At 65.0% G+C, this 115,343-nt stretch carries 87 protein-coding genes and 2 pseudogenes (1 of these 89 running past the window's edge); 51 read left to right on the top strand and 38 right to left on the bottom strand.

Annotated elements, in window-relative coordinates; all coding sequences use genetic code 11:
• Positions 1 to 665: 665 nt before the first annotated feature.
• The 3 genes from ACQR1L_RS22370 to ACQR1L_RS22380 form a co-directional block, all read right to left on the bottom strand.
• Complete coding sequence (locus tag ACQR1L_RS22370) at positions 666 to 1,331, bottom strand: hypothetical protein (RefSeq protein ID WP_434860086.1); 666 nt, start codon at positions 1,329 to 1,331, stop codon at positions 666 to 668.
• A 342-nt stretch (positions 1,332 to 1,673) separates the two neighbouring features.
• Positions 1,674 to 2,003: a hypothetical protein gene (locus ACQR1L_RS22375; RefSeq protein ID WP_434860087.1), complete on the bottom strand. Its 330-nt coding sequence runs from the start codon at positions 2,001 to 2,003 to the stop codon at positions 1,674 to 1,676.
• 125 nt (positions 2,004 to 2,128) lie between these two features.
• Positions 2,129 to 3,646: a tyrosine-type recombinase/integrase gene (locus ACQR1L_RS22380; protein WP_434860088.1), complete on the bottom strand. Its 1,518-nt coding sequence runs from the start codon at positions 3,644 to 3,646 to the stop codon at positions 2,129 to 2,131.
• A gap of 1,152 nt (positions 3,647 to 4,798) precedes the next feature.
• On the opposite strand from ACQR1L_RS22380, the gene ACQR1L_RS22385 reads away from it, so the two are divergent.
• The 9 genes and pseudogenes from ACQR1L_RS22385 to ACQR1L_RS22425 all read left to right on the top strand — a co-directional run bounded on the left by ACQR1L_RS22385 (position 4,799) and on the right by ACQR1L_RS22425 (position 15,061).
• Positions 4,799 to 5,275 carry an Lrp/AsnC family transcriptional regulator gene (locus tag ACQR1L_RS22385; protein ID WP_434860089.1) on the top strand — a complete coding sequence of 159 codons (477 nt, stop codon included), beginning with the start codon at positions 4,799 to 4,801 and terminating at the stop codon, positions 5,273 to 5,275.
• Between the two features lie 210 nt (positions 5,276 to 5,485).
• On the top strand, positions 5,486 to 6,154 hold the full coding sequence (locus ACQR1L_RS22390) for a haloacid dehalogenase type II (RefSeq protein ID WP_434860090.1): 669 nt from the start codon (positions 5,486 to 5,488) through the stop codon (positions 6,152 to 6,154).
• A 392-nt stretch (positions 6,155 to 6,546) separates the two neighbouring features.
• Positions 6,547 to 6,756 carry a hypothetical protein gene (locus tag ACQR1L_RS22395; protein WP_434860091.1) on the top strand — a complete coding sequence of 70 codons (210 nt, stop codon included), beginning with the start codon at positions 6,547 to 6,549 and terminating at the stop codon, positions 6,754 to 6,756.
• Between the two features lie 520 nt (positions 6,757 to 7,276).
• Positions 7,277 to 8,923 (top strand): ABC transporter ATP-binding protein, encoded by a 1,647-nt coding sequence (locus tag ACQR1L_RS22400; RefSeq protein WP_434860092.1) that lies wholly within the window; start codon positions 7,277 to 7,279, stop codon positions 8,921 to 8,923.
• Between the two features lie 77 nt (positions 8,924 to 9,000).
• Positions 9,001 to 10,665, top strand: coding sequence for a peptide ABC transporter substrate-binding protein (locus tag ACQR1L_RS22405; protein WP_434860093.1), 1,665 nt, complete (start codon positions 9,001 to 9,003; stop codon positions 10,663 to 10,665).
• Between the two features lie 83 nt (positions 10,666 to 10,748).
• Positions 10,749 to 11,699, top strand: a complete 951-nt coding sequence (locus ACQR1L_RS22410; protein ID WP_434860094.1) for an ABC transporter permease — start codon at positions 10,749 to 10,751, stop codon at positions 11,697 to 11,699.
• A 38-nt stretch (positions 11,700 to 11,737) separates the two neighbouring features.
• Positions 11,738 to 12,619: an ABC transporter permease gene (locus ACQR1L_RS22415; protein WP_434860095.1), complete on the top strand. Its 882-nt coding sequence runs from the start codon at positions 11,738 to 11,740 to the stop codon at positions 12,617 to 12,619.
• A gap of 100 nt (positions 12,620 to 12,719) precedes the next feature.
• Positions 12,720 to 14,053, top strand: a pseudogene (locus tag ACQR1L_RS22420) (NAD(P)/FAD-dependent oxidoreductase).
• Positions 14,054 to 14,185: 132 nt separating this feature from the next.
• Positions 14,186 to 15,061, top strand: a complete 876-nt coding sequence (locus tag ACQR1L_RS22425) for a GNAT family N-acetyltransferase (protein WP_434860096.1) — start codon at positions 14,186 to 14,188, stop codon at positions 15,059 to 15,061.
• A gap of 115 nt (positions 15,062 to 15,176) precedes the next feature.
• On the opposite strand, the gene ACQR1L_RS22430 is transcribed toward ACQR1L_RS22425, so the two are convergent.
• The 5 genes from ACQR1L_RS22430 to ACQR1L_RS22450 all read right to left on the bottom strand — a co-directional run bounded on the left by ACQR1L_RS22430 (position 15,177) and on the right by ACQR1L_RS22450 (position 20,574).
• Positions 15,177 to 16,553 (bottom strand): aspartate aminotransferase family protein, encoded by a 1,377-nt coding sequence (locus ACQR1L_RS22430; protein WP_434860097.1) that lies wholly within the window; start codon positions 16,551 to 16,553, stop codon positions 15,177 to 15,179.
• 91 nt (positions 16,554 to 16,644) lie between these two features.
• Positions 16,645 to 18,111, bottom strand: a complete 1,467-nt coding sequence (locus ACQR1L_RS22435; RefSeq protein ID WP_434860242.1) for an NAD-dependent succinate-semialdehyde dehydrogenase — start codon at positions 18,109 to 18,111, stop codon at positions 16,645 to 16,647.
• A gap of 58 nt (positions 18,112 to 18,169) precedes the next feature.
• Complete coding sequence (locus ACQR1L_RS22440) at positions 18,170 to 19,213, bottom strand: tartrate dehydrogenase (RefSeq protein WP_434860098.1); 1,044 nt, start codon at positions 19,211 to 19,213, stop codon at positions 18,170 to 18,172.
• Between the two features lie 41 nt (positions 19,214 to 19,254).
• A complete protein-coding gene (locus ACQR1L_RS22445) occupies positions 19,255 to 19,611 on the bottom strand; it encodes a cupin domain-containing protein (RefSeq protein WP_434860099.1) in 357 nt (118 codons plus the stop codon).
• Positions 19,612 to 19,638: 27 nt separating this feature from the next.
• A complete protein-coding gene (locus tag ACQR1L_RS22450; protein WP_434860100.1) occupies positions 19,639 to 20,574 on the bottom strand; it encodes a 2-hydroxyacid dehydrogenase in 936 nt (311 codons plus the stop codon).
• A gap of 399 nt (positions 20,575 to 20,973) precedes the next feature.
• On the opposite strand from ACQR1L_RS22450, the gene ACQR1L_RS22455 reads away from it, so the two are divergent.
• Genes ACQR1L_RS22455 through ACQR1L_RS22470 form a run of 4 tightly spaced genes read left to right on the top strand, consistent with a single transcriptional unit; the run spans position 20,974 to position 25,784 of the window.
• A complete protein-coding gene (locus ACQR1L_RS22455; RefSeq protein ID WP_434860101.1) occupies positions 20,974 to 21,840 on the top strand; it encodes a GNAT family N-acetyltransferase in 867 nt (288 codons plus the stop codon).
• Positions 21,841 to 21,850: 10 nt separating this feature from the next.
• Positions 21,851 to 23,002: a DSD1 family PLP-dependent enzyme gene (locus tag ACQR1L_RS22460; protein WP_434860102.1), complete on the top strand. Its 1,152-nt coding sequence runs from the start codon at positions 21,851 to 21,853 to the stop codon at positions 23,000 to 23,002.
• A gap of 50 nt (positions 23,003 to 23,052) precedes the next feature.
• Positions 23,053 to 24,330: an NAD(P)/FAD-dependent oxidoreductase gene (locus ACQR1L_RS22465; protein ID WP_434860103.1), complete on the top strand. Its 1,278-nt coding sequence runs from the start codon at positions 23,053 to 23,055 to the stop codon at positions 24,328 to 24,330.
• The gene (locus tag ACQR1L_RS22470) at positions 24,327 to 25,784 is read left to right on the top strand and encodes an aldehyde dehydrogenase family protein (protein ID WP_434860104.1); all 1,458 of its coding nucleotides are present in this window, start codon (positions 24,327 to 24,329) and stop codon (positions 25,782 to 25,784) included. Before ACQR1L_RS22465 ends, ACQR1L_RS22470 begins: the two co-directional genes overlap by 4 nt.
• Positions 25,785 to 25,923: 139 nt before the next feature.
• Here the strand turns inward: ACQR1L_RS22470 and ACQR1L_RS22475 are convergent, their stop codons facing one another.
• The 3 genes from ACQR1L_RS22475 to ACQR1L_RS22485 all read right to left on the bottom strand — a co-directional run bounded on the left by ACQR1L_RS22475 (position 25,924) and on the right by ACQR1L_RS22485 (position 29,382).
• Positions 25,924 to 27,582 (bottom strand): TRAP transporter large permease, encoded by a 1,659-nt coding sequence (locus tag ACQR1L_RS22475; protein WP_434860105.1) that lies wholly within the window; start codon positions 27,580 to 27,582, stop codon positions 25,924 to 25,926.
• 22 nt (positions 27,583 to 27,604) lie between these two features.
• Positions 27,605 to 28,138 carry a TRAP transporter small permease subunit gene (locus ACQR1L_RS22480; RefSeq protein WP_434860106.1) on the bottom strand — a complete coding sequence of 178 codons (534 nt, stop codon included), beginning with the start codon at positions 28,136 to 28,138 and terminating at the stop codon, positions 27,605 to 27,607.
• A 110-nt stretch (positions 28,139 to 28,248) separates the two neighbouring features.
• A complete protein-coding gene (locus ACQR1L_RS22485) occupies positions 28,249 to 29,382 on the bottom strand; it encodes a TRAP transporter substrate-binding protein (RefSeq protein WP_434860107.1) in 1,134 nt (377 codons plus the stop codon).
• Positions 29,383 to 29,661: 279 nt separating this feature from the next.
• Between ACQR1L_RS22485 and ACQR1L_RS22490 the strand changes: the two are divergent.
• A pseudogene (locus tag ACQR1L_RS22490) lies at positions 29,662 to 29,850 on the top strand (EAL domain-containing protein); the annotation flags it as partial.
• A gap of 220 nt (positions 29,851 to 30,070) precedes the next feature.
• On the opposite strand, the gene ACQR1L_RS22495 reads toward ACQR1L_RS22490, so the two are convergent.
• Together ACQR1L_RS22495 and ACQR1L_RS22500 are read right to left on the bottom strand one after the other, a co-directional pair.
• On the bottom strand, positions 30,071 to 30,454 hold the full coding sequence (locus tag ACQR1L_RS22495) for a DUF1330 domain-containing protein (protein ID WP_434860108.1): 384 nt from the start codon (positions 30,452 to 30,454) through the stop codon (positions 30,071 to 30,073).
• 92 nt (positions 30,455 to 30,546) lie between these two features.
• The gene (locus ACQR1L_RS22500; RefSeq protein ID WP_434860109.1) at positions 30,547 to 31,611 is read right to left on the bottom strand and encodes a hypothetical protein; all 1,065 of its coding nucleotides are present in this window, start codon (positions 31,609 to 31,611) and stop codon (positions 30,547 to 30,549) included.
• 87 nt (positions 31,612 to 31,698) lie between these two features.
• Between ACQR1L_RS22500 and ACQR1L_RS22505 the strand changes: the two genes are divergently transcribed.
• Positions 31,699 to 32,472, top strand: a complete 774-nt coding sequence (locus ACQR1L_RS22505; protein ID WP_434860110.1) for an EAL domain-containing protein — start codon at positions 31,699 to 31,701, stop codon at positions 32,470 to 32,472.
• 11 nt (positions 32,473 to 32,483) lie between these two features.
• On the opposite strand, the gene ACQR1L_RS22510 is transcribed toward ACQR1L_RS22505, so the two are convergent.
• Positions 32,484 to 32,636, bottom strand: a complete 153-nt coding sequence (locus ACQR1L_RS22510; protein ID WP_434860111.1) for a hypothetical protein — start codon at positions 32,634 to 32,636, stop codon at positions 32,484 to 32,486.
• A gap of 120 nt (positions 32,637 to 32,756) precedes the next feature.
• Here ACQR1L_RS22510 and ACQR1L_RS22515 point away from each other — a divergent pair, with 120 nt between their 5' ends.
• The 3 genes from ACQR1L_RS22515 (at position 32,757) to ACQR1L_RS22525 (ending at position 37,784) form a co-directional block, all read left to right on the top strand.
• Complete coding sequence (locus ACQR1L_RS22515; RefSeq protein WP_434860112.1) at positions 32,757 to 33,947, top strand: MFS transporter; 1,191 nt, start codon at positions 32,757 to 32,759, stop codon at positions 33,945 to 33,947.
• 129 nt (positions 33,948 to 34,076) lie between these two features.
• Positions 34,077 to 35,288 carry an MFS transporter gene (locus tag ACQR1L_RS22520; RefSeq protein WP_434860113.1) on the top strand — a complete coding sequence of 404 codons (1,212 nt, stop codon included), beginning with the start codon at positions 34,077 to 34,079 and terminating at the stop codon, positions 35,286 to 35,288.
• Between the two features lie 798 nt (positions 35,289 to 36,086).
• Positions 36,087 to 37,784, top strand: a complete 1,698-nt coding sequence (locus tag ACQR1L_RS22525; RefSeq protein ID WP_434860114.1) for a methyl-accepting chemotaxis protein — start codon at positions 36,087 to 36,089, stop codon at positions 37,782 to 37,784.
• Positions 37,785 to 37,808: 24 nt separating this feature from the next.
• Here the strand turns inward: ACQR1L_RS22525 and ACQR1L_RS22530 are convergent, their stop codons facing one another.
• From ACQR1L_RS22530 to ACQR1L_RS22550, 5 genes are all read right to left on the bottom strand, one after another.
• The gene (locus ACQR1L_RS22530; protein ID WP_434860115.1) at positions 37,809 to 38,270 is read right to left on the bottom strand and encodes an NUDIX domain-containing protein; all 462 of its coding nucleotides are present in this window, start codon (positions 38,268 to 38,270) and stop codon (positions 37,809 to 37,811) included.
• Positions 38,271 to 38,274: 4 nt separating this feature from the next.
• On the bottom strand, positions 38,275 to 39,522 hold the full coding sequence (locus ACQR1L_RS22535) for a DUF763 domain-containing protein (RefSeq protein WP_434860116.1): 1,248 nt from the start codon (positions 39,520 to 39,522) through the stop codon (positions 38,275 to 38,277).
• Between the two features lie 75 nt (positions 39,523 to 39,597).
• Entirely contained in the window at positions 39,598 to 40,578 is a 981-nt protein-coding gene (gene metA, locus ACQR1L_RS22540) for a homoserine O-succinyltransferase MetA (RefSeq protein ID WP_434860117.1), read from the bottom strand.
• 12 nt (positions 40,579 to 40,590) lie between these two features.
• Entirely contained in the window at positions 40,591 to 41,895 is a 1,305-nt protein-coding gene (locus tag ACQR1L_RS22545) for an O-acetylhomoserine aminocarboxypropyltransferase/cysteine synthase family protein (RefSeq protein ID WP_434860118.1), read from the bottom strand.
• A 150-nt stretch (positions 41,896 to 42,045) separates the two neighbouring features.
• Positions 42,046 to 42,996 (bottom strand): alpha/beta hydrolase, encoded by a 951-nt coding sequence (locus ACQR1L_RS22550; protein WP_434860119.1) that lies wholly within the window; start codon positions 42,994 to 42,996, stop codon positions 42,046 to 42,048.
• Positions 42,997 to 43,136: 140 nt separating this feature from the next.
• On the opposite strand from ACQR1L_RS22550, the gene ACQR1L_RS22555 reads away from it, so the two are divergent.
• A complete protein-coding gene (locus tag ACQR1L_RS22555; RefSeq protein WP_434860120.1) occupies positions 43,137 to 44,024 on the top strand; it encodes a branched-chain amino acid aminotransferase in 888 nt (295 codons plus the stop codon).
• A gap of 1 nt (position 44,025) precedes the next feature.
• On the opposite strand, the gene ACQR1L_RS22560 is transcribed toward ACQR1L_RS22555, so the two are convergent.
• The 3 genes from ACQR1L_RS22560 to ACQR1L_RS22570 are packed head-to-tail and all read right to left on the bottom strand — an operon-like array spanning position 44,026 to position 47,181.
• On the bottom strand, positions 44,026 to 44,910 hold the full coding sequence (locus tag ACQR1L_RS22560; protein WP_434860121.1) for an acyl-CoA acyltransferase: 885 nt from the start codon (positions 44,908 to 44,910) through the stop codon (positions 44,026 to 44,028).
• Positions 44,911 to 44,946: 36 nt separating this feature from the next.
• The gene (locus ACQR1L_RS22565) at positions 44,947 to 45,909 is read right to left on the bottom strand and encodes an amino acid--[acyl-carrier-protein] ligase (RefSeq protein WP_434860122.1); all 963 of its coding nucleotides are present in this window, start codon (positions 45,907 to 45,909) and stop codon (positions 44,947 to 44,949) included.
• Positions 45,910 to 45,954: 45 nt separating this feature from the next.
• Positions 45,955 to 47,181 carry an acyl-CoA dehydrogenase family protein gene (locus ACQR1L_RS22570; RefSeq protein ID WP_434860123.1) on the bottom strand — a complete coding sequence of 409 codons (1,227 nt, stop codon included), beginning with the start codon at positions 47,179 to 47,181 and terminating at the stop codon, positions 45,955 to 45,957.
• 343 nt (positions 47,182 to 47,524) lie between these two features.
• Here ACQR1L_RS22570 and ACQR1L_RS22575 point away from each other — a divergent pair, with 343 nt between their 5' ends.
• The 3 genes from ACQR1L_RS22575 to mtnA all read left to right on the top strand — a co-directional run bounded on the left by ACQR1L_RS22575 (position 47,525) and on the right by mtnA (position 49,881).
• Entirely contained in the window at positions 47,525 to 47,797 is a 273-nt protein-coding gene (locus ACQR1L_RS22575; protein WP_434860124.1) for a phosphopantetheine-binding protein, read from the top strand.
• An 88-nt stretch (positions 47,798 to 47,885) separates the two neighbouring features.
• Entirely contained in the window at positions 47,886 to 48,761 is an 876-nt protein-coding gene (locus ACQR1L_RS22580) for an S-methyl-5'-thioadenosine phosphorylase (RefSeq protein ID WP_434860125.1), read from the top strand.
• Between the two features lie 13 nt (positions 48,762 to 48,774).
• Positions 48,775 to 49,881, top strand: coding sequence for an S-methyl-5-thioribose-1-phosphate isomerase (gene mtnA, locus ACQR1L_RS22585; protein ID WP_434860126.1), 1,107 nt, complete (start codon positions 48,775 to 48,777; stop codon positions 49,879 to 49,881).
• 29 nt (positions 49,882 to 49,910) lie between these two features.
• Here mtnA and ACQR1L_RS22590 read toward each other — a convergent pair whose 3' ends face one another.
• The gene (locus tag ACQR1L_RS22590) at positions 49,911 to 50,549 is read right to left on the bottom strand and encodes an HAD-IA family hydrolase (protein WP_434860127.1); all 639 of its coding nucleotides are present in this window, start codon (positions 50,547 to 50,549) and stop codon (positions 49,911 to 49,913) included.
• Between the two features lie 102 nt (positions 50,550 to 50,651).
• Here ACQR1L_RS22590 and ACQR1L_RS22595 point away from each other — a divergent pair, with 102 nt between their 5' ends.
• Positions 50,652 to 51,419: a S1 family peptidase gene (locus tag ACQR1L_RS22595; RefSeq protein ID WP_434860128.1), complete on the top strand. Its 768-nt coding sequence runs from the start codon at positions 50,652 to 50,654 to the stop codon at positions 51,417 to 51,419.
• Between the two features lie 111 nt (positions 51,420 to 51,530).
• A complete protein-coding gene (locus ACQR1L_RS22600) occupies positions 51,531 to 53,033 on the top strand; it encodes a flavin-containing monooxygenase (RefSeq protein ID WP_434860129.1) in 1,503 nt (500 codons plus the stop codon).
• Between the two features lie 167 nt (positions 53,034 to 53,200).
• On the opposite strand, the gene ACQR1L_RS22605 is transcribed toward ACQR1L_RS22600, so the two are convergent.
• Entirely contained in the window at positions 53,201 to 54,118 is a 918-nt protein-coding gene (locus ACQR1L_RS22605; RefSeq protein WP_434860130.1) for a response regulator, read from the bottom strand.
• Positions 54,108 to 57,482, bottom strand: a complete 3,375-nt coding sequence (locus ACQR1L_RS22610; RefSeq protein ID WP_434860131.1) for a hybrid sensor histidine kinase/response regulator — start codon at positions 57,480 to 57,482, stop codon at positions 54,108 to 54,110. Before ACQR1L_RS22610 ends, ACQR1L_RS22605 begins: the two co-directional genes overlap by 11 nt.
• A gap of 182 nt (positions 57,483 to 57,664) precedes the next feature.
• Between ACQR1L_RS22610 and urtA the strand changes: the two genes are divergently transcribed.
• From urtA to ACQR1L_RS22665, 11 genes are all read left to right on the top strand, one after another.
• Positions 57,665 to 58,927: an urea ABC transporter substrate-binding protein gene (urtA, locus tag ACQR1L_RS22615; protein WP_434860132.1), complete on the top strand. Its 1,263-nt coding sequence runs from the start codon at positions 57,665 to 57,667 to the stop codon at positions 58,925 to 58,927.
• A gap of 255 nt (positions 58,928 to 59,182) precedes the next feature.
• Positions 59,183 to 60,109, top strand: a complete 927-nt coding sequence (gene urtB, locus ACQR1L_RS22620) for an urea ABC transporter permease subunit UrtB (protein ID WP_434860133.1) — start codon at positions 59,183 to 59,185, stop codon at positions 60,107 to 60,109.
• 34 nt (positions 60,110 to 60,143) lie between these two features.
• Positions 60,144 to 61,280 (top strand): urea ABC transporter permease subunit UrtC, encoded by a 1,137-nt coding sequence (gene urtC / locus ACQR1L_RS22625; protein ID WP_434860134.1) that lies wholly within the window; start codon positions 60,144 to 60,146, stop codon positions 61,278 to 61,280.
• A gap of 10 nt (positions 61,281 to 61,290) precedes the next feature.
• Entirely contained in the window at positions 61,291 to 62,046 is a 756-nt protein-coding gene (urtD, locus tag ACQR1L_RS22630; RefSeq protein WP_006615092.1) for an urea ABC transporter ATP-binding protein UrtD, read from the top strand.
• A gap of 205 nt (positions 62,047 to 62,251) precedes the next feature.
• Complete coding sequence (gene pqqD / locus ACQR1L_RS22635) at positions 62,252 to 62,560, top strand: pyrroloquinoline quinone biosynthesis peptide chaperone PqqD (protein WP_008966525.1); 309 nt, start codon at positions 62,252 to 62,254, stop codon at positions 62,558 to 62,560.
• A complete protein-coding gene (gene pqqE, locus ACQR1L_RS22640) occupies positions 62,557 to 63,750 on the top strand; it encodes a pyrroloquinoline quinone biosynthesis protein PqqE (RefSeq protein ID WP_434860135.1) in 1,194 nt (397 codons plus the stop codon). Before pqqD ends, pqqE begins: the two co-directional genes overlap by 4 nt.
• Complete coding sequence (gene pip, locus ACQR1L_RS22645; protein WP_434860136.1) at positions 63,743 to 64,732, top strand: prolyl aminopeptidase; 990 nt, start codon at positions 63,743 to 63,745, stop codon at positions 64,730 to 64,732. Before pqqE ends, pip begins: the two co-directional genes overlap by 8 nt.
• A 150-nt stretch (positions 64,733 to 64,882) precedes the next feature.
• Positions 64,883 to 65,551 (top strand): hypothetical protein, encoded by a 669-nt coding sequence (locus ACQR1L_RS22650; protein ID WP_434860137.1) that lies wholly within the window; start codon positions 64,883 to 64,885, stop codon positions 65,549 to 65,551.
• Positions 65,552 to 66,009: 458 nt separating this feature from the next.
• The gene (locus ACQR1L_RS22655) at positions 66,010 to 67,809 is read left to right on the top strand and encodes an FAD-dependent oxidoreductase (RefSeq protein ID WP_434860138.1); all 1,800 of its coding nucleotides are present in this window, start codon (positions 66,010 to 66,012) and stop codon (positions 67,807 to 67,809) included.
• Positions 67,779 to 69,629, top strand: coding sequence for a 2-oxoacid:acceptor oxidoreductase subunit alpha (locus tag ACQR1L_RS22660; protein WP_434860139.1), 1,851 nt, complete (start codon positions 67,779 to 67,781; stop codon positions 69,627 to 69,629). The genes ACQR1L_RS22655 and ACQR1L_RS22660 overlap by 31 nt, the downstream gene beginning before the upstream one ends.
• A 262-nt stretch (positions 69,630 to 69,891) precedes the next feature.
• On the top strand, positions 69,892 to 70,947 hold the full coding sequence (locus ACQR1L_RS22665) for a 2-oxoacid:ferredoxin oxidoreductase subunit beta (protein ID WP_434860140.1): 1,056 nt from the start codon (positions 69,892 to 69,894) through the stop codon (positions 70,945 to 70,947).
• Positions 70,948 to 71,227: 280 nt separating this feature from the next.
• Here ACQR1L_RS22665 and ACQR1L_RS22670 read toward each other — a convergent pair whose 3' ends face one another.
• Entirely contained in the window at positions 71,228 to 72,499 is a 1,272-nt protein-coding gene (locus ACQR1L_RS22670; protein WP_434860141.1) for a TMEM143 family protein, read from the bottom strand.
• 495 nt (positions 72,500 to 72,994) lie between these two features.
• Here ACQR1L_RS22670 and ACQR1L_RS22675 point away from each other — a divergent pair, with 495 nt between their 5' ends.
• A complete protein-coding gene (locus tag ACQR1L_RS22675) occupies positions 72,995 to 73,402 on the top strand; it encodes a VOC family protein (protein WP_434860142.1) in 408 nt (135 codons plus the stop codon).
• A 15-nt stretch (positions 73,403 to 73,417) separates the two neighbouring features.
• On the opposite strand, the gene ACQR1L_RS22680 is transcribed toward ACQR1L_RS22675, so the two are convergent.
• From ACQR1L_RS22680 to ACQR1L_RS22690, 3 genes are all read right to left on the bottom strand, one after another.
• On the bottom strand, positions 73,418 to 74,956 hold the full coding sequence (locus tag ACQR1L_RS22680) for a SpoVR family protein (protein ID WP_434860143.1): 1,539 nt from the start codon (positions 74,954 to 74,956) through the stop codon (positions 73,418 to 73,420).
• Positions 74,953 to 76,230 (bottom strand): YeaH/YhbH family protein, encoded by a 1,278-nt coding sequence (locus tag ACQR1L_RS22685; RefSeq protein ID WP_434860144.1) that lies wholly within the window; start codon positions 76,228 to 76,230, stop codon positions 74,953 to 74,955. Before ACQR1L_RS22685 ends, ACQR1L_RS22680 begins: the two co-directional genes overlap by 4 nt.
• Positions 76,231 to 76,439: 209 nt before the next feature.
• Positions 76,440 to 78,383: a PrkA family serine protein kinase gene (locus ACQR1L_RS22690; RefSeq protein WP_008962211.1), complete on the bottom strand. Its 1,944-nt coding sequence runs from the start codon at positions 78,381 to 78,383 to the stop codon at positions 76,440 to 76,442.
• Positions 78,384 to 78,827: 444 nt separating this feature from the next.
• Between ACQR1L_RS22690 and ACQR1L_RS22695 the strand changes: the two genes are divergently transcribed.
• The 8 genes from ACQR1L_RS22695 to ACQR1L_RS22730 all read left to right on the top strand — a co-directional run bounded on the left by ACQR1L_RS22695 (position 78,828) and on the right by ACQR1L_RS22730 (position 87,649).
• Positions 78,828 to 79,436 carry a hypothetical protein gene (locus ACQR1L_RS22695; RefSeq protein WP_434860145.1) on the top strand — a complete coding sequence of 203 codons (609 nt, stop codon included), beginning with the start codon at positions 78,828 to 78,830 and terminating at the stop codon, positions 79,434 to 79,436.
• Positions 79,437 to 79,488: 52 nt separating this feature from the next.
• Positions 79,489 to 79,935 carry a DsrE family protein gene (locus tag ACQR1L_RS22700; protein WP_434860146.1) on the top strand — a complete coding sequence of 149 codons (447 nt, stop codon included), beginning with the start codon at positions 79,489 to 79,491 and terminating at the stop codon, positions 79,933 to 79,935.
• Between the two features lie 179 nt (positions 79,936 to 80,114).
• Entirely contained in the window at positions 80,115 to 82,961 is a 2,847-nt protein-coding gene (locus ACQR1L_RS22705) for a bifunctional transaldolase/phosoglucose isomerase (RefSeq protein WP_434860147.1), read from the top strand.
• Between the two features lie 13 nt (positions 82,962 to 82,974).
• Entirely contained in the window at positions 82,975 to 84,030 is a 1,056-nt protein-coding gene (gene gnd / locus ACQR1L_RS22710) for a phosphogluconate dehydrogenase (NAD(+)-dependent, decarboxylating) (RefSeq protein WP_434860148.1), read from the top strand.
• A complete protein-coding gene (gene zwf / locus ACQR1L_RS22715; RefSeq protein ID WP_434860149.1) occupies positions 84,027 to 85,550 on the top strand; it encodes a glucose-6-phosphate dehydrogenase in 1,524 nt (507 codons plus the stop codon). Before gnd ends, zwf begins: the two co-directional genes overlap by 4 nt.
• A gap of 30 nt (positions 85,551 to 85,580) precedes the next feature.
• Entirely contained in the window at positions 85,581 to 86,300 is a 720-nt protein-coding gene (gene pgl, locus ACQR1L_RS22720) for a 6-phosphogluconolactonase (RefSeq protein ID WP_434860150.1), read from the top strand.
• Positions 86,290 to 86,817 (top strand): gluconokinase, encoded by a 528-nt coding sequence (locus tag ACQR1L_RS22725; RefSeq protein ID WP_434860151.1) that lies wholly within the window; start codon positions 86,290 to 86,292, stop codon positions 86,815 to 86,817. The genes pgl and ACQR1L_RS22725 overlap by 11 nt, the downstream gene beginning before the upstream one ends.
• 19 nt (positions 86,818 to 86,836) lie before the next feature.
• Positions 86,837 to 87,649 carry an HAD family hydrolase gene (locus tag ACQR1L_RS22730; protein ID WP_434860152.1) on the top strand — a complete coding sequence of 271 codons (813 nt, stop codon included), beginning with the start codon at positions 86,837 to 86,839 and terminating at the stop codon, positions 87,647 to 87,649.
• A gap of 17 nt (positions 87,650 to 87,666) precedes the next feature.
• Here ACQR1L_RS22730 and ACQR1L_RS22735 read toward each other — a convergent pair whose 3' ends face one another.
• Positions 87,667 to 89,478, bottom strand: coding sequence for a glycoside hydrolase family 15 protein (locus ACQR1L_RS22735; protein WP_434860153.1), 1,812 nt, complete (start codon positions 89,476 to 89,478; stop codon positions 87,667 to 87,669).
• Between the two features lie 41 nt (positions 89,479 to 89,519).
• The gene (gene malQ / locus ACQR1L_RS22740; RefSeq protein ID WP_434860154.1) at positions 89,520 to 91,472 is read right to left on the bottom strand and encodes a 4-alpha-glucanotransferase; all 1,953 of its coding nucleotides are present in this window, start codon (positions 91,470 to 91,472) and stop codon (positions 89,520 to 89,522) included.
• A gap of 373 nt (positions 91,473 to 91,845) precedes the next feature.
• Between malQ and treS the strand changes: the two genes are divergently transcribed.
• Genes treS through treY form a run of 5 tightly spaced genes read left to right on the top strand, consistent with a single transcriptional unit; the run spans position 91,846 to position 103,933 of the window.
• Positions 91,846 to 95,148 carry a maltose alpha-D-glucosyltransferase gene (gene treS, locus ACQR1L_RS22745; RefSeq protein ID WP_434860155.1) on the top strand — a complete coding sequence of 1,101 codons (3,303 nt, stop codon included), beginning with the start codon at positions 91,846 to 91,848 and terminating at the stop codon, positions 95,146 to 95,148.
• Positions 95,145 to 97,283, top strand: a complete 2,139-nt coding sequence (gene glgB / locus ACQR1L_RS22750) for a 1,4-alpha-glucan branching protein GlgB (RefSeq protein WP_434860156.1) — start codon at positions 95,145 to 95,147, stop codon at positions 97,281 to 97,283. The genes treS and glgB overlap by 4 nt, the downstream gene beginning before the upstream one ends.
• A gap of 4 nt (positions 97,284 to 97,287) precedes the next feature.
• Positions 97,288 to 99,363, top strand: a complete 2,076-nt coding sequence (gene glgX / locus ACQR1L_RS22755) for a glycogen debranching protein GlgX (RefSeq protein WP_434860157.1) — start codon at positions 97,288 to 97,290, stop codon at positions 99,361 to 99,363.
• A complete protein-coding gene (gene treZ, locus ACQR1L_RS22760) occupies positions 99,360 to 101,126 on the top strand; it encodes a malto-oligosyltrehalose trehalohydrolase (RefSeq protein WP_434860158.1) in 1,767 nt (588 codons plus the stop codon). The genes glgX and treZ overlap by 4 nt, the downstream gene beginning before the upstream one ends.
• 2 nt (positions 101,127 to 101,128) lie before the next feature.
• Positions 101,129 to 103,933 (top strand): malto-oligosyltrehalose synthase, encoded by a 2,805-nt coding sequence (treY, locus tag ACQR1L_RS22765; protein ID WP_434860159.1) that lies wholly within the window; start codon positions 101,129 to 101,131, stop codon positions 103,931 to 103,933.
• Here treY and ACQR1L_RS22770 read toward each other — a convergent pair whose 3' ends face one another.
• Positions 103,934 to 104,245, bottom strand: coding sequence for a polyhydroxyalkanoic acid system family protein (locus ACQR1L_RS22770; protein WP_434860160.1), 312 nt, complete (start codon positions 104,243 to 104,245; stop codon positions 103,934 to 103,936). It lies immediately after the preceding gene.
• A 171-nt stretch (positions 104,246 to 104,416) separates the two neighbouring features.
• Here ACQR1L_RS22770 and ACQR1L_RS22775 point away from each other — a divergent pair, with 171 nt between their 5' ends.
• Positions 104,417 to 104,581 carry a DUF3309 family protein gene (locus tag ACQR1L_RS22775; protein ID WP_006614022.1) on the top strand — a complete coding sequence of 55 codons (165 nt, stop codon included), beginning with the start codon at positions 104,417 to 104,419 and terminating at the stop codon, positions 104,579 to 104,581.
• Positions 104,582 to 104,649: 68 nt separating this feature from the next.
• Here ACQR1L_RS22775 and ligD read toward each other — a convergent pair whose 3' ends face one another.
• A complete protein-coding gene (gene ligD / locus ACQR1L_RS22780; protein WP_434860161.1) occupies positions 104,650 to 107,379 on the bottom strand; it encodes a DNA ligase D in 2,730 nt (909 codons plus the stop codon).
• 822 nt (positions 107,380 to 108,201) lie between these two features.
• Between ligD and ACQR1L_RS22785 the strand changes: the two genes are divergently transcribed.
• On the top strand, positions 108,202 to 109,080 hold the full coding sequence (locus ACQR1L_RS22785) for a Ku protein (RefSeq protein WP_434860162.1): 879 nt from the start codon (positions 108,202 to 108,204) through the stop codon (positions 109,078 to 109,080).
• A gap of 447 nt (positions 109,081 to 109,527) precedes the next feature.
• On the opposite strand, the gene ACQR1L_RS22790 is transcribed toward ACQR1L_RS22785, so the two are convergent.
• The 5 genes from ACQR1L_RS22790 to kdpB form a co-directional block, all read right to left on the bottom strand.
• Positions 109,528 to 109,830: a DUF6496 domain-containing protein gene (locus ACQR1L_RS22790; protein WP_434860163.1), complete on the bottom strand. Its 303-nt coding sequence runs from the start codon at positions 109,828 to 109,830 to the stop codon at positions 109,528 to 109,530.
• Positions 109,831 to 110,077: 247 nt separating this feature from the next.
• Entirely contained in the window at positions 110,078 to 110,767 is a 690-nt protein-coding gene (locus tag ACQR1L_RS22795; RefSeq protein ID WP_434860164.1) for a response regulator, read from the bottom strand.
• Entirely contained in the window at positions 110,764 to 113,481 is a 2,718-nt protein-coding gene (locus ACQR1L_RS22800; RefSeq protein ID WP_434860165.1) for a DUF4118 domain-containing protein, read from the bottom strand. Before ACQR1L_RS22800 ends, ACQR1L_RS22795 begins: the two co-directional genes overlap by 4 nt.
• 64 nt (positions 113,482 to 113,545) lie before the next feature.
• Positions 113,546 to 114,154 (bottom strand): K(+)-transporting ATPase subunit C, encoded by a 609-nt coding sequence (locus tag ACQR1L_RS22805; RefSeq protein ID WP_434860166.1) that lies wholly within the window; start codon positions 114,152 to 114,154, stop codon positions 113,546 to 113,548.
• 115 nt (positions 114,155 to 114,269) lie between these two features.
• Positions 114,270 to 115,343, bottom strand: partial view of a potassium-transporting ATPase subunit KdpB gene (gene kdpB / locus ACQR1L_RS22810; protein WP_434860167.1) — the 3' portion only. 1,044 nt of this gene lie beyond the right edge of the window; 1,074 of the gene's 2,118 nt are visible here — the last part of the coding sequence; the start codon falls outside the window, past its right edge; it ends in the stop codon at positions 114,270 to 114,272.

A 115,343-nucleotide genomic window follows, 5' to 3' on the forward strand; every position in this document is an offset into this window, starting at 1 on the left:
GGCCAGAACTTTACCTCGATGCCCATGTTGCGGCCTCGCGCCAAAGCCAAAAAGAAGAAATTTGTGACGCAGTAGTACTAACCCATCCTTCGCTCCAGTGCCGCTTCATTGTCCCTATAGGGTGTAACCCCGGAGCGCATATGCAGTAGTGCAACCTATTTATTGAGGTTGTGACGTGATTAATGTTAACGGACGGGTGGTGTGACGGGGCGTCCGGTAGTGGCGCCAGTGACTCGCTTCGAGAGGCCGCGAAAGTCTTGCGCTGCTGCTTTCGGACAAATGAACTTCTAGGTCCCCTAGCAGCCGCGTCTAGGCCGTCAACGGAGCGCCGCGTCTCGGGAGGGCGCTCAGCCCCCCCCCACCTCAGCGACTTCCAAAATCTCTTGATACGGGTTTAGGGGCAGCCAAATGAGGGCGACCGTCAGGAGCGATTTGTATTCTGACCCCTGCTCTTTGCGGCCGGTTGACGATATTGCTCTTTCCCGATGACGAAATCGTTCCTCTCCGCCGAAGTGTCTTTGCAAGGTCAACGCCTTGACGCTGGCAGCGCTGGCTCGCATCCGCGGTCGTAAGATGCGTGGGATTGGCTTTCATCCTCCAGCAGGGGCCAAAGGGCGATCCGGCGCATAGCGCCAAATACGGTGTCTACGGGACGGCGGCCTCGATCACTTGAATGCTTCGCGCTCGGTTTGTGTTGGCATCGTCTTGAGGTGTTCCAGGGCGGTCATAAGGAACTGAGTCTGTCTCACGTACTCATTTGCTTCTTTTTCGTCGGGAAGCGAGGGGGAGTGTGCAATTAGATTTCGCGCATCCCGCAACGTGTCGTAAAGCTTGCCGATGCTTGGTGGTACATCTCCGTTCGCTACAAGTGAATACATGACAGAGGATGCCGAGGCGGGATCGAGGCCCATGCGATCGGCAATCTCGAATAGAGTCCTTTCAACCTCATCCAATCCAGTGAGGACTTTGCCAAACGCTGAGCGGAGAAGGAGCTGGCGCCGCATTTCTCTCCGGCGAGCAAATCCTTCGGCGATTCCTTCCCGTTTAGCATCATTCGACTCAGAAGTGACCTTGTTGGACGGCGCCCGCTTCTTATTCGGGGGTGGTGGCCCTAGCGATGGATTGAGCTCTGGTTGAGGCTGGTGCTCGATGAGCGTCGCGCCTTCTGCAAGTTTCTTCTTCCAGACGAACTTCGCTCCACCAAAACTAAACTCTTCGATTCGCTCGGCGAGAGCTCCGATATGCTTGCGCAGTAGAAAGAGCAGTACGATTATGACAATCGGCCACATTATGTGGCCCGTCATCGTTGCAATAAACGTTAGCCAATCCATGAGCGCCCCAACGCGTTGATTAGCAAGATTCGTAGCGAGTCACGCGGCATTCTCCCGTGCTAAGGTCGGGCATTCGCGGATCAGCCCACATGACGAACGCCGTGATTGCTCCCAGGAAAATAATGCCAGCTCCAATTCCGGCATTCATCTGCCAATAGGCCCTTTCTCCCCAGAAGCCGATCAAGAGAAGTCGGCAAGCAAGCCAAACAAGGAGGCCAATGGCGCCAAGCATCGTTAGGCGCCCTATGATCGCTCCTACGGGTGTCAAGCCGAGGACTACGAGAACGCCGACTAAGATAAGGATTGCCGCCCCGCATTTCTTGAGAAGCGCCACGAGGCCTCCTAATCGGAGCTGTCGCCAGGCCCAAACAATAAATTTAGATGTTTGTCGCGCGCTTCATCACCTATCTTTTCAAGTGCCGGAATGTCGTGCTGCTCAAGAGTCGACACGGCGGCCTTCAGTAACTCCAGCGCGTTCGACCGGGCAGCTTTCTGCAAATCGGCGAAGGTAATCTCCGGGCTCTTCGGCACGAAGATATCGAGTCGTATGTGATTGAGTCGTTTGGATTCCTTGTCCACGAACGAAACCAGTAACCGCGCGGCCATTTCGTCGCCTGAACTGGCCTTTGCTCCTATGCCGAGGAAGTCGAGTTCGTAAAACTGGAGGTTCATTAGCTCTCCCCGCTGACTGCATTCGACCCGTACCGGTGGCGAAGCATATTTGCAATTTTGCGTTGCGCCTAGAGTGGAGTCGCCGGACATGAGGCGGCCCGTGTCAATCTTCCTGGAGCGTCCGACTAGGTTGACGAATGAGCGGCGCGTCTTATTGGGCCTCTTTGATCATCCCCCCGAGGACGATCTTCGGCGGTGACCCCCGCCTTCGATTTGCGCGTCCCTGTCGGCCAACGACGTTCTGACGTTCCCAAGACTAAATCGTGCCGTTCCGTCGGCGTATCCTCCGGCAACCTGACCGCTTGAACGCATGCTTTCATTGCGTCCCATGAAGCCGCCCCAGCGTAGACGCCCATCGTCATTCCTAGTGGCAGCGCCTGACCTTCGATCGTGCCGTCCTCCACCTTGTGGCCGACAACGTGAGCGATGGTCCAAGGTGTGTATCCGACGCCGCCCCTCTCCAAGGCCTCAACTGCCCGGCGAACAAACCACCGCCGCCAGCTGTGGAAGTCGATATTGGACTGTCGTTGCTTTTCGCTTCCCTTTTCCTCGATCCCGAGTCGGCGTCGTTCGCGGGTGAATGCTTGGCTCACCGGTGCTGAACGCTCTCGCTTGGAGCCGTGGCGTTGCTCCGGCAACTCATCGAAAAGATACTCAGTAGGCTTCTTGCCCTTGGAGCGCCGCTCGATGATCCCGTTCAACAGAGGGTGTGCGGGGATGGTCCGCACGCCGCTCGGGGTTTTGGACTTGGTCACGGCGATCCTGCGCTCGCAGCAGTCTTTAACGCGGAGGGCAGCGATCTCATGAACACGCAGCCCGCTGAGTGCCGACAAGAGCGACATATCCCACTCACGCCGAAGACGTATTCCGCCGAGCAGGATACGAACCTCGTCGTCCGTGAACGGACGCTTGTCGCTATCCTGCTCCGCTGCCTCCCTTGAGTTCTTCTCCGCGAGCCGTTGTCCGATCCAAGGGTTTTCTTGAATGCCTGCCCGCTTCCTCATCCATTTCCAATAGGAGTGAAGACAAGAGATTTCCTTGTTGGCCGTTCCGATGTCGACTCCCGGCAGCACATAGTGCTCATGGATGAATAGCCCAGCCGCTTCTGTTCCTATCGCTTCGACGGTGGCTGACCTTGCGGCTCCGAGGCACCACGTTTCCAGACGAGCGACAGAGCGGCGGATGTCTTGTTCGTACCCGATCGAAAGCTTCTTCTCTGCAAACATGCGGTCCAGCAGCGCGGCAACGGGCGTAGCTGTGCCCGACGCAACGGATGCGAATGCCGCCGCAGCCTCGTGACCGTGCTCGGCCCTGACGAGATCGACACGAGCATCCAGCGCGAATCCGATCGTTCCTTCGCTCCCGCTTGCTTTCGCTCGCCGTATCTCCTCCCTCCACGTCAGTGCCTCTTCGGCAAGTGGTTTCTGGACGATCGTTACGCGCTCGCCCCGCAGTTCGCCTCTCAGCCGCCGGATCACGTCCACCTTCTCGCGCTCGGCTTCCAGCGGGTCGTTGGTCGCGAGCGTCTCACGCAACTTGGTCCGCTTGATCGTCGGCACAAGCGATGGGGGCACCCTTACGACCACGCGAATACGGTTGCCGTGCCATTCGAGGTGTCTTCCCAGTCGGGGCTTGGTGGGCATTCGGTACCTTGGAGGATTCGGGGTGTGTCCCCCAGATTGTCCCCCAATATGTCCCCCAATTTCAAGTCCATAACCATATGAAATCATGTAATTTCATGGGGTTGGACGTGCATTGGCGGATAGTCCCACTCTCTCCGCCAGTCCCCCATCGCAGCCATTCCCCAGCCTGCCAAAATGCCTGCTTAACAATGCATTAACAGGGTGGGATCATTGCCGGCCCTTCACAGGATGAACCATCCCAACCCGGTCTGGACCGGGTCTTAGGCCGAACTCACCGGGGATCGCAGGTGGTTCATGCTGACTGACGTTCAGATCCGGAAAACCTAGGCGGCTGTCGGGCCTAGAGGCCCACCGACGGCTGCAGCGTCCCCGTCTACGCCTTTCCTGCCGACGGCAAGTGGTGGTGCCAATTGTGGCGCAGACCGTGTCGACGGCTCGCGCCGATGCCTTGCATAGAGGGGGCTTGAGCAGCGTGCGACGACATCGCTGTCCGATCGTCATCTATCAACTCTGTGCGGACCTCATGCGCGGCAAAAATCGCGGTCGCACGAACCGGCTCAGCCAGCCGGGGTCGAATCAATTGATGCTGTTGGCGAGGGCTTGGCTTGTCCCTGGTTGCTTGGGCGATGCGGGCGTGCGCGCTCCCGGATCCTCCGCAGCACTCCTTCGGGTCCTGACGTGGGCCTCCTCTTCCAGCAATGCGAGAGTGCGTCGCTGCTGCGCCGGGCAAATATGACGAGGTGCTCGCCGATCTCGCTGGCGAGGGCTTCTATGGGCTCGACCTGTTGCAGGCTCATTTAGAGTGCGTAGATGGGCAGGCCCGGCCAAGACGATGGGCGCGGCGATGGCGAGCACGCCTGGCTGCCAGGAGACCACGCGGTAGAGGCGGGAGCGATCGCGCGCGCGATCGGCGGAAAGGTGGTCCTGAAATCCTGTCTTGCCAGATCACGCACAAGGGCGACGTCGGTCGTGTCGCCGTCAATCTGCGGCAGCCGGTAACGCCGCACATCAGTCGACATCAGCGCGGATCGCCACGGCATGCAGACGCAAAAGGGCGGGAACAAACGTGGTCGACAGCCTCATTCGATGTGCTAGCTTGCCGAGCTCCTATGGCCATCCCCTCGCTGAGACTTGAATGCCCGGATTGCAGCAATGAAGCTCGACCGCATCGATATCAAGATCCTGCATGAACTGCAGAAGAACGGTCGGGTTACCAATGTCGAGCTCGCGAAGCTGGTCAATCTGTCGGCGAGCCCCTGCCTGATGCGCGTCAAGAAACTGGAATCCGAAGGCTATATTTCCGGGTATTCGGCGCAGATCAACGTGGCCAAGCTCGGCTCGACGCTTACCGTCTTCACCGAGGTCACGCTGAAGAATCACCAGCAGGTCGACTTCGCCCGCTTCCTGGCTGCGGTCGAGAAGGTGGAGGAAGTGGTCGAGTGCCATCTCGTGTCTGGCGGATATGACTATCTCTTGAAGGTGGTGACCGCCGGAATCAGCGAGTATCAGGAGCTCATGGAGCGACTGAGCAACATGAATGTCGGCATCGACAAGTACTTCAGCTTCGTCGTCCTGAAGTCCCCCTTGGTGCGGGCTCACCTTCCGCTGAAGACCCTATTCCCGCTTTGATCGACGTTGGGCCGCCGGCTTTCGGCTGCGATGCGGAGCAAGATCAGCCGGCGGAGTGCCGCGGCCACCCATGACTTTATGCCGAAACCAACGGGAGAAACGAAATATCCTGCTTAATGCCGGTGGAAAATGGTGATCCGCCCGAACCGTTCCGACCTACCTTGATGGCACCATTCCAGGCTCGCTTCGCCGACGACGAGGATAGTGCTTATGACCCGCTTCCGCCCCAAATACATCACCTTCGACTGCCACGGCACGCTGATCCACTTCCAGATGGCGGAGGCGGCTCGCGACCTCTACGGCGCGCAGCTGAGCGAGCCGCAGATGCTCAAATTCATTGCGAACTTCTCAGCCTATCGGCTGGATGAGGTGATGAAGCATTGGCAGCCTTACGCGACCGTCGTCCACAATGCTCTCGAGCGGACGTGCAAGCGCAACGGCGTCACGTTCCGCCCCGAGGATGCCCGCAACATCTATGACCGGGTTCCGAGCTGGGGGCCTCATCCCGACGTGCCGGAGGGGCTGGCGAAGGTTGCCAAGGAGATCCCCCTGGTCACGCTGACGAACTCGATGGACGCCCAGATCGGCTCCAATGTCGCCAAGCTCGGCGCCCCCTTTCATGCGGTGTACACGGCTGAGCAGGCCGGCGCCTACAAGCCTCACTTCCGCGCCTTCGAGTACATGTTCGACATGCTGAATTGCGGTCCGGAGGACATCCTGCACTGCTCCTCTTCCTTCCGCTACGACCTGATGTCCGCGCATGATCTGGGCATCAAGAACAAGGTCTGGGTCAATCGCGGCCATGAGCCGGCCAACCCTTACTATGGATATGTCGAGATTCCCGACATCGCTCATCTGCCGGGCGTGGTCGGTCTCTAGATGAGATCCTGATCGTCTCCGGCGCTCGCCTGGTCATGCCGAGCGCCGGAGTGATAAGTCCGTCAGGACAGTCACAAAAGGCAGTCCATTCACTGAGACGTATTTCCACGCTGCCCTCGGCCGTGAGGGCGATGCCGCCAGGTGTCGTCGACATCGATCGCCTCCGGCGGCGGCTGCCGCGCCACTATACCTGCAGGGGCGGATCGAATGGCTGTCCTCACAACTGGCGCATAGCGCCGAGGTCGTCCTGCCGGACGGCGAGCGTCTGTCCATGAAGGTCTCCAATCGTCACGAGGCGGCGTCGAGCGCTTGACGTCCGGCCTGGACGCGCTGAGCCCGCGCTCCCGGGAGCCCGTGGGGCATGCCACGCCGGTCTGTTCTTCGGGATCGACATGGTGTTCGAAGGAATGTCGCCGATCGCCCGCCGCGCGACAACGCTCGATGTCGTCAACGTGCTGCGCGATGATGGAGTGCTCATCAGCACGGCCGGAGCAAACGAGGATGCGCTGAAGGTGCGCCCGCCGCTGACCTGCGAAGCTCAGCACGTCGACCGGTTTCTGGCGGCGCTGGAAAGCGCTCTCGAAGGTTCGTGCGCTGGCTGATGTCTCGTCGGCCGAGAGCGTGATCAACGGTACGGATCCGAAGCGAAGCCGTGCAATTTCGATCGGCCGCGACGCCAAAAACGCGATGAACCGCTTCGCACCGCAACCGAGACCTTGCGGTCGCGTGTGCCGTCGCGCTCTTGCTCATCAAATACGCCGCCGCTGCCGGTTTGCTGGGCAACGCAGTTGCGAAGGCGGCGACCGGGCCGGAGTAGCCGACTACTACATCCACCGACGACTCGAGTGGCGGTGCCGCCGAAGTCGGGAAAATCCAGCGATCGAAGGATAAAATACCGAAACGCGCCTGGCCCGCAGACGAGTATGCTGCGCCCCTCGCGCCATTCAGCGTTTCTTATGGTGATGGACGCGCAACACTTGACGGAACGGGCCACGAAATCCTGGTTGGACGTCGTGACCGGCGACCACTTCACGCGACGCTCTCAAGTTAGGCAGTCCGTCCTGGCTTGGGTCTCCTACCCCATCATTGTGACGATCTATTAGCTCGAGCTGAGAGAAATCGATGATGCCTCAATCGCACACCGTTGGGACCGTGGCGCCGGCCCTTTCGGTTCGTGGGCTGACAGTCGATCTGCCGCGGGGCATGGAGCGGCGCCACGCGGTCGAGAACATCACGTTCGATCTTCTCGACGGCCAGATCCTTTGCATCGTCGGTGAATCCGGCTCGGGCAAGTCGGTCACGGCCAACACCATCATGGGCCTCCTGCCGCGCAAGATCGCGGTATCGGCCGGCGCCATTCAGCTCGGTGGACCAGAGGGGACGGCGATCATCGGCGCCGCACCTGCAGCGCTGCGCTCGGTGCGGGGCCGCGTCGTCTCGATGATCTTCCAGGACCCGCTGTCGGCCCTCAACCCGCTGATGACGGTCGGCGAGCAGATTGTGGAGGTGCTGACCGCGCATGACGTGGGGACGAAGGACTGGCAGCGCAAGCGCGTCGTCGAGCTGCTGACGGAGGTCAATCTTCCCAACCCGCAGCTGATGTACGATCAGTATCCGTTCCGGCTGTCGGGCGGACAGCGTCAGCGCGTCATGATCGCGATGGCGCTCGCGCTCGAACCGAAGGTGCTGATCGCCGACGAGCCGACCACCGCGCTCGATGTGACCACCCAGGCGCAGATCCTGCACCTCATCCGCGACATTCAGCGGCGGAAGGGGATGAGCGTCATGTTCATCACCCATGACTTCGGAGTCGTCGCCGAGATCGCCGACAGCGTCGTCGTCATGGAGAAGGGCCGCATCGTCGAGCAGGGCAGTGCCAATGAGGTGCTGAAGTCGCCGTCTCACCCCTACACCCAGCGCCTCATCGCGGCTGTGCCCAATCTCACCGGCCAGGACCGTGCATCGGTGGCAGGCGGATCGCAGGACGTGATCCTCAAAGTCGAGGGGCTGTCAAAGACCTATCGGAGCGGCAGCGCGCTGTTGGGCAGCCAGCGCGTGGTCCCCGCCGTGCAGGACGTCTCGTTCGACATCGGTCCCGGCCGCACGCTCGGGATCGTCGGCGAAAGCGGCTCGGGCAAGTCCTCGCTCGGCCGTCTGCTGGTCAAGCTGCAGGATTGCGACGGCGGCAGGATCCTGTTCGAGGGCCGCGACATCGCTGCGCTCTCGGAGGCGGAGTTTCGTCCGCTGCGGCCGAAGATCCAGATGATCTTCCAGGACCCCTTCGCATCGCTCAACCCGCGCGCCACGATCGGCCACATCCTGACCGTGGGGCCGGTCGCGCACGGGATGCCCCGGGCTCAGGCTCAAGCCGAGGCCAAGGAGCTTCTGTCACATGTGGGTCTCGATGCAGGTGCCTTCGACCGCTATCCGCACGAGTTTTCCGGAGGCCAGCGCCAGCGCATCGGCATCGCGCGGGCCCTGATGTTCAAGCCCAAGCTGCTCGTCGCCGACGAAGCGGTGTCCGCTCTCGACGTGTCCATCCAGGCGCAGATCCTCAAGCTCCTCGACCAGATCCAGCGTGAGACGGGCGTATCGATGATCTTCATCACGCACGATCTGCGCGTCGCCAGCCAGATCTGCGACCAGATCGCGGTGATGCAGAAGGGGCGGATCGTGGAGCAGGGGCCGCCGTCCCAGATATTCCTCAATCCGCAATCGTCCTACACGCGCGAACTCGTGGCCGCCATTCCGGGTGAGAAGCCGACCTGACCCGGTCGCTCTCTTGCCCCTGATCCAAGCACTTCAACCGACAAACGTAACGCAATCTGGAACGGAGAGACGACGTCATGACGGATACGACCAGCGCCCGGCCTCGCTACTCACGCCGTGATGCCCTGCGCCTGACGGCGGCAGGGGGACTTGCGACCTTCGTCGCTCCGCAGTTTCGGGGCGGCGAAGCCTTCGCGCAGGGGAAGGCGCCCAAGGGCCGCGTGGTGGTCGGCGTCTCGCAGGAGCCCACCACCTTCAATCCGCTGATGGTCCATGTCGAGGTCGACGACGCGGTGATCTTCTCGATGTTCGACGCCTTGATCCGCGTCGACCCCAATGGCGTGATGCAGCCCAATCTCGCGACCGAGGTGCCGAGCCAGGCGAACGGCGGCATCTCGAAGGATGGTCTGCTCTGGCGCATCCGCCTGCGCGACGACGTCAAGTGGCACGACGGCACGCCGTTCACGGCCGAGGACGTGAAGTTCACGCTGGAGCTCATCGTCAATCCGAAGTTCCGAGCCTGGCGCACCGGCGGTCACTCGCTGATCCGCGACCTGAAAGTGGTCTCCCCGACCGAGATCACCTGGCGGATGGAAAGCGCCTTCGCTCCCTATCTCGCCTTCCTTGCCGAAACCTTCATCGTGCCCAAGCATCTCCTGGAGAAGGAGGCCGATCCGAACATCACGGCCTTCGGTCAGGCGCCGGTCGGCACCGGCGCCTTCAAATGGGGGCAGCGCGTTCCCGGCGATCGAGTCGAGCTCGTGGCCAATCCGAGCTACTTCGGACAGGGGCCGTTCATCAATCAGCTCGTCTTCAAGTACATCCCGGATCTGACGGTGCTCTACACCCAGTTCCAGAGCGGCGACGTGGATCTGGTGGATCAGGCCTACATCACCGCCGACCACTACGAAGAAGCCAAGAAGCTGCCCGGCCGCACGGTGAATCTCGAAGCCGGATCGGCCGTCGAGGGAATCTTCTTCAATCTCGAGCGCCCGCAGTTCAAGGACCTGGCGGTGCGCAAGGCGCTCTACGCGGCCCTCGACCGCAAGTCGATCATCGACACCATCTACTACGGCGTCGGCACCGTGACCGAATCGTTCATGCCGCCGCAGTCCTATTACTACGACCGGACCTTGCCGGTTCAGGACTTCAACCTGAATGCCGCGCGCAAGATCCTGGACGACGCCGGCTGGGTGCCTGGCAAAGACGGCATTCGCGCCAAAGGCGGCGTGCGCCTGTCCTTTGCCAATTCGACGACGGCGGGAAACCACCTGCGCGAGCAGATGCAGCAGTTCATGCAGCAGATCTTCCGCGAGATCGGTGTCGAGATGACCATCTCAAACCTGCCGCCTGCCGTGATGTGGGGCGACTTCTGGACGAAGTCCCAGTTCGACAGTGGACTGTCCGGCGTCACCTTCCTGATTGCGTCCGATCCGGATGTCACCAACCGCTTCGCCTCGACGTCGAGCGTGGCCCGCGGCGGCCAGGGGTCGAACGTCATGCAATATTCCAATCCGAAGGTGGACGAGCTCCTGAAGCAGGGACGCAGCACCTTCGATCAGGAGGAGCGTCGCAAGATCTATAGCCAGGTGCAGCGGATCATCCGGGAGGATCTGCCGTTCCTGCCGGTATTCTCCTATACCAACATCCTCGGGCGCAAATCGAAGCTGGAAGGATTCAAGTTCAATCCCAACACGCGCACCGCCTCCTGGAACGTCGCCTCCTGGTCCTGGAAATCCTGAAGACCTTCACAGTCCTTTCCATCCGCCGCTTGCCGGCGGATGGACCCTGTTTCTGATGCCGTCATCATGGGCGATAACGAAAAATGCGCGGCTTTCTACTCAAGCGGCTTCTGCAGAGCCTCGTCCTGCTGCTGATCGTGTCCGTGATCGGCTTCGCGGTCCTGAATCTCTTTCCCGGCGGTCCGCTGGCGCAGTATTCGCTCGACTCGAGCATGACCCAGGAAGACCTCGCCCGCCTGAAGGAGCAGCTCGGTCTCAACCGTCCTCTCTACGTCCAGTACCTCGACTGGGCCTTCCGGCTGGTCCATGGCGACTGGGGCCATTCCTTTCGCGACCGGACTCCGGTTCTTCAGGTCATTGGCCGCCATCTCTGGGCGACCTTCCTGCTGATGGGCTCGTCCACTGTCCTGGCCGTGGCCATCGGTGGCTGGATCGGCATTCGCAGCGCGACGCATCGCGGCTCGCTGTTCGACCACGCAGCGACCGTGGCCGCCATGGTGGCGCTGTCGATCCCGACGTTCTGGTTCGGGCTGATCGGCATCTACGTGTTTTCGCTGCGGCTGGGATGGCTGCCCGCGGGCAACATGTACACGGTCGGCGACGAGTCGATCCTCGACTACCTCCACCACCTCATCATGCCGAGCGCCGTGCTCGCGCTGGTGCACGTCGCCATCTGGAGCCGCTACATGCGCTCGGCGACGCTCGACGTCATCCACCAGGACTTCGTCAATACAGCCCGCGCCAAAGGCCTGAGCGAGGGGCGCATCCTGATGAAGCACGTCGTGGGCAACGCGCTGCTGCCGATGATCACGCTGGCGGGCATCCAGCTGCCCAGCGTGCTGACCGGAGCGCTCGTGACCGAGACGGTCTTCACCTGGCCCGGCATGGGCCGCCTGTTCCTCGATAGTCTCGGCTACAGCGACTATCCGGTCGTGATGGGGCTGCTGATGTTCTCGGCGATTCTCGTGATCGTGAGCAATCTTCTCGCCGATATCACCGTCGCCCTCGTCGATCCTCGCATCCGGCTGGCCTGACCATGTCGTCCACCGCCACAGAGATGGAACCCGCCGTCATGACGAGCGCCACAGCCCCGCATCACGCCCGGCAGCCTTGGTGGCGCGGCCGAACGACACGGCGGTTCATGGCCAATCATCTTGCCCTGTTCGGCTTGGCGCTGATCGTGCTTCTCGTGCTGGCCTGCGTGATCGGGCCGAGCCTGCTGCCCTACACGTCGCTCAGCATCGATCTGCGCGCGCGCTTCGCGCCGCCATTGACCGGGTCTCACTATCTCGGCACCGATCCGCTCGGGCGCGATATGGCCGCGCGGCTGTTCATGGCCGGGCGCATCTCCCTGGCGGTGGGCTTCGCCGCCATGCTGCTGTCGACCATCATCGGCACCCTGGTTGGCGTGATCGCGGGCTATCGCGGCGGCTGGATCGGCGCGGTGCTGATGCGCACGGTTGACGGCTTCCTGTCATTTCCCTCGATCTTTCTGGTGCTGGCGCTCGCCGCCGCACTGAAGCCGAGCGCGATGATGATCACCGTCGTCATTGCCGCCACGAGCTGGATGGAGGTGGCGCGCATCGTCGAGACCGAGGTCCGCTCCTTGCGCGAACGCGAGTTCGTGCAGGCCGGGCGCATGCTCGGCCTCAGCGGGACGCACATCATGTTTCGCGAGATCCTGCCAAACGCGATTGGGCCGATCATCGTCGCCGCGACGCTGACTGTCGCGCGCGCCATCCTGATGGAGGCCTATATCAGCTTCCTCGGCTATGGGATCCAGCCGCCGCTGCCGAGCTGGGGAAACATGCTCGACGGCGCGCAGCGCTATCTGGGCAGCGCGCCATGGCTCGCCATCATCCCTGGCGCGGCCATCACCATCGCCGTCGCGAGCTTCAACTTCATCGGCGACGGCTTGCGCGACGCCTTCGACGTCCGCGGCGACCACAAATAGAGCCGCCGGACACGACGCCTGCCGGCGCCCCCGCAGCGCCGGCGGTCAGCTCATTACACCGCGCCGTCAGCGACGGCACTTTGATCGAAAGACACTCGCTATGCCCATCGTCGTTCAACCGGTGCACAACAGCGCCGACTTTCCCAAGCAGGTCGATGTGGTCGTGATCGGCGCGGGCATCGTCGGCACGTCGACGGCCTATGAACTGGCGCGCAAGAAGGTGTCCGTCGCGCTGATCGAGAAGGGCATCGTGGCGGGCGAGCAGTCGGGCCGCAACTGGGGCTGGGTGCGCCAGCAGAACCGTGACCTCCATGAGCTGCCGCTGGCGATGCACAGCTTGAAGCGCTGGGGCGAGCTGCACACCGAGCTCGGCGCCGACCTCGGCTTCCGCCGCGCCGGCATTCTCTACGCCACGCAGGATCCGAGCGAACTGGCCCGCTGGGAGAAGTGGAGCCAGCAGGCCAGGCTCATGGGCTTCCATAACGAGAGCCTGACCGCAGCCCAGGCCCAGGAGCGGATGAAGGGCAGCACCAACAAATGGCTCGGTGGCATCTGGTCGCCGACCGATGGCTGCGCGGAGCCGGGCATGGCCGCGCCCGCGATCGCCGAGGGCGCCAAGGCACTTGGCGCTTTCGTGCACCAGAACTGCGCCGCGCGCGGTCTCGACATCGCCAACGGTCAGGTCAAGGGCGTGTGGACGGAGCGCGGGCTGATCCGCGCCGACGCCGTGGTGCTGGCGGGCGGCGCCTGGAGCTCGCGCTTTCTGCGCCGGCACGGGATCGATTTGCCCGTGCCAATATCGACGGGACGGCGCTGCGGACGACGCCTGCTCCCGACATCGTCGATGCGGCGTGTGTCTACGGCGCGGGATACGCGCTGAGGCGGCGCATCGACGGCTCCTACACGATCGCCGTGCCGGGTCATGGCGTCATCAACCTCGCGCCGCAGGGCTTGCGCTACGCGACCAAGTTTCGCGAGATGATGCGCGCCAAGATCGGGAAGAAGATGACCTACCGGCTCAACAGCATGCTCTGGAACGGTCCGGACGCCTGGGGCAGCTGGGATTTCGACGAGACTTCGCCATTCGAGAAGATCCGCATCATGGATCCGGTCCCGCAGAAGGATCTGGTCGATCTGGCCATCCGCAATCTGGTGTCGGACTTTCCGGCGTTGAAGGGCATCGGGGTTACCGCGTCCTGGGCCGGGCTGATCGACACCTCGCCGGACCTGGTGCCCGTCGTGGACACCACGGATGAGGTCCGCGGTCTGACCATCGCCACCGGCTTCAGCGGCCACGGCTTTGCGCTCGGACCGGGAGCGGGGCGGCTGGCGAGCGAGCTCGCGATGAACGAGACGCCGTTCATCGACATCAATGCCTATCGGCTCACCCGCTTTTCGGACGGATCGCGCATCAAGCGGCCGGAAATGATGTAAAGGAAGGCGAACTCTGACGCATCGGGGCCGGCTGCCCATGCCTGATTGTTTTTCGTGTGTTTCTTGGAGATGATCAGGTATGCCGACGTCTCTCCTGGCTTCATCCATCGACGGCGATAAGGCGATCTGACGATGCAAGACTCCGTCCGCCTCAAATCTTTCGAGTTGTTTCCGCAGGACATCGCCGACGTCGATGTCAACCTGCTCCACGCGCTCACCCTCAGCGTCGGCTGGCCGCACCGACCCAACGACATCGAGCTCATGCGCCGTGCCGGCAAAGGCATCGTGGCTGTCGACGGCATCGGGCGTGTCTTCGGAAGCGCGATGTGGTTTCCTCATGGAGCTGACTTCGCCACGATCGGCCTCGTGATCACGGTGCCGCGCACGCAGGCGCAGGGTGGCGGCCGCTGGCTGATGGACCACGTCTTCTCTCAATGCGGATCTCGCCGCCTCAGCCTCAACGCGACCAAGGCGGCCTATGGGCTCTACCATTCTCTGGGCTTCACGAAGGAAGGCGTCGTTCAGCTCTACGATGGTGAGGTTTCGTGGGACGCGCGCTCGCTGCCGCATTTGGACGGTCGGATCGAAGGACTGACCGCGGAGTCGATCCGCGAGATCATGCCTCTCGACCTGGCCGCCTTTGGTGTCGATCGGGAGCGTCTTCTCAGGCTTTTGGCCGAGGTGTCGACCTTGCGCGTGCTCCGGCGCCACGACCGGATCGTCGGCTACTCCATGTGCCGCGAGTTCGGTCGAGGGCACGTCATCGGTCCGATCGTCGCGTCCAATGACGCGGATGCCATCCACCTCGCGGCGGTCCATATGGAAGCGCTGCAAGGTCGATTCGCCCGCGTCGATACACGCTCGCAAGGCGCCTTCGCTGAATTTCTTACCCGCAGCGGGCTCGTCGCTGGCGAGGCCGTCACGTCCATGTGGAAGGGACGCCCGTTCCTGAACGAGGTTGCGGGCAACCCGATCGTCTACGGCTTGGCCAGCCACTCGTTCAACTGAGCTGCAGCGCCGAACGCGACGTTCGACAGTGCGCGGCGAGGCGTTGCGTTTCAGCTTTCGCCGTCGTCCCGGGGATCGTCTGGGACGACGGCGAATGATTCAGCCTTGCATGAGTTCAGCCTGTCATGGCCTCTCGCACCTCAGCATCGGCGAGCGTCTCGTCCAATGTGCGGCGGGTGCGATCGATGATGCGGTCGATGTCGTCATCCGTACAACAGAGCGGCGGCGCATAGCCGAGGACGCCGTTTGGAAAGGCGCGCACGACGAGGCCGTTGTCCCAGGCGCGGTCGAAGATGCGCCGTCCTGGCTCGGCCGCCGCCGGAAGCGGCGTCTTCTTTTCCTTGTTCGTGACGAGCTCCACCGCCGCAAGCATGCTGCGCCCGCGCACCTCACCGACGAGAGGATGATCCGCAAGGCCGCTCAGCCCGGCCATCAGCCGCTGTCCGACGCGGCGGCCATTCTCCAGGAGCCCGTTCTCATAGAGATCGAGGCAGGCGAGCCCCACGGCCGCGCTGACAGGGTGGGCGGAATAGGTATAGCCGTGTCCGACCGCAGATGCTCCGGCGCCATCGGCAATCGTTTCATAGACGCGGTCGGAGAGGAACACCGCGCCCATCGGGCAATAGCCCGAGGTCAGTCCCTTGGCGACCGTCATCAGATCGGGAACGATGCCGTCGTCCTCGCAGGCGAATAGCGGACCGGTGCGTCCGAAGCCGGTGATCACCTCGTCGGCCACGAACAGGATGTCCAGCTCTCGGCAGGTATCCCGCATGGCCTTGAGCCAGCCCGACGGCGGCACCAGCACGCCGCCCGATCCCTGGATCGGCTCGACATAGAAGGCGGCGACGCGCTCCGGCCCCAGCTCCTGCACCTTGGCACGCAGCGCCGCAACCGACGCCTTGATGATCTCCTGCGGATCGCTGCCAACCGGGTTGCGGTAGCTGTAATGAGAGGGGATCTTGTGCTGCCAGTCGAACGGCACGCCGAAGCCTGCATGGAAGGCCGGAAGCGCCGTCAGGCCCGCGCCCGTGGTCGACGATCCGTGATAGCCCTGCATCACCGAAATGAACTGATCCTTCTGGGGCTTGCCCAGGGCATGATAGTAGAAGCGGATGAAGCGCACGGTCGAATCCACCGCATCCGATCCGCCGAGCGTGAAGTAGATGTGGTTGAGATCGCCGGGCGCCCGTTCGGCCAGTGCCGCGGCGAGCCGGATCGCCGGCTCCGAGCCGAGCCCGAAATAGCCGGTCGCATAGGGCAGCTCGCGCAGCTGGCGCGTCGCCGCCTCGATGATCTTGTCCTGGCCGTAGCCGGCGTTGACACACCAGAGGCCGGCGAAGCCGTCGATCAGCTCGCGGCCGGCGGCGTCGGTGACGGTGGCGCCGCGGCCGGTCTTCAGCACGCGGACGCCGGCCTGCTCATGGCCGCGATAGGACGCCACGGGGTGGATGAGATGGGCGCGATCCAGTTCGACCAGCGAGTTCGGCAGCATGGGACTTCTCCTGTAATGGGCCGCATCCGTGCTCGTCGCGATGCGGCCGAGCTGGAGGGGGCGGGGCGCCCCCCAGGATGCGAGCGGGGCGTCAGGCGCTCGGCCTGAGGCCCGCGATGTGGAACGTCTTCACTTCGAGATATTCTTCGATGCCGAGCGAGGAGCCCTCGCGCCCGAGACCGGACTGCTTGACGCCGCCGAACGGCGCGACCTCGGTGGAGATGGCTCCGGTGTTGAGACCGACCATCCCGAATTCCAGCGCCTCGCCGACGCGCCAGGCGCGCGACAGCCCCTCGGTGTAGAAATAGGCGGCGAGACCGAAGGGCGTGCCATTGGCGATCGCGATGGCTTCCTCCTCGGTGCTGAAGCGGAACAGCGGTGCGACTGGGCCGAACGTTTCCTCGGACGCGAGCAGCATCTCCGTGGTCGCGTCGCCGATCACGACCGGACGGGCATATTGTGCGCCGGAGGGCATGTCGGCGCTTTCCGCGAGGATCCGGCCGCCCTTCGCCTTGGCATCGGCAACATGCCGCTCGATCTTGTCGATCGCCGCACGATTGATCATCGGACCGATGGCCACGCCTTCGGCGGTGCCCGGGCCGACCTTCATGGCCTTCACGCGGCTCGCGAGCCGTTCGGCGAAGGCGTCGTACACACCCGCCTGGACCAGGATGCGGTTGGCGCACACGCAGGTCTGGCCGCCGTTGCGGAATTTCGAGGCGACGACGCCCTCGATGGCGAGGTCGAGGTCCGCGTCGTCGAAAACGATGAAGGGCGCGTTGCCGCCGAGCTCGAGGCTCAACCGCTTGATGCTGTCGGACGCGCCGCGCATCAGGAGCGCGCCGACCTTCGTCGATCCCGTGAAGGAGATCTTGCGCACGACCTCGCTCGCCAGCAGCGCCTTGCCGATTCCGGCCGGCATTCCCGTGACGATGTTGATGACGCCGGCCGGAATGCCGGCGCGCTCGGCGAGCACGCCCAGTGCCAGCGCCGAGTAGGGCGTGAACTCCGAGGGCTTGATCACCACCGTGCAGCCGGCCGCGAGCGCGGGCGCAATCTTGCGGGTGATCATCGCGTTCGGGAAATTCCACGGCGTGATGATGCCGCAGACGCCGACGGCTTCCTTCAAGACGATGATACGACGATCGGGCGTCGGCGAGGGGATGGTCGTGCCGCCGATCCGCCGTGCTTCTTCTGCAAACCATTTCACGAAGCCGGCGCCGTAGCGGATTTCCGCCCGCGCCTCCGGCAGCGGCTTGCCCTGCTCGGCGGTGAGGATGCGTGCCAGGTCCTCCTCGTGCTGCAGCATCAGCGCATGCCAGGCCTCGATCATGGCGGCGCGCTCGGCATGCGTCTTTCGCTTCCACGACGCGAAGGCGCGTCCCGCAGCCGCGATGGCGGCCTGCGTCTCGGCTTCGCCCATGTCTGGCACAGTGCCGATGATGGCCTGCGTGGCAGGGTCCAGCACGTCGATTGTCCCGCCCGACGCTGCGTCCTGCCAGCGGCCGCCGATCAGGCCCTGCGAGCGCAACAGGCCGTGGTCCTTCAACTCCATGATCTCATTGTCCTCGTTGTTGGAGCATGATCGTGTCGCGAAGCCGGTTTTCACGTTTCCCCTAGCCGAGCGCCGTGAGAACGGCGTTGGCGATGGCATCTGTCGTGTCCCGGCCGGGCTGTGCGCCGATGCCGCGGGCCGTGGTGGCTTCGATGGACCGCATCACGTCGGCGGCGGCCTCGCGCTCGCCCAGGTGCTCGAGCATCATCGCCCCGGACCAGATGGTGGCGATCGGATTGGCAATGCCGAGCCGCGCGATGTCCGGCGCCGAACCGTGCACCGGCTCGAACATCGAAGGCGCGGTGCGCTCGGGATTGATGTTGGCCGACGCGGCGAAACCGAGCCCGCCCTGGATGGCGGCGCCGAGATCGGTGAGAATGTCGCCGAACAGATTGGAGGCGACCACGACGTCGAGCGTTTCCGGCGCGCTGACCATGCGGGCCGCCATCGCATCGATGTGGTAGGAGGTGACCTCCACGTCCGGGTATTGTTTCGCCAGTGCGCGCGTCATCTCATCCCAGAACACCATCGAGTGCTTCTGGGCGTTGGACTTCGTGACCGAGGCGAGCCGTCCGCTTCGGGTCCTGGCCTGCTCGAAGCCAAATCGCAGGATGCGTTCGACGCCGTGCCGGGTGAAGATCGCGGTCTCCACCGCCACTTCGTCGGGCGTGCCGACATGCACCCGGCCGCCAGCGCCCGCATACTCGCCCTCGGTGTTCTCCCGGATGCACAGGATGTCGAAGCTCGTCTTGCGCAGCGGGCCCTCGACTCCCGACAGCAGGCGGTGCGGGCGGATGTTGGCATATTGGGTGAACGCCTTGCGGATCGGCAGCAGCAGCCCGTGCAGCGAGACCGCGTCGGGCACCTCGGCCGGCCATCCCACCGCGCCGAGGAAGATGGCGTCGAAGCCGCGCAGCGTGTCGATGCCGTCCACGGGCATCATCTTGCCCGTCTCGCGATAGAACGCGCATGACCAGGGAAAGCGTGTGGCGGCCAGCGCAAAGCCGCGACGCGACGCCGCGCGCTCCAGCACCGGCCAGGCCGCGTCGATGACGGCCGGGCCGATGCCGTCGCCGGGGATGAGGGCGATGGTGTAGGACTTCATGGATTTCCTCAAAACTCAGGCACGCGCGCGGGCCGCGAGCGTCACTCGTAGACGCAGACGTAGATCTTGCGGACGGTCTCGATGGTGCGCCAGATGCCGACGAAGCCGGGCTTCATCGCAAAGCTGTCGCCGGCGCGGAACGTGAAGGTCTTGCCGCCTGTCTCTTCGATCTCGATCAGGCCCGACAGGATGTGGCAGAACTCGAAGGTCGTGCCCTTGATCGAGTGGGTCTCGCCGGGCGTCGCTTCCCAGACGCCCGTCTTGATCATCTCGCCGCGCGATTCATCCTGGCTCCAGGTCTTGAATTTCGGCGAACCGGAGATCAGCCGCTCGGGCAGGGGAAGCCCATCCTTCGGCGTGAACTTCGGATCGGGGTCGATCGGGATGAGAAGCGACATGCGTGACTCCAGGCTGGGTTTGAGAGATCAGTATCCGCGCGCGCGATCGACCAGGCCGATCATCGGCTGGCCGTCCCGGTGGCGGCGGATGTTGTCGATCACGGCGTGCGCCGCCGTCTGAGGTTGCGTGACGCTCGCCACATGCGGGGTGATCACCACCTTGGGGTGGCGCCAGAGCGGATGATCGGCGGGCAGAGGTTCGGGATCGGTGACGTCGAGCACGGCTGCCGACAGATGTCCTCGATCGAGCGCGGAGAGCAGCGCAGCCGTGTCGAGCTGCGGACCGCGGCCGGCTTGCACCAGCGCGGCTCCCTGCGGCAGGCGGGCAAAGAACTCGGCATTGAGCAGACCACGCGTCTCCGCCGTCAGCGGCAGCAGGCACACCAGGATGTCGGTTCGCGCCAGGAAGCCCGCCAGCTGCGCAGCGCCGTGGAAGGTCTCGACGCCTGCGATGGTGCGCGGCGAACGGCTCCAGCCGGCCAATGCGAAGCCGAACGGCGCGAGCCGGTCCATCGCCGCCTGTGCCAACATGCCGAGACCCAGGAAGCCGATGCGCCGTGCGCTGGCCTGCACAGCAGGCAAAGGCCGCCAGACCGCTTCGCTCTGCTGCACGGCATAGGCGGGCCAGTCGCGATGCAGCGCCAGCACCGAGAGCGCGACATATTCCTGCATCATGCGCACGATGCCCTCTTCGACCATGCGCACCACCGCGATGCCGGCTGGAAGGCCCGCGCCGTCGAACTGATCCACGCCCGCGCCGATCGAGAAGATGACTTCCAATCGGCGGTAGCGATCGAGGTCGGCCGGGATCTTCCAGGTGATGAGGTAGCGCACGTCGTCCGGATCGACCGCCGCCGCATCGTCCGCGAAGATGACGTCCGGGAGGTCGCGCGCGAAGGCCTCGCGAAACACCGCCGCGCGTTCCGCGGTGGAGTTGAACAGGAAGACCGGCCGACCGTTCATGCGCAGAGCCTTTCAACGAGCGAAGAGATCACCGTGAGGCATTGGTGGAGTGCGCCTCGCGCGATGCAGTCGTCGGAGCGATGAGCGCGGACGACGTCGCCGGGCTCGCAGATGATCCATCCGTCTGGACTGCGCTCAGCGTAGAGAAACGGCTTGGCCGTTCGCGCCGTAAACTGAGGAATTTCGGAAGATAATATCGAAAACGGACGGGTCTGCAGTCGAACCTTCTGCGCGTCTCGGATCACCTTGATCGCACCGACAATGCGGCGGAGCGGCTCGTTCAACTCCCCGGACGACCGGATCCGAACGCATTTCCTCTCACCGAAAGGCCGCGGGGAATGGGGGCTGCGATGCCCTCCAAATTCTCGTGGAGACCTCATTGAGATACCTGAGCGCAGCATGAAAACCGCAGACATCCGGGATCGTGTGACCACGGCGGACGACGTCTCGCTGGTCCCGTTCTCGGCCCATCACCTTCCCGGCGCGCTCAAACTGTCCCAGGAGATGCGCTGGCCCTATCGGATCGAGGATTGGGCGTTCGCCCTGCAACTCGGCGAGGGGTTCGTTCTCGAGCGCGACGGCGAGGTCGTCGGCACGGCCGCGTGGTTTCCCTATGGCGAGGACTGCGCCACCATGGGGATGATCATCGTCTCCGGCGCGGTGCAGGGGCGCGGCTATGGCGCCAGGCTCATGGACAGGCTGCTGTCCGTGGCGGGCGCGCGAACGGTGCTCCTGAATTCGACCGAGGAGGGCCAGCTCCTTTATTCCCGACGGGGCTTCCGGCCAGCCGGCACGATCCATCAGCACCAGGGCCCTGCCGGGCAGTTCGAGGCTCCTCCGCTCGACGTCGTGCGCCCCATGGTGGTGTCCGACGTCGCGGCCGTCGCGCGCCTCGACCGCGAAGCCACCGGCTTCGAGCGGCGTCCCTTGCTGGAGCGTTTGCTGGAAGTCGGCGAGGCCGACGTGCTGCTGCAGACGGGCGAGGTCGCCGGCTACGCGATCGCGCGTCTGTTTGGCCGTGGCCACGTCATCGGCCCCGTCGTGGCGCCGACGGCCGATGCGGCGCGTCTCCTGATCCTGGCGGCTCTGTCACGCCTGCAAGGCTGTTTCGTGCGCATCGACACGGCGGCCGAGACCGGCCTGTCCGCATGGCTCGAGACGATCGGTCTCGCCCAGGTCAGCGATGCGCTCACCATGGTTCGTGGCACGATGCCGCCGAGCGGGCCGTCGCGGGTGTTCGCGCTCTCGAACCAATCGCTCAATTAGGGAGGCCGGGATGCCGCACGCCTCGGCCACGAGCCTCAAAGGCCTGCCCACTCCGGCCCTCATTCTCGATCGGACCCGGCTGGACCGCAACATCGCGCGTCTTGCCGGCCGCATGACGGCTCTCGGCGTGACCCTGCGGCCGCACATGAAGACCGCGAAGTCGATCGACGTCGCCCGGCATGTCTTCCCGCATGGGCCCGGTCCCGTGACCGTCTCCACCATGGCGGAGGCGGACTACTTCGCCGATCACGGCTGCCGCGACATGACCTATGCCGTCGGCATCGCGCCTCACACCGCCAGTCGCGCGATGATCCTTCGCAAGGCAGGCATCAACATCAAGGTGCTGCTCGACACCGTGGAGCAGGCTGCCTTTCTCGCCGAAGCAGGCCAGGCGGCGGGCGTGACGCCGGCTGCCTTCATCGAGATCGACTGTGACGGCCATCGCGGCGGGCTGCGGGTCGACGACGACAAGCTTCTCGAGGTCGCCGCGGCATTGAGGGACGGCGGTTCGGCGCTTGCGGGCGTGCTGACTCACGCGGGCGAATCCTACGCCCTTCATACGCCCGAGGCACTCGTGGCCGCGGCGGAGAACGAGCGCGCCGTCGCCGTGAAGGCCGCAGAGCGCCTGCGCGCCGCTGGGCATCCATGCCCCATCGTCAGCGTCGGCTCGACACCGACGGCGCATTTCGCTGCCGCGCTCGACGGCGTGACGGAAGTGCGGGCGGGCGTCTACATGTTCTTCGACCTGGTGATGCACGGCATCGGCGTCTGCGCGACCGACGACATCGCCCTCTCGGTTTTGTCGACCGTCATCGGCGCCAAGCCCGAGAAGGGCTGGATCATCATCGACGCCGGCTGGATGGCTCTCTCGCGCGATCGCGGCACGGCGGGGCAGCGGGTGGACCAGGGCTATGGACTGGTGTGCGATCTCGCGGGACGGATCTATCCTGATCTGATCGTCGCCCAGGCCAACCAGGAGCACGGAACGCTCGCGATCCGCTCCGGCTCGTCCCAGCCGCTGCCCGATCTTCCCGTCGGCACCAAGCTCCGCATCCTTCCCAACCACGCCTGCGCCACCGGCGCTCAGCATGATCGCTATCACCTGGTGGCCGGCGAGAGCGCCGCGATCGAGGCGCAGTGGCCGCGGATCCGCGGCTGGTAGCTGCCTGGGGACCACGCATGATCTTCCTTTCTCTTCGAGCCGGGTGATACATGAAGCTCACATCCTACTGGCTGGACACGTCCGGGCCGTTCTCAGGCGGCGCGAAAGGACCGGTCGAAGGCACATATGACGTGGCGGTGGTCGGCGGCGGACTGACCGGTGCCTCGGCCGCGCTGGCGTTGGCCAAGAAGGGGGCGCGCGTCGTCCTGCTCGAGGCAGAGACGATCGGCCACGCCGCCTCGGGCCGCAACGGCGCGATGTGCAACAACGGCTTTGCCCAGGACTACGGGATGATGTCCGACAAGCTCGGGCGTGAGGCCGCCGATACGCTCTATCGCGCGTTCGACGCCGGCGTCGACATGGTCGAACGGCTCGTCGCGGAAGAGAAGATCGACTGCAACTTCGCCCGCGTCGGCAAGATCAAGCTGGCCGCCAAGCCCGAGCATTACGACAAGCTGGCGCGCGGTCAGGAACTGCTCGCCGCGCATGTCGATCCCGACACTCACATGGTCCGGCGCGAGGACCTTGCGTCCGAGATCGGGTCGGAGCGCTATTATGGCGGCCTCGTCTATCGCAAGAGTGCGGCCATGCATGTCGGTCGCTTCGTGCGAGGCCTTGCTGAAGCGGCCGCGCGTCGCGGCGTGGCCATCCATGAGCAGGCGCCGATGACCGGCCTGACCGCCGCGCGCGGCGGCGGTCACCTCGTCGATACGCCGAATGGCCGCGTCACGGCTCGGCAGGTTCTCCTCGCCAGCGGCATCTCGCAGGTGGGGCCGCTCGGCTGGGTCCGGCGCCGCATCGTGCCGGTCGGCGCCTTCCTGATCGTCACCGAACCCTTGCCCGTCGACCTGCTCGACAGGCTGCTTCCGCGCAGGCGCAATGCGGTCGACACCAAGAACCTCGTCAACTACTTCCGCACCACGCCGGACAACCGGCTGCTGTTTGGCGGCCGCGCCCGGTTTGCCGTGTCGAACCCGGCCTCCGACGAGAAGAGCGGGGCGATCCTCCGCGCCGCGCTTCATGACGTGTATCCCGAACTGCGCGACGTGCGGATCGATTATTGCTGGGGCGGCATGGTGGACATGACGCGCGATCGCCTGCCGCGCGCGGGCGAACGCAATGGCATCTACTACTCCATGGGCTATAGCGGCCACGGCACGCAGATGGCCACGCTGATGGGAACGATCATGGCCGAGGTCATGGACGGACAGGCCGCGCTGAACCCCTGGAAGGACTTCGCCTGGCCCGCCATCCCCGGCCATTTCGGCAAGCCGTGGTTCCTGCCTCTGGTCGGTGCCTACTACCGCATCAAGGACCGCTTTCAATGATCGATCCGATCCGGCATCTGGACGAGGCGGGTCATCTCGGCGCGTTCTTCATCGATGGCGGCTGGCGCAAGCCGGAGGGGACTGAGCGGGCTCCGGTCGTCAACCCCGCGACGGAAGACGTCGTGGCCGAGATCCCGCTCGGCCATGCGGCGGATGTCGCGCATGCGGTCTCTGCCGCGCGTCGCGCTTTTCCGCTCTGGTCCCGCACGCGCGCCGAAGAGCGCGCTGCGCTGCTCTCGCGTGTCCATGCGCTGATCCTCGAACGGCAGGAACTGCTCGCGCAGGCGCTGACCTGCGAGATGGGCGCTGCGATCAGCTACGCGCGCCAGGCGCAGGTGCCGCTGGCGGCCGAGCACATCCGCGTCGCGCGCGACAATCTGGCCGACTTTCCCTTCATCTCGCAGCGTGGTGCCACCGCGATCCTCAAGGAAGCGATCGGCGTCTGCGCGCTGATCACGCCGTGGAACTGGCCGCTCTACCAGATCACGGCCAAGGTCGGTCCGGCGCTGGCGGCCGGCTGCACGGTGGTGCTCAAGCCCAGCGAGCTCTCGCCGCTGAATGCGCTGCTGTTCGCCGAGATCATCGCTGAGGCGGGCTGTCCGCCCGGCGTCTTCAATCTCGTGCAGGGCAACGGGCCGGTGGTCGGCGAGGCAATGGCGTCGCATGTCGATGTCGACATGGTCTCGATCACGGGCTCGACGCGCGCCGGCGTGCTCGTGGCCCAGGCCGCCGCTCCCACGGTCAAGCGCGTCGCCCAGGAGCTCGGCGGCAAGTCCCCCAATGTCGTGCTGCCGGACGCCGACCTCGCCCGCTGCATCCCGCTCGGTGTCGCCGCCGCGATGCGCAATCTCGGCCAGTCCTGCAGCGCCCCCACGCGCATGCTGGTGCCGCGCCGGCGCCTCGCCGAGGTCGAGGCGTTGGCCGGCCAGGCAGCGGCGTCATTCGTCGTTGGCGACCCGCTGGATGAGGCGACGACGCACGGGCCGATCGCCAACCGCGCGCAATACGCGCGCATCCAGTCCATGATCGAGGCAGGCCTGGCGGAAGGTGCGAGACTCGTCATCGGCGGACCCGGCCGCCCGGCGGGACTGAAGGCCGGTCTCTATGCGCGCCCGACCGTATTCTCCGACGTCCGGCGCGACATGACCATCGCGCGCGAAGAGATCTTCGGCCCGGTGCTCGCGATCATGGCCTATGACACGGTGGACGAGGCGATCGAGATCGCCAACGACACGGTGTACGGCCTGGGCGCCCACGTGCATGGCGCCGATATCGACGCGGCGCGCGCCGTCGCCGCCCAGCTCCGCGCGGGCCAGGTCCACATCAACGCACCCGCCTGGGACCCGCAGGCCCCGTTCGGCGGCTACAAGCGCTCCGGCAATGGGCGCGAGTATGGTCCCGAGGGGATGGAAGAGTATCTCGAGACCAAGTCGGTCCTCGGCTTCTATCCGTGAGCGCCCTGTTGCGGCAGGTGGTTTGAGCGGGACGCCGATGCCTGAAACCGCTCACGCAACACGACGGCTCGGCGTCGAACGGCAGGCCCTGTTCAGCGCCTGCATCAGGTGAGCCTGCATTGCCGTAGCCAGGCCGCGCTCACCCGCCATCCGACTCCGGCTGGTCGCTGTTGAAGGCGGGCGGCGGCGCGCCGTTCTTCTTTTCAGCCTCGCTCTGGCGGAAGAAGTAGTTGGGCAATCCCGTCGCCAGCATCGGCTGGGCCCAGACCAGGCCGGCCACCAGCAGCTGCATGATCACGAACGGCACCGCGCCGCGATAGATCATGCCTGTCGTGATGGAGGGCGGCGCCACGCCGCGCAGGTAGAACAAGGAGAAGCCGAACGGCGGCGTCAGGAAAGATGTCTGCAGCACGAGGCCGATCATCACGCCGAGCAGGATCGGGTCGACATCCATCATGATCAGGATCGGCGCCGTGATCGGCACGGTGATGAAGATGATCTCGAAGGTGTCGAGAAAGAAGCCGAGGATGAACATGATGGTCATGACCAGCATGACCGCCCCCAGCTGGCCGCCCGGCATGGTCTTCAGGAAGCCGCGCACCAGCTCATCGCCGCCCACCCGCGTGAACACCAGCGCGAAGGCCGTGGCGCCGAGCAGGATCACGAACACCATCGAGGTGATGGTCATCGTCCCTTTCGAGCTCTCGAACAGCGTCTCCAGGAAGCTGTCGCGCAGCGGCCTGGTGGTCAGCACCGGCACGAGAGCGAGGCCGATCACCACGAGCAGCATGGTCAGGAGGCCGAACGCGCCGGTGAGCCAGACCACCACGGCAATGGCGGCGATGAAGCCGAGCCAGAAATTGAACAGCTTCTTTTCCAGCACCGCCGGTCCCTTGCCGCCGAAATGATGGTCCGCCAGCAGCTTGATGATCGCCAGCAGCAGCGCCCCCATCGAGCCGACGGACGCGGATTCCGTCGGCGTCGCCACACCCGCGATGATCGAGCCGAGCACGGCGACGATCAGCGCCAGCGGCGGGATGAGCGCGACGGCGACCCGGCGGCCGAGGCCGGCGCGGTCCGCCGCGGACATCACCAGCGCCGGCGCGCAGGTCGGATCGATCGTGGCGCGGAACGCGACCCATAGCCCGTAGATCACGGCCAGCCCGACTCCGGGGATGAAGGCGCCGGCAAAGAGATCGCCGACCGACACGGTGTCCGGCGCGAAATTGCCCTTGGCGAGCTGCGCCGCCGAATTGGCGCCCTGCAGGATGTCGGCGGTGAAGATCAGCACCGTCGAGGGCGGGATGATCTGGCCGAGCGTGCCCGCCGCGCAGATCACGCCGGTGGCGAGCTTGGGATCATAGCCGGCCCGCATCATCGCCGGCAGTGCGAGCAGGCCCATCGCCACGACGGTGGCGCCGACCACGCCGGTCGAGGCCGCCAGCAGCGCGCCGACCACGACGACGGAGATGCCGAGCCCACCGCGCATCGACCCGAACATCTGGCCCATGGTGGTGAGCAGGACCTCGGCGATCTTCGAGCGCTCCAGCACCACGCCCATGAAGACGAACAGCGGCACCGCGATGAGCACCGGATTGGTGATGACGCCGAAGAAGCGCGAGGCGAGCCCCTGGAACAGCGCGAGGTCGAACACGCCGAGCCCCCAGCCGAGCAGGCCGAACGCAACGGCGAGTCCGCCGAGCGTCCAGGCGACGATATAGCCGAACATCAGCACGACGAGGATGGCGCCGAACAACAGCGCAGCCAGGACCTGGCCCGTCACCGCGGGATCCCACATGATGTCTATCCTTCGTATGCGTTCAGTGGGACGAGGTGCCGGCAAATTCCTCGCGGCCGCCGAAGACGAGCAGCGAGCGCCCGATCATGGCGAGTCCCTGCAGCGTGGTGAGGGCGACGAAGATCACCAGCGTGCCCTTGAGCAGCCACCAGGCCGGCAGTCCCCCGGGATTGGGCGAGCCCTCGCCGACGACAGCGGCGCTCCAGAAATGGCGCCAGAAGGCCCAGCCGACGACGGCCATGAAGGGAAACAGGAACAGCAGGGTGCCGAACAGATCCACAAGAGCGCGGTTGCGCGGCGCCATCTTGCCGTAGAAGATGTCGACCCGCACGAAGCCGCCGGTCATCATGGTGTAGGCGCCGCCGAGCACGATTGCGGTGGCGTGCTGCCAGACATAGGCCTCCTGCAGCCAGGTGAAATTCGTGTTCAGCGCATAGCGCAGATAGACGGTGGCAAAGCAGACGAGGACGGTGCCGAGCGCGAGCCACGCAACGGTCTTGCCGACCCAGCCATTGAGCGTTTCCACGCCTCTTACGAACGACGCAATCGATGACATGTCTTCCCCAGGACATGGATGAACGCGGGCAGACCGGGGTCCTGGACCCGCGGCCTTCTTCGGTGGCGACCGCCCGGACCCTCGCGACACGAGCGTCCGGGGGTCACGCATCAGGCGGTCGGGTACTTGATGCCCAGCGTGCGGGCGTTGAGGAACGCCTGCTCGTTGAAGCGCAGGAAGCGCATCGTGTTGTCGCGCGCGGCGAGATAGCTCCTCAGCGTCCGCTTCATGTGGTCGTCGCCGGCGTCCATCATGTCCTGCAGCAGCTGGCCCGCGGCATTGCCGAGGCCGGTCAGCACGTCGTTGTTGAGCCGCAGGAAGCGGACATTGTGCTGCGTCCGCAGCACCTCCATGGTGCGGCCCGAGCCGATGTCGTAGTCGACCTTCATGTCCTCGTGCATCCATTGCGCGGCGATTCGGATGATCGCCTGCAGGTCCTTCGGCAGCGCCTCGTATTTCTTGCGGTTGACCATCAGCTGCATCATGCCGCCGGGCTCCTGCACGCCAGGGCCATAGGAGATCTTGGCGACCTGGTGGAAGCCGAGCGCGAGATCGTTGAGCGGGCCGATGAACTCGGCCGCGTCGATGGCGCCGGATTGCAGCGCCGCGAAGATTTCGCCCGCGGGCAGCAGCACCGCGGAGCCGCCGACGCGCTTGAGCAGCTCGCCGCCGAGCCCGGGGATGCGCATCTTCAGCCCCTTGAAGTCGTCCATCGAATTGATCTCTTTCTTGAACCAGCCGAACGACTGCGTCGCGGTCTGGCCGGCAGGGAAGGAGATGATGCCGAATTTCTGATTGAGCTCGTCCCACAGCTGCCAGCCGCCGCCGTGATAGATCCACGCCGCCTGCTCCTGCGCGGTCATGCCGAACGGCACCGCGAAGAACACCGAGAAGGCCGGGTTCTTGCCGTGATGGTAGAACGAGGCGTCGTGGCCGAGATCGGCGGTGCCGTCCATCACCGCGTCCATGCATTTCAGCGCCGGGACGAGCTCGCCGGCGGCGAAGAACTTGATCTTGAGCCGGTCGCCCGACATCTCCTCGATCGTGCGGGCGAGGCGCTCCGCGCCGGTGCCGGCGCCGGGCAGCCCCTTCGGCCAGGAGGTCACCATGCGCAGCTCGATCGTGCCGCTGGCGATGGCCGGCGCCGGCAGCGCCGCGGCGGCCGCAGCGCCCAGCGCGGCGGACCCGGCGAGAAACGTGCGGCGGCCCAGTTTGGTGGTGTCGGTCGTAGCATTGCGAGACATGGATCCTCCCTAACCTTCTGAAATTTAAAGGGTTTACGAGCGACGCATGGTTGAAGTCATGCGTTTATGCATATCTACATTGCACCTAATGATTGGCGGGGAACCGCGGCGCGTCAAGCACGCGGCAGTGCGGCATTTCGTTTCGCGTGTTTTGGCGAATGAATCGTTTGATTAAGTAGAACGATGAAGCCCGGCTGGCGGGACGATGCGTGAGCCGCGGCAGGCGCTCAGTCCCTTCGGTATCACCGAATTCCGTGCCGCGTCGGATCGGTTTCGGCGGCCATTTACAAGCCGCGCGCCCGCATCCAGAAGTCGTCGACAGCGGCGAAGCGCGCTGATTTCCCGGCGCAGAAACTGATGTTCGAGTTCACCGAGAACGAGCGCATGGCGAGCCCCGACCATGTCGAGCGCATCGTCAAGAGCTACAAGGAGTTCGGCTTCTGGACCGGGCCCGACGATTTCGGCGCACTGCGCCCGTTGGTCGTCCGATCAATGACCGGCAACCCGGCTCCGGCCGCGGACGAAGGTCAGTTGCGCCGCCGGAGAGAGGGGCACTGTCATCGATCCAGCCAGTCGGCCTGTGGCCAGCTTTGCGTTCGTGCCGTCGAATGCCTTCGGTGCCGGACCGTGGGACGCCTGACGCTCCACCTGGAAACGGCAGGAAAGTCCGCGTCGTCCGTCAGCGTCTTCAAGGGGCGGGAGCCTCGACAACGAAGATCTTGAAGCCGGCATATTTGTCGCCGACTTTGCGCGCCTCGCGATAGGCCTCGGAGGCGAAGGTCGCCTTTGCCTTTTCAACGCTGTCGAACCGAATGATAGCCACGCGCTTGGGGGCAACATCGTCAATGGCGACAGGGGCCGCGGGCCGCACGATGAAAGAACCGCCCGCTTCGGCAAAGATCTTGGCGGCGAGCGGGAAAAATTCCTTGGCGAACTCTTCCGGCTGACGAACATCCAATTCCACGATGGCATAGGCGACCGTCGTCGCCTGCGCGGCCGCGGGGGCTGTAAGCAGATTTGCGCAGGTCAGAAGGACCCCGAGCGTGAACAAGGCGCGCGCAATGATTTTCATATCTTCTCCATGTCGTGCAAAGCGATTTGCAGCGGAACTGTCGAGGCCCGAAGCCTCGACGGTCAACGAAGAATTTTACGGATATCGGCGCGTCAATGGCGGCCTTGCAGAGCCTCGCCGCGGTCACGCTGCGCAGTTTCATAGGCAATCGCACTCACCACCATACCGTCAGCAACCAGCTGATCGAAGCTGCGCAAGAGCGATGGAGCGAGGGCGAAACCTCGCCGGCGCGCCACGATTGCCTCGCCATGGCCGGCCTCTCCTGCAAAAATGTCGCGCACATGCGTGCGCGACACGCCGAAGGCTGAACCGAGCGCGCTATACGACATCGCCGCACCATCGCGACGGGCGATTGCCTGCACGATCTTCATCAGTGCGAGCACGCCGAAAGCGCGGTTGAGAAACCGGGTCATGGCCGTGTTCTGGCTGAGAACATTGCGCGCGATGTGCGGGAAGAGCGGAATGCTCGCCGCCCGCAGATGCGGGTGAAAGCCGGGATCGCCGTTCAAGGCGAGCGCATAGGCGCTGTCGCCATGGAGGATGGCGAGCGGCACATAGTGGGCCCGCATCCATTCGAGGTCATGCTCGATCATGACGGACGTCGGGTGGATGACGCGCAGACGGCTATCCTGCGGCGGCTGATGCAGCGTGACGTATCCGGTGTCGACGAGCCGGGCGAGGATATGATCGAGCTGGCGGTCGCTGGCCACCTCGAACTGTGCCATGACCGTCTTGAGCCGCGAGATGGTCAGCCAGGTCGAGGACTCCTGGAGACGATAACCACCCCAATAGCTCATCACGATGCCATAGGTCATGATCCGGGCGGCGTCGCGCATCAGCTCGACGAGCCGAGGCCGTTCCGCATAGAGCTTCAGAACGGAATCCACGTAGCAAAGCCGGGCATAGGGAAAGAGCGGGTCTGCCAAGATCGCTTGCGCGGCAAGGGCTGACGTGTCTGCGGACCGCATACCTTCTTTCGCGGATTGGACCGGCGCGCTCGACCGGCGCTGCGACTTCGGAAACCCGACGGCGCGCTCGGCATGCCAGGGGACGTGGTGAAGACGCGGCGCAGTAGACCCCGGGCGACAGCCGCCGGTCAACGTCGGAAAGTGCGCAGCATTGCAGCTTGAAAGGCCGTAAGGGGCTCGATCGTGCATCTCCCGGTTGCCGGACGCGACCGCTTGTTCCTTCTCCGTTTGTTAACGCCATGTCCGTAGTTTGCCTGCTCAACCGGGGGACACGCCATGGCGGGCGCATGCGCAGGATGTGCTGACGGGATCGAGCTTCCGTTCGCGTTCACGATGGCGTTTCAGCCGATCGTCGATGTGGCGGCCCAGAGGATCTGGGGCTACGAGGCGCTGGTGCGCGGGCCCAATGGCGAGGGTGCGCACAGCGTCCTGTCGCAGCTCACCGAGACGCAGCTGTACAAGTTCGACCAGTCGGCCCGCGTGCTGGCGATCGAGACGGCCGGCCGCCTGTTCACCGACCCCTGTGCGCGGCTGTCGATCAACTTCATGCCCAATGCGGTCTACGAGCCGCGCGCCTGCATCCAGAAATCGCTGGCGGCGGCCAAGCGCGCCGCTTTCCCGGCGCAGAACCTGATGTTCGAATTCACAGAGAACGAGCGCATGGCGAGCCCCGACCATGTCGAGCGCATCGTCAAGAGCTACAAGGAACTCGGCTTCTGGACCGCGCTCGACGATTTCGGTGCCGGCTATGCCGGGCTCAATCTGCTGGCGCGGCTGCAGCCGAACCTGATCAAGATCGACATGGAGCTGCTGCGCGGCATCGATCGGGATCGCGCCAAGCAGATCATCGTCGCCGGCGTCGCGGCCATGGCGCGCGAGCTGAACGTCGGCGTGCTGGCCGAGGGTGTCGAGACGGAAGCAGAGTTCACGGTGCTGCGCGCGGCCGGCATCCGGCTGTTCCAGGGCTATTACTTCGCCAAGCCCGCCCTGATGGCGCTGCCGGAGGTGAGCTGGCTGGCGGAGCCTGCGCGTGATCTGGCAGCCGGCTGACCGCCTCTGCCTCACACATCCCTGGCGCTGTCGCCGGCCTTCACCTCATATTCCGCGCCCGTGACCATTGCCGCCGCATCGGAGGCGAGGAACACCGCGGCCGGCGAGTTGTCGTCGGGCCGCAGCCAGCCGACCTTCGACGAGCGGATGCTCCGGTCCCCCATACGCGGCGACGAAAATCAGTGAATTGCGAGGCCTTCTAAACAGCGCAGGACGTGAGGCGCGTCGGACCGTCATGGCGGTTTCGTACGATGCGGCTCGCTGTCGATGGGGCGGGCAAGGTGATGTTGGAGAGGAGACTGCTGACCGCGCTCGGCGTGCTTGCCGTCACCCAGCTGATCGGCTGGGGTACGCTCAGCCTGCCCGCGGTGCTCAGTCGCGAGATGGCGGCGGATCTCGGCATGACATTGCCGGCGATCTTCGCCGGTCATTCGATCCTCTATCTCGCGATGGGGATTTGCTCCCCTTGGCTGGCACGGCCGTTCGTCGAGCATGGCGCCCGGAAGGTGATGATCGCCGGCACTCTGCTGGGGGCGCCGGGGTTCGCACTGTTGGCCGCGGCGCAAGGTCCCGTCGCCTACTACGCCGCCTGGCTGCTGCTCGGCATAGCCGGCAGCGCGGCGCTGTCGACAGCCGCCTACATCGTGTTGAACGAGGTCGCGGGCGCCAACGCGCGCAGCGCGATCGGCGCGTTGATGCTGGTCACTGGCCTGTCGAGCAGCATCTTCTGGCCGGCGGGGTCGGCGATTGCGGCGACGGTCGGATGGCGCGGCACCTGCCTGGTGTATGTCGGCCTGTTGCTGCTCGTCTCGTTGCCGCTGCTCGTGATCGTGCTGCCGGGTCGCTCAGGGGATCACTCAGCGGTCGCGCCGGGAACAGAGGCGCGCGGCCGTGATGCGCCGCTCCGAAGCACTTTCCTTCTCCTGGTCGCCGCCATCGGCCTCAATGCCTTCGTCTCGATGGGCCTCAGCGCCGTCTTCATCGAGTTGCTGAAGGCGGAGGGACTGACGGCGGCGGAAGCGGTCGGGTTCGGGTCGATGCTGGGGGTGATTCAGATCGGCGCCCGCGCGCTCGACTTCCTTGGCGGCGGCCGATGGGATGGCATCACCACCGCGCTCACCGCCGGCTGCGCGCTCCCCGTGGCGATGCTGCTGCTGATCCTGGGCAGCGGCTCGCATGCCACGGTGGCGATCTTCATCGGGATCTATGGCCTCGGCAGCGGCGCGCTTGCCGTGGCGCGGGCGACGATGCCGCTGGTGTTCTACGACAAGGCGGCCTTCGCCAAGGCGTCGGCTCAGATCGCGTTGCCGCTCAACCTGCTCTCCGCCGTCTCCGCGCCCATCCTGGCCGGGCTGCTCACGGCCTATGGCAGCAACGCGCTGCTCGGGCTGACACTGGCATGCTCGTCAATGGCCCTGGTGATGCTGGTGCTGCTTCGCCGGCGCCGGCCGGCCCGCGCCGAGCCTGCGGCCTGACCGCCAGCCCCCCATCGGCGGCGGGCCGCAATTCCGAAACAGCGGGGCTGGCCCGGCCACAATGCTCTAAAACCCCGTTTGCGCCGCGTCGCAATCCGGCGGCTCATTCCCGGAAGTCTCCACGTCCCCATGCCCCCCGTCATCGCCGATCCCTCCATCCTGCGCGTCCTGATCGTGCTAGCCGTCACACAGCTGATCGCCTGGGGCACGCTCAGCCTGCCGGCGGTGATCGGCCGGGCCATGGCGGCGGATCTGGAGATGGACCTGACCGCGATCTTCGCCAGCACCACGGTGCTGTACATGTCGATGGGGCTGTGCTCGCCCCTGCTGGCCCGGCCGTTCGTCAAGCAGGGCGGCCGCCGCGTGATGATCGCGGGCACGCTGCTGGCGGCGCCCGGCTATGCGCTGCTGTCGGCCGCGCAGGGTCCTCTCACCTACTACGCGGCCTGGCTGCTGCTCGGCATCGCCGGCAGCGCGACGCTCTCGACCGCCTCCTATATCGTGCTCAACGAAGTCGCCGGCCTGCGTGCCCGCAGCGCCATCGGCGCGCTGATGCTGGTCACCGGGCTTTCGAGCAGTATCTTCTGGCCCGTCACCTCGGCGCTGTCGGCGCATATCGGCTGGCGCAGCACCTGCCTCGTTTACGCCGGCCTGCTGCTGCTGGTGTCGCTGCCGCTGTTCGTGTTCCTGCTGCCGCGCCGCGTTCACGATTCCCTGCCGGCCGGCTCGGACGCAGCGCAGTCGACGCCGGCGGCCACGCCGGCGCGCAGCACGTTCTATCTGCTGGTTGGCGCGTCCGGCCTCAACGCCTTCGTCGCCTTCGGCATGGGCGCTGTGCTGATCGAGCTCCTCAAGGCCGAGGGTCTTTCGCCCACGGAGGCCATCGGCTTCGGCTCGCTGCTCGGCGTGATCCAGATCAGCGCGCGTGTGATCGACTTCCTCGGCGGCGGCCGCTGGGACGGCATCACCACCGCGATCGTCGCAGGCCTCGCGCTGCCGGCCGCCATGCTGCTCCTGATGCTGAGCCACGGCTCGCATGTCGCCATCGCGACGTTCATGCTGATCTACGGCCTCGGCACCGGCGCGCTTGCGGTGGCGCGCGCGACCATGCCGCTGGTGTTCTATGACAAGGCGGCGTTCGCTAGGGCCTCGGCGCAGATCGGGCTGCCGATGAACGTCGCATCGGCGATCTCCGCGCCCATCCTGGTCGAGCTTCTGACCCGTTTCGGCAGCAATGCGCCGCTGGCGCTCAATTTCACCTGCTCCTGTGCCGCCGTCGTGATGCTGCTCGCGTTGCGGCATCGCCGGCCAGGGCGCGCGGCCGCATCCCGCGCCGGCTGAGTCGCCCGTCGGGCAGGGCTTGCGCAAGGCGGTCCGCGCTGCAGGGCTGCAAATTGCTCGGAACAGCCAGGCGCCGCACACGAAGTTTCTCCATCGGTTCAGGCACATCGCTGTGCTCGCACCGGTCTGCGCAGATTTTGGGCTTTCGCTTTATCGGAATTCGTGGTTCTCTGTCGTGGTCCTGCTCCATCGACGAGGGGCGCTGCGCATCGTCAGGACCGTTGGGGCGGGATGTGATGGACATGCAGGTGCCAACTGACGAGTGGCATCGGCATGGACGGCGAAGTCGCGTGGTCCTGGCACCCCGATGCTGGTGTCCGGCGGGAGCGAGCCTCAGGCGAGCTGTCGCCCACGGTGGCCAACAAGCCCGGTGCACCGAGGAGATCGCGTATAAACCGTAAACTGTCGCGCAGGGAAGGCCGGGCAAGCCGGTTGAACCTGTGGTTCCTGCCCCGTGCATTGTTTTCCGCACGGGGGCCGCAGGAATCAGCCGATGTCTGGTCTTCCCTGCACCCTCGATCCGAGGGCCGCTGCACAAAGCTCGGGCGCTCCCTGCGTCGCGGCGCCGTCAACCCGTGGACCTCGTCAGGTGTCCGCCGGTCCTTCCCAAGTCTATCGCATGTTAGTTTTAGTGAGCGGTGAGCGAAGTGTATCGGTTGTGCTCGCGTGATATGTCGCGCATTGATATATTCATAGTTCGAAAGACTAATTAGTTCGTCGACGCATCCACGCACGGATAGCAAACCATTAATGTGCGCTTGGTATCGTGCATACAGTCCATGCAACGAGAACCAGAAAATGCGACACCTGACTGTCTATCAGCGTCTCGCGGCCATCATCGCCGTGATGTCGATCGCAATGTTCGCTGTCTCCGCGATGCAGATCCTGATGCTACGCAGCACCGTCATCGAGGAGCGGCAGGCCCTGGTCCGGAACCTGGTTGAATCGGCCATCAAGGTGCTCAGTCACTATGACGCCGCGGCGGCAGCCGGAAAGATCGCGCCGGAGCAGGCTCGGCAGCAGGCCTTCGCCGCGATCGGTGCGATGCGCTGGGGGCAGTATAACGACTATCTCGGCGTGTACGGTACCGGGCCGGCGGATGCGGGCGTCACCTATGTCCACGCCAACCCGAAATACATCAACGTCAACCGCTGGGACTACAAGGACTCCACCGGCAAGCTGCTGATTCAGGACATCGTCCGCGCCGCGCGGGCCGGCGGAGGCTTCGTCGAGTACAAGGTTCCACGCGCCGGCGGCAGCACCGAGCTGCCGAAGATGTCCTATGTCGGCGCCTATGGCAGCGGCGACAAGATGCTGGCGCTTCAGGCCGGCGTCTATGTCGACGACGTCGACGCGGCCGTCTATCAGCGCGCTTTGTGGGCCAGCGTGGGGGCCCTCGCCGGGCTGCTCATTGCTGCGATCGTCGCATTCTGGCTCGGACGCAGCGTCGTTGTTCCGCTCGACCGCACCTGCGCCGTGATGGACGAGCTGACCAAGGGCCATCTCGACTTCGAGGTGCCCTTCACCGATCGCCGCAACGAGATCGGCCGCATGGCGCGCAGCCTGCAGATCCTCAAGGATCATCTCGTCGAGAGCGAGCGCATCAGGGCCGAGCAGGAGCAGGCCAAGCAGCAGGCCGCCGAGGAGCGGCGGGCGGTGCTGGCGCGCATCGCCGACGAGTTCGAGCGTTCGATCGGCGGGGTGATCCAGACCACGGCGGGTGCGGCGGGCGAGTTGCAGAGCTCGGCGCAATCGATGTCGACCATCGTCTCGGGCACCAGCGACCAGAGCGCCAAGGTCGCCGCGGCCGCCGAGCAGACCGCCAAGAACGTGCAGACCGTGTCGGCCTCGGCCGAGCAGCTGTCGTCGTCAATCCAGGAGATCGCCAAGCAGGTGACGCAGTCGTCGTCGATTGCGCAGAACGCGGTGGAGCAGGCGACCCGGACCGAATCCATGGTCACGCGACTGGTCCATGCCTCGCAGAAGATCGGCGAGGTGATGGCGCTGATCCAGACCATCGCGGGCCAGACCAACCTGCTGGCGCTGAACGCCACCATCGAGTCGGCGCGCGCGGGCGAGGCCGGCAAGGGCTTTGCGGTCGTCGCCAACGAGGTGAAGGCGCTGTCGGCGCAGACCGCCAAGGCGACTGAGGAGATCACCAGCCAGATCGAGGCGATCCGCGACGCGACCACCTCCACCGTCACCGCGATCCGCGAGATCGGCACCACGATCGGCCAGATGAACGAGATCACCGAAACCATCGCGGCCGCGGTCGAGGAGCAGGGCGTCGCGACCAAGGAGATCGCCCGCAGCGTCCAGCAGGCGGCGCAGGGCACGCAGGGCGTGATGCAGCACATCGTCGGCGTGCGCGAGGCGTCGGGGCAGGTCGGCGCGGCGGCGGCGCAGGTACTGAGCGCGGCGGCCCAGCTCGGCAGCCAGTCGGATCAGTTGAAGAACCAGACCGGGCGCTTCCTCGGCAACGTCCGCGCGGCCTGACACGAGGCAGCGGACGGTGACGATTCACCCTCCGCTGATCTCCACCAGACGATCGATCAACGCTGCCTGCGCCGGATTGATGCGGGCCCTGGCCTCGGCGAGATCGAACCAGGCGGCGCGATCGACCTCAGGAAAGCGCTGCAGACGGCCGCTCCGCGGCGGCCATTCGAGCTCGAAGTCGTTGCTGACGATGGCCTCGGCATCGAGATCGGTCTCGGCGGCGAACGCCTCGACCACCTTGCCGCCGCGCTGCTTGATCTCGCCGAGCGCGATCAGCGGCGCGCTGAGCTCAGTGCCGAGCTCCTCGGCGAATTCGCGCCGCGCCACCGCTTCGGCGGTCTCGCCGGCGCCGAACTCGCCCTTCGGGATCGACCACGCGCCCGCATCCTTGTTGCGCCAGAACGGTCCGCCCGGATGCACCAGCAGCACCTCAAGCGTGCCGCCGCGACGACGAAAGGCGAGCACGCCCGCGCTGCGCGCCGGCATGTGCTCAGGCCTCGTCGGTGCGCTGGATCAGTTCGCGCTCCCAGCCGAACACCGAGCGCCCGTCCAGCTCCGGCGATGCGGCGCGCTCAGTGGCGATGAAGGCATCGAGCGACGGGCCTGTCGCGGTCCGTTCCAGCTGCCGCGCCTGATCGTCGAGCCGCTTCAGCGCCGCCAGCGCTTCGTCACGGCCGAGCTTGGCGTTACCGACCGCCGACTTCAGCACGCGAATGGTCTCGTCATAGACCTTGATGGGCACGGGATAGGGATGCCTATCCTTGCCGCCATGCGCCAGCGAGAACCGCGCCGGATCCGTGAACCGATATGGCGCGCCATGCACGACCTCGGCGACCATCGCCAGCGAGCGCACGGTGCGGGCGCCGACGCCGGGAGTCAGCAGCAGCTCGGGGAAATCCACGGGGCCGCGCTCGGCAGCCGCCGCCAGGGTGCCGTGCAGCCGGCGGGCGAACACGTTCTTCGGCCTGACGTCGTGATGATCGGGCATGATGAGATGCGGCAGCATCGCTTGCGCCTGCACCGGCGTTGGCGTGCTCAGCCGCTCGAACTCGGTGACGACGCGATCTGGGCCGAGGTCGATCAGTAGCTCGAGCTGGGCGTTGCGCGACGGCGCGGCGCGCTTGTCGGTGAGGTTGACGATCTCGCCCTGCGCGGGTCCATCGATCGCGCTGTGCGGCGCGTCGACGAAGTCGGCGATGTCCGGAGAGTGCCAGTGGTAGCGCCGGGCCTGACGCGCCTCGCCATTCATGCCCTGCTGCACGACGGTCCATTTGCCATCGGCGGTGACGAAGAAGCCGTGCAGATAGAGGTCGAAGCCGTCCTGCACGGCGGCGCTGTCGACCTTGGCGACGAGCTTGCTGGTGCGCACCAAGCCCTCGCCGTCGAGGCCGAGCCGGTCGCTCAGCAGGCGCAGCTCGTCCGGCGTCTTGCGCGAATGCTCGCCGCGGCCGCCGCAGACATGGATGCCGAGCTCGCCGGACAGTGGCTTCAGCCCGCGCTTCAGCGCGCCGATCACGCTGGTGGTGATCCCCGACGAGTGCCAGTCCATGCCCATGACAGCGCCGAACGACTGGAACCAGAACGGATGCGACAGCCGCGCCAAAAATTCGTCGCGGCCGTAATGATGCACGATCGCCTGCGTGATGATCGCGCCGAGCGAGGCCATGCGCGTGCCGAGCCAGGCCGGGACACGCCCGGAATGGAGCGGAAGATCAGCGCTGCCGGTGCGACGGGCCATCGGAACCTTGCAAAGCAGGAGGACCGGGCCAATCTAACAGATCAGGATGCGCGATGCGATGCGTGTGGTTGTCCGCTATCCGCTTTGTCCGAGGTATGCGAGCCAGTTTCTGAACAGGACCAGCGCCGCACTCCCCGAGGCGAGGTCGGGGCGCAGCGTCAGCCCTGGCAGGTCGGCGGCCATGGTCGGATCTCGCCTTTCCTTGGCGCGCGCCTCGAACGCGGTCAGCACCGCCTCGGTCTCGGCGCTGAAATAGGATTTCGGCTGGCACGGATAGTCGTCGCGCTGGCCGGCGAGATAGCGCGCGATGTCGCGCATGTATTCGCGCTGCAGGGAGAGCGCGTCATATTCGGGGTGGCCCTGGAAGAACACGAATCGGCTCGGCATGTCGCGGGCGAAGATGTCGACGCCGACATCGGCGGATCGGGTCAGGATGTCGTAGCCGCGCGCCGCCAGCAACGGCTCGTTGACGGCGTTGAGCCGGGAATGCGGCACCTTGAGCGGGGAGTGGATGTTGCGCGTGAGCCAGTCGTCCTTGACCTTCACGCAGTCGAAGATGCCGGAGCACTTGAAGGCAAGCCGCTGCCGCTCGATGTCGTCGAGATGCAGCACCGCCGCGTGGGCCGCGAGGCAGGACCAGATCGTCGAGCGTGTGTTGGTCCTCGCCCAGTCGATCAGGGCGGTGAGATCAGGCCAATAGGGCTCATCGCGCAGCTGCGCGGCGATGGGCTCCGCGCCGGTGACGATCAGCCCGTCGATCCCGAGCCGGTCGAGCCGCTCGATCTGCGTGTAGGCCTGGGCCAGATAGCTTTGAGCTGCCGGCGATCGCCCGATCGACGGCAAGGAGAAGCAATGCAGCCGGATGTGCACGTCGCGCGGCGCGGATTGCTGCAGCAACTTGGCGATCTGGACGTCGGTCGCCTTCAGCGCGCTGTCCGGCATGTTGTTGACGAGCCCGATGGTCAGCTCGCCCGCCCGCCGCGCGCGGCCGTCGAGGTCGACGGGCACGAGAGCAGGGCTCGTGATCCTGCGATGTCTGTCGAACAGCAGGGTCATCGGCTGCTGGCTCTACTCGGCTGCATCCAGCTGGCGCTGAGGCGGACAGGCCTGCGCGAGCGCCTGGTCGAGATCCTCGATGATGTCGCTGATGTGCTCGATGCCGATCGAGAGACGGATCGTCTCCGGCAGCACGCCAGCCTTGCGCTGGTCGTCCGGCGGCATCTGCCGGTGCGTGGTCGAGGCGGGATGGCAGGCGAGCGACTTGGCATCGCCGATGTTGACGAGACGGGTGATCAGCTTCAGCGCGTCGTAGAACGCCTTGCCGGCCTCCATCCCACCCTTGATGCCGAACGTGAACAGCGACGACGCGCGGCCGTCGAGATATTTCTGGACCAGCGGGTAGTAAGGACTGTCAGGAAAGCCCGTGTAGTTGACCCAGGCGACGCGCGAATCGTTGCGCAGGAATTCGGCGACCTTGCGCGCGTTCTCGACGTGGCGCTCCATGCGCAGCGCCACGGTCTCAATGCCCTGCAGCAGCAGGAAGGCGTTGAAGGGCGACAGCACGGCGCCCATGGTGCGCTGATAGACGCTGCGGGCGCGCTGGATGTAGGCGCTGCGGCCGAAATGGTCGGCGTAGACCATGCCGTGATAAGAGGTGTCCGGCTGGGTGAAGGCCGGGAAGCGGTCGGCGTGCTGCTTCCAGGGGAAGTTGCCGCTGTCGACCAGCATGCCACCGAGCGTGGTGCCGTGGCCGCCGAGGAATTTAGTCAGCGAATGAACGGCGATGTCGGCGCCGTAGTCGAACGGCCGCAGCAGGATGGGCGTGGCGACCGTGTTGTCGACGATCAGCGGCACGCCGTTGCGATGCGCGACCTTGGCGAGCGCCTCGATGTCGCAGACGTTGCCGGCGGGATTGCCGATCGTCTCGGCGAACACCGCCTTGGTGTTCTCGTCGATCAGCCGCTCGATCGCGTCGGGCTGATCACTTTCCGCGAAGCGCCCCGTGATACCCTGCCGCGGCAGGATGTGGCCGAGCAGCGTGTGCGTGGTGCCGTAGAGCTGCGGCACCGAGACGATGTTGCCGCCGCCATCGGCGATGTTGACGAACGCGAAGTGCAGCGCCGCCTGGCCGGTGCCGACGGCGAGCGCGCCGACGCCGCCTTCGAGCTCGGCGACGCGCTTCTCCAGCACGGCTGTCGTGGGATTGGAGATGCGGCTGTAGCGATAGCCTTCGACTTCGAGATTGAACAGCGCGGCGCCGTGATCGGCGCTGTCGAACGCGTAGGCGGCGGTCTGATAGATCGGCACCGCAACCGCCTTGGTCGTGCCCTCGGGCTCATAGCCGGCGTGGATTGCAATCGTCTCGTTGCGCATCGGCGATCTCCGCTCCCGCATCGTCTGCTGATGCAGGCTGCTCGTATTCCGCGAGTGACCGATTTGTATGAGCGCAGCGGTAAAGCGGTTCATAATTCGCGACAACAACGACGAAATAACCCTAACGATGTCTCGCCGTATTACCTCGAATTAATGGGAGCCGGAGTCCTGCAGCAGCGATTGAAGTTGGCGCCCAATCAGGTCCAGTGCTGGCTTGGCCTGCGGCAGGATCGCGCCGAGCGCGTGGAAATTATGAACCATGCCGTCGTGGCAGACGTGCGTGACGTCAACACCAGCCGCCGCGAGCCTGGCGGCGTAAGCATTACCCTCATCCCGCATCGGATCGAATTCCGCGGTGTGGATGATCGCGGGCGGCAATCCGGCAAGTGCAGGCGCGCGCAGAGGAGAGATCCTCGGGTCGTCCAGAGCGATTGCCTCGGGAAGATAGTCGGCGAGGTCGGCCTGCCAGGTCGCCGCGTCGATCAGGTAGCCGCTCCCGTACTCCTCGCGGGACGGCCACGCCGTCGCGAAATCCAACACGGGACAGATGAGACATTGCGCGGAGATCGGCCAACGGCCCGAGGCATCCTGGCACACCGCGGCCGCGAGCGTCGCGCCGGCGGAATCGCCACCGACCACGAGTCTTTCGTTGTCGATCCCGAGTGCGACGGCCTCATCAAAGGCGAATTGGACCGCGGCCAGCGCGTCATCGAGCGCGGCGGGGAATTTGTGCTCCGGCGCGAGCCGGTAGTCGATCGAGAGCAGCCGGCAGCCAGAGGCTACCGCAAGGGCCGCCGCGACCTTGTCGTGGGTCTCGATACTCCCCGCAACGAGCCCGCCGCCATGAAAGTAGACGAAGCCGGGGAGACGATCGCCGGTGATCTCATCCGTAGCAGACGTGTACAGGCGATATCGGACCGGACCGGCGGGGGAGTGGAGATGCGCGTCCCGCGTGACGACCGCGCCAAGATCGTTGCGCGAGAACTGCATCAGCTTCGCGAGCGATTGCCGGCGCTGCTCCGGGCTCGGCCGCTCCCGAGCGCCCGCTCCGGCAGCGGCGACCATTGTCAGCAGGCGCTGGGCGCGAGGATCGAGCGGCATCAGTGTTCCGGGTTAACCAAGACGACGGCCATCATCGCAGCGAAGCGTGAATTGATCATGAGCAGCGGCGCGGCGAGGAGATCCTTAAAATCTCCACGCCAGAACGGCAGGATCGATTGCCATCGAACGGGAGGGCCGCCATGACCACCATCGTCAAGCCTGTCAGCTACTCGCAGACCTGGACGTTCTTCGACGGCGAATGGCGCGAGGGCAACGCGCCGATCATGGGCGTGCGCACGCATGCCACCTGGCTCGCCTCGACGGTGTTCGACGGCGCCCGCGCGTTCGAGGGCGTGACGCCGGATCTCGATCGGCACTGCGCGCGGGTGAACCAGTCGGCGATCAATTTCCGGCTCAAGCCGGTGGTGGACGTCGGGACCTGGATGGGGTTGGCCCGCGAAGGGATCGCGCGGTTCGGCGCGAAGGCCGAACTCTACATCCGGCCGATGTACTGGGCGCAGCATGGCGCCGGCGGCGGCGTTCTGTTCGACCCCGAGACCACCAATTGGTGCCTGTGCATCTACGAGGCGCCGATGCCGCAGCCGACCGGCAATGCGATCACGCTGTCGCCGTTCCGGCGGCCGACCGCCGAATGCGCGCCGGTCGACGCCAAAGCCGCCTGCCTCTACCCGAACAATTCGCGGGCGCTGATCGAGGCGGCGTCGCGGGGTTTCAACAATTGCCTGATGCTCGACATGCTCGGCAATGTCGCCGAATTCGGCAATGCCAATGTGTTCATGGTGAAGGACGGCGTCGTGTTCACGCCGGTGCCGAACGGCACCTTCCTCAACGGCATCACCCGCCAGCGCGTCATCGATCTCCTGCGCGGCGACGGCGCCAGCGTGGTCGAGACCACGCTGCGCTACGCAGATTTCCTGGACGCCGACGAGATCTTCTCTTCAGGCAACTTCGCCAAGGTGGCGCCGGTCATCCGCATCGACGATCGGACCTTGCCGATCGGCCCGGTGTTCAGCCGGGCGCGAAAGCTCTATTGGGACTACGCGCATGAGGTCAGGGCGGCCGCCTGAGCTAGGGGCCATACAGCGAAAGCTCGGTATCGCTGAGATTGCCGAGCCGAGGCGGTTGCGGGCCCTTGATGTATTTCCGGCCGCGCCGCTCGGTGTAGATGCCGATGAGACCGTCGATCAGGCCGTTGGCATCGACCATCACGGAGATGCGGCCGCGCCGCAGCAGCAGAAGCCGGCCGATCGCGCCGGCGCAGCCGACGTAGTCGGAGATGTCGCGGCAGTAGATCAGCTGCATTGCAGGCAAGGCGCAGCGTCCCTGCCGAATTCGGACCTTCTGAAGGACCAGAGGAACGGGGCCGGTCTTCGAACGCACGACAACGCTGAGACAGCCGTAGCGGGCGTGGCGGATGAGCAGGTCGGCTTCATGAGGCGGAATGCCGTTCACACTCCCGGCGTCCGCCTCGATCCGGTCGATCGGCGAACCGAGGCCGGCGGTCGACAGCAAGGGCAGCGAGAAGAACAGTCCGCGGCAATAGGCGCGAAAGCCCTGCGCCTCGATGATCGGCCAGGTCGGCCTGGCCGCGCTGATATTGACGTAAGTGACCTCTGGCCGCCGCTGCGCGATGCGCGTCAGCATCGTCGCATAGTTGCGGAACGCAGGCTCGACGTACCAGCTCGACAGGTTGCACCAGATCCGCGGCTCTCCAGGCGTGCCGCGATCGCTATAGATCAGGAGCAGAACGCCGACGGCGCTGCCGTCGTGGTCCAGCAGATAGCCGTAACGCGGATAGCCGTCAGGTACGGCCCGGCCTCCTTGCCGCCGCAGCCCGCTCGACCAGTAGTCGCGCGGGCGCCGCGGGAAGCCGCGCGTCAAGAGATCGGCCACCGCATCGAGGTCGGACTCTCCGATCTCGCGGCACCGGATCACTGGCTTGAGCGCGGTCATGAGCTGTCTTGTCGATCCCCGGCGGTGAGCGCTGCGCTATCCGACCGGGACGGCCTGCCGCTCCAGCCGCAGCATCTCGCGGACGCGCGAAGGCCAGCGCGCGAGATCGACGCCGTGGGTGTAGAACAACGCAACAGCGAGCCGGTCCATGCCGAAGGCGACGCAGCCGGTATGGGCCGGGGCGCCGTCGGCGTCGGCGATGCCCCAGGTCGTGCCGAAATGCTCGCGGTGATAGTTGAAGCTCATGCAGGCCGTCGGCTGCTCCTCGGAGCGCAGCGGCACCAGCAGCTCGAACTTGAGCGACTGCTGCTTCTGGCTGACGGCCTTCATCTGGCCGACGCGGCCGAAGAACGGATCGCTTGCGTGATCGACGCGGAACGAGAGGCCGAGGTCCGTGGCGATCGCCTGAGCCTTCACCATCCAGCGGTCGCGGAAAGCGGAGACATCGTCGGGCGTGCCGATGCAGACATATTCGCGCATCCGGAACGATTGCAGCCGGTCGAGATGCCGCGACGGCTCGCGGCGGAAGCAATCGGCAGCGACGTCGAAGCGCAGACCGCCGACCGGCAGCGCGCCGCGGCTGGCCGCGATCGGATAGACCGGATAGCAGGCCGCCGGCGACAGCACGAGATCGGCGGGCGACAGCGACGTCGTCCAGTCGCCGCCCCGGTCGAAGCGGGCCACCGCCTCATGGATGTCGCGCTCGGTGCCATGCAGGCCGCAGACGCAGCCGAGCAGGTTGGGGAAGCTCTTGAGATAGCCGGACTTCTCGAGCTGCGCGCGGCTCATCACCGGCGGGAAGCGCATCACTTCGGTGCCGGGCTCGCGGTGACGGGTGATGAGGGCGGCAAGCTGCTCGACGACGCCTTCGTAGAGCGCGGTGCGCGCATAGACGCCATCCGCGCCCATGCGGTGAAAGAGGGCGTCGGTGAGATGATCCAGGGCGTCGACCGGCTGAGGGGCAATCTCGGGCGACTGCGGGAGAACCGGAATGGTCATGTCTCAAATCCTGTCTGGAGGCAAAATCGATGTGCGGCGCGATCGTTATTCGTAGAGCGAGGCCGGAACCGCGCTCATCAAATTCGCGGTGGCGATATTGGTCAGGATGCGATCATTGTTGATCATGATCGGCGCCGACAGCACGTCGCGCAGATGGCGGCCGATCGAGAACTCGCCGTCATTGCGATAGCCGGACAGGCCGCAGGCGCGCATCGCATGCATCACCGTCTCGACCGCGAGCTCGGACGCCTGCACCTTCAGCAGTGTGATCGACGACTGGAAGTCGAGCGAGCTCAGCGCGCGCTCGTCATATTCATGCGCGACGAACGCATCCATGTTGGTGACGATCATCGCGCGCAGGCGGGCCAGCGCCATCTTGGCGGCGGTGTAGTGCGCGGCGGCGGGCGGCATCTGTCCGTTCGCCCCGCGCGCGGCCTTGCGCAGGAAACGCTGTGCGCGCAGCACGGCGGCGGCGGCGATGCCGGCCCAGGCAGACGACCAGCACAGATGCGCGAACGGCGTCATCGTCTGACCGTGGATGCGGTCATAGGCTTCCGGGAAGACGCGGTCGGCGGGGCAGTTCACCTCGAGCGCAAAGCCGGTCGAGCAGGTGCCGCGCATGCCGAGCGTCTCCCAGCCCTGGGTGCGCGTGATGGTGTAGTCGTCCTTGGTCAGCGCCAGCAGTACCTGATCGGAGGCTGCTGCGCCGTCGGCGCGCCGCGCGATCGTCACGAGACCATCCGCCTCGGCGCCATAGGAGATCACGGTGGCATCGCGCGACAGCGTGATGCGCTCGCCATCATGGCCGACGGCAGCCGCGCTGGCGCGGATGTTGCCGCCGTTCTGGCCCTCGGTGGTGGAGGAGGCCATCAGCAGCTGCTCGGATGCGATCCGCCGCATCAGGGATTCCATGTAGGGATTGCCACGGCCATGGCGGACGATGCAGGCCACCTTGGTCTGGTGCATGGCGAAGATCATGGCGCTGGAGGCGCAGGCGCGGCCGAGCGCGTAGCAGACGTCGGCGATGTCGTGGACCGAGGCGCCGAAGCCGCCGAACTCGACCGGGATCAGCATGCCCAGCAGCTTCTGCTCGCGTGCCGCGTCGATCGCGGCCTTGGGGAAACGACCGTCGCGATCGACGGCTTCTGCCTCGGCAGCCGCCTGCGCGGCCACGGCGACGCTCCGCTGCAGAAACAGCGAGCTGCGATCGAGCAGGAGACGTTCGCCGTCATCGGCGATCGGCGTGCGAAGCGCGGTTCCCTGGACAGTCATGACCGATTTGAGCTCCGGATTTTGTCGTTGTTGAAAGACCGGCCTGCCGCGTCCCGTCACGCTGCGCCGATGCCTTGCGCCGTCTCTGGGCTGCAACGCAGGGTATGGATTTGATTCAAATGCGTCGACGAAATTCGAGGTAAACGCCGTGGAATCACGGGGCCGGGGTTAATTGTCGGTTTCCGGCGCCGGTCAATTTGGAGCTAACGCGTTAGCGTTAAAACAATTCAGGGATGGAACACCGCGCTTGTGTAACGCTTTCGCTGCCATACCGCGTTATCTCTACGATCGAGGCAACCGACAGGTGGATCACGCGTCTGCTGTCTTGCGAATGAGAAATCACATGCCGAATTTTAAAGCCGATATTTCAGACCGCGTCGTCGCGCTGGTGCGGGACATCCTGGTTCAGAACGGGATCTCCGCCGATCTCGAAGCCGACACGAAGCTCGTGGATGCCGGCCTCACCTCGATGGACATGGTCAATCTGATGCTCTCTATCGAGGCGGAGTTCGATTTCACGATTCCGCAGGAGCTGATCACGCCGGACAATTTCCGGTCGATCGCCACGCTCGAGCGGCTGGTGGCCGGACAGCTCGCGGCGGACCAGGCGGCCTGACCATAGCTGTCTTCGGACAGCCGCGCCGCCGCTGTTTTCAATTTGCCTCAAAGCTGGCATTCTTATCTCCCTTGGAGATGGGGACGTCATGACGAAGGCTGTACTTGGCATTATCGGCGGCTCGGGCATCTATGACCTGCCGGGACTGGAAGATGCCCACGAAGAGGTGATCGCGAGCCCGTGGGGCGAGCCGTCGGCGCCGTTGCGGCGCGGCACCATCGCCGGCCTGCCGATCGTGTTCCTGCCGCGTCACGACAAGGGACACCGGCTGTCACCGTCCGACATCAACTATCGCGCCAACATCGACGTGTTGAAGCGCGCTGGCGTCACCGACCTGGTGTCGCTGTCGGCCTGTGGCTCCTTCAAGGAAGAGCTGCCGCCGGGCACATTCGTGCTGGTCGATCAGTTCGTCGACCGCACCTACAAGCGTGAGAGCTCGTTCTTCGGCAAAGGCTGCGTCGCGCATGTGTCGATGGCGCATCCGGTGTCGCCGCGGCTGCGCATTCATCTCGCCGCGGCCGCGGAGGCTGAGGGCATCGCCGTCGTGCGCGGCGGGACCTATGTCTGCATGGAGGGGCCGCAGTTCTCGACCTATGCCGAGAGCATGACCTACAAATCGTCGGGCTATTCGGTGATCGGCATGACCAACATGCCCGAGGCCAAGCTCGCCCGCGAGGCCGAGATCTGCTACGCGACGGTGGCGATGGTGACGGATTTCGACTGCTGGCATCCGGACCACGACGCCGTCACGGTGCAGGACATCATCCGGGTGCTGACCACCAACGCCGACAAGGCCAAGGGGCTGGTGGCGCGGCTCGCCCGCGAGTTTCCGCATGAGCATGAGCCGTGCCCGATCGGCTCGGACCGCGCGCTCGACACTGCTTTGATCACGGCGCCAGAGGCCCGCGATCCCGACCTCCTCAAGAAGCTCGATGCGGTCGCAGGCCGCATCCTGCGCGGCTGACAGGAGGCCGAACATGAAAGTGGACGGCAAGCATTTTCGCAGCATCTGGCTCGATGCCGACGGCTGGACGGTTTGTGCCATCGATCAGCGCCGGCTGCCGCACGAGTTTGTCGTGGCGAAGATCACGACCTGCGAGGAAGCGGCGGATGCGATCCGCCACATGCTGGTGCGCGGTGCGCCGCTGATCGGTGCGACCGCCGCCTTCGGCATGGCGTTGGCGATGCGCGACGACCGCTCCGACCCTGGCATAGACCGCGCCTACGAGATGCTGATCGCCACGCGGCCGACGGCGATTAATCTGAAATGGGCGCTCGACACCATGAGCACGATGCTGCGCCGGCTGGCGCCATCGGAGCGGCGGGACGCGGCCTATGCGCGTGCGGTCGACATTGCCGGCGAGGACGTCACCATCAATCAGGGCATCGCGGCGCATGGTCTCGCGCTGATCGAGGCCGCAGCCGCGCGCAAGAAGCCTGGTGAAGTCGTCAACGTGCTGACCCATTGCAACGCCGGCTGGCTGGCGACGGTCGATTGGGGCACGGCGACGGCGCCGATCTATCTGGCCCACGATCGCGGCATCCCGATCCATGTCTGGGTCGACGAGACGCGGCCACGCAACCAGGGCGCCTCGCTCACCGCCTGGGAGCTCGGCCATCACGGCGTGTCGCACACCGTGATCCCGGACAACACCGGCGGACACCTGATGCAGCATGGCATGGTGGATCTCGCGATCGTCGGCACCGACCGCGTCGCCGCCAATGGCGATGTCTGCAACAAGATCGGCACCTATCTGAAGGCGCTGGCGGCGCATGACAACGGCGTGCCGTTCTACGTCGCGCTGCCGTCGCCGACGATCGACTTTGCCGTCGCCGACGGACGGCAGATCCCGATCGAGCAGCGCAGCGCGCAGGAAGTGACGGAGATGACCGGCCGCACCGTCGACGGCCGCATCGAGACAGTGCGCATCGTGCCGCCGGGATCACCCGTCGCGAACTACGGATTTGACGTCACGCCGGCGCGTCTGGTGAGCGGACTGATCACCGAACGCGGCGTGCTGCAGGCCGATGGCGCGGCGTTGTCGGCCGCGTTTCCCGAGCGGGCAAAACAGACCAACTATTAGCCGCTCTCGCGAAGCCGGCGGCACGACAGTCAGCGCAAGGAAAGCCCGGTCGCTGCTTCCAGCTCGGCAATCGCCTGCGACGCGCTGACGACCTTGATCGTCGTCATGCCCATCTCGCGCGCCGGCTTCAGGTTGACGCCGAGATCGTCGAGATAGACGCAGTCCGCCGGGTTGACGCCGAGGGCTTCGGTCATCATCTGGTAGATGCGCGGATCGGGCTTGCGCAGGCCGATCTTGGCGGATTCGATGACATGATCGAACAGCGCCATCACCTCGACGACGTAGAACGAGCGGCCGCCCTGGCTGCCGATCGCATTGGCCGGCAGGTTGTTGGTGATGCAGCCAGTCTTGCACTCCGTCTTGATCCGACGCAGCGCCTCGACCATGTCGGGGCGGAGATCGCCGGCCAGCAGCGGCAGCATCTCGCGTCCGCTCACCGCGGCGCCGCCGAGCGCCAGCGATTCCTCGGCGAACAGCCGGTCGAACGTGTCCAGGTCGATCTCGGCGCGCTCGAACTTGGCCCAGGCGTTTTCGAGGTGGTTGGCGGCATTGGTGTTGCGAATGATATCGACGGGATAGCCGCGCTCCTTCTCAAACCGCGCAAAGGCTTCGAACGGTGAGGTCGTCATCACGCCACCGAAATCAAAAATCACCGCCTCGACCATCACTGTCCTGTCCTTCGTTCGCTTCCCCAGAGAGATCGCTAACACGGAGCGCCATAATTTGCGATTCGCTTGGCGAAGGCGCCTGCAGCCGCTATTGCTGCGGCGATGAAGCTGCTCCTCACGATCTCCATCGCCGCATGGCTGGCCGCTTCGCCGGCGCTCGCGATCGTCGGCAATGCGCCCGCCTCGAACGACGGTATCGGGCGCTCCGTGGTCACGATCGTCGGCTCGCGTGGCAATTTCTGCAGCGGCGCGTTGATCGCCCCGAAGCTCGTCCTGACCGCCGGACATTGCGTGCAGCCGGGCGTCGATTACCGCATCGTGGAATACGATCGCGAGCGCAAGCCGGTGCTGAAGACGGTGCGGCGCGTCGCCGTGCATCCGAGCTTCAGCATGCAATCGATCCTTGCTCATCGCGCCACAGCCGATGTCGCGCTGCTGGAGTTGGAGGCGCCGGCGAGAGAGCGCGCACCAGCCACGCTGGGCGTGCCGCAGCCGCCGTTGGCGGCCGGCAATGCGTTCACTGTGGTGGGGATCGGCGTGGCCATTCCCGGCGACGGCAGGAGCGGCGGCGTCGTGCGCGCGGCTCCTCTGGTCGCGACCGGCAAGCCTGGCACATTGCAGATACGGCTCGTCGATCCGGCGACGCAAGGAGCCAAGCCCGGCCTCGGCGGCTGTACCGGCGATTCCGGCGGCCCTGCTTTCGAGACACAGGCGCAGGGCGAGTTGCTGATCGGTGTGATCTCGTGGTCGACCGGACCCAACCTGACGGATGGATGTGGCGGCATGACGGGCGTCACACCGCTCACGCTGTATCGCGACTGGATCGTGCAGACCGCGCGGCAATGGGGCATGCCGCTCAGCGGAAATTGACGTCGTTCGGGGCTGGGTTGCGGCTCGCCGTCGCGGGTTGACCATCGTCGTGATCAGGTTCAGCCTGTCAGACGAGGAAACAACACCAAAAGCAAAAGCCCAGGGATCCCCATGAACGTCATCGCGCCCATCCGGAAGGCTGCGTCCTCTCACGCGACCGAACATTTCGACATACTGATCGTCGGCGCCGGCATCTCCGGCATCGGCAGCGCCTATCAGTTGACCAAGCAGATGCCGGACACGCGCTTCGTGATCCTGGAAAGCCAGGACAGTTTCGGCGGCACCTGGCGGACGCATCGCTATCCCGGTATCCGCTCCGACAGTGACCTGCATACGTTCGGCTACAGCTTCAAGCCGTGGGTCGGACCGCCGATCGCGACCGCGGAAGAAATTCTCAAATACATGGGCGATGTGATCGAGGAGAACGATCTCGGCCGCCACATCCGCTATGGCCATCGCATCGTTTCGGCAAGCTGGTCGAGCGCGACCAATCTCTGGACGGTTCACGCCGTGAAGGGCCGGGATCAAGAGCCCGTCACCATCACCGCAAACTTTCTCTGGATGTGCCAGGGCTACTATCGGCATTCCAAGGGCTATACGCCCGAGTGGCCGGACATGGCGACATTCAAGGGCCGTATCGTGCATCCGCAGGTGTGGCCGGAGGATCTCGACCTCACCGGCAAGCAGGTCGTCGTCATCGGTTCGGGCGCGACCGCGGCGACGATCCTGCCGTCGATTGCCGGAAAATGCGCGCATGTCACGATGCTGCAACGTTCGCCGACCTATTTCCGCATTGGCCGTAACGCAATCGAGCTGGCCGAGGAGCTGCGCCGGCTGCAGGTGAAGGAAGAATGGATTCACGAGATCGTCAGGCGCAAGATCCTGTTCGAGCAGGACTGGTTCACCAAGCGCTGCCTGAGCGAGCCCGAGCAGGTGAAGAAGGAGTTGATCGGGCAGATCAGCGCCATCATCGGGCCGGACTATGCCGCCAAGCACTTCACGCCGAGCTATCGTCCGTGGCGTCAGCGCATCGCCTTCGTGCCCGATGCCGATCTGTTCGAGGGCATCAAGAGCGGCAAGGCGTCCGTCGTCACCGATGAGATCGAACGCTTCACGGAAGGCGGGATCAAGCTGAAGTCCGGCGATGAGCTCAAGGCCGATATCATCATCACCGCGACCGGCTTCGATCTCTGCGTGCTCGGCGACATCGCGTTCACCGTCGACGGCAAGCCGCTGGATTTCGGCGATACCGTGACCTATCGCGGCATGATGTTCACGGGCGTGCCGAACCTCGCCTGGGTGTTCGGCTATTTCCGCGCCAGCTGGACATTGCGGACGGATCTGGTCGCGGAGTTCGTCTGCCGGCTGCTCGCGCACATGAAGGCGAAGGGCGTGCAGAAGGTGACCCCGGCCTTGCGGCCGGAGGACCACAACATGCCGCTCTTGCCCTGGATCGACCCGGAGAACTTCAATCCGGGCTACATGATGCGCAACATGCATCTATTGCCGAAGCGCGGCGACAAGCCAGAATGGCAGCACAGCCAGGACTACTGGAGCGAAAAGGACCAGATCCCGGCGATCGATCTGGATGATCCGGCGTTTATGTATGGGTAAGCGCTGACTGCTTGAGCCCGGGCTCCTCCTCCACTGACGGTGTCATCCCCGCGAAAGCGGGGATCCATAGCCATAGGCAGGTGTTTAGGGCGGAATGACAATTTCCGTCCTGCTCCCCCAAGACAGATCACGGAGGATGGGCGCCAACCCGGCACGACAGCGGAGGATCAACTCTCCCGCCGTGTCACGCCGGTCGCAATGGCAGCTGCTGCCGTGCGGTTCTCGACGCCGAGCTTGGCGTAGATCTGCTCCAGATGCTTGTCGACGGTGCGCGGGCTCAGGCCCAGGATCTGCGCGATGTCGCGGTTGGTCTTGCCCTTCGACAGCCAGGACAGCACCTCGCCTTCGCGAGTGGTGAGGCCGAACTCGCTGGAAAACTGCTTGGGCAGTTCGCCTGTGGCCTCCTTTGCGAGCCGCAGCAGGAACTCGTTCGGGCCGGCGCCGCCCATGTAGTACAGGCGCAGCTCGGGATGATCGGGAATGGTGGCCGCAGCCTTGGTGCCGGCTTTGCCGTTCTGTGCCTGGTCCAGCCAGTGCCGCAGGGCGTCCGGCAGCACGAGTTCCTCGGTCGCCCCAAAACTGTCCGACAGCAGCTTCTGCGCTTGCGGGGTGGCCCACATCAGTCGGCCCTCGCGGTTGACCGCGAGCAGGAAGCGGCCGGAGACGTCCAGCGCGGCGCGCGCGCTTTGCGTCATCCGCGCGTTGGCGAGGTGCACGCGGATGCGCGCCAGCATCTCCGAGACCGCGATCGGCTTGGTGACGTAGTCGACGCCGCCAGCTTCCAGCCCCTGCACGATGTGCTCGGTGTCGGCGAGGCCGGTCATGAAGATCACGGGGACATTGGACAGTCCCGCCTCGCGCTTCAGCTTGCGGCAGGTCTCGAAACCGTCCATGCCGGGCATGACGGCGTCGAGCAGGATGATGTCAGGCGTGATCTGATCGACGATGCGCATCGCGGCCGCGCCGTCGAGCGCGACCATCACGGTCATGCCGGCGCCATCGAGGGCGTCGGTGAGCAGCCGGAGCGTCTCCGGCGAGTCGTCGACGACCAGCGCCACATCGCGCTTTTTGCTGTCAATGTTCATAGGCGTGCAAGGTCTTCAGAGTGGCCATGTACTGATCGAGGTCGAACCGGTCGATCAGCGTCCGCATCTGGGCGACGAATTCGGCATGCTCGGGGTGAGCGCTGCCGATCTCCTCGAGCTTCAACTGGATGGCCCTGATGTAGCCGATCTGCCCGAGGCTCATCAGCTCCTCGATATATTTCAGCGGCGGACGCGAGCCGCCTTCGGGTCGCCAGCGTGGTTGGACGACGGCATGCTCGGTCTGATAGCTCCATTCGACCTTGAGTAACTGGCGGATGGCCTCCAGCAGCCGGGGAATATCGATCGGCTTCATCAGATAGCTGTCATGGAACGGCTGCGCCAATGGCCGGCCGTGCGCCTCCAGCGCGCTCGCCGACGTCATCAGGATGCGCGCCTGATGGTGGCCGCTGCTGCGCAGCGTCTCGGCGACGGTCCAGCCGTCCATGCCCGGCATCGAGATGTCCAGGATGAACAGATCCGGCTGGCAGTGCTGCGCCAGCGCCAGGCACGCCGGGCCGTCCGGTGCGCTCAAGAGGATAAAGCCCAGCGGCGTCAGCACCTCACGCAGAAGGTCGCGATGCACCGGATCATCGTCGGTGACGAGGATGGTCTTGCGCGGGCCGAGATAGCCGGCGACCGGCGCCTTGACCGGCGGGTGCCGCGTCGGGTTGGTCACCTCGGACAGCAGGATCTTGACCTTGAACGTGCTGCCGATTCCGACCTTGCTTTCGACCTTGATGTCGCCGCCCATCACGCCTGCCAGCAGCCGGCTGATCGTCAGGCCGAGGCCCGTGCCGGTCTGGGGCTGCGCTGCACCGAGCGCGCCACGCTCAAACGGCGCAAAGATGCGCTCGAGATCGTCGGGCTGGATGCCCGGGCCGGTATCGATCACCTCGAATTCGGCGACGGGGCTGCGATAGTGCACGACGAACTGGACGCTGCCTTCCTGGGTGAACTTGATCGCGTTGGACAGCAGGTTGATCAGGATCTGGCGCAGCCGCTTCTCATCGGCATAGACGACGAGCGGCAACACGGCTGGGCGCTTGAACACGAAGTCGACGCCCTTTGCCGCCGCCTGCAGGCGGAACATGCCGACGAGCTGGTCGAGGAACTCGCTCAGGCGAACCTCGTCGCGTGACAGATACAGACGGCCGGCTTCGATCTTGGAGATATCGAGGATGCCGTCGATCAGCCCCGACAGGTGGTCGGCGCTGCGGCGAACCACCCGTACTTGATCCTTCGGCTTCGGCGCCAGCGTCGTATCCTGCTCGAGCAGCTGCGCATAGCCGGAGATCGCGTTCAACGGCGAGCGCAGCTCGTGGCTCAGGCCGACGACGTAGCGGCTCTTGGCGAGGTTGGCAGATTCCGCGACCTCCTTGGCTCGCTGCAACTCGGCGTCGGTGCGCTTATGGGCCTCGATCTCCTGGATCAGGAGCTGCGTCTGCCGCCGCGTTTCGGCCTCGGCGGCGCGGCGGCTCTGTTGCGCGAGAACGAAAAGCCAGGTGACGACGCCGATAATGATGGAGAGCGCGAAGAACACCTTCCACAGAACATCGGAAATGATGCCCCGATAGCCGGGCAACGCGGCGGAGGTCTCCAGATAGATCATGCCGAGTGTCAGTGCGACGAGCCCGGCCGAGGTCAGGAAGACGCCAACGTAATGTCCGAACTGAGAGTTGATCTTCGCCAGCACCGATTGCGGCAACATGCCGCTGAGCGCAGCCGACACTTGGGCCTGCGCCCGCGCATGCGGCTTGCAGAGATCGTGGCAGCGGGCGTCGAGCGAGCAACACAGCGAGCAGATCGGGCCGGCATAGGCAGGGCAGGAGGCGGTATCCTCCGGCTCGAAATGATGCTCACAGATGCAGCATTGGATCTGCTCGATGTTCTGCCAGCTGCGCTTCGGCTTGCGAGCGAGATAGTATTTGCCGTCGGTGAGATAGGCGATCGCCGGCGCCGTCACGAGCGCAACCCCGAGCGCGACGAAGGTCGACAGCGCCTTGCCGGTCGGTCCGAATAGCCCATAGAACGCGCTGATCGAGACGATGGTGGCGATGGTCATCGCGCCTACGCCCACCGGGTTGATGTCGTAGAGATGCGCGCGCTTGAACTCCATCTGCGGCGGACGCAGGCCCAGCGGCTTGTTGATCACGAGGTCGGCGACGAGCGCGCCGACCCAGGAGATTGCGATGTTGGAGTACAGCGCCAAGGTCTGCTCCAGCGCCTTGTAGACGCCGATCTCCATCAAGAGCAGCGCGACCACGACGTTGAACACCAGCCAGACCACCCGGCCAGGGTGGCTGTGCGTCAGTCGTGAGAAGAAGTTCGACCAGGCGATCGAGCCTGCATAGGCGTTGGTGACGTTGATCTTGATCTGCGACAGGATCACGAAGGTCCCGGTCAGGGCCAGCGCCAGATCCGGCCGCGCCAGCACATAGCGGAACGCCTCGAGATACATGTGCGCGGGCTCGGCCGCATGGTCGGCGGAGACTCCGTGGCTCAAGGCGAAGAAGGCGAGGAACGATCCGGCCATCAGCTTGAGCGCGCCGAGCACGATCCAGCCGGGACCCGCGGACAGCAGCGCAATCCACCAGGAGAGCTTCGATGTCCGGCGATCGCGCGGCAGGAAGCGCAGGAAGTCGACTTGTTCGCCGATCTGGGCGACCAGCGAGAACACCACGGCCGCCGCTGTCCCGAACAGGGCAAGGTCGAGATGTCCCATGGGATCGCCATGTTCGCCCGGAAACTGCTGCCAGTCGGCAAAGGAATGCGGGCTGGCATAGGCGATCGCGGCGAAGGGAAGGATATGCAGGATGACCCAGAGCGGCTGCGTCCACAATTGGAAGCGGCTGATCAGCGTGATTCCGTAGGTCACCAGCGGGATGATGACGACGGCGCTGATCAGATAGCCGATCGGGCGCGGGATGCCGAAACACATCTCCAGCGCGGAGGCGAGGATGACGGCCTCGATGGCGAAGAAGATGAAAGTGAAGGAGGCATAGATCAGCGAGGTGATGGTCGAGCCGATATAGCCGAAGCCCGCGCCTCGGGTCAGCAGGTCGATGTCGATGCCGCATTTGGCCGCATAATAGGCGATCGGCAGGCCGCAGCAGAAGATGATGACGCTGGCGACCAGGATCGCAGCGGTTGCGTTGGTGACGCCGTAGTTCAGCGTGATGGTGCCGCCGATCGCCTCCAGTGCCAGGAACGAGATCGCGCCGAGCGCGGTGTTGGCAACGCGGGCCGCGGACCAGCGCCGGGCGCTCTTGGCGGTGAAACGGAGTGCGTAGTCCTCCAACGTCTGGTTGGCGACCCACTGGTTGTATTGGCGCCTGACGCGGTCGATCCGCTGCCGCCCTGCCACTCTCAAAACTCCTCACGCAAAGCGCCTGCGCGCTTCGTCCTACCCCTCGCGAGATCTGCGGTGAGCCTACGTCGCGCTTTTGCGGTGCAGTATACGCAATCTTGCGTATCCGTGCAGTGCACGAAGCGCGCCATCCTTGGTCCGACCTAACGCGTGTCCTCGAACCAAGGAATGGGGTGCTCATGTCGGACGAAACGAAAAAAGGCCTGAAGTCGCCACTTCGGCGCCAATTGATGATGGGAATGGCCGCCATCCCGGCGCTCGCCATGCTGCCGCGCCCGTCGTTTGGCGCCGGTCCCGCAACCTCCGCTGTCAACACCACCGGACTTGCAGTCACCGATAGCGAAGTCACCGTCGGCATTCTGCATTCGGTCACCGGCACCATGGCGATCTCGGAGACCGGCTCGGTGCAGGCCGAGAAGCTCGCGATCGAGCAGATCAACGCCTCGGGCGGCGTGCTCGGCCGCAAGATCAAGTTCATCCAGGAGGATGGCGCCTCGGACTGGCCGACCTTTGCGGAGAAGGCCAAGAAGCTGCTCGTCAACGACAAGTGCGCGGCCGTCATGGGCTGCTGGACGTCGGCCTCGCGCAAGGCGGTGCTGCCGGTGTTCGAGCAGTACAACGGCATGCTGTACTACCCGACCTTCTACGAAGGCTTGGAGCAGTCGAAGAACGTCATCTACACCGGCCAGGAAGCCACGCAGCAGATCATCGCCGGCCTCGACTGGGTCAACAAGACCAAGGGCGCGAAGACCTTCTATTTGCTCGGCTCGGACTACATCTGGCCGCGCACCTCGAACAAGATCGCCCGCAAGCACATCGAGGGCCATCTGCAGGGCGCCAAGGTCGTCGGCGAAGAGTACTTCCCGCTCGGCCACACCCAGTTCAACTCGGTCATCAACAAGATCAAGCTGACCAAGCCGGACGTGATCTACGCGATCATCGTCGGCGGCTCCAACGTCGCCTTCTACAAGCAGCTCAAGGCGGCCGGCATCGACATGTCGAAGCAGACCCTGCTCACCATCTCCGTGACCGAGGACGAGATCGACGGTATCGGCGGTGAGAACATCGCGGGTGCCTATGCCTGCATGAAGTACTTCCAGTCGCTCGACAATCCCAACAACAAGGCCTTCGTCTCCGCGTTCAAGAAGATGTGGGGCGAGAAGACCGTGATCGGTGACGTCACCCAGGCCGCGTATCTCGGCCCGTGGCTGTGGAAGTTGACGGTCGAGAAGGCCGGCAGCTTCGATATCGACAAGATCGCCGCCGCCTCGCCCGGCATCGAGTTCAAGGGCGCGCCGGAGGGCTATGTCCGGATCCACGAGAACCACCATCTCTGGTCCAAGACCCGAGTCGGCCGCGCCAAGGCGGACGGTCAGTACGAGCTGATCTACGAGACCGCCGATCTGGTCGAGCCCGATCCGTTCCCGAAGGGCTACCAGTAAGGGCGGGTCTGACGCCTCATCTTGATGGGCTGATGAGGCGATCGCGCCGCTGCACAGCAAGTGCGCTCCCTCCCCCCTTGTGGGGGAGGGTTGGGGAGGGGGGGTACCCCACCCACAACTCGTCGTGTGGACCCCCCTCCCTAGCCCTCCCCCACAAGGGGGGAGGGAACGATCTCGCCCGGGGCAATGCCCCGGGCGCGAATGCGAATCGCAAGTCAGTGCGCACCGACACCACGCATCACAAGAGGACGGATCATGTTCGGCGACTACTCCATCGGCGACCTCGGGGCGATCTTCGCGATGCAGGGCTTCGCGGGCCTCATCCTGTTTTCGGTCTACGTGTTGATGGCGCTGGGGCTTGCCATCATCTTCGGCCAGATGGGCGTCATCAACATGGCCCATGGCGAGTTCATGATCCTCGGCGCCTACGTCACCTGGATGACGTCGAACGCCTTCCAGAGTTTCCTGCCGTCGCTGTTTCCAGGCTACTTCTTCGTCGCGATGGCGCTGGCCTTCGTCGCCTCCGGATCGCTCGGCATGCTGGTCGAGTGGGCGATGATCAGTCGCCTCTACAAGCGTCCCCTCGACACGCTGCTCGCCACCTGGGGCCTCAGCCTGATCCTGCAGCAGGCCTATCGCTCGGTGTTCGGGGCCCGCGAGGTCGGTGTCGAATTGCCCGAATGGATGATGGGCTCCTGGCAGGCCACCGACGCGATCCAGATCCCGATCAACGGCATGTTCGTGATGTGCCTGACGATCCTGATCACGATCGTGGTCGCCTACGTGCTGTTCCTGTCGCGCTGGGGCAAGCAGGTCCGCGCCGTGGTGCAGAACCGCGTCATGGCCGGCGCCGTCGGCATCAACACCGAGAAGGTCGACCGCTACACCTTCGGTCTCGGTTGCGGCATCGCCGGCGTCGCAGGCTCCGCCTTCACCATGATCGGCTCGACCGGTCCGACCGCCGGCCAGCTCTACATCGTCGATACCTTCCTGGTCGTCGTGTTCGGCGGCGCCGCCAGCCTGATCGGCACCATCGCCTCGGCCTTCACCATCTCCCAGGCGCAGTCGACCATGGAGTTTTTCATGTCCGGCTCGATGGCCAAAGTCCTCACGCTGCTTGCGATCGTCGCCATCCTGATGCTGCGGCCGCAGGGCCTGTTCGCCCTCAAGGTCCGCAAATGAGCCAGCTTCGTCAGTCCAACAAGAAAGCACGGCCATGATCAACTCGCGCTTTTTCAACCGCTCGGAGCTCATCGGCTTCGTCTCCCTGCTGCTGCTGCTCGTCGTCATCCTGCCGCTGGCGCTCGACATCTTCCGCCTCAATCTGGTCGCGAAGTATCTGACGTACTCCTTCGTCGCGATCGGCCTGGTGCTGTGCTGGGGCTATGGCGGCATTCTGAGCCTGGGGCAGGGCGTGTTCTTCGGCCTCGGCGGCTACTGCATGGCGATGTTCCTGAAGCTGGAGGCGTCCAGCGTCGCCAACACCAAGATCCAGTCGACGCCGGGCATTCCCGACTTCATGGACTGGAATCAGCTGACGCAGCTGCCGTTCTTCTGGAAGCCGTTCCAGAGCTTCCCGTTCGCGCTGGCGGCGATCATCCTGGTGCCGGCGATCTTCGCCTTCATTATCGGTGCCGCGATGTTCAAGCGGCGCGTCGGCGGCGTCTATTTCGCGATCATCACCCAGGCGATTGCGGCCATCCTGACCATCCTGATCGTGGGCCAGCAGGGCTACACCGGCGGCATCAACGGCATCACCGACCTGCGTACCCTGCACGGCTGGGACATCCGCACCGACCAGGCCAAGCTGATCCTGTATTTCGTCGAGGTGTTCCTGCTGTTCGTCGCCATCCTGGTGGCGCAGTTCATCCGCCTGACCAAGCTCGGCCGCATCCTGGTGGCGATGCGTGAGCAGGAGGACCGGGTGCGCTTCTCCGGCTACAGCGTCGCCAACTTCAAGATCTTCGCCTTCTGCGCTGCCGCGGTCTTCGCCGCAGTCGGGGGTGCGCTGTTCACCCTGGAGGTCGGTTTCATGTCGCCGTCCTTCGTCGGCATCGTGCCGTCGATCGAGATGGTGATCTACACCGCGGTCGGCGGTCGGCTCTCCATCTTCGGCGCGGTCTACGGCACGATCCTGGTCAATTTCGCCAAGACCAGTCTGTCGGAGACCTTCCCGCAGCTCTGGCTGTTCGGCCTCGGTGCTCTGTTCATCGCCGTCGTGCTCGCCTTCCCGAATGGTCTCGCCGGCATCTGGGGCGACTACGTGCAGCCGCGCATCGACCGGCTGCTGGCCTCGCGCACCAAGAAATCCGGCAATGGCGGCCTGGTCGCCGACGGCGCCCCCGCAGAGTGAGGACACAGCGATGCTCATCGGTCATCAGCCCAAGGAATTCCTGCTCGCGGTCGAAGCGCTCACCGTCTCCTTCGACGGCTTCAAAGCGGTCAACGACCTCTCCTTCTATGTCGAGGAGAACGAGATCCGCGTCATCATCGGCCCGAACGGCGCCGGCAAGACCACGGTGCTCGATCTGATCTGCGGCAAGACCAAAGCGACCTCCGGCTCGATCCAGTTCCGCGGCAAGGAGCTGACCAAGCTGCGCGAGAACGAGATCGTCAAGGCGGGCGTAGGCCGCAAATTCCAGACGCCGTCGGTGTTCGAGGATCTCAGCGTGTTCGAGAATCTCGAGATCTCGTTCCCGCGCGGCCGCACCGTGTTCGGCTCGCTCGCCTTCAAGCGCGACGCCGTGGTGAAGGACCGCGTCGAGGAGGTTGCCGAGATGATCTTCCTCAAGGATCGCCTCAAGACCTCGGCGGCCGAGCTCAGCCACGGCCAGAAGCAGTGGCTCGAGATCGGCATGCTGCTGATCCAGAATCCGGACCTCCTGATGCTCGACGAGCCCGTCGCCGGCATGAGCGTCAGCGAGCGCGCCAAGACCGCCGAGCTGCTCAACCGCATCATCAAGGACCGCTCGGTGCTCGTCATCGAGCACGACATGAAGTTCGTCGAGGACATCGCCCACAAGGTGACCGTGCTGCACCAGGGGCAGATCCTGTCCGAGGGCACGATGGAGCGAGTGAAGAACGATCCGAAGGTCGTCGAAGTCTATTTGGGACATTGAGCCGATGTTTGGAAACTCGCTCGATCCACGCAATTGCTGCGCCCCCCTCCCCCTTGCGGGGAGGGGTCGGGGGTGGGGGTCCACACGGGCAGTCTTTGCTGAGACCCCCACCCCCAACCCCTCCCCGCAAGGGGGAGGGGAGTTGCACCGCATGCTGCGGCGACCACTGCGCTCCTGCAAAATCAAACGGCTTAGAGACACCACCATGGCCCCGCGTCACATCCAGGTCACCGAAACCAGCCGCGTGGTGCTGCCGCGGCATACCAAGCTGAAGTATGACGAGACACGCCAGGTCTGGGTGATCCTCGCCCCGGAGCGGGTGCTGGCGCCGGATGAGATCGCTGTCGAGGTGCTGAAGCTGTGCGACGGTGCGCGCAGCGTCGCCGGGATCATCGACGAGCTCGCGGCGAAATACGCTGCGCCGCGCGATGTCATCGCCACCGATGTCGTCGCCATGCTGCAGGATCTCGCCGACAAGGGCTTTCTCACCGAGGTTCGGGAGACGACATCATGACCGAGCTCACCGAGACCACGCCGCAGATCGACGAGACTGACAGCCTCGCCGTGCTGGAGCGCCGCGGCTCCGTCGCCGAGACCTACGGCATTCCGCTGGCCGTGCTGCTCGAGCTCACGCATCGCTGTCCGCTGCAATGCCCCTATTGCTCCAACCCGCTGGAGCTCGACCGCGCCGGGCAGGAGCTGACGACGGCCGAGTGGAAGAAGGTGCTGTCCGAGCTCGCCGAGATCGGCGTGCTGCAGGTGCATTTCTCCGGCGGCGAGCCGACCGCGCGCAAGGACATCGTCGAGCTGGTGCAGCACGCCAATGATGTCGGGCTCTACACCAACCTCATTACCTCGGCCGTGCTGCTGACGCGCGACCGGCTGAAGGAGCTGGCCGATGCCGGGCTCTGCCACGTGCAGATCAGCTTCCAGGGCAACGAGCCCGTCGTCGCCGACCGCGTCGGCGGCTACAAGGGCGGCCATGCCAAGAAGCTGGACGTCGCGCGCTGGACGCGCGAGCTCGATCTGCCGCTGACGGTCAACGCCGTGATGCACCGGCAAAACCTGCACCAGCTCCCTGACATCATCCAGATGGCGGTCGATCTCGACGCCGACCGGCTCGAGGTCGCCAACGTGCAATATTACGGCTGGGCGCTGAAGAACCGCGCCAGCCTGATGCCGACCTACGAGCAGCTTGAACAGACCGACCGCCTGGTTGAGGAGGCGCGCGAGCGGCTGAAGGGCACGCTGACGATCGACTATGTCGTGCCGGACTATTACGCGCTGCGGCCGAAGAAGTGCATGGGCGGCTGGGGCCGGCAGTTCTTCAACATCTCGCCGTCGGGCAAGGTGCTGCCGTGCCATGCCGCCGAGAGCATCACCGGGCTGGACTTCATGTCGGTGCGCTCGAACAACTCCATTGCCTGGATCTGGCAGAACTCCGAGGCCTTCAACCGCTATCGCGGCACGGGCTGGATGAAGGAGCCGTGCAAATCCTGCGAGTTCCGTGAGATCGATTTCGGCGGCTGCCGCTGCCAGGCGTTCGCGCTGACCGGCGACGCCGCCAATACCGATCCCGCCTGCACCCTGTCGCCGCTGCACGAGAGCATCTTCAAGCAGGCCGAGCGCGATGCGGCCTCGGGCCAGGACCGCTTCCTGTATCGCAATTTTGCCGGCGGCACGCCCGAGAGTCACGATGCCTGACGCCGAAGCCGGCCGCGCCGCCGCGCGCCGCAACGATCCATTCGCGCCGCTGACCTCGGAATGGCTCGACGTCTCCGGCGGCCACCAGATCTATGTCGAGAGCAGCGGCCGCGCCGGCGGCATTCCCGCCGTCTATCTTCACGGCGGCCCCGGCTCGGGCTGCCAGCCGGATCACCGCCGCCTGTTCGACCCCGAACGCTTTCATGCGGTGCTGTTCGACCAGCGCGGCGCCGGCCGCTCGCGTCCCACGCGCAGCCGCGACAACAACACCCTGCCCGACCTGATCGCCGACATGGAGGCGATCCGCGCGAAGTTCGGCTTCGAGCGCTGGATGGTGGTCGGCGGCTCCTGGGGTGCGACATTGGCGCTGGCGTATGCGCAGGCGCATCCGGAGCGCGTGACCGGCCTGGTGCTGCGCGCGACCTTTCTCGGCACCCGCGCCGAAGTGGAGATGGCGTTCGGCGAGACGCTGGCGCGGTTTCATCCCAAGCTGCATCGCGACTTCCTGGAGATGCTGCCGGAGACCGAGCGCGCCAATCCGTGCGACGCCTATTTCCGCCGCATCCTCGATCCCGATCCAGCGATCCACGGCCCGGCCGCGCGCGCCTGGCACGACGTTGAGCGGGCGCTGTCGGAAGTGAAGCCCGCACGCACCCACCTCGACCGCCTCGCGATCCGTTCGGGCAACGCCTTGCCGGCGACGCCGTTCATGGAGGCGCATTACTTCTCGCACGACAGCTTCATGGCGCCGGACCAGTTGCTGCGCGATGCTGCGAAGCTTGCCGGCATTCCCGGCATCATCGTGCAGGGCCGCTACGACCTGCTTTGCCCGCCATCGACGTCCGCGCGGCTGGCTGAAGTGTGGCGCGAGGCTGAAATCCGTGTCGTCGAAGCCGCAGGTCACAATCTTTATGACCCCGGCATCCGCGATGCGGTCATGAAAGCCATCTGCGATATGGCGACGCGCGCTAGCGCGCCTTAAACACATCACTCATTCCCCTCATGCTGAGGAGGCGCACCAGCGCCGTCTCGAAGCATGGGGCCCGTGACACCTCGGGCCTCATCCTTCGAGACGGCCGCTTTTGGCGGCCTCCTCAGGATGAGGATCAGCACACGCACCAGGAGGTTCGAAATGCCCATCGCCGGGACAGGCATGCTTTTGACATCGATGAACATCGATGCCGCTGACGAGGCCGATTTCAACCGCTGGTACGACAGCGAGCATCTGGAGGAGCGCGTCGCGATCCCCGGCTTCATCGAGGCGCGGCGCTATGTCGCCGAACAGGGCAGCCCGAAATATCTGTGCCTGTATTCGACGGAGAGCATCGACGTGCTCGACAGCGCGCCCTATCGCGCGCGGCTGGAGGCGCCGACGGAGTGGTCGAAGACGGTGATGGAGCGGTTCAAGAACATGATCCGCAGCGTCGCGCGCATCACGATCTCGAAAGGCGCCGGCCGCGGCGCGGTGCTCGGCATCATCCGGCTGCGGCCGAAGCCAGGACAGGACGGCGCACTACGCGATGCGCTGCAGATCGAGCTCGATCCGCGCGAGCTCAGAGGCGTGATCTCGATGCATCTGCTCGAAGGCGATGCGGATCTCTCCGGCCCGGCGGCTGGCGTCCCAGCAACCTCACGCGATGCCGACTGGTTCATCCTGATCGACGGCACCGACAGCCACGCGATCGCGACGCTGATGACGACGCGTTTTGCGGCTGTCGATGGACCTTTGGCGACGCAGATTTCAGCCGGCATCTATCGTTTGATGTGGGATCTGAGCCGCGCGGACATCGCGACCAACTAAGTTTGAGCCCCTCTCTATCCACACGTCATGGCCGGGCTTGTCCCGGCCATCCACGTCGTCCGGCATCCTGAGTGTGCGTGGATGCCCGGGTCAAGCCCGGGCATGACGACCGAGTATGTGGCAACGCGCGTGCCTCCTCATCCACCTCTATACCAACGCAACCCGTTCGGTCTCGAAGTCGGCTTCGAATATCGCATCGCAACACATGGCCACATCGCGCCTGCAATGCGGCGATGCACCACTGTGCATGACCAGCAGCCCTGCAAATTTGCCTTTGTGCGCGCCTTGGAATGGCTCTAGTCTGATACGACTATTCAATTGAGCCATTCAAAAAACAGAAGGGCGACGACCAGGGCCTGCTGACGGACCTCAACCGATCCTCTGCTGATCCTGATCATCAGTCGTCCTCACGTCAGGAAGGCCGCGCGCTCGTGGTTCGCCGCGCGGACAGGGTAGGAATGAGAGCGACTGATATCTCGGCGCCCGACTACTTCCACAAAGTGGTCGATTGCCAATGGGCTTGTCCCGCACACACGCCGGTCCCCGAATATATTCGCCTGATCGCCGAGGGTCGCTACAGCGACGCCTACATGATCAATTGGAAGTCGAACGTCTTCCCCGGCATCCTCGGACGCACCTGCGATCGCCCCTGCGAGCCTGCCTGCCGGCGCGGCCGCGTTGAGGAGAGCCCGGTCGCGATCTGCCGGCTGAAACGCGTCGCGGCCGACTTCAAGGACGACGTGCAACAGCGCATGCCGCGTCCCGTGCCGAAGAACGGCCGGCGCATCGCACTGGTCGGCGGCGGCCCTGCCTCGCTGACAGTCGCACGCGATCTCGCGCCGCTCGGATATCACTGCACCGTGTTCGACGCCGATCCCAAGCCCGGCGGCATGATGCGCTCGCAGATTCCAAAGTTCCGGCTGCCCGACAGCGTGATCGACGAGGAGACCGGCTATGTGCTCAGCCTCGGCGTCGACTACAAGGCCGGCCATCGCATCGACAGCCTGAAGACGCTGCTCGCCGACAATTACGACGCCATCTTCATCGGCTCCGGTGCACCGCGCGGCCGCGAGCTGAACATTCCCGGCCGCAAGGAAGCCGCAGGGAACATCCATCTCGGCATCGACTGGCTGTCCAGCGTGTCGTTCGGCCACACCGACAAGATCGGCAGGCGCGTGATCGTTCTCGGCGGCGGCAACACCGCGATGGATTGCTGCCGCACCGCGCGCCGCCTCGGCGGCGAGGACGTCAAGGTCATCGTGCGCTCCGGCTTCGAGGAGATGAAGGCCTCGCCCTGGGAAAAGGAAGACGCGCTGCACGAGGACATTCCGATCCTCAACTATCTCGTGCCGGTCGCCTTCAATCACGACAATGGCAAGCTCACCGGCGTCACCTTCCAGAAGGTGAAGGCCGAGTATGACGACAAGGGCCGGCGCTCGCTGGTGCCCTCGGGCGAGCCTGACGTGACGTATGAATGCGACGACGTTCTCGTCGCCGTCGGCCAGGAGAACGCCTTTCCCTGGATCGAGTCCGACTGCGGCATCACCTTCGACAAATGGCATATGCCGGTGGTCGATCCCAAGACCTTCGTCTCGACCAACCCGAAAGTTTTCTTCGGCGGCGACGCCGCGTTCGGCCCGAAGAACATCATCTGGGCGGTAGCACAAGGCCACGAGGCGGCGCTGTCGATCCATCGCCTGCTCTCGGGAGAGGATATCACCGAGCGGCCGCTGCCGGAGGTGCATGTCTCGTCGCAGAAGATGGGCATCCACGAATGGAGCTATGACAACGACATCTCGCCGGAGAAGCGCTTCAAGGTGCCGCACCGCGACAAGGTGGTGGCGCTGAAGGATATCCGCGCCGAGGTCGAGCTCGGCTACGATGTGAAGCTCGCGCTCGGCGAGGCGCATCGCTGCCTGAACTGCGACGTACAGACGGTGTTCTCCAACACGCTGTGCATCGAGTGCGACGCCTGCGCCGACATCTGCCCGATGGACTGCATCACCTTCACCGAGAATGGCGAGGAGGCTGATCTGCGCGCGCGCTTGCGGGCGCCGTCGCTGCATCCCGACCAGGACCTCTACGTGTCGTCGGACCTGAAGACCGGGCGCGTGATGGTGAAGGACGAGGACGTCTGCCTCCATTGCGGCCTGTGCGCCGAGCGCTGCCCCACCGGTGCGTGGGACATGCAGAAATATTTCATCGAGACGACTCACGCAGGTACCGCATGTCCCAGCAAGCGCCGCTCAGCAGCGTAAACGACTTCGTCGTCCGCTTCGCCAACGTCAACGGCTCCGGCTCGGCCAGCGCCAACGAATTGTTCGCGCGCGCGGTGCTCCGGCATGGCGTGCCGGTGTCCCCGCGCAACATCTTCCCGTCGAACATCCAGGGCCTGCCGACCTGGTACGAGGTGCGCGTCACGGAGGCCGGCCATCTCGGCGCGCGCGGCGGCGGCACCGATTTGATGGTGGCAATGAACCCGCAGACCTGGGACAAGGACGTCGCCGGCATCGTGCCGGGCGGCTATCTGTTCTACGATTCGACCAAGCCGATGCCGTCGACCAAGTTTCGCGACGACGTCACCGTGATCGGCGTGCCGCTGACCGCGATCACCAACTCGACCTACAGCGATCCGCGGCAGCGTCAGCTGTTCAAGAACATCATCTATCTCGGTGCGCTCTCGGCGCTGCTCGAGATGGACCCGAAGCTGATCGAGCAGCTGATCGGCGAGCAGTACAAGGGCAAGGAGAAGCTGCTGTCGTCCAACGTCCATGCGCTGCATCTCGGCCGCGACTGGGCGCTGCAGAATTTGAAATGCCCGATCGGCCTGCGCATCCGCAAGGCCGACAAGGTCGGCGACCGCATCTTCCTTGAAGGCAACAACGCCGCCGCGCTCGGCGCGGTCTATGGCGGCGCCACGGTGTGCGCGTGGTATCCGATCACGCCGTCATCGTCGCTGGCGGAGGCCTTCACCAATCACTGCAAGAAGCTGCGGCACGATCCGGAAACGGGACAGGCCAAATACGCCATCGTGCAGGCCGAGGACGAGCTCGCCTCGATCGGCATGGTGATCGGCGCGTCATGGAACGGCGCCCGCGCCTTCACCACGACGTCCGGCCCCGGCGTTTCGCTGATGACCGAGTTCATCGGCCTCTCCTATTTTGCCGAGATCCCGGCCGTCATCATGAACGTGCAGCGCGCCGGCCCCTCCACCGGCATGCCGACCCGCACGCAGCAATGCGACCTGATCGCCTGCGGCTATGCTTCGCACGGTGACACCAAGCACGTCATGCTGTTCCCCGAGGATCCTGCGGAGGCGTTCGAGTTTGCCGCCGCGTCCTTCGATCTCGCCGAGCGGCTGCAGACCACCGTGTTCCTGATGCTCGATCTCGACATCGGCATGAACCAGCGGCTGTGCCGGCCGCTGAAATGGGACGACGCCAAGCAGTATGACCGCGGCAAGGTGATGACGGCGGAGATGCTGGACGATGGCCGCGACTTCGGCCGATATCTCGACGTCGACGGCGACGGCATTCCGTTCCGCACCTATCCGGGCACGCATCCGACCGAGGGCTCCTACTTCACCCGCGGCACCTCGCGCGACCGCTACGCGCGCTACTCGGAAGAAGGCGCCGTCTATGCCGACAACGTGCAGCGCCTGCTGCGCAAGTTCCAGACCGCGCAGGACATGGTGCCGCGTCCCTTGCAGGCCAATGCGGCCAAGCCGACGAAGTACGGCGTCATCTATTTCGGCTCGACCGCGCCGGCGATGGACGAGGCGATCGGCCTGCTGGAGGCGCGCGGCCATCAGCTCGACCGCCTGCGCATCCGCGCCTTCCCGTTTCATTCCAGCGTGGCGAGCTTCATTGCCGAGCACGACTTCGTCTATGTCGTCGAGCAGAACCGCGACGCCCAGCTGCGCCAGCTGATCGTCACCGAGAACGGCATCGACCCGGTCCGGCTGGTGCCGATCCTGCATTATGACGGCACCCCGATCACGGCGCGCTTCATCGCGGACGCGATCGGCACGCATCAGGACCAGATGCGGGTGACCCCGCTGCGCAAGGCGGTGTCGTGATGGTGCTGGATCAGGTTCGGACACGGCTTCCTTCACCTCTCCCCGCTTGCGGGGAGAGGTCGGATTGCATCGAAGATGCAATCCGGGTGAGGGGGACTGTCCACGAGCTCGGTGCGCGGAAAGCCCCCCTCACCCCAACCCTCTCCCCGCAAGCGGGGCGAGGGAGCCCACTTCCCGCGGCGCAGCAGCTCGCCATCCATCTTCGCAAGACTTCTGCATCCCTGCCTTCTCGTGCGGCAGAGCAAAGCAGCGAGAGCCTCCCATGACCTACATCGCCAAGCCGAAATTCCAGCATCCCGGCATCAAGAAGAACGATCTCGGCTACAGCCATCGCGACTACGAGGGCAAGATCTCGACCCTGTGCGCCGGCTGCGGCCACGATTCGATCACGGCGTCCATCATCGAGGCCTGCTTCGAGCTGTCGATCGAGCCGCATCGGGTGGCCAAGATTTCGGGCATCGGCTGCTCGTCGAAGACGCCGGACTATTTCCTCGGCAATTCGCACGGCTTCAACACCGTGCACGGCCGCATGCCCTCGGTGCTGACCGGCGCCAACCTCGCCAACCGCGAGCTGATCTATCTCGGCGTCTCCGGCGACGGCGATTCCGCCTCGATCGGCTTCGGCCAGTTCGCGCATGCGATCCGGCGCGGCGTCAACATGACCTATATCGTCGAGAACAACGGCGTCTACGGCCTGACCAAGGGCCAGTTCTCGGCCACCGCCGACCGCGGCTCGAAGTCGAAGAAGGGCGTCACCAACACCGACAACCCGATCGACCTCGTCGGCATCGCGCTGCAACTGGGCGCGACCTACGTCGCACGCTCGTTCTCGGGCGACAAGAAGCAGCTGGTGCCGATCATAGAGGGTGCGATCCGGCACAAGGGCGCCGCATTCATCGACGTCATCAGTCCGTGCATCGCCTTCAACAATCACGCCGGCTCGACCAAGAGTTTCGACTATGTCCGCGAGCACAATGACGCGGTCAACCGGCTGGACGTGCTGACCGGGCGCGATCCGATCGAGATCGACCAGGACCCCGGCACGGTGCAGATCGTCGAGCAGCACGACGGCTCGCGGCTGGCGCTGCGCAAGCTCGACGCCGACTACGATCCGCACGACAGGCTCGGCGCGATGACTTTTTTGCAGAAGCACGCCGCGCAAGGACAGATCGTGACCGGGCTGCTGTATGTCGATCCCGAGGCGGATGACCTGCACAGCCATCTCAACACGGTGGAGCGGCCGTTGAACCGGCTGGAGGCGGTGGATCTCTGCCCGGGTCAGAGCGTGCTCGACAAGATCAACGCGAGCCTGCGTTAGCAGAGGAAAGCCCTGCTCGGACTCATCACGCTTGGCTGCTCACCCCGCGTGAACACAATCCTCGGGGGGCAAGTGCAGCGCCATCCTCGGTGCGCCCCCTCACGGTGAGGAGCGTCGCCCTCGCGACGCGCCTCGAACCGCGAGGCCCGAGCTGTGGCCTCGCCCTTCGAGACGCCCGCCTGCGGCGGGCTCCTCAGGGTGAGGGTGGAGAGCATTTGCTGGGGCAAGAGAAGCAAGTCGCCGAAGTTCTTCACCAGCAGGCTGCGCATGGTGAGCTCGACTACGCCCGCAGCGCATTCGCCCAGACGCGGTCGAGCTGCGCAATCGCCTCCGGCAGCGGCAGCGCCGACAAGGCGCCATCATCACCGCTGACGAGCCCGAGCTCGCGCAGCCTGATCAGCGCCTCATCGATGTTGAACGCGCGGCCCAGTCCGAACATCTGCTGCAGCAGCTCCTCGACATGGCTGCCCAAAGACTCCCGGCTCAGCGGCACCGAGGCCAGCAGCAGGCCGCCATAGGCCAGCACAGCCTCCTTCCAGTCCTGGTCCTCGGCCTCGCCGATCAGGTAATTGAAGATGCCGGAGTTGTTGTTGACGTTGCGGAAGTAGATGTTATCGGTGACCTGCTTCTGGTGGATCAGCGACTGGCGGTGGAAATTGCCCCATTGCCTGAGGATGAAGGCGCCGAGTGCAAACAGGCCGGACAGTGCGGCCAGCGCCTGCTCGGTGTCGTTGTCGTGCACGGTGCCGCTGAGGCCGAGATAGAAGCCGGCGACGATGAACAGCACCGTGAGCGTCGAAGCGAGCTTGAGCAGGATCGGCACGCCGCCAACCAGCGCCGGCACCCCGAGCGTCAGCTGCTCGCGCAGGCCCATCACGACGCGGACATTCGGCAGCAGCGCTTCGAGATCGAAGCGCGCGATGTGGCGGAAATATTTGAACAGCACCGCGCCGCCGCGGATCTTGTTGCGGCCGCGCCAGGCCGCCGTCTTGCGCTTTGTCCTGGTGGGCTCGTCGGGCCTGGTCGCGACCATCAGGATGATGTCGTCATAGACCTCGATGTCCTGCTTGCGGCGGCGCAGGCCGTAGAGCATGGGGACCTCGATGGTCTCCTGATGCGTGCCGCGCCGGAACATCCGTACCGCGCGAAAATCGGAGATCGGCGCCTTCAGCTTGACCCGAACCAGCGCATGCTCGGCGAAGGCGCGCTCGATCTCGTCATGGGTGATCTCGATGAAATTGGCTTCGCCGAGCACACGGACGAACTCATTGGTCAGATTATTGTAAGCGGCGTCGAGTTCGGCCGGGGCGCGATGGCGCCCGCCCGGGACTTCAGGATCGAAATCGAAATAGGCGTCGCGGAGGCGGTCGAGCTCGTCGAAATATTCATGGTGCAGGATGGCGCCGAGCATCTGGGCCAGCCGGCGCAGCTCGGCCGACTGGGCCTCGTCGAGGCCGCCATGCGAGATCACGGCGTCGAGGACATCGGACTTCCGAATCGGAATGAACCGGTCCCGCCGGATCGTCGCCAGCGTCTCCTTTGCCTCAACCACGCGCCTTACGCCCACTTCGATTGACGTTCCCACCGGCTGGCCTCAAGCCCGCCGCGCGCACCATAGCGGGCCGATCCGGCTTGCGCTACTTGCCGCGGAAGACGCCGCACTCGGTCTCAACACGCCACGAAACGATTTCTGAGTTGATTCCTCTGCGGTATGACGCGGGATATTGCCGCAGCGGCGGTCGGCTCCCCTCCCCCTTGCGGGGAGGGGTCGGGGGTGGGGGTCCAAGAACTCCGCTGGATATGAGGCGAGCGAGGTGAGAAGCTCACCGGGATAAGCGTAGAGGCGGCAAGGCCGCTCGACAAAATCCGATGGTGGCGGAGGACGCGTGAACGTGCCCCAAGCGAGTTGGATGCGCGGGGACCCCCACCCCCGACCCCTCCCCGCAAGGGGGAGGGGAGCGCACCTCTTGCGCGGCGAGAGCGCGGGCTTGCGTCACTCGCTGCGGAATTGAAAGCCGAGTTCGACCGACAGACGAAGAGCAGGACCATGACCAATCGAGCCACAACTTCCGCATTCCGGGCCATTCGCGCTGTCGACTACACAATCATCCTGGCGCGCAACTGGCAGGCCATGCGCGGCTTCTATGAGGAGGTGCTCGGCTTTTCATTGTTAAGGGAACTGTCACAAGGCTGGATCGAATACCAGATCGGCCCGAATACGCTGGCACTTGCTCAGCCGAAGCGGCTGGCATCGGACCAGTCGACGCCGCGAGGAAGCGCCTCGCTCCAGCTGGCGTTCAAAGTGTCGCGAGACGACGTCGACCGCTGTGCAGCTGAGCTGACAGAGAAGGGCATCGCTCTCGTGGAGCCGCCAACGGACCAGCCCTTCGGCCACCGCACCCTATTCTTCCGGGATCCCGACGGCAATCTGCTCGAAGTCTACGCGGACATCTAACGCCTGGCGGCCGCGCTACGCGGCCGCCGGTTGTATCCGGGGATTGAGCACGTACTCCTTCAGGACCTTGTCGCTCGCCGCATCGACCTCGGTCAGCTGAACGTCGTAGCTCCAGAGGTCGGCGAGGTGCTGGAGCACGCGCTTGGTGTCGGTCTCGTTGAGCTGGGCGCCCTTCACGACCGTATGCCGCAGCATCAGGCGGCGGTCGCCGGCGAGGTCGACGTCGACCACCTCGATGTTCGGGTCGATATAGCCGACGTCGTACTGCTTCGACAGCTCGCGGCGGATACGGCGGTAGCCGCGCTCGTCGTGGATGGCGTCGACCAAAATGCCGGCGCGCTCCGCCGGATCGTCATGCAGATGGAACAACCGAAGCTGCCGGATCAGAGCCGGGCTCAAAAACTGGCTGATGAAGCTCTCGTCGCGGTAATTCGCCCAGACGTCACGCAGCACCGCCATCTCGTCGCCGGTGCCGGCAATGTCCGGGAACCACTCGCGGTCCTCCTCGGTCGGATCCTTTACGATGCGCTCGATGTCCTGCATGATCGCAAAGCCGAGCGCGTAGGGATTGAAGCCGGAGAAGCGCGGATCGTCGAACTCCGGCTGGAACACCACATTGGTGTGCGACTGCAGGAATTCGAGGAAATTGCCGTCGGTGAGCCGGCCGTCCTCGTGCAACCGCTTCATGATGCGATAGTGCACGTAGGTCGCCGTGCCCTCGTTCATGACCTTCGTCTGGCCCTGCGGATAGAAATATTGCGCGATGTGGCGGACGATGCGCAGCAATTCGCGCTGCCAGGGCGCCAGCCGCGGCGCACTCTTCTCCAGGAAGTAAAGCAGGTTCTCCTGCGGCAGGCCGAGCAGCGCCTTGCGACGTTCGACATTGAGCACCGCGCTGGTCTTGGCGGGGCCCGTCGGCACCGTGCGCCAGAGATCGTTGAACTGCTCCTCTTCATAAAGCCGGCGCTTGCCGGCGCGCTTCTCCTCCTCGCGGAAGTCGAGCTTCTTCTTGCCGGGATAGCGGTCGACGCCATGCGACATCAGCGCATGCGCGGCATCGAGCGTGTGCTCGACCGCCATGCGGCCGAACCGCTCCTCGCATTGCGCGATATAGCCGCGGGCGAAATCGAGATAGTCCAGGATGCCGTCGGCATCGGTCCACTGCTTGAACAGGTAGTTGTTCTTGAAGAAATGGTTGTGGCCAAACGCGGCATGGGCGATGACCAGCGTCTGCATCGTCGCCGTGTTCTCCTCCATCAGATAGGAGATGCAGGGCGAGGAGTTGATCACGATCTCATAGGCGAGGCCCATCAGGCCCTTGCGATACGAGGCCTCGTGATAGGCGAAGTGCTTGCCGAACGACCAGTGCTTGTAGAACAGCGGCATGCCGACCGAGGAATAGGCGTCGAGCATCTGCTCGGCGGTGATGACCTCGATCTGGTTCGGATAGGTGTCGAGCCCGAGCTCCTTCTGCGCCACGGCCTCGCAGGCATCGTGAATGCGCTGCAGGGTGAGGAAATTCCAGTCGGCGCCTTCGAACAGCAATCCGCTCATGATGCCGCCCTTTCCTGCGTGGTACCACGACGTTGAAACAAATCGTGGAAGACGGGGAAGATCTCACTGCGATCGCGTACCTTGCGCATCGACAGCGGCTGGCCGTTGGCGCGCAGACGCTCATACAGCGACCACAGCGCCGAGTCCGGCATCTCGAACGAATAGGTGCCGGATTCGCCGACCTCGAGATAGGCGAAGAACTGCGACACCGGCAGGATGTTGTCGACCAAGAGCCGTGACACATTCTCCGAATCCGAGGTGGCGTTGTCGCCGTCGGAAGCCTGCGCCGCGTAGATGTTCCAGTCGGAGGGACGGAAGCGCGAGCGGACGATGTCGTGCATGCATTGCAGGGCGCTGGAGACCAGCGTGCCACCGGAGGCCGGGCCATAGAAGAAGGTCTGCTCGTCGACCTCCTCGGCGCGGTCGGTGTGGCGGATGAACACGATCTCGACATGGCGGTAGCGCCGCGTCAGGAACACGTAGAGCAGCATGTAGAAGCGTTTGGCCAAGTCCTTCATGTGCTCGGACATCGAGCCGGAGACATCCATCAGGCAGAACATCACGGCCTGCGCGATCGGCTTCGGCACCGCCTCGAAGCGGCGGTAGCGGATGTCAATGGGATCGATGAACGGGATGCGCTTGGCCTTGGCCTTCAAGGCTTCGAGCTCGGCCACCAGCGCGACCTTCTTGTCCTCGTCGGTCTCCTCGGCAATCCTGGCTTCGAGTTCGGCAATCGCCTCCGGCCGCGGCCGGCGCAGCGCAACGCGGCGCGCCATCGCGCGGGTGACGGTCCGGCTGATCGAAATGTTGGCCGGTGAACCGGACGTCGAATAGCCGGCGCGCACCAGCCCTTCGCTCTCGGCTTCGGCAAACTTGCGTTTGGCGAGGTCGGGCAGTTCGAGGTCGTCGAGGAAGAGATTGACGAACTCCTCCTTGCTCAGCACGAAGCGGAAGGCGTCCTCGCTGTCGCCCTGCCCGGGGCCGGACTTGCGGCCGCTGCCGTCGCCGGAGCGCGGCAGGATGTCGCCCTCGATGAATTTCTTGTTGCCCGGCAGCACCATGTCGCGGGTGCCGCCCTCGCGGCGGAAGCGCGGCTCGTCCATGCCGTCGAGCGGGATCGAGACCTCGCCGCCCTCCAGCACGTCCTTGATGTCGCGGTCCTGCGAGGTCTTCTTGACCGCTCCTTGAACGAGAGCCTTGGCGCGTCGCAAAAATCGCTGACGATTTTCGAGACTTTTGCCGCCCGGATTCAGGCGCCGATCAATGATGTGCATGACCACGTTCCATACGCCTCCTGCTGCAGCGGCTTCTGCTCCTGCTCTCCCCCGCCGCGATGCGGCGTTGCAGCATCTATCCGGCACCGCACCCGCATCATTCCTGTCCGACGCTCGGCGCCGAACGCTCCGCGTCGATCATAGCCCAGGCGCCGACGTCCATCCGATGGCCTGCAGCACATGCAGCGACCATCGGCGCCGGACCACGATCAACCCGCCTGCTTCACCCGCATGTACCACTCGACCAGCCGGCGGACCTGCCGCTCGGTATAGCCGCGCTCGACCATGCGCTGGACGAAGTCGGCGTGCTTCTTCTCGGTATCGCCGTCCTTCTTGGTGCCGAAGGAGATGACCGGGAGAAGGTCTTCGACCTGCGAGAATATCCTCTTTTCGATGACTTCGCGGATCTTTTCGTAGGAGGTCCAGGACGGATTTTTTCCGCCGTTCTGGGCCCGGGAGCGCAGCGAGAACTTGACAACCTCGTTACGGAAGTCCTTCGGGTTGGCGATCCCCGCCGGCTTCTCGATCTTGGTCAGCTCCTGGTTCAGGAGCTCGCGATTGAGCAGCTGCCCGGTGTCGGGATCCTTGAAGTCCTGATCCTCGATCCAGGCATCGGCATAGTCGACGTACCGGTCGAACAGGTTCTGGCCGTAATCGGAGTAGGATTCGAGATAGGCCTTCTGGATCTCGTGGCCGATGAACTCGGCGTAGCGTGGCGCGAGGTCGGCCTTGATGAATTCGAGATAGCGCTTCTCGATCTCCTCCGGCAGCTGCTCACGCTTGATCGACTGCTCCAGCACGTACATCAGGTGCACGGCGTCGGCCGAGACTTCCGACGTGTCGTGATTGTAGGTCGCGGCCAGCACCTTGAAGGCAAAGCGGGTGGAGATGCCGTCCATGCCCTCGTCGACGCCGGCGGCGTCGCGATATTCCTGCACGCTGCGCGCCTTCGGATCGGACTCCTTCAGGCTCTCGCCGTCATAGACCCGCATCTTGGCGTAGAGCGTCGAGTTCTCGTGCTTGCGCAGCCGCGACATCACCGAGAACCGGGCCAAGGTGTCCAAGGTCGCCGGCGCGCAGGGCGCGGTGGCGAGCTCGGAGCCCTGGATCAGCTTCTCGTAGATCTTGCGCTCTTCGGTGGTGCGCAGGCAGTACGGCACCTTGATGACGCAGATGCGGTCGATGAAGGCCTCGTTGTTCTTGTTGGTCTTGAAGCTCTGCCACTCCGCTTCGTTGGAGTGAGCGAGGATCACGCCGTTATAGGGGATCGCGCCGATGTTCTCGGTGCCGATATAGTTGCCTTCCTGCGTCGCGGTCAGCAGCGGGTGCAGCATCTTGATCGGCGCCTTGAACATCTCGACGAATTCGAGAATGCCCTGGTTGGCGCGGTTGAGACCGCCCGAATAGCTGTAGGCGTCCGGATCGTTCTGCGCGTAGGTCTCCAGCTTGCGGATATCGACCTTGCCGACCAGCGAGGAGATGTCCTGGTTGTTCTCGTCGCCCGGCTCGGTCTTGGCGATACCGATCTGGCGCAGCCGCGACGGCTGGATCTTGGCGACGCGGAATTGCGAGATGTCGCCGCCGAAGGCTTCGAGCCGCTTGTAGCACCATGGGCTCATCAGTCCCGTGAGGCGGCGGCGCGGAATGCCGTATTTCTCCTCCAGCATCGGGCCCAAGGTGTCGGGATCGAACAGGCTGAGCGGAGATTCGAACACCGGGCTCAATTCATCGCCGGCCTTGAGCACGTAGATCGGATGCACCTCCATCAGCTGCTTCAGGCGTTCGGAGAGCGACGACTTGCCGCCGCCGACCGGGCCAAGCAGATAGAGGATCTGCTTGCGCTCTTCCAAGCCCTGCGCGGCGTGGCGGAAGAAGCCGACGATGCGCTCGATCGTATCTTCCATGCCGTAGAAGCCGGCGAAGGCGGGATACAGGCGAACCGTCCGGTTCAAAAAAATACGGCCAAGGCGTGGGTCCTTGGCCGTGTCAATCATCTGAGGCTCACCGATCGCAGCTAGTAGTCGCTCCGCGGCGTTCGCGTATCGCATCGGGTCGGTTCGACACGATTCCAGATATTCCTGCATCGACATGTCGGTCTGGCTTCGGGCCTCGAACGACCTCGCGAACGCGTTGAACAACGAATCGTTGTACATGATCCCTCTCCACGTAGGTTCCGCCGCACTGCTGCAACGAGCCGAGATCGAAGTACGTTCCTCCTGATCTCGAACGACTCAGAGTGAAGCGCGCTAGCCCCTATTGGGCACCGTCTTCGTCCTTTTCCGCAACGCAAAGTGCATGCAGCATATGCCTGATCAACATGCACTTCGCTCAATAGTTCGGCAAACTGGTGCCAATCGGCTCTATTTGTACCTCAATGTCTCTGCTTCGCAACATCCGCAATACCCCGGCACCGTAGTCCCCCGCGTCGCACAAGGCCTTGTGAAGGCACGTGAACCCGAAGCTGCGACACCCGATGAGGATGGTCGCGCCGGACGTGAACCGCGGATGAACGAGAATATTCTTCGCCGCGACGAAGGATTGGAACGATTCATCCGCGGCGCTTGCCGCGAACAAGTCAGGTTCAATCGGCCACGTTCATGAAACGGATTGTTCTCCTCGTGCTCACGAGCTGCGCGATGGTGGTTGCGGCACGCGCCGACGACATCGTCAGCAAGACGCAAGCGCGCATGTTCGACACACGCGTCTTCACCAAGGCGCCTGGACAGAAGGCTTATGCCTGTTTCACGCGTCGCTACGATGCCGATCATCTCGCGCGCCATCCCAAGCAGAAGGTTTCGGCCATGCAGTTGCTCATGACCGCGGAGATTCCGCCGGGCGAACGCGAGATGACCTATTCGTTTCGTCTGGGCGTGAGCTATCGCGACCGGCCCGGCGATTTCGACTCCAGTGGATCGTGCGAACACGCGCGTGTCAACGCCGCCGGTGGAGAGATTCGTTACAATTGCCCCGTTGACTGCGAGGGCGGCGGCATCGAGATCGCAATGGCGAAGGATGACAAGGCCGCGATCGTGCGCTTGACCCGCATCACCGTCTGGCAGCGCGACAACAAACCTGACGCCGAGGCTGGCGACGCGCTGGTCGCCGGCGCCGATGACAAGATCTTCCGCGTCGATCGCAGCGACGTCGCCGACTGCGCGGGGCTGGTGACCGACCGCAAGGAGCTCGCGGCGATCCGGCACAAATGAGACCATCACGAAACAGATGTGGCGCGTTGCTGGCAATGCAAGGAGGCGGACGATGGATCGGCGCAACATGTTGAGCGCAGCCGTCGCCGCCCTTGGCGCGCTGTTCGCGAGCTCGCGCGCACAAGCGGCGACCGAGAGCGCCGCATCCGGCAGATTAAAAGTCGTTTACCATTTGAACGAGAGCGACAAGGTTGGCTTCGTTCTTGGCAACATTCAGAATCACTACGACGGCGTCGGCGGCCCGGATCACGTCACGATCGCGCTGGTGATCCACGGCCCCGCGCTGCGCGCCTTCACTACGGGCGCGGCGCCGGACATCCGCAGCCGCATCGGACATTTCTCCAAGTCCGGCCTCGAGCTCGCCGCCTGCGGCAACACGATGAAGGCCCAGAACATCGCTCTCAGCGATCTGCTGCCAGGCTTCGTCGTGGCCGAGAAAGGCGGCGTCGTCAGGATCGCCGAGCTGCAATCCCAGGGCTATCTCTACATCCGCCCCTGACGTCCCTCCCCACACCCGAAATCCGCCCAAAGCGCTTGGGATTGCACAGGGATCAATCCAATATGAATGGCGTTATCCATACCGGTGGCGCATAGTTGTTCATATTGGGTCCATGTCGGTCTGGCAGGATGCCCCGATTGGAACCCGAAAAAGCAAGCCGACGCACATAGATAGGCATCATGAATCCGGTCAAAGCTCTCGAAGAACACGGCCAGGCGGTCTGGCTCGATTTCCTCGCACGCGGCTTCGTCGCCAAGGGCGACCTCAAGCGGCTGATCGACGAGGATGGCGTCAAGGGCGTCACCTCAAATCCCGCGATCTTCGAGAAAGCGATAGGCAGCTCCGACGAATACGACTCCCCGATCGCCAAGGCGCTGAAGCACGGCGACCGCTCGCCAACCCAGCTGTTCGAGGCTGTCGCCGTCGAGGACATTCAGAACGCCGCCGACGTGCTGCGGCCGGTCTACGACCAGTTCAAGGGCAATGACGGCTTCGTCAGCCTCGAAGTCTCGCCCTATCTGGCGATGGACGCCAAAGGCACGATCGCCGAGGCCGAGCAGCTCTGGAAGGCCGTGGATCGCAAGAACCTGATGATCAAGGTCCCGGCCACGGACGCCTGCCTGCCGGCGATCCAGCATCTGATCTCCACGGGCATCAGCGTCAACATCACCTTGCTGTTCTCGCAAGAGGTCTATCGGCAGGTTGCCGAGGCCTATCTCGCCGGTCTCGAAGCCTATGTCGCCGATGGCGGCGATCCGTCGCATGTCGCGAGCGTGGCCTCGTTCTTCGTCAGCCGCATCGACAGCGTCGTCGACAAGCAGCTGGACGAGAAGATCGCCCAGGCCAACGACCCCACGGAGAAGGAGCGGCTGACCGCGCTGAAGGGCAAGATCGCGATCGCCAATGCCAAGATGGCGTATCAGGATTACAAGCACCTGTTCTCCGGCGACCGCTGGGAGAACCTGGCCGCCAAAGGCGCCAAGCCGCAGCGCCTGCTCTGGGCCTCCACCGGCACCAAGAACAAGGATTATCGCGACGTCCTCTATGTCGAGGAGCTGATCGGGCCGAACACGGTCAATACGGTGCCGCCGGCGACGCTGGACGCCTTCCGCGATCACGGAGAGGTGCGCGACAGCCTGGAGGAGGACATCGACGCCGCCAAGGCGGCGCTCGAGGATCTCGCCAAGACCGGCATCTCGCTCGACGACATCACCGCCGACCTCGTGGTCGACGGCGTCAAGCAGTTCGCCGATGCCGCCGACAAGCTCTATGGAGCGGTGGCGCATAAGCGCGCCGTCGTGCTCGGCGAGGCGCTCGGGCAGCAGTCGATCGCGGTTGCTGCTGATCTCGACAAGAAGGTGCAGGCCGCCACCGAGGAGTGGCGCAAGGCCGCCAAGATCCGCCGCCTCTGGCACAAGGATGCTTCGGTCTGGACCGGCAAGGACGAGCACAAATGGCTGGGCTGGCTGACCAGCGCCGAGACAGCCGACATCGCCGACTACGAGGACTATGCCCAGCGGGTGAAGGGGCAAAAATTCTCCGACGCGGTCGTGCTCGGCATGGGCGGCTCCAGCCTCGGGCCGGAGGTGCTTGCGAAGACCTTCCCGCGCACGTCCGGCTTCCCCAAGCTGCACGTGCTCGACTCCACCGATCCGGCGCAGGTGCGCGCGATGGAGAAGAAGATCGATATTGCAAAGACGGTCTTCATCGTCTCCTCGAAATCGGGCGGCACCACCGAGCCGAACGCGATGAAGGATTACTTCTTCGCGCGCGTCAGCGAGGCGATCGGGCCGAAGAAGGCCGGCCATCGCTTCATCGCCGTCACCGATCCCGGCTCCTCGCTGGAAAAGGCGGCCAAGGCGCAGGGCTTCGCACGCGTCTTCCACGGCGAGCCGACCATCGGCGGCCGCTATTCGGTGCTGTCGCCATTCGGCCTGGTGCCGGCCGCGACCGCCGGCATCGACGTGCGCAAGCTGATCAAAAATGCACTATCCATGGTCCGCTCCTGCGGCCCGGACGTGCCGCCGCTGCAGAATTCGGGCGTGCAGCTCGGCCTCGCCATGGGCCTCGCCGGGCTCGACGGCCGCGACAAGGTGACGATCTTCGCCTCGCCCAGAATCGCCGATTTCGGCGCCTGGGTCGAGCAGCTGATCGCGGAGTCCACCGGTAAGGAAGGCAAGGGCCTCATCCCGATCGACGGCGAGCCGGTTGCCTCGCCCGAGGTCTACGGCCATGACCGCTTCTTCATCGACATCAAGGTCGATGGCGACGATGTCGCCGGCCACGACGACAAGCTGGCCGCGCTCGAAGAGGCGGGTCATCCGGTGGTGCGCATCGTGTTGGCCTCGATCGGCCAGCTCGGGCAGGAGTTCTTCCGCTTCGAGATGGCGACGGCCGTTGCTGGCGCCGTGCTCGGCATCAACCCGTTCGATCAGCCCGACGTGGAGTCCGCCAAGATCAAGACCCGCGAGCTCACGGCGGCGTTCGAAGAGACCGGATCGCTTCCCGCCGAAGAGCCGGTCGTCGCCATCAAGGGCTGCGAGCTCTACACCGACAGCCATAACGCCGAGAGCCTGCGCGAGCACGGCGCCAACGGCAGCCTCGCCTCGTGGCTGAAGGCGCATCTCAGCCGCGCCGGCGACGGCGACTACATCGCGCTGCTCGGCTATATCGAGCACAATGACGCGAACACCGATGCCTTGCAGCGCATGCGTATGAAACTGCGCGATAGCAAGCATCTGGCGACCTGCGCCGAGTTCGGCCCGCGCTTCCTGCATTCGACCGGCCAGGCTTACAAGGGCGGCCCGGACAGCGGCGTGTTCCTGCAGATCACCGCCGATGATGCGCAGGACCTGCCGATCCCCGGCCAGCAGGCGAGTTTCGGCGTCATCAAGGCGGCGCAGGCGCGCGGCGATTTCGACGTGCTCACCGAGCGCGGCCGCCGCGCACTGCGCGTGCATCTCAAGGGCAATCTGAAGTCGGGCCTGAAGCTGCTCGACAGCGCCATCACCGAAGCGCTGAGCTAGGAAGGTCTCGTCGATGCAGTTGGGAATGATCGGTCTCGGGCGGATGGGCGGCAACATCGTGCGCCGCCTGATGCGCGCGGGACATTCGTGCGTGGTCTATGATCGTGACGCGAAGGCGGTCGCCGCCCTGGTTTCCGAGGGCGCGACGGGTGCCGCGAGCCTGGAAGAGTTCGTCGGCAAGCTTGCGACGCCGCGGCATGCCTGGATCATGCTGCCGGCCGGCAAGATTACCGAAGCGACCGTCGAGCAGCTCACCAAGCTGATGTCCTCCGACGACGTCATCATCGACGGCGGCAACAGTTTTTGGCAGGACGACGTTCGCCGGGGCAAGGCGCTGCGTGAGCGTGGCCTGCATTACGTCGACGTCGGCACCTCCGGCGGCGTCTGGGGTCTCGAGCGCGGCTATTGCATGATGATCGGCGGCGACAAGGCGGTCGTCGACCGGCTCGATCCGATATTTTCGACGCTCGCTCCCGGCATCGGCGACATCCCGCGCACGCCCGGCCGGGACGGCCGCGATCCCCGTGTCGAGCAGGGCTATATCCACGCCGGCCCGACCGGCGCCGGGCATTTCGTCAAGATGATCCATAACGGCATCGAATACGGCCTGATGCAGGCCTATGCCGAAGGCTTCGACATCCTGCGTCATGCCAACAGCGACGCGTTGCCGGAGGCGCATCGCTTCGATTTCGACCTCGCCGATATCGCCGAGGTCTGGCGCCGCGGCAGCGTGATCCCGTCCTGGCTGCTCGACCTCACCGCGAGCGCGCTCGCGCGCCAGCCGGGCCTGGAAAAATACTCCGGCTATGTCGAGGATTCCGGCGAGGGCCGCTGGACCGTCAACGCTGCGATCGACGAAGCCGTGCCGGCGGAGGTGCTGACCGCGGCGCTGTTCGCGCGCTTCCGCTCGCGTCAGGAACACACCTTCGCGGAGAAGATCCTGTCCGCCATGCGCGAAGGCTTCGGCGGCCACAAGGAGCCCGAGCAGCATCCTGATCCTGCGCGCCAGAGCGCGCCGGAGATCGTCAAGCCCAAATCTGACGCGGCTGACAAGGCGGACCGCGCGTGACCCCGCTGCATCCTCACCAGCCGCCGCACCAGAAGCCCGACGCCTGCGCCTTCGTCATCTTCGGCGTGACCGGCGATCTCACGCACCGGCTGGTGCTGCCGTCGCTCTACAATCTCGCCGCCAGCAATCTGCTGCCGGACCGGTTCTGCATCGTCGGCATCGCCCGCAAGGGCATGTCGAGCGAGCAACTCCGCAGCAATCTGATGGAAGGGCTGCGCAAATACGCGACGCGGCCGATCGAGGACGAGATCGCGCAGCGCCTCCTGCATTGCGTGACCGCGATCGAGGCCGATCCGAAGGAGCCGGACAGCTTTGACGAGCTGAAGGAGCGGCTTGAAAAACTCGAAGCCGCAAGGGAGACACACGGCAACCGGCTGTTCTATCTGGCGACACCGCCCGCCGCCTTCGCCCCGATCGCGCAGCAACTCGGCCGTGTCGGGCTGTTGAAGGAGGACGGTAAGGCGTGGCGGCGGCTGGTGGTCGAAAAGCCGTTCGGCACCGATCTCGCCTCGGCCAAGAAGCTCAACGATCAGCTGCTGGAGCTCGTGACCGAGCATCAGATCTACCGCATCGATCACTATCTCGGCAAAGAGACGGTGCAGAACATCCTGGTGCTGCGCTTCGCCAACGGCATGTTCGAGCCGATCTGGAACAGGCATCACATCGACCACGTCCAGATCACGGTCGAGGAGAAGCTCGGCGTCGGCACGCGCGGCAGCTTCTATGACGCCACCGGCGCGCTGCGCGACATGGTGCCGAACCATCTGTTCCAGCTGCTGTCGCTGGTGGCGATGGAGCCGCCGGCGCGGTTCGATGCGCATACCGTGCGCTCCGAGAAGGCCGAGGTGCTCTCGGCGATCCAACCGCTGACCGAAGAGGAAGCGCTGCTGAATTCCGTGCGCGGCCAGTACAAGGCGGGCACGATCGGCGACACCGAACTGGCTGCTTATCGCGAGACCAGGGATGTGAATCCCGACAGCGCGACCGAGACCTATGCGGCGCTCAAGCTCACGATCGACAATTGGCGCTGGGCCGGCGTGCCGTTCTATCTGCGCACCGGCAAGGCGCTCGGCGCCAAGCGCACCGAGGTCGCGATCAAGTTCCGGCAGGCACCGTTCGCGATGTTCAGCTGCACGCCGATCGATACGCTTGCGGAGAACTATCTCGTCATCGGCATCGAGCCGACGCAGAGCATCACCCTGCAGTTCAACACCAAGATCCCGGGGCCGACCATCCGCACCGACGGCGTGCAGATGAAGTTCAACTACAAGGACTATTTCCAGGCCGAGCCCGCGACCGGCTACGAGACCCTGATCTATGACTGCATGATCGGCGACAATATCCTGTTCCAGCGCGCCGACAGCGTCGAGGCCGGCTGGAAGGCGGTTGAGCCGTTCATCGAGGCCTGGAAGAAGGCCGGCCACGACGGCCTGCATACGTACAGTGCGGGAAGCGAAGGTCCCAAGGCTGCGGCGGAGCTGCTCGCGCGCGACGGCCGCAGCTGGCGCAAGCCGGTCTAGACGATGGCGGGGCTTGCGGACCGCCAACTGATGCGCGTCGCCGACAAGGCGACGATGGCAAGGGTCGCGGCCGAACGATTGCTGACACGGATCGACGCCAATCCGGAACGCGTGGCCATCTGCCTGACCGGCGGATCCAGTCCGAGGCAGCTGTATCAGCTGTTGGCGTCCGATGCCTATCGCGACCGCATTCCCTGGGCGCGCGTGCATTGGTTCATCGGTGACGAGCGCGACGTGCCGCCGGGCGATCCGCTGCACAACATGACGATGGCGCGCCAGGCCTTTCTCGATGCCTGCGCGCCGGCCGCCAACATCCATCCGATCCCAACCGACGCGTCCGGCCCGGAAGCCGGCGCCGCGGACTATCAGCGCGCACTACAAGCGTTCTATGGTGATGCGAAGCTTGATCCCGCCCGCCCGTTGTTCGACCTCGTGCTGCTCGGCATCGGACCAGATGGTCATGTCGCCTCGCTCTTCCCCGGATTTCCGGCCATCGAAGTGACCGATCGCTGGGTGGTCGGCGTCGACAAGGCCCATGTCGCGCCGTTCGTCCCGCGCATCAGCCTCACCCTGCCCGCGCTCGCCTCCTGCCGGACCATGCTGTTCGAGGTTGGGGGCGCCGACAAGCGGGCGATCATGTCGCGCGTGCTGACGGGTGAAGACCTGCCGGCCAATCGCGCCCGCTCGCTCCAGGAAACGATTGTTCTCATCGATGCCGATGCATGGCCGGAGGGGCAAAGTGGCGTCTGACCTGCCCCAGGCGCTCATCGTCATGGGCGTGTCGAGTTCAGGCAAGAGCACGGTCGGCGCCGCCTTGGGCGAGCGGCTCGGCTGGCGCTTCGAGGACGGCGACAGCTTTCATCCGCCGGCCAATGTCGCCAAGATGAGCGCGGGCCATCCGCTGACGGACGAGGACCGCTGGCCTTGGCTGCGAGCCATCGCCGAGGAGATCGCGCGCTGCCGCGCTCACGGCGAGCACATCATTCTCGCCTGCTCGGCGCTCAAGAGAGCCTATCGCGATATCCTGGTGGGCAACCGCGACGATGTCCGCCTGGTGTATCTCAGCGGCAGCCGCGAGCTGATCGCGGACCGGATGGAGCACCGCGAGAACCATTTCATGCCACCTGGCCTGCTCGCCAGCCAGTTTGCGACGCTGGAACCACCGACAGCCGACGAGCGTCCTATCACCGTCTCGGTCGACGCTCCCATCGCGGCCATCGTCGACGAGGTTCTGCAACAGCTTCACGCCGGCCAGGGTCGCCCCTGACCGCGAACAGGAACGGCTCATGACCCGCATCGCTCTCGTGGTGTCCGATGTCGACGGCACGCTGCTGACGAAGGACAAAGTCCTGACCGAGCGCGCCGCGAAGGCGGCGCGCCGGCTGCACGAATCCGGCGTCGCGTTCACGCTGACCTCCAGCCGCCCGGCGATCGGGATGCGCTTCCTGGTCGAGCCGCTGCAGATCACCCTGCCGCTCGGGCCGTTCAACGGCAGCTCGATCATCGATGCCGACATGCGCCCCGTGGAGCAGAGCCTGATCCCGCAAGGCGCCGCGGAGCGCAGCATCGAATTCCTCCACCGCGCCGGCGTCGACATCTGGCTTTTTACCAACGATGCCTGGCTGACACGAAATCCGCACGGCGAATACGTGCCGAATGAGCGTCGCGCCATCCGCGCGGAGCCGACGATCGTCGAAGACTTCCAGCCGCATCTCGCGAACGCCTGCAAGATCGTCGGCGCCAGCAGCGATTTCGACCTGCTGGCCCGCTGCGAAGGCGAGATGCGCGACGCACTGGGCAGTGAGGCCACCGCTGTCCGCTCGCAGAGCTACTATCTCGACATCACCCCGCCCGGGCATAACAAGGGCACCTTCGTCTCGGCGATGGCACAACGGCTCGGCATTCCGCTCGACCAGGTCGCGACCATCGGCGACATGCACAATGACGTTGCGATGTTCGAGGTCAGCGGGCTGTCGATCGCCATGGGTAACGCAAGCGAGGACGTGAAGAGCAAGGCCACGCGCGTCACGACCTCCAACCAGGACGAGGGCTTCGCCAACGCGATGGAGATGATCCTGGCGGAGAACGCGGAAGGCTAGCCGACGCGCGGGCAGCCTCACGCGTCCGAGCGCTGTTTCGCCGGCTTTTCGGCGGCCCTCTTGGCGCTGCAGAGATTCTGCGCCGTATTGATCAGCGCGATGTGCGTCAGTGCCTGCGGAAAATTGCCGGTCTGCCGGCGCGCGTCCGTATCATATTCTTCGGCCAGCAGGCCGACATCGTTGGCGATCCCGACCACGCGCTGGAACAGCGTCTCCGCCTTGGCGATGTCGCCGCCGAGCACATGGGCGTCGGCCAGCCACAGGGTGCAGGCGAGGAACGCGCCCTCGATCGGCTGCTGCTCATCTGTCGGCACCTCCCGCGGATCGTGCCGCAGCACGAAGCCGTCGTGAACGAGATGCTGCTCGATCGCGGCGATGGTGCCGCGAATGCGCGGGTCGGAGCTCGGCAGAAAGCCGACCGCGGGCAGCAGCAACAAGCTCGCATCGAGCAGCTTCGAGCCGTAGGAGTCGACGAAGCTACCGACGGAGGCATCGTAGCCCTTCTCGCAGACGTCGTGATGGATGGTCTCGCGCAGCCGCCGCCAGCGTTCGAGCGGCGCTTTCAGCCCGAACCGCTCGGCGCTCTTGATGGCGCGATCGAACGCGACCCAGGTCATGACCTTTGAGAACACGTAGTGGCGGCCGTCACCGCGACGCTCCCAGATGCCATGGTCGGGCTGGTCCCAGACATCGGTGAGATGGTCGACCACGGCGCGTTCGAGCGCCCAGGTGCCGTCGTTCAGCTTGAGCTTTGTCATGCGCGCCTGATGGAAGGCGTCGATCAGTTCGCCATAGACGTCGAGCTGCAACTGCGCATGCGCGGCGTTGCCGATCCGCACCGGCTGCGAGCCCTCATAGCCGGGCAGCCATTCCGCCTCCCATTCGGTCAGCCGGCGCTGCCCCATGATGCCGTACATGATCTGCATATGCGCCGGCGCGCCGGCGGCTGCACGCAGGAGCCAATTGTGCCAGGCCAGGGCCTCCTCGGTGTAGCCCGAGTTCATCAGCGCCAGCAGCGTAAACGTGGCGTCGCGCAGCCAGCAGAAGCGATAGTCCCAATTGCGCCGACCGCCGAGCTTTTCCGGCAATGATGTCGTGGGCGCCGCGACGATACCGCCGCTCGGGCCGTAGGTGAGCGCCTTCAGCGTGATCAGCGAGCGCATCACGAGATCACGATGATCTCCCTGAAACGTGCAGCGCTGCGACCACTCCGACCAGAACGCCTCGGTGTCGCGAAGCGCCTGCTCGTAGTCGATCGCGTTGGGGACCGGCAGGTGAGAGGGGCCATAGGTCAACACGAACGGCGCGGTCTCGCCCGCGGTCACCTCGAATTCCGCGATCGTGGTCATGTCTTCGCCATGCGTCGCGACCGGAGTATGAAGCACGGCCATGTCCGGGCCGCACACGGCGAGCAGCGCGGACCGATCCTCGGAGCGCCGCACCCAGGGAATCTCGACGCCGAAGCCGAAGCGGATGATGAGGTCCATGCGCATCGGGACCTTGCCCGAGATGCCGCGGACAAGGCGCACGACATCGGAGGCGCTGCCGCGCGGCGGCATGAAGTCGATCAGCTCGACCGTGCCCGTCGCCGTCTCGAACCGGGTCTCGAGAATGAGGCTGTCGCCGCGATAGCGACGCGACGTCGTGGTCACCTCGCCGCGTGGCTCGATCAGCCAGCGGCCGTTGCGATGATCGCCCAGGAGAGCGGCAAAGCAGGCGTCCGAGTCGAACGCCGGCCAGCACAGCCAGTCGATCGACCCGTTGCGGCTCACCAGCGCCGCCGTCTCACAATCACCGATCAGCGCGTAATCTTCGATCCTGCAGGACATTCCACATCCGTGTGCAAATGCCCCCACCCGCACCCCGCATTCTAAACGCCGGCGGGACTGATCCGTTCGGCCGTCGCCGTTCGCAACGCCTCCAAACTCGTGCTCGCGGCGAGGTCTTCGATCGGAACCGGAATCTTGCGGCGCCAGTTCGGATGCTCGTCGATGGTGCCGGGAATGTTCGGCTGGTCGACGACCCCCAGCAGATCCTCGATCGAGACCACGAGCAGGCGCGACCGAGTCCGCGACAGGAAGCCGATCGCGGCATGCACGTCGTTGCTCTGAATCCCATTATGGCGCAGCACCTCGTCCCACAGTCCGAGCGCACGCCAGCGATCCTGGTCGGTCTCGCCGGGGTCGATGCCCAGACCACGCTTGGTGTTGAGATCGCCGAACGACCGCCAGCCGGCATAGGTCGACAGATCATGCGTATTCAGCGTGACCAGCGCGTTGGGCGGATAATAGTCGAGATCGCGGAAGCGGCCGCTGTCGTCACGCTCGAAGATCATCACCTTGTAGGACCACAGACCCCAATCCGCCATCTGCTCGCGAAAACCTTCCGGGACGGTGCCGAGATCCTCGCCGATGACGATGCACTGGTTGGCGACGCTCTCCATCGCGGTGGCGGCAAGCAGCGCATCGAACGGCATCAGGACATAGGCGCCCTGCTTGGCCGGAAAGCCGTGCGGGACCAGATAGAGCCGCTTCAGCCCGAGCACGTGATCGAGCCGGATCGCGCCGGCATGGCGCATCGAGGCCCGGATCATCTCCCGGAACGGCTCGAAATTCTTCAGCTCCAGCCCCGGCGCGTTAAAGCCCGCCAGGCCCCAGTTCTGACCGACCGTGTTGAGCGGATCGGGCGGCGCACCGACCGACAGCGTCCGCGAGATGGCGCCCTGCTCGTTCCAGGCATCGAAGCCGTCGGATTGAACGCCGACGGCGACGTCGAGATAGAGGCCGACCTTCATGCCGAGGCGATGCGCGAGGTCCTTGCAATGGCGCAGCTGCCGCTCGGCGAGCCACTGCACATAGGCGACGAAATCGGCCTCGCGGCTATCAGGCCCGGCGAGCAGCGCCGCGCAGCGCGCCGGATCGGGTTGGCGCCATTCCTCGGGCCACTCCCACCACGGCGTCTGAAACCGGTGACGCAGCACCTCGAAGCAGGTGAAGCGCGCCAGGAGGTCGCCGCGCTCGGCGCGGTAGGCCTTGAACTCGGCGGCGTCAGCACTGCTCGGCGCGGCCATGAAAGCATCGAAGGCTGCGCGCAGCGCCGGCCATTTCAATGCAGCGACACCCTTGTAATCCACCAACTCGGCCTGCCGCAGCGGCTCGAGAGCCTTGCTGTCCGGCCCGTTGGCAAAACCCGGCGCCTGCTCGACGTCGACATAGAGCGCATTGAGAAACAGCCGGCTGTTCGGCGCATAGGGGCTGAAATCGCCGGGCCGGTCGTCGAACAGCGCGTGCAGCGGATTGAGGCCGACACCGTCGGCACCTAGCTTCGCACACTGCGTGATCAGATCCGCCAGGTCCGTGAAATCGCCCATGCCCCAGTTGCGGCGTGAGCGGATGCCATAAAGCTGAACCGCCAGCACCCAGACGCGATCGAAATCACCACTGAAGGCCTTGCCCGGCGTGACCAGCAGCGGCAGCTCATCGCGGCATGACGACGCATCGGTCAATTCGACCCGATAGCTGCCGACCGGAAGGTCGGCCGGCCATTCGAGCGAGAGCTCCTGCGCCTCGCCGCGCGCGACCACGACATCTCCGCGCTTGACCGCCCAGACCACCGGCAACTTGGCCGCCTCGTCCAATCGGCTGCGCGCCGGTTGCCCGGAGCGAATCACGACGGCGCCGTTCAGAAGCGGGTGCGGCGTGGCCCTTGGGAAGGCCTCGACGATGATTTTGAGGGCCGCCTCGTCGGTGACGCGGAGTTGTCCCTGACCATCGTAGAATTCTGTCAGGATTCCGAGACTGTGAGCTTCTTTGAAGAGATCCATTCGGCACGCGATTCTGGACGTGGCAATTGTCGCACGTCGTCAAATTGTTGTTGGAAGGCAACAGGATAGACCCCCAACGCGCCGCCCTCGCGCTCGTTCCCTGGGGAACAAAATCGCCCGTGGCAGCTTTGTTATGGGGTCGTCTCGGGTCCTAGCGAACCGGGACACTGTTTTCTTGTCAATGGCATCACCGTGAACAAATTCGCGCACACGTTCGAGAGCGTCCTCCGGCGAGACGCTTTCTCCCCTATTCTGCCCTCTTTTGAGGAGAGCCGCATCTCGCGGGGCCGATGCCATCACGACCATAGCCGATGGGACCACACCCCGCGCGATTGCAGCCGCTTCGTTCTCCTCCTTCCCCGGTGAGGGCCTCATGAACCTGATGTCATCCCTGGACGCCCCGCTCCAGACCGAGACCGATGGCGACGGCCTCTGGTACAAGGACGCGATCATCTACCAGTTGCACGTCAAGGCATTCGCCGACAGCAACAATGACGGGATCGGCGATTTCGCCGGCCTCACCGAAAAGCTCGACTACCTGCAGGATCTCGGCGTCACCGCGCTGTGGCTGCTGCCGTTCTATCCCTCGCCCGGGCGCGACGACGGCTACGACATCGCCGACTACGGCAGCATCAATCCCGATTTCGGGACCATGAAGGATTTCAAGCGCTTCATCCAGGAAGCGCAGCGCCGGGGCCTGCGCGTGATCACGGAGCTCGTGGTCAACCACACCTCCGACCAGCATCATTGGTTCAAGCGGGCCCGCCGCAGTCCGCCCGGGTCGAGCGCGCGCAACTGGTATGTCTGGAGCGACACCGACCAGAAATATCTGGGCACGCGCATCATCTTCACCGACACCGAGAAGTCCAATTGGACCTGGGACCCCGAAGCCGGCCAGTTCTACTGGCACCGCTTCTTCTCGCATCAGCCGGACCTGAACTTCGACAATCCGCGGGTGGTCAGCGCGATCATCCAGGTGATGAAGCGCTGGCTCGACGCGGGCGTCGACGGCTTCCGGCTCGACGCGATCCCCTATCTCTGCGAGCGCGACGGCACCAACAACGAGAACCTGCCGGAGACGCACGCGATCATCAAGCGGCTGCGGGTCGAACTCGACAATTACGCCAAGGACAAGCTGCTGCTGGCCGAGGCCAATCAGTGGCCGGAGGACGTGCAGGAATATTTCGGCCAGGGCGACGAGTGCCACATGGCCTATCATTTCCCGCTGATGCCGCGCATCTACATGGCGATCGCGCAGGAAGACCGCTTTCCGATCACCGACATCCTGCGCCAGACTCCCGATATCCCCGCCACCTGCCAATGGGCGCTCTTCCTGCGCAACCACGATGAGCTGACCTTGGAGATGGTGACCGACGTCGAGCGCGACTATCTGTGGTCGACCTATGCCAACGATCCGCGCGCCCGCATCAATGTCGGCATCCGCCGGCGGCTCGCGCCGCTGATGGACAATGACCGGCGCAAGATCGAGCTGATGAACTCGCTCTTGATGTCGTTCCCGGGCACGCCGATCATCTACTACGGCGACGAGATCGGCATGGGCGACAACATCTATCTCGGCGACCGCAACGGCGTGCGTACGCCGATGCAATGGACTCCGGATCGCAACGGCGGCTTCTCGCGCGCCGACCCGGCCCGGCTCTACGCGCCGATGATCATGGACCCTGTCTATGGCTACGAGGCGGTCAACGTCGAGGCGCAATCGCGCAGCCAGTCGTCGCTGCTGCACGCGACCAAGAAGCTGATCTCGGTGCGCAAGTCGACACTCGCTTTCGGCCGGGGCACCATGACGTTCATCCGGCCGGCCAACCGGTCGGTGCTGGCGTATGTGCGACAGTACAAGGACGAGGTCATCCTCTGCGTCGCCAACCTGTCGCGTTCGGCACAGGCGACCGAGCTCGATCTCTCGGCCTTCAAGGACCGCGTGCCGATCGAAATGCTCGGACGGTCGCGTTTCCCCGCGATCGGCGATCTTCCCTACATGATCACGCTCGCGCCCTACGGCTTCTATTGGTTCCAGCTCAAGGAGCGCGAGAAGTCCGAGCCCGTCATTCAGCGTGCCGTTCCGGAATTCGAGACGCTGGTGGTGCCGCTCGGCTCGACCTGGGTCTCGCTGGCGCGCACCCGCAGCGTGTTCGAGCGCGACGTGCTGCCGGGACATCTGTCGCGCACGCGCTGGTATCCCGAGCGCTCGGCCGACGCGATCCACCCGACGCTGACCTCGGCGATCCCGTTCTGCGACATCGGCGACAACCGTCCCTGGCTGATCTTCTTCAAGGCGTCCGAGCGCGACGACAAGCTGCGCTACCTGTTGCCGATGCAGATCGAATGGGTGCGCTTCGATCGCGACCGCTACAATCCGCAGGCCCTTGCCGCCGTGCGCCAGGGCGCCCGTGAGGGCACCCTGCTCGACGCTGCCACCAGCCCGATCTTCCTCGCGCTGCTGCTGCACAATCTGCAGCGATCGCTGACGGTGGAGGAGAACGGCGTCCGGCTGGAATTCCGGCCGACCTCGAAATTCCCGGACAAGCAGATCCGTGAATCCGAGCAGGTGCGTGTGGTCGAGACCGACCGCTGCAGCAGCAAGGCGGTCGTCAACAACGAGTTCTTCGTCAAGATCCGCCGTGAGCTGGAGGCAGGTCCGCATCCCGAAGTCGACGTCGGCCGCTTCCTGACGGAGACGGTCGGCTTTGCCAACGTGCCGCCGCTGCTCGGCAGCGTCGAGGTGATTCAGGAGGGCGAGCGGCAGACCGTCGGCTGTGTCCACGGCTACATCGAGAACCAGGGCGACGGCTGGACCGTGAGCGCCGCCTATCTCGACCGCTTTGTCGACGATCAGCGCGTCTTTGCCGCCAGCGGCGACGAACGCCAGAGCGAGGAGCTCTCGCCCTATCTGCGCTACATGACCCAGGCCGGCCGCCGCTTCGGCGAGTTGCATGCCGCACTCGCTTCGCGCAGCGACCTGCCGGAGTTCGCCCCCGAACCGACCACGGCCGATGGTCTCGATCACTGGATCGACCGGCTGCGCGCCGAGGCCGGCCGGGTGGTGGCCGGGCTGAGCGAACGCCGCGACCACCTGAAGGATCCAGAGCGGGGACTGGCGGATCAGGTGCTCGCCAGACGCGGCGAATTGTCGGAACGGCTAAGCACCTTGCTTCTGCACCAAATCGGCGGCTGCGACATCCGTCTGCATGGCGATTTCCATCTCGGCCAGATCCTGATCGTCAAGGACGACATCGTCATCATCGACTTCGATGGTGACGAGGGACTGCCGCTCGCCGAGCGCCGCCGCAAGGCCCCGCCGGCGCGCGACATCGCAGGCTTCCTGCGCTCGATCGATTGCTCGGCCCGCGTTGCACTCGAGCGCGCGTTGAAGGCAGGTCCTGACGATCACGGCCGGATCGCCGCCGCGTTGTCGGAGTGGCGCGATCAGGCGACTGCCGCATTCCTGGGCGGTTATCGCGAGGTCAAGGCCAACCAGCGCCTCTGGCCGGACGATCCGCACAGCGCGGAGGCGCTCCTTAACTTTTTCCTGCTGGAAAAAGCCCTCGGCGCGCTCGAATATGATCTGGCCCACCGGCCGGATTGGCTTCGCGTCGCGCTGGGCAATCTGCTTCGCGTCCTGTCCGTGCCAGCTCCTGCCAGCGAGTCTTCATGACCCATCTTTCTCCCGAGGCGTTTGCGATCATCGAGGGCCGGCATGCCGACCCGTTTCGCTATCTCGGTCAGCACAATGTGGACGGCAAGACCGTCGTGCGCGCGTTCCTGCCGGAGGCTTCCCGGGTGGAGGTGGTCGGCGAGCATGGCGAAGTGGCACCGCTGGCGCGCATCCACGATGCCGGCCTGTTCACCGGGACGATGTCGTCGATGCAGCGCTATCGCCTGCGCGCCACCTTTGGCGATCAGGTCACCGACCTCGAGGACCCCTACCGCTTCCTGCCCATTCTCAGCGATTTCGACCTGCATCTGCTCGGCGAGGGCAACCACGAGCGGCTCTACGACAAGCTCGGCGCGCACCCGATGGTGATCGACGGCGTCGACGGCGTCGGCTTCATCGTGCTCGCGCCGAATGCGCGGCGCATCAGCGTGGTCGGAGATTTCAACTTCTGGAATGCGCGGCGGCATCCGATGCGGGTGCGTGGCAACGGGTATTGGGAGCTGTTCATTCCGCGCGCCCGCGCCGGCGACCACTACAAGTTCGACATCATCGGCCCGCAGGGCGAGCACCTGCCGCTGAAGTCCGATCCGATGGCGTTCGCAGCCGAAGTGCGCCCGAAGACGGCCTCGATCGTCGTCGACGAAACGCGCCTGCCCCGGCCGCAGCCCGCGCCGCATGACATCAACAAGCTGAACAGGCCGGTCTCCATCTACGAGGTGCATCTCGGCTCGTGGCGGCGCAAGGACGACAATCAATGGCTGACCTATCGCGAGCTGGCCGAACAGCTGCCGGCCTATGCGCGCGACATGGGCTTCACCCATATCGAATTTCTCCCGATCAACGAGCATCCATTCGACGGCTCCTGGGGTTATCAGCCCACCGGCCTGTACGCGCCGACCAGCCGCTTCGGCAGCCCTGAGGATTTCTGCGCACTGATCGATGCCTGCCATCGCGAGGGCCTCGCGGTGTGGCTCGACTGGGTGCCGGGACATTTCCCGGACGATCCGCACGGCCTCGGCCATTTCGACGGCACCGCGCTGTACGAGCATGCCAACCCGATGCAGGGCCGGCACCTCGACTGGGGCACGCTGATCTACAATTATGGCCGCACGGAAGTCGCCAATTTCCTGCGCTCCAATGCGCTGTTCTGGCTCGAGCGCTACGGCATCGACGGCCTGCGCGTCGACGCCGTCGCCTCGATGCTCTATCTCGACTACAGCCGTCCCTCCGGCGGCTGGATCCCGAACAAGTTCGGCGGCCGCGAGAATCTCGAAGCCATCGAGTTTCTGCGCCGGACCAACATCGACGTGTTCGGGCATTTCCCGCAGGCCACCACGGCGGCCGAGGAGTCCACCGCGTGGCCGCAGGTGTCGCGGCCGGTCGACATGGGCGGGCTCGGCTTCGGCTACAAGTGGAACATGGGCTGGATGCACGACACCTTGCGCTACGTCAGCAAGGATCCGATCCACCGCAAATATCATCACGGCGAGATCCTGTTCGGCCTGCACTACGCCTTCTCGGAAAACTTCATCCTGCCGCTGTCGCATGATGAGGTCGTGCACGGCAAGCGCTCGATCCTTGGCCGCATGCCGGGCGACGACTGGCAGCGTTTTGCGAACCTGCGCGCCTATTACAGCTTCATGTTCGGCCATCCCGGCAAGAAGCTGCTGTTCATGGGCTGCGAGATCGCCCAGGAGCGGGAGTGGAATCACGACACCTCGCTCGATTGGCACCTGCTCGGCGACCGCAGATATGCCGGCATCCAGGCCCTGATCCGCGACCTCAATCATCTCTATCGCAACGTGCCGGCGCTGCATGAGCGCGATTGCGAGCCGGACGGGTTTGAGTGGCTGATCGCCGATGATTCCGACCGCAACGTCTTCGCCTGGGCGCGGAAAGGCTTTGATGATCACGCCCGCTGCGTCGTGGTCGTGAACTTTTCGCCCAACGTGTATTACAATTACCGGGTCCGCGTGCCGCTCGGCGGCACATGGAGGGAAGCTTTCAACTCCGACTCCCTCCATTATGGCGGCAGCAATGTCGGCAATGTCGGCCAGGTCCATGCCTCTGAAGATCAACACCTCAACCTCATCCTCCCGCCCATGGCAGCGGTATTTCTCGTCCCGGAAGCCTGATTCCATGCGCTTGGCCGCAGGAAGCCACGCCCGTCTCGGCGCCACCTGGGACGGACGGGGGACGAATTTTGCGTTGTTTTCCGCCAATGCCGAGAAGGTCGAGCTCTGCCTGTTCGACAGCCAGGGCCGGCGCGAGATCGAACGCATCGAGCTGCCGGAGCGGACCGAGGACGTCTGGCACGGCTACCTGAACGACGTCTCGCCGGGCCAGCTCTATGGCTACCGCGTCTATGGCCCGTACGAGCCGGAGCGCGGCCACCGCTTCAACGCCAACAAGCTGCTGCTCGACCCCTATGCTAAGCGCCTCGCCGGCCGGCTGGTCTGGAGCGACGCGCATTTCGCCTACCGCGCCGGCTCGCCGCGCGAGGACCTGTCGTTCGACCGCCGCGACAATGCGCGCGGCATGCCCAAGGCCGTCGTCATCGACGAGACCTTCAACTGGGGCCGGCGCGAGATGCGGCCGCAGATCCCATGGGAGGACACGATCATCTACGAGGCCCACGTCAAGGGCCTGACCAACAAGCGCGACGACGTGCCGCCGAACCTCCGCGGCACCTATGGCGGCCTGTCGTCGCCGGCGATGATCAAGCATCTGAAGCGGCTCGGCGTGACCACGGTCGAGTTGCTTCCGATCCATGCCTTCATCGACGACCGCATGCTGGTCGAGAAGAAGCTGGTCAATTACTGGGGCTACAACACGATCTCGTTCTTCGCGCCGGAGCAGCGCTACGCGCAGGACAATCCGCTCGACGCATTCAGGACGACCATCGCGCGGCTGCACGATGCCGGCATCGAGGTCATGCTCGACGTCGTCTACAACCACACCGCCGAAGGCAACCATCTCGGGCCGACGCTGTGCTACCGCGGCATCGACAACGCCTCCTATTATTGGCTCAAGCCCGACAATCCGCGCTTCTATGACGACTTCACCGGATGCGGCTCGTCGGTGAATCTCACGCATCCGCGCGTGCTGCAAATGGTGATGGATTCCCTGCGCTATTGGGTCGAGGTCTGCCATGTCGACGGCTTCCGCTTCGACCTCGCCACGACCTTGGCGCGCGAGAAGCACGGCTTCGACCGGCGCAGCGGTTTCCTCACCGCGATCCGGCAGGACCCTGTTCTGGCCGGCGTCAAGCTGGTCGCCGAGCCCTGGGACGTCGGCCTCGGCGGCTACCAGGTCGGCGCCTTCCCGTCGCAATGGTCGGAGTGGAACGACCGCTATCGCAGCGCCATGCGGCGCTACTGGAGCGGCGAAGGCAGCCTGATCGGCGAAGTCTCGAGCCGCATGACCGGCTCGTCCGACATCTTCAACCATGACGGCCGCACCCAGCGCGCCAGCGTCAACCACGTCACCGTCCATGACGGTTTCACACTGGCCGATCTGTTCGCCTACAACAGCAAGCACAACGAGGCCAATGGCGAGGACAATCGCGACGGCTCCAACGACAATCACAGCAACAATTTCGGCCATGAAGGGCCGACCGACGACGTCACGATCAATGCGCTGCGGCGGCAGTCGCGCAAAAACCAGCTCGCCTGTCTGTTCCTGGCGCAGGGCCTGCCGCTGCTGCTCGCGGGCGACGAGGTCGGCAACTCGCAACACGGCAACAACAACGCTTATTGCCAGGACAACGAGGTCGGCTGGGTCGATTGGAGCGGCATCGGCCGCGAGGGCGACGACCTCACCGACTTCATCGCGCACATGACAGAATTGCGCCGTCGCTTCGGCCAGATCCGCGCGCGCCGCTGGTTGGATGGCCGCCGCTCCGACGGCAGCTTCGGCGTGTTGTGGCTGACGCCTGCGGCGGAGGAAATGACGCAGACCGACTGGACTTTTCCCGACGGACGATTTCTCGCCTATGTGCTCGGCCCGGTGGAACAGGAACAGGCTCCGATCTTTATCGTTCTGAACGCCGCCCCCGAAGAGATCGGATTCAAATTGCCCAAGCTCGCCGAAACCAAGATTTGGCAACAGGTTCTCGACACCACCCAAGCCCAGCAGAAGCAGGCCGACTTCGCAGCAGGGGCTGACCTGAAGGCACCACCCCGCTCTGTCCTGGCGTATGCGGGCCTGTCATGAGCGCGCGTCAATTCGGACCTCGCATCACCGCCAACGGCACGACCTTCCGGCTGTGGGCGCCCGCCGCCGAGCGGGTCGATCTGGTGCTCGACGGACGTCATGAGATGCAGCGCGGCGACGGCGGCTGGTACACGCTCGATGTCCCCGGCGTCGGCGGCGGCGCGCGCTACAAGTTTCGTATTGATGACGAGCTCGACGTTCCCGATCCCGGCTCCGACTTCCAGCCCGAGGATGTGTTCGGCCCGAGCGAGGTGATCGATCACAGCACCTACACCTGGCGCTCCAAGGAGTGGCGTGGACGGCCGTGGCAGGATGCGGTGTTCCTGGAAAGCCATGTCGGCACCTTCACCCAGGACGGCACTTACAGGGCGATGATCGACAAGCTCGATCACCTCGTCGAGACCGGCATCACCGCGCTCGAGTTGATGCCGCTGGCGGACTTCGCCGGCTCGCGCAACTGGGGCTATGACGGCGTACTGCTCTACGCGCCCGATCACGTCTACGGCCGTCCCGACGATCTGCGCGCGCTGATCGACGAGGCGCACCTGCGCGGTCTGATGGTGTTCCTCGACGTCGTCTACAATCATTTCGGTCCCGAGGGGAACTACATCGGCCGCTATGCCCCGACCTTCTTCACCGACGCCCACACGCCATGGGGCAGCGCCATCGACTACCGCAAGCAGGAGGTGCGCGCCTTCGCGATCGAGAACGCGTTGCATTGGTTGACCGACTATCGCTTCGACGGACTGCGCTTCGACGCCGTCAATCACATCCTCCATAATGAGGGTGAGATCCCGATGCTGCACGATCTCAGTGCGGCGGTCGGCGAGCTCGCCGCGCAGACGGGGCGACACATCCATCTCGTGCTCGAAAACGGCGACAACCGCGCCAGCATGCTCGACGCCGCTGAAGATCCGCCGCGCGGCAAGTTCCGCGCGCAGTGGAATGATGACTATCACCATGTCTGGCACGTGATGCTGACCGGCGAGACCGGCGGCTATTATGGCGACTACCAGCAATCGCCGCGCAGCGGGCTCGCGCGCGCCCTCGCGTCCGGCTTCGTCTATCAGGGCGAGCAGGCCGCCTTCTGGGGAGGCATTGCCAGGGGCGAACCGAGCGGTCATCTCGCCCCCGGCGCGTTCGTGAATTTCCTGCAGAACCACGACCAGATCGGCAACCGCGTGTTCGGCGACCGTCTCGAAGCGCTGGCCCCGCCCGAAGGCATCGCGGCCGCGCTCGCCGTGACCCTGCTCGCGCCGACCGTGCCGATGCTGTACATGGGCGAGGAATGGGGCTCGAAGCAGCCTTTCCCGTTCTTCTGCGACTTCAAGGGCGATCTCGCGAACGCCGTGCGCAAGGGACGCCGTAGGGAATATGAGTGGGCGTATGCCAAGTATGGCGACGAGGTGCCCGATCCGCTCGACATCGAGACGTTCAAGTCCGCGATCATCGATTGGGACGCGCGCAACGAGTCTCCTGGTCGCGAGCGACTGGCGCTGGTGCGCAATCTGCTCGTCGCGCGCCACCGGCATGTAGCGCCGCGACTGCCGGGCGCGAGCTTCGGCAAGGCCGACGTCACCGAAGACGGCCGCCTCAGTGCACATTGGGTCATGGGCGACAGCACCACGCTGCGGCTGCTCGCCAACGTCTCCGACACGGAGATCGCGGGTGATGCGAGCCTGCTCACGAGCACGCCAATCTGGGGCGGCACGCCGGGGGACTGTCTGCCGCCCTGGTCGGTGTTCTGGAGCATCGGAGGATAGTCATGCCTCCAGCCATTCCGCTCGCGACCTATCGCCTGCAGCTCACCGCCGACTTCAACTTCGAGGCGGCGGCGCGCATCGTGCCGTACCTGAAGGCGCTCGGCATCAGCCATGTCTACGCCTCGCCGTTCATGACGGCGCGCAAGGGCTCGACCCACGGCTATGACATCACCGACCATACCAAGCTCAATCCGGAGCTCGGCGGCGAGGACGGCTTTGCCAAGCTCAGCGCAGCGCTGAAGGCGCACGACCTCGGCCTGATCCTCGATTTCGTGCCCAACCATGTCGGCGTGCATTTCGACGACAATCCCTGGTGGCTCGACGTGCTCGAATGGGGCCAGGCCTCGCCGCACGCGGCCTCGTTCGACATCGACTGGGACCAGTTGCCCTATCGCGCGCGCGGCGGCGTGCTGCTGCCGATCATCGGCACCTCCTACGGCCATGCGCTCGAACATGGCGACATCGAGCTGCGCTACGATCCGGACGAAGGCTCGTTCTCCTGCTGGTACTTCGAGCACCGATTGCCGGTCGCACCGGAGCGTTACGGCGAGATGCTGCGCATTATCGTCAAGGATGCCGGCGAGGACAGCAGCGAGGCCGGCAAGGCCATCCTGGAGCTTGCCTCGCGCTACCCCGGCCTGCGCCATCCGAACCGCAAGGAAGCGCCGGGCTTCAAGGCCGCGCTCAAGGCCATTGCCGGTGCTGCCGACGTCATTGCTCGCGGCCTCTCGGCCTACAAGGCGGGCGAAGGTCGCCCTGCGCAGACACTGGCTCTGCACCATCTGCTGGAGCGGCAGCACTACAAGCTCGGCCATTGGCGGCTGGCATCCAGCGACATCAACTACCGCCGCTTCTTCGACGTCAACACGCTGGCCGGCCTTCGCGTCGAGGATGCCGGCACGTTCGAGGCGATCCATCGGCTCGTCAAGAAGCTGATCGCAGACGGCCAATTGCAGGGGCTGCGGCTCGACCACATCGACGGCCTGCGCGATCCCGCGCAATACTTCCAGCGCCTGCGTCGTCTCATTCGCGACGCGCGTGGGCCGGCGGTCGGACCTTTCTATGTGGTCATTGAAAAGATCCTCTGCGAGCACGAGAAGCTGCCGAGCTTTGCCGGCGTTCACGGCACCACCGGCTACGAGTGGATGAACGTCATCACGCAGCTCCTGATCGATGGCAAGGGGCTGGAGCCGCTCGACGAGATCTGGCGCCAGATCAGCAACAAGCCGCCGAAGCTTGCGCCCGTCATCAAGGAAGCCAAGCGGCGCGTGCTGGAGACGTTGCTGACCTCCGAGTTCACCGTGCTGACGCGCCTGCTCGCACGCATCGCCAACGGCCACTACTCCACGCGCGACTATTCCGAGGACAGCCTGCGACAGGCGCTCGAATTGTACGTGCTGCACTTCCCGGTCTACCGCACCTATCTCACCGGCGCCGGTCCGACCGAGGCGGACCGCAAGCTGATCGACCATGCCATTGCCGGCGCCCGCGCCGAATGGTTCGCGTCCGACGGCTCGATCTTCGATTTCCTGCGCGACGCGCTGACGATGGACCTCATCAAGCGTGACCGCAACACCACCCACTCCGTCCCGCGCGTGCGCCGCTTTGCGCTGAAGGTGCAGCAGTTCACCGGGCCTGTCATGGCGAAGTCGCTGGAGGACACCGGCTTCTATCGCTTCCACCGGCTGCTCGCGCTCAACGAGGTCGGCGGCGATCCGTCGGCGCATGCGATGGCGATTTCCGACTTCCACGAGCTGATGCAGGATCGCGCCAAGCACTGGCCGCACGGCATGACGGCCACCGCCACCCATGACACCAAACGCGGCGAGGATGCGCGCACGCGCCTTGCCGCGCTCACCGAGCTGCCCCACGACTGGACCTCGGCGGTGGCACGCTGGAAGACCATGAACGCGCCGCATGTCGTCACCGACGGCTCCATGCGGGCGCCATCGGCGACGTTCGAATACATGCTCTACCAGACCCTGGTCGGCATCTGGCCCGCCACGGGCTGGGACGACAGCCTCCCCGAGCGCTTGCAGGCCTATGCGCTGAAGGCGGCGCGGGAGGGCAAGCAGGAGACCAGCTGGCTCAATCCGAACGAGGCGTATGAGGCCGGATTGCGCGCCTTCATCGAGCGCGTCCTGGACCGCCAGCATTCGGCGGAGTTCCTGCAGTCGCTGGAGACCGTCGCCAAACGCGTGGCGCTGCTCGGGGCACTCAATTCGCTGACGCAGGTCACGCTGAAGGTGACGATGCCGGGCGTGCCCGATTTCTACCAGGGCACGGAGTTCTGGGATCTGTCGATGGTCGATCCCGACAACCGCCGCCCGGTCGATTTTGCCGCGCGCGAGCAGGCGCTGCGCGAGAGCGAAGCGCCGGACTGGGCTGCCCTCGCAGACCACTGGCCGGACGGTCGCATCAAACTGGCCTGGACGCGGCAGCTCATCAAGCTCCGCAACGAACTCGCTACGGTGTTCACCGACGGCTCTTACGAACCGCTCGAGGTCACCGGCCGTCATGCCGAACACATCCTCGCCTTCGCGCGCCGTCGCGGCCGCGAGGCGGTGATCGTGGTCGCCGCTCGCACGCTGGCGCCGTTCACGGATAGCGGCCGCGTCTGGCCGCATGCGGATGCGTTCGACGCGAACGTGCATCTTCCCGGCTATTCCGCACCTCAGATCCAGAACGGCGCCCTCCCCGTCTCCGCGCTGTTCACCCATCTCCCGGCTGCGGTGCTTGCGGCCCGCGTGGAAAGTTCCTCCGATCACAGTGCCAAGCCAGCGCCTGCATTGGCGCCGCAGAGCTGATCAGCTCTTCTTCGTCAGCAACAGCTGGCCGCGACTGCGGATGGCGTTCTGCGCGGCTTCGGCAAAGCGCTGCAGCAGCCAGGGCAGCGTAACCTCGACCTGGACGCGATCCTCGCCGACGTCGACATGGCCGGACGCCGCCTGCCCGAGCGCGCGCACGCGAAAGAACATCTTGTCACCCTCCCAGCGCTCCTCATCGACGCTGAGCACCGGAAGACTGCTCGCGGCCCTGCTCAGTCCGGATTGCAGCCGACGCACCGCCTCGTCCTTGCCGAGACGGTGCGGAATGGAAACGACAAGCGGCCTTGACATCGCAATCTCCTGACTAACAACCGTCCTGATGTAGTCACGCCGCGCACCGACCGCAAAGCCACACCCCTTATTTTACCTGATCCACTTCCGGAACTTTCGAAGTTCCGACCAGTTTCCTCGGCGAAGGCAGAGTGACGCACCGCCCCGCTGCCGGGCTCTGGAGGGAAGTACATGTCCATCGGAACGATCATCCTCATCATTCTCATCATCGCCCTGCTCGGCGGCTTCTCCGGCATCGGCGGCGGCCCGTTCTACGGCACCGGCTATTACGGCGGCGGCGGCCTCGGCCTGATCATCGTTATCGTGCTGATCCTGGTCCTGCTCGGACGGATTTGATTCAGGTGCGATAATTCTTCGGGCAGACGTGGCATTGGCCATGTCTGCCCGAACGTCCTAACAGCCTCTCACAATTTGTCCGTCAGCTTTTTGATCGCCGGCTTGATCGCTCCTGCCGCGTCATCATAGCCATCCCACGCCTTAGTCTTGGCCAACAACCCCGGCACTGTGCGAACCGTAAAGCGCTTCGGATCCAGCCCATTCTTCACCTGCGCCCAGGTGATCGGCATCGACACGGTCGCACCGTCGCGCGCCCGCGGCGACAGCACCGCGACCGCGGTCGACATCCGATCATTGCGCAGATAGTCGAGGAAGATCTTCCCTTTGCGCAGCTTCTTCGACATGTTCAGCAGGTAATCCTCAGGATGGTCATTGGCCATCCACTGGCACACGCCCTGCGCAAACGCCTTCGCCTCTGGCCACGTCACCTTATCGCGCGCGCCATGCAGCAGCGGCGTGACCACATGCAAGCCTTTGCCTCCAGTGGTCTTGCAGAAGCTCTCCAGGCCCAGCGTCTTCAGGCGCTGCCGCATCTCCTTGGCCGCGGCGATCACCTCCTCGAACGCGACGTTCGGCGCCGGATCGAGATCGAACACCAGGCGTCCCGGCACGTCGTAGGCATCCGGCGCGCAATTCCACGGATGCAGCTCGACCGCGGCGACCTGCGCCACCGCGATGAGGCCCTCGACCCGGTCGATCTGCAGATAGGGCTTTCGATCGCCGGACACTTTCACCAGCTCCAGCAGATCGGACATGCCTTGCATGCCGTGCCGCTGGAAAAACCGCTCGCCGCCGATGCCGTCGGGCGCACGCACGATCGAGCACGGGCGCCCTTTGAGATGATCGATCATCCAGTCGCCGACGGCTTCGAGGTAGTTGGCGAGATCGAGCTTGGTCACCGGCTCGCCGTCACCGGCATCCGGCCACAGCGCCTTGTCCGGCTTGGAGATCGCGACGCCCATCACTGTCGCCGAACTCTTGGATCGCGACGGCGTCTTGTGCACGGTCGTGCCGCCGGTGGCGACTGTCGCCGCGGCGCGCGCCACCGGCTTCGTCACCTTTGCCGTGACGACCGGCTCCTCGGCAACAACCTCATGCGCCGGCTTGTCCTGGCGCAGTCCCTTGAACGAGGCCTGCCTGACATTGTTGTCTGCGGTCCAGCCGGCGAACTCGATCTCGGCGACGAGCTCAGGCTTCAGCCAATGCACCTCGCGCGCCTTGCGCGGCGCATTCTTGCCGCTGAACGGGCTCTTGTCGGAGGCAGCCGCCTTCAGCGCCGGCATGATCTCCTTCACCATATCCTGGCCGAAGCCGGTGCCGACGATGCCGACATAAGCGAGATGGTCGTCCTTGTTGACGCCGACCATCAGCGAGCGGAATTTGCCGTTGGTCGTCTTCCAGCCGCCGATGACGACCTCGTGGCCGGGCCGCGTCTTGGCCTTGGTCCAGCTCTCGGTGCGCCCGGAGTGATAGGCGGAGTCCAGCTTCTTCGAGACGATGCCTTCGAGGTTCAGCTTGCGTGCCGAGTCCAGCACGGCCTCGCCGTCGCTCTCGAAATGCTCGACATAGCGGATAACGGGCGTCCTGCCCTTCATGTTCGCCTTCAGCAGCTTCGCCAGGCGTGCCTTCCGCTCGCGCAGCGGCTGGCGGCGCAGGTCGAACTCCTCGACGAACATCAGGTCGAAGGCAAAGAACACCAGCTCATCCGTCTGCCCGGACGAGATCGCCGCCTGCAGCGCCGAGAAGTTCGGGTTGCCGTCCTTGTCGAGCGCGACGATCTCGCCATCGATGATCGCATCCGGCAGCTTGGCCGCGGCTTCCGCGATCGCGCCGAACTTGGCGGTCCAGTCGAGGCCCTTGCGCGTCTTCAAGGTCGCCTGGCCGTCCTCGACCCGGATCTGCACGCGATAGCCGTCGAACTTGATCTCGTGCGCCCAGCCCTCGCCGCTCGGCGGCGCCGCGACGGAGGTACAGAGCTCGGGCGGCACGAAGTCGGGCAGCGACGCGACGGTTTTGGGCTCGATGGTCTTCGTCGCACGCTGGGCCTTCGCGCCACTGGCCTTCGTGGCCTTGGCTCTTGCGGCTTTGGCTTTTGGCGACGGCGCCTTGGTCGATCCCTTGTTGATCTTCGTCTCGCTATCGCCGCGGTTGGAGTGCCACACGGCATCGGCATTCATGCGCTGCGTCTTGGCCAGCATGAACGGCTTCGGCGCCTTGCCCTTGCCGGCGGCGATCTGCTCCATCGAGCGTCCCGACGCGACCGACTTGTCGGCCTCGAGGATGTCGTTCGCCTCGCCCTCCCTGGCGAATTCGTCGCGATGCTTGATCAGCAGCCAATTGGTGCGCTTGCCGCCGGTGCGGTCGTGGCGCATCCGCACCAGCACCCAGCTGCCATGCAGCTTCTCGCCGTCCAGCGTGAACTTCAGATCGCCCTTCTTGAAGCCGCGCTCGGGATCGTCGCTCTCCCAAGTGCCGCGGTCCCACAGCATGACGGTGCCGCCGCCATACTCGCCTTCGGGAATGGTGCCTTCGAAATCGCCATAATCGAGCGGATGATCCTCGACCTCCACCGCGAGCCGCTTGTCGTGCGGATCGAGCGACGGCCCCTTGGTCACCGCCCAAGACTTGAAGACGCCGCCGAATTCGAGCCTGAGATCGTAGTGCAGCCGGGTGGCGTCGTGCTTCTGAATGACGAAGCGCGGACGGTCGGCCGGCGCGACCTTGGCCTCGCCGGACGGCTCTGCCGTTTTCTCGAAATCACGTTTCTTGCGATAGGTGGAGAGCTTCTTGAGCGCCACGGTGATCCCTCGCGTTGAGCGGTAGCGTAGCAAAGCCGGCGGGGTCGTGGAACCGGCCGATCCTGTTGGATAACACCGGGCAAAGTTCCGCGTTCCCGGCGCTCGTTGGAGCTCGGGTGTTGCCGCCGTCCGCCCTCCGCGACACGCGAGAGGGTGCAGGGAAGGCCGGGTGCTGACCGCGGCCCATGGCCCGCCTGCAACACGAAAAGCAGGCGGCAGTCACCACAGGTACGGCCCTCAACCGGCCTTCCCTGCGCGATGGTGTTAACGCTTACTTCGCGATCTCCCCGGTGTCCGGCTTGTTAGCCACCGTCGCCCGCGCGCCTGGCCGGCAGCACGGACTTGACGCCAGCATCGGGGCGCCAGGACCACGCGACTTCACGTCCGAGAGGCCGCGCTCGTCCGCGCATGACAGCGCACGCTGCCGTCTCGTCCATCGCCTCCCACACTCCACGTATCGTGACGACGCGTACGCCCTCTGCATGAGGCGGGATGCGCGGAAAGATCGGCCTGATTTACCCGACGTGGCAAGGGATTGTTGGTGCGACATAGTAACCCGACGGGCATGCTCCATCGTAACGCCCCCTTTCGCTATGCAGAGCCGATCATACCCGCTACTTCCACGGCGTCATGGCCGGGCTTGTCCCGGCCATCCACGTCGTTCGGCGGATGCGGGTCGACGTGGATGCCCGGGACAAGCCCGGGCATGACGAGTAACAAACAGGCGGCGCATCCGGGGTAATTGCTCCAAGCCGCTGCACACGGAACCGCAACGACGACTTATCCGTTGCAACGCTGTCCTCACCGTTCACGGAGATCCCGATGGCCCCCCGCGCCTATTGGAAAGGCTCGCTCAAACTCTCGCTCGTCAGTTGTCCTGTCGTGCTCTATCCGGCGTCCACATCCGTGGAGAAGACGCGCTTCCACCTGATCAACCGCGAGACCGGCAACCGGCTGAAGCAGCAGATGATCGACGCCGAGACCGGCGACATCGTCGAGGGCGATCAGAAGGGCCGCGGCTATGAGCTGTCCAAGGGACAGTATGTCGAGATCGAACCGGAGGAGCTGGAGGCGGTCCAGATCGAGAGCAACCATACGATCGACATCGACAGCTTCGTGCCGCGCGACGAGATCGACCAGCGCTATCTCAACCACCCCTATTATATTGCCCCCGACGGCAAGGCCGCGATCGACGCCTTCGCGGTGATCCGCGACGCCATGAAGGACCAGGACCGGGTCGCGCTGGCGCGCATCGTGCTGACGCATCGCGAGCACATCATCGCCATCGAGCCGATGGGCAAGGGCATGCTCGGCACCACCATGCGCTTCCCCTACGAGCTACGCGACGAGGCGGAGTTCTTCGACGACATCAAGTCGCCGAAGATCACCAAGGACATGGTGGAGCTGGCGGGCCACATCCTCCAGACCAAGGCCGCACACTTCAAACCGTCGGAGTTCAAGGACCAGTACGAGACCGCGCTGAAGGCGCTGGTCAAGCGCAAGGCCTCGGGCAAGCCGATCAAGCTGCCGGAGCCGGAGGAGACGTCCGGCAACGTGGTCAGCCTGATGGATGCGCTGAAGCAGAGCCTGGGCAAGGGTGGGAAGAAGGCGGCACGGGCGCCGTCGCGGCGCGCGCCTGCGCATCGGCGGCCGGCAAAGAAGGCGCATCGCTCGGCGGCGCGGCAGAGGAAGGCGGGTTAGCGAGACCCTGGATCTTGGGGACAGCACGCAGGAGAGGCCCGCCTCGCGATCCTGGCCTCATGGTTCGAGACGCGCCGCCCTGTGCACCTTTGGTCTGGTTCGCAGGTCGGCTCGGCGCTCCTCACCATGAGGGTCTGGCACCGAAACGGGTCCCGCGCACCGACCATGAACATGCCGACCGGCGTGTTCATGGAGAGTTAAGCGCCACGGCGCTGCTTTCTACGCCTCAACTCTCCATTGAGACGCCGGCTGGCGTACTGATGGTCAATGTGCAGGACCGCCCTCGGTGCATGCCCCTTTCCATGAACACGCCTATCGGCGTGTTCATGGTCGGTGTGCAAGCCCCCTTTTGGGTGCCAGACCCTCATGGTGAGGAGCGCCGAGCACGAAAGCGGATCATGAAGGCAGTGTTCGTGGCGGCGCGTCTCGAACCATGAGGCCGAGGTCTCAGCTCGTCTTCGACGACTTCTTCTTCGTCGTTTTCTTGGTTGTCTTCTTCGTGCTCTTCTTGCTCGAACTTTTCGACGACTTCTTTGCGGTCTTCTTCGCCGACGATTTCGCGCTTTTCTTCGCGGGCACCTTCTTGCCTTCGCGGCGCGCCTCGGAGAGGCCGATCGCGATCGCCTGCTTGCGGCTCTTGACCTTGCGGCCGGAGCCGCCGCTCTTCAGCGTGCCGGCCTTGCGCTTCTTCATCGCGCGCTCGACGTCCTTGGAGGCGCCCTTGGAGTATTTGCGTGCTGTCTTTGCCATCAACATGGTCTCCCTGTGACAGCACAATCACGAGAGCAGGCGATGGTTCCGATTTCGAGGAACTAACGCGACGGAGAGAGCTCTCGCGTGTCGGTGTGCACCACCCGTGTCGCTGCCCCTCACCCCAGCCCTCTCCCCGTAAGAACGGGGAGAGGGAGCGCAGAGTGCTTGGGGCAGAGAGCTCGGGATGCGTCGGCCAGAAGGCGCATCTCCATGGAGATACGAAGCTCGACATCGCAAAGAAGCATTAATCCGGTGCGCGCAGGCGATAGCCGATGCCGGTTTCCGTGAGCACGAAGTGCGGGCGCTCCGGATCGGTCTCGATCTTCTGGCGGAGCTGGCGGACGTAGACGCGGAGATATTGCGCGTCGGTCAGTTCGTCCCACAGCTCCTTCAGCAGGAAGCGATGCGTCAGGACCTTGCCGGCGTGCTGGACCAGCACGCGCAGCAGATCATATTCCTTCGGCGACAGCTTGATCTCGCGCTCGCCGAGCTTGACGATGCGGCGAACGAGATCGACGGAGAGATCGCCGGTGCGGAACACCGGGCGCTCGCCCTGGACCTGCAACTGATGGCGCAGCGCCGCGCGCAGGCGCGCCAGCAGTTCGTCCATGCCGAACGGCTTTGTGATGTAGTCGTCGGCGCCGAGATCGAGCGCCTTGACCTTGCCGGCCTCGTCGCCACGACTCGACAGCACCACGACCGGAATGCTGTCGTTGCGCGCCCGGATGGTGCGCAGCAGCTCGTGGCCGTCGATGTCCGGCAGGCCGAGATCGAGGATGATCAAGGCCGGTTCCTCGGCGAGTTTCTCGAGCGCGACCTTGCCGCTCGGCGCCTCCAGGATCTCATAGCCCTGCGTCGCCAGGCCCATCCGCAGCAGTTTTCGGATCGGCGGCTCATCGTCGATCACGAGCACCTTGATCGGCGCACCGGTCATGCGGCGGTCTCCAGAGGTCTCACCTGCGCGGGCACCGGCAGGCGGATGGTGAGAACGGCGCCGCTGCGGTCGGTGCGATTGCCCGCGGTCATGCGGCCATGCATCGCCTCGACGAAGCCGCGCGAGATCGCGAGGCCGAGGCCGGTGCCGGGGCGCACCTGGTCGCCCTTCTGCACGCGATAGAACTTGTCGAACACGTGCTCGACCTCGTCGGGCGGAATGCCGTCGCCCTCGTCCCTGACGTCGAGCACCACCCAGGCGCCGTCACGCCGCGAGCGCAGCTCGATCGTCGTGCCGGCCGGCGCATATTTCGCGGCATTGTCGAGCAGGTTGAACAGCACCTGCTCGAACAGCACGGCGTCGAGCTCGAGCATCGGCAGGTCTGCGGCAAGCTCCAGCGCGATCGTGTGGCCCGACAGGATCTTGCCGGCGCGGCGCAGCGCGCTGCCGACGATCTCACCGAGGTCATGCAGCGCGCTGTTCGGCTTGATGGCACCGGATTCGAGCTTGGTCATGTCGAGCAGGTTGGCGATGAACCGGTTCAGCCGCTCGGACTCGTCGATGACGGTGGCGAGCAGATCGAGCTTCTCGCGGTCGGACAACCGCGTCGCGAGGTCGCGCATGGTCGATGCCGCGCCGAGCACCGAAGCGAGCGGCGTCTTGAGGTCGTGCGAGATCGAGGTCAGCAGCGCCGAGCGCAGCCGGTCCTGCTCCATGCTGCGCTTGACCTTGTCCATGTCCTCGACCAGCAGCACGCGCTCGATCGCCAGCGCGCCCTGGTCGACCAGCGCATCGAGCAGCCGGCGCTGGTCGGGCGTCAGCAGCGGCCCGGTGCGGTCGTCGTCGATACCGATGACGCCGATCAGGCCGCGGCCGGTGCGCATCGGCAGGAACAGGCGCTTGGCGCCGGGCAAGGTGTCGGAGCCGCGGCCCGCGGCGCGATCGTTGGCGAACGCCCAGCTCGCGGCGGCGAGATCGGCATCGTCGAGCTGATCCTCCGGCGGATAGCCGGCCATCACGGTGAGCTTGCCGTCCTGCGGCAGCAGCAGCACGACGCGGACCTTCAGCATCAGCGCGGCCTGATAGGCCGTCGCCCACAGCACGTCGTCGAGCGTCGCCGTGCCCGCAAGCTTGCGGCTGAAGGCATAGAGCTGTTCGGTGGTGCGGATGCGCTGGGTCGCCGCATCGGCCTGCACGCGCACGCGCGCGGCGACGTTCGACACCAGCATCGCGATGAGCATGAAGAAGAAGAAGGCCGCGACGTTGGTCGGGTCAGTGATCGTGAAGGTGTAGAGCGGCGGCAGGAAGAAGAAATTGTAGCAGAGCGAGGAGACGAAGCTCGCCAGCAGCGACGGCCCCAGCCCGTAGCGCGCGGCAACGCTGACCACGGCGGTGAGGAAGACGAGGTCGACATTCTCGATGCCGAAAAACGGCTGGATCAGCTCGGCGAGACCGAGGCCGACGGCCGTGATCAGCAGCGCCATCAGATACGGCTTGGGCCGCAAAGGCTCGCTGCGGGCGCGGGTCTGCACCACGGGCTCTGCCGCGTCCGACGGCTCCTCGCCGGGAATGACGTGAATGGAGATGTGGCCGGCGCGGCGCACGAGATCGTGCACCACCGAGCCCCTGACGATCTCGAACAGGCGCGAGCGCTGCGACTTGCCGATGACGATCTGGGTGACGTTGTGACCTTGCGCGAAGCTGATGAGATCGTCGGCGATGCGGCGGCCGACGCCGGGGATGGTCAGCGCTTCGCCGCCGAGCGATTCGGCCAGGCGCAGCGTATCGGCAAGGCGGTCGCGCTGCTTGTCCGAGAGCTGGAGATTGCGCCGCGTTTCGATCGTGACCGCCGTCCACGGCGCATGGACCCGGTCGGCGAGGCGCTTGGTGTAGCGCACGAGGCCCGCGGCGCGCGGATCCTCGGAGACGCAGACCAGAATGCGCTCGCCGGCCGCCCAGGGCCCGGCGATGGCGTTGGCCTGCATGTGGTTGAGCAGCTGCTCGTCGACCCGCTCGGCGGTCCGGCGCAGCGCCAGCTCGCGCAAGGCGGTCAGATTGCCGGGCGAGAAATAATGCTCCAGCGCGCGCTCGGCCTGCTTGGGCACATAGACCTTGCCCTCCTTCAGCCGCTGGATCAGGTCGTCGGGCGTGAGGTCGATCAGCTCGATCGCGTCGGCGCGGTCGAAGATCGAATCCGGCACGGTCTCCCGCACCCGGACATGGGTGATCTGGGCGACGACGTCGTTGAGGCTCTCGATGTGCTGGACGTTGACGGCCGTATAGACGTCGATGCCGTGCGACAGCAGCTCCTCGACGTCGAGATAGCGCTTCGGGTGCCGGCTGCCGGCGACGTTGGTATGCGCGAGCTCGTCGACGATCGCGAGCTTCGGGCGGCGTGCGATGACGGCGTCCAGGTCCATCTCCTCGATGACCTGGTCCTTGTAGGCGATGCGCTTGCGCGGGATCACCTCGAGCCCGCGCACCAGCGCCTCGGTCTCCACCCGGCCGTGGGTCTCGACGAAGCCAATGACCACGTCAATGCCGGCCTTCATCCGGGCATGCGCGCTCGACAGCATCTCATAGGTCTTGCCGACGCCGGGGGCGGCGCCGACGAAGATCTTGAGCTTGCCGGCAGGACTCTCCTCCCGCCGGGCTGCCTCGAGCAGGGCTTCCGGCGAGGGACGCTGATCAGGATCGCGGCGTTGGCTGGCCATGCGGCATTATAGACGGAGGTCCCCCGAGGCCAAGACAAGGGCGCAAGGCGACCTCACTTGGCCGTTACTTGGTTGCCGTTGCGGCATCGAGCGCCAGATTGAGCGCAAGCACGTTAACGCGGGGTTCGCCGAGCAGCCCGATCAGCCGCCCGTCGGTGTTTTTCGCCACCAGCGCCTGCACGCGATCCTCAGGGATACCGCGCGCCTTGGCGATGCGCGGCACCTGGAACAGCGCCGCCTCCGGCGAGATGTCCGGATCGAGACCACTCGCCGAGGATGTCACCAGGTCGACCGGCACCGGCTGCGCGGGGTTCTCGGACCTGAGCCTGTCGACGTCCTCCTTGACGCGATCGGCCAGCGCCTTGCTGGTCGGGCCGAGATTGGAGCCGGAGGAGTTGGCGGCGTTATAGGGCGCCGGCACGGTCTTGGTGGCGTCGTTCGGGTCGGCGGCCGTCGTCGCCGAGAGCCGGCCGTGGAAATACTTGTCGTCCTTGAACTCCTGGCCGATCAGCGCCGAGCCGATCACCTCGCCGTTGCGCGTGATCAGGCTGCCCTCGGCCTGCGCCGGGAAGATGGTGCCGGCGACGACGGTCATGCCGAGCGGATAGAGCAGGCCCGTGATGAGCGTCAGTGCGAGCAGAACGAAGATGGCGGGACGGATTTCTTTGAGCATGATGAGCTCTCCTATGTCTGCCGTCATTGCGAGGAGCGAAGCGACGAAGCAATCCAGGGCGGCGTGTGAGACTCTGGATTGCTTCGCTTCGCTCGCAATGACGGCGATTGGGGTGTCAGGCCAGATGCAAGGCGGTCACGAGCAGGTCGATCGCCTTGATGCCGATGAAGGGGATGATGATGCCGCCTAGGCCATAGATCAGCAGGTTGCGGCCGAGCAGCGCGCCGGCGCCGATGGCGCGGTAGGCGACGCCCTTCAGGGCCAGCGGGATCAGCGCGATGATGATCAGCGCGTTGAAGATGATCGCCGACAGGATCGCGCTCTGCGGGCTGGCGAGGTGCATCACGTTCAGCACGTCGAGCTGCGGGTAGAACGCCAGGAACATCGCCGGGATGATCGCGAAGTATTTGGCGACGTCGTTGGCGATCGAGAACGTGGTCAGCGCGCCACGCGTCATCAACAGCTGCTTGCCGATTTCGACCACCTCGATCAGCTTGGTCGGGTTGGAGTCGAGATCGACCATGTTGCCGGCCTCGCGCGCCGCCTGCGTGCCCGTGTTCATGGCGACGCCGACATCGGCCTGCGCCAGCGCCGGCGCGTCGTTGGTGCCGTCGCCGCACATCGCCACCAGCTTGCCCTTGGCCTGCTCGTCGCGGATCAGCTTGAGCTTGTCCTCGGGGGTGGCCTGGGCCAGGAAGTCGTCGACCCCGGCTTCGGCCGCGATCGCCGCCGCCGTCATCGGATTGTCGCCGGTGATCATGATGGTGCGGATGCCCATGCGGCGCAGCTCGGCGAAGCGCTCGCGGATGCCGCCCTTGACGATGTCCTTGAGCTGGATGACGCCGAGCAGGCGGCCGTCTTTCGCGACAGCCAGTGGCGTGCCGCCGGCTTTCGCGATCTCGTCCGAGATCGCGCGGATCTCGCGGGCCAGCTCGCTCTCCATCGGCTGGATCGCGCGCATCGTATTGCCCGAGGCGATCTGCATCGTTCCGCCGTTGATATAGTTGAGGATCGCGTCCACCGCGCCCTTCCGCACCGAGGAGCCGCCAGCATCGACGCCGCTCATGCGGGTCTGCGCCGTGAACGGCACGAAGGTGGCGCCGAGCTCGGACATGTCGCGGCCGCGGATGCCGTATTTCTCCTTGGCGAGCACCACGATCGAGCGCCCTTCCGGCGTCTCGTCGGCGAG

Origin of the sequence: Bradyrhizobium sp. HKCCYLR20261 (assembly GCF_051168435.1) — a bacterium.
Lineage (GTDB): Bacteria > Pseudomonadota > Alphaproteobacteria > Rhizobiales > Xanthobacteraceae > Bradyrhizobium.

What these genes read in the sequence shown, in the direction of transcription:
- ACQR1L_RS22370 (WP_434860086.1), bottom strand. Translation starts at nt 1,331, where the DNA reads ATGGATTGGCTAACGTTTATTGCAACGATGACGGGCCACATAATGTGG.
- ACQR1L_RS22375 (WP_434860087.1), bottom strand. Translation starts at nt 2,003, where the DNA reads ATGAACCTCCAGTTTTACGAACTCGACTTCCTCGGCATAGGAGCAAAG.
- ACQR1L_RS22380 (WP_434860088.1), bottom strand. Translation starts at nt 3,646, where the DNA reads ATGCCCACCAAGCCCCGACTGGGAAGACACCTCGAATGGCACGGCAAC.
- ACQR1L_RS22385 (WP_434860089.1), top strand. Translation starts at nt 4,799, where the DNA reads ATGAAGCTCGACCGCATCGATATCAAGATCCTGCATGAACTGCAGAAG.
- ACQR1L_RS22390 (WP_434860090.1), top strand. Translation starts at nt 5,486, where the DNA reads ATGACCCGCTTCCGCCCCAAATACATCACCTTCGACTGCCACGGCACG.
- ACQR1L_RS22395 (WP_434860091.1), top strand. Translation starts at nt 6,547, where the DNA reads ATGGTGTTCGAAGGAATGTCGCCGATCGCCCGCCGCGCGACAACGCTC.
- ACQR1L_RS22400 (WP_434860092.1), top strand. Translation starts at nt 7,277, where the DNA reads ATGATGCCTCAATCGCACACCGTTGGGACCGTGGCGCCGGCCCTTTCG.
- ACQR1L_RS22405 (WP_434860093.1), top strand. Translation starts at nt 9,001, where the DNA reads ATGACGGATACGACCAGCGCCCGGCCTCGCTACTCACGCCGTGATGCC.
- ACQR1L_RS22410 (WP_434860094.1), top strand. Translation starts at nt 10,749, where the DNA reads ATGCGCGGCTTTCTACTCAAGCGGCTTCTGCAGAGCCTCGTCCTGCTG.
- ACQR1L_RS22415 (WP_434860095.1), top strand. Translation starts at nt 11,738, where the DNA reads ATGACGAGCGCCACAGCCCCGCATCACGCCCGGCAGCCTTGGTGGCGC.
- ACQR1L_RS22425 (WP_434860096.1), top strand. Translation starts at nt 14,186, where the DNA reads ATGCAAGACTCCGTCCGCCTCAAATCTTTCGAGTTGTTTCCGCAGGAC.
- ACQR1L_RS22430 (WP_434860097.1), bottom strand. Translation starts at nt 16,553, where the DNA reads ATGCTGCCGAACTCGCTGGTCGAACTGGATCGCGCCCATCTCATCCAC.
- ACQR1L_RS22440 (WP_434860098.1), bottom strand. Translation starts at nt 19,213, where the DNA reads ATGAAGTCCTACACCATCGCCCTCATCCCCGGCGACGGCATCGGCCCG.
- ACQR1L_RS22445 (WP_434860099.1), bottom strand. Translation starts at nt 19,611, where the DNA reads ATGTCGCTTCTCATCCCGATCGACCCCGATCCGAAGTTCACGCCGAAG.
- ACQR1L_RS22450 (WP_434860100.1), bottom strand. Translation starts at nt 20,574, where the DNA reads ATGAACGGTCGGCCGGTCTTCCTGTTCAACTCCACCGCGGAACGCGCG.
- ACQR1L_RS22455 (WP_434860101.1), top strand. Translation starts at nt 20,974, where the DNA reads ATGAAAACCGCAGACATCCGGGATCGTGTGACCACGGCGGACGACGTC.
- ACQR1L_RS22460 (WP_434860102.1), top strand. Translation starts at nt 21,851, where the DNA reads ATGCCGCACGCCTCGGCCACGAGCCTCAAAGGCCTGCCCACTCCGGCC.
- ACQR1L_RS22465 (WP_434860103.1), top strand. Translation starts at nt 23,053, where the DNA reads ATGAAGCTCACATCCTACTGGCTGGACACGTCCGGGCCGTTCTCAGGC.
- ACQR1L_RS22470 (WP_434860104.1), top strand. Translation starts at nt 24,327, where the DNA reads ATGATCGATCCGATCCGGCATCTGGACGAGGCGGGTCATCTCGGCGCG.
- ACQR1L_RS22475 (WP_434860105.1), bottom strand. Translation starts at nt 27,582, where the DNA reads ATGTGGGATCCCGCGGTGACGGGCCAGGTCCTGGCTGCGCTGTTGTTC.
- ACQR1L_RS22480 (WP_434860106.1), bottom strand. Translation starts at nt 28,138, where the DNA reads ATGTCATCGATTGCGTCGTTCGTAAGAGGCGTGGAAACGCTCAATGGC.
- ACQR1L_RS22485 (WP_434860107.1), bottom strand. Translation starts at nt 29,382, where the DNA reads ATGTCTCGCAATGCTACGACCGACACCACCAAACTGGGCCGCCGCACG.
- ACQR1L_RS22495 (WP_434860108.1), bottom strand. Translation starts at nt 30,454, where the DNA reads ATGAAAATCATTGCGCGCGCCTTGTTCACGCTCGGGGTCCTTCTGACC.
- ACQR1L_RS22500 (WP_434860109.1), bottom strand. Translation starts at nt 31,611, where the DNA reads ATGCACGATCGAGCCCCTTACGGCCTTTCAAGCTGCAATGCTGCGCAC.
- ACQR1L_RS22505 (WP_434860110.1), top strand. Translation starts at nt 31,699, where the DNA reads ATGGCGGGCGCATGCGCAGGATGTGCTGACGGGATCGAGCTTCCGTTC.
- ACQR1L_RS22510 (WP_434860111.1), bottom strand. Translation starts at nt 32,636, where the DNA reads ATGGGGGACCGGAGCATCCGCTCGTCGAAGGTCGGCTGGCTGCGGCCC.
- ACQR1L_RS22515 (WP_434860112.1), top strand. Translation starts at nt 32,757, where the DNA reads ATGTTGGAGAGGAGACTGCTGACCGCGCTCGGCGTGCTTGCCGTCACC.
- ACQR1L_RS22520 (WP_434860113.1), top strand. Translation starts at nt 34,077, where the DNA reads ATGCCCCCCGTCATCGCCGATCCCTCCATCCTGCGCGTCCTGATCGTG.
- ACQR1L_RS22525 (WP_434860114.1), top strand. Translation starts at nt 36,087, where the DNA reads ATGCGACACCTGACTGTCTATCAGCGTCTCGCGGCCATCATCGCCGTG.
- ACQR1L_RS22530 (WP_434860115.1), bottom strand. Translation starts at nt 38,270, where the DNA reads ATGCCGGCGCGCAGCGCGGGCGTGCTCGCCTTTCGTCGTCGCGGCGGC.
- ACQR1L_RS22535 (WP_434860116.1), bottom strand. Translation starts at nt 39,522, where the DNA reads ATGGCCCGTCGCACCGGCAGCGCTGATCTTCCGCTCCATTCCGGGCGT.
- metA (WP_434860117.1), bottom strand. Translation starts at nt 40,578, where the DNA reads ATGACCCTGCTGTTCGACAGACATCGCAGGATCACGAGCCCTGCTCTC.
- ACQR1L_RS22545 (WP_434860118.1), bottom strand. Translation starts at nt 41,895, where the DNA reads ATGCGCAACGAGACGATTGCAATCCACGCCGGCTATGAGCCCGAGGGC.
- ACQR1L_RS22550 (WP_434860119.1), bottom strand. Translation starts at nt 42,996, where the DNA reads ATGCCGCTCGATCCTCGCGCCCAGCGCCTGCTGACAATGGTCGCCGCT.
- ACQR1L_RS22555 (WP_434860120.1), top strand. Translation starts at nt 43,137, where the DNA reads ATGACCACCATCGTCAAGCCTGTCAGCTACTCGCAGACCTGGACGTTC.
- ACQR1L_RS22560 (WP_434860121.1), bottom strand. Translation starts at nt 44,910, where the DNA reads ATGACCGCGCTCAAGCCAGTGATCCGGTGCCGCGAGATCGGAGAGTCC.
- ACQR1L_RS22565 (WP_434860122.1), bottom strand. Translation starts at nt 45,909, where the DNA reads ATGACCATTCCGGTTCTCCCGCAGTCGCCCGAGATTGCCCCTCAGCCG.
- ACQR1L_RS22570 (WP_434860123.1), bottom strand. Translation starts at nt 47,181, where the DNA reads ATGACTGTCCAGGGAACCGCGCTTCGCACGCCGATCGCCGATGACGGC.
- ACQR1L_RS22575 (WP_434860124.1), top strand. Translation starts at nt 47,525, where the DNA reads ATGCCGAATTTTAAAGCCGATATTTCAGACCGCGTCGTCGCGCTGGTG.
- ACQR1L_RS22580 (WP_434860125.1), top strand. Translation starts at nt 47,886, where the DNA reads ATGACGAAGGCTGTACTTGGCATTATCGGCGGCTCGGGCATCTATGAC.
- mtnA (WP_434860126.1), top strand. Translation starts at nt 48,775, where the DNA reads ATGAAAGTGGACGGCAAGCATTTTCGCAGCATCTGGCTCGATGCCGAC.
- ACQR1L_RS22595 (WP_434860128.1), top strand. Translation starts at nt 50,652, where the DNA reads ATGAAGCTGCTCCTCACGATCTCCATCGCCGCATGGCTGGCCGCTTCG.
- ACQR1L_RS22600 (WP_434860129.1), top strand. Translation starts at nt 51,531, where the DNA reads ATGAACGTCATCGCGCCCATCCGGAAGGCTGCGTCCTCTCACGCGACC.
- ACQR1L_RS22605 (WP_434860130.1), bottom strand. Translation starts at nt 54,118, where the DNA reads ATGAACATTGACAGCAAAAAGCGCGATGTGGCGCTGGTCGTCGACGAC.
- urtA (WP_434860132.1), top strand. Translation starts at nt 57,665, where the DNA reads ATGTCGGACGAAACGAAAAAAGGCCTGAAGTCGCCACTTCGGCGCCAA.
- urtB (WP_434860133.1), top strand. Translation starts at nt 59,183, where the DNA reads ATGTTCGGCGACTACTCCATCGGCGACCTCGGGGCGATCTTCGCGATG.
- urtC (WP_434860134.1), top strand. Translation starts at nt 60,144, where the DNA reads ATGATCAACTCGCGCTTTTTCAACCGCTCGGAGCTCATCGGCTTCGTC.
- urtD (WP_006615092.1), top strand. Translation starts at nt 61,291, where the DNA reads ATGCTCATCGGTCATCAGCCCAAGGAATTCCTGCTCGCGGTCGAAGCG.
- pqqD (WP_008966525.1), top strand. Translation starts at nt 62,252, where the DNA reads ATGGCCCCGCGTCACATCCAGGTCACCGAAACCAGCCGCGTGGTGCTG.
- pqqE (WP_434860135.1), top strand. Translation starts at nt 62,557, where the DNA reads ATGACCGAGCTCACCGAGACCACGCCGCAGATCGACGAGACTGACAGC.
- pip (WP_434860136.1), top strand. Translation starts at nt 63,743, where the DNA reads ATGCCTGACGCCGAAGCCGGCCGCGCCGCCGCGCGCCGCAACGATCCA.
- ACQR1L_RS22650 (WP_434860137.1), top strand. Translation starts at nt 64,883, where the DNA reads ATGCCCATCGCCGGGACAGGCATGCTTTTGACATCGATGAACATCGAT.
- ACQR1L_RS22655 (WP_434860138.1), top strand. Translation starts at nt 66,010, where the DNA reads ATGAGAGCGACTGATATCTCGGCGCCCGACTACTTCCACAAAGTGGTC.
- ACQR1L_RS22660 (WP_434860139.1), top strand. Translation starts at nt 67,779, where the DNA reads ATGTCCCAGCAAGCGCCGCTCAGCAGCGTAAACGACTTCGTCGTCCGC.
- ACQR1L_RS22665 (WP_434860140.1), top strand. Translation starts at nt 69,892, where the DNA reads ATGACCTACATCGCCAAGCCGAAATTCCAGCATCCCGGCATCAAGAAG.
- ACQR1L_RS22675 (WP_434860142.1), top strand. Translation starts at nt 72,995, where the DNA reads ATGACCAATCGAGCCACAACTTCCGCATTCCGGGCCATTCGCGCTGTC.
- ACQR1L_RS22680 (WP_434860143.1), bottom strand. Translation starts at nt 74,956, where the DNA reads ATGAGCGGATTGCTGTTCGAAGGCGCCGACTGGAATTTCCTCACCCTG.
- ACQR1L_RS22685 (WP_434860144.1), bottom strand. Translation starts at nt 76,230, where the DNA reads ATGCACATCATTGATCGGCGCCTGAATCCGGGCGGCAAAAGTCTCGAA.
- ACQR1L_RS22690 (WP_008962211.1), bottom strand. Translation starts at nt 78,383, where the DNA reads ATGTACAACGATTCGTTGTTCAACGCGTTCGCGAGGTCGTTCGAGGCC.
- ACQR1L_RS22695 (WP_434860145.1), top strand. Translation starts at nt 78,828, where the DNA reads ATGAAACGGATTGTTCTCCTCGTGCTCACGAGCTGCGCGATGGTGGTT.
- ACQR1L_RS22700 (WP_434860146.1), top strand. Translation starts at nt 79,489, where the DNA reads ATGGATCGGCGCAACATGTTGAGCGCAGCCGTCGCCGCCCTTGGCGCG.
- ACQR1L_RS22705 (WP_434860147.1), top strand. Translation starts at nt 80,115, where the DNA reads ATGAATCCGGTCAAAGCTCTCGAAGAACACGGCCAGGCGGTCTGGCTC.
- gnd (WP_434860148.1), top strand. Translation starts at nt 82,975, where the DNA reads ATGCAGTTGGGAATGATCGGTCTCGGGCGGATGGGCGGCAACATCGTG.
- pgl (WP_434860150.1), top strand. Translation starts at nt 85,581, where the DNA reads ATGCGCGTCGCCGACAAGGCGACGATGGCAAGGGTCGCGGCCGAACGA.
- ACQR1L_RS22730 (WP_434860152.1), top strand. Translation starts at nt 86,837, where the DNA reads ATGACCCGCATCGCTCTCGTGGTGTCCGATGTCGACGGCACGCTGCTG.
- ACQR1L_RS22735 (WP_434860153.1), bottom strand. Translation starts at nt 89,478, where the DNA reads ATGTCCTGCAGGATCGAAGATTACGCGCTGATCGGTGATTGTGAGACG.
- malQ (WP_434860154.1), bottom strand. Translation starts at nt 91,472, where the DNA reads ATGGATCTCTTCAAAGAAGCTCACAGTCTCGGAATCCTGACAGAATTC.
- treS (WP_434860155.1), top strand. Translation starts at nt 91,846, where the DNA reads ATGAACCTGATGTCATCCCTGGACGCCCCGCTCCAGACCGAGACCGAT.
- glgB (WP_434860156.1), top strand. Translation starts at nt 95,145, where the DNA reads ATGACCCATCTTTCTCCCGAGGCGTTTGCGATCATCGAGGGCCGGCAT.
- glgX (WP_434860157.1), top strand. Translation starts at nt 97,288, where the DNA reads ATGCGCTTGGCCGCAGGAAGCCACGCCCGTCTCGGCGCCACCTGGGAC.
- treZ (WP_434860158.1), top strand. Translation starts at nt 99,360, where the DNA reads ATGAGCGCGCGTCAATTCGGACCTCGCATCACCGCCAACGGCACGACC.
- treY (WP_434860159.1), top strand. Translation starts at nt 101,129, where the DNA reads ATGCCTCCAGCCATTCCGCTCGCGACCTATCGCCTGCAGCTCACCGCC.
- ACQR1L_RS22770 (WP_434860160.1), bottom strand. Translation starts at nt 104,245, where the DNA reads ATGTCAAGGCCGCTTGTCGTTTCCATTCCGCACCGTCTCGGCAAGGAC.
- ACQR1L_RS22775 (WP_006614022.1), top strand. Translation starts at nt 104,417, where the DNA reads ATGTCCATCGGAACGATCATCCTCATCATTCTCATCATCGCCCTGCTC.
- ACQR1L_RS22785 (WP_434860162.1), top strand. Translation starts at nt 108,202, where the DNA reads ATGGCCCCCCGCGCCTATTGGAAAGGCTCGCTCAAACTCTCGCTCGTC.
- ACQR1L_RS22790 (WP_434860163.1), bottom strand. Translation starts at nt 109,830, where the DNA reads ATGGCAAAGACAGCACGCAAATACTCCAAGGGCGCCTCCAAGGACGTC.
- ACQR1L_RS22795 (WP_434860164.1), bottom strand. Translation starts at nt 110,767, where the DNA reads ATGACCGGTGCGCCGATCAAGGTGCTCGTGATCGACGATGAGCCGCCG.
- ACQR1L_RS22800 (WP_434860165.1), bottom strand. Translation starts at nt 113,481, where the DNA reads ATGGCCAGCCAACGCCGCGATCCTGATCAGCGTCCCTCGCCGGAAGCC.
- ACQR1L_RS22805 (WP_434860166.1), bottom strand. Translation starts at nt 114,154, where the DNA reads ATGCTCAAAGAAATCCGTCCCGCCATCTTCGTTCTGCTCGCACTGACG.